Here is an 84,696-nt window from a genome sequence, read left to right on the forward strand (position 1 = left end):
ACAGCAGCAGCTCGACCACATTGCGGTGCGAAATCGCCACCCCCTTCGGCACACCCGTAGTGCCCGAGGTGTAAATCACGTAAGCAACGTCGTCCGGCGAGGGCGCCGCCAGCGCGGTGGACGGACAGGTCTGGATCCGGGAATCGGCAACATCGATGACGGCTACGTCACGGCCGTCGAGGCGCTCGACCAAGTCGGCGGTGGTGATCGCCGCGACCGGCGCGGCATCGCCGAACGTGAAGGCGATCCGCGCGTCCGGCACCATCGGGTCGATCGGCAGATACGCCGCGCCCGCCTTCAAAACCGCCAAAATCGCCACGATCGCCTCGGCCGACCGCGAAAACAGCAGCGCCACACACTGTCCGGGCCCCGCACCCACACCAATCAGATAGTGCGCCATCCGATTCGACGCCTCATCGAGTTCTCGGTAGGTAATCGAGCGGCCCTCACAGCTGACCGCCACCTCCTCAGCAGCCCGATTTGCCTGCGCGGCGAACAACTCCGGAATCGACACCCCGGCCGACACCGGCTCACCCAACAACGCCCGATTACTCCACCCATCCAGCCGAGCGCACTCGGCCGCGTCGAGCACCTCCACCAACGACACCCGACGGGTGGGATCAGCCACCATCGCTGCCAGCACCCGCCCCAACCGCTCAACCAGCGACTCGACGCTGGCCGCGTCGAACACGTCGGTGCGGAACTCCACCGTCCCGCCGATGCCGGCCGGTTCACCGGCGTCGGTCCAGCGTTCGGACATGGTGAATGTGAGGTCCATCCGGGCGGTGCGGGTGTCCACCGGCAGTGGCGTGACCCCCAGATCGCCCAGTGTCAGCCCGGGCGCGGGACCGGTGTCCTGCCCGGCGAAGTTCTGCCAGGCCAACATCACCTGCACCAGCGGATGGTGGCTCAGGCTGCGGGTCGGGTTGAGCCGCTCCACCAACACCTCGAACGGCACATCCTGGTGTTCGTAGGCGGCCAGGCTGCGCTGCTGCACCTGCGCCAGCAGGTCAGCCACACTGGGATCGCCGGCCAGATCCACCCGCAACACCAACGTGTTCACGAAGATCCCGACCAACCCATCGAGGGCGGGATCGCGCCGTCCGGCGACCGGGAACCCGATCGCCACGTCCCGGCTCGCGCCGAGCTTGGACAACACCACCGCCAACGCGGCCTGGATCACCATGAAACTGCTCGCCTTGTACTCGCGAGCCAGCTCGGCCACCTGCTGCTGCAACCCCGCCGCCCAGTTCACTTCCACGCTGGCACCGCGATAGTCGGCCACTGGCGGATAGGGCCTATCCGTCGGCAACTGCAGGCGCTCGGGCAACCCGGCCAGGGTCCGCTCCCAATACCCCACCTGGGTGGCGATCAGACTGTCCGGATCGCTCAGGTCCCCGAGCTGCTCGCGCTGCCACAACGTGTAATCGACGTACTGCACCGGCAATTCGGCCCACCCCGGCGCCTGCCCGCCAGACCGCGCCCCATACGCCGCACCGATATCTGCGGCCAACACACCCAGCGACCACCCGTCGGCGGCGATATGGTGCACCACCGCCACCAACACATGCTCATCGACACCGAGGCGGAAAAGCCTGGCCCGCAACGGGATTTCGGCCGCCAGGTCAAACCGGTGACCCGCCACCTCCGCGATCGCCTGATCCAACTGCGCCGCCGACCAGCCCGTCGCATCAACGACCCGCCAGCCGAAGTCGACACCCTCGACCCGCAACACCACCTGCTGCGGCACCCCATCGACCGCGTCAAACACCGTCCGCAAGCTTTCATGGCGGCTCACCACATCACCCAGCGCCGCCCCCAACGCCGCGACATCAAGGCCCCCCTCGAGCCGCAGCGCCACCGCCATGTTGTAGACCGGCGATGGGCCCTCGAGTTGATCGATGAACCACAGCCGGTTCTGGGCGAACGACAACGGCACCACCGACGGCCGGGGTTGCGCCGTCAACGCCGCCGCCGCATGTTCGCCGGCATGCGCGGTGATCCATTCGGCCAGACCCGCCACGGTGGGCGCGTCGAACAGCGCCCGGATCGGGACGTCGACACCGCGTTCGGCGCGCACCCGCGCAACCAGCCGCGCCGCCGACAGCGAATGCCCACCCAGGTCGAAAAACGACTCGTCGATCCCGACCCGCGCTACCCCGAGAATCTCGCCGAACAGGCCGGCGAGCACCAGCTCGCGCCCGTCGCGCGGCGCCCGATAGGCCACTGCGCTGACGAACTCGGGGGCCGGCAACGCCCGCTTGTCGAGTTTTCCGTTCACCGTCAACGGCAGCGCATCCACCACCGTGATCGCCGCCGGGACCATGAACTCCGGCAGCCGGCCGGCCAGGTAGCCACGCAGCTCGCCGGCCCGTTCGATGGCCGCGGGATCGTTGACATACCCGGCCAGCGATCCCACCGGTGCGGCGGGCAGATAGACATCCGAGAGAACCGCGCCGGTGGCACGCGTGAAGATCACATCCACCAGCCCGGAGGTCGACGACCACGTCACCGCGGTCGAATAACCCAGTTCCCCGCCCAGCAGGTGACACTGGTGCGGCGACGCCACGTCCGGGGCGGCCGGCCGGGCGCGCAGCTCCCCGATCGTCGCGCGCTCGTCGACGCGGGCCACCGCCGCGGCCAGCGCCACATCCGGCCAGATCCCGCCGTGCGGCACCCCGGTCACCCGCAATTCCGGCAACCGCTCGGATTGCAGGTGGTCCCGTAGCGTGGCCAGGCCGCCGAACCGCCGCCAGGGCAGCGACGGCAGATCCGCCGCCGAGCGCACCGCGACCGGCCCCTTGTGCAGCACCACTTCGTAGCGGTAGCCGCTCAGCTCGTTGACCGTCCGCATCTGCTTGAGCTGCACGTCCACCGCGGCGATCTCCGGCTGATGCTGCGGCAATCCCACGAAGAACTCGGGCGCCAGCAACAGTTCCTGGTCGGCCAGCATCTCCCGGCGCACGCGCTCGGCGACCGCCGCCGCGGTGTCCTCGTCACCGGCATCGGAGCACACCACCCCGGTGGTGAACGCGCGCAACAACGAGAAGTTGCGGACGTCGCCGACGAACACCGCCCCGCCCGGCGCCAGCAAGCCCATCGCCACCGCGAGCACATCCAGCAGATAGCCGGCGCTCGGGAAGTACTGCACCACCGAGTTGAGCACCACCACGTCGAAATGCCCGTGCGGCAACCCCTCGGCCCCGTCGGCCGGCTGCACCCGCAACCGCACCCGGTCGGCCCACGGCTGCGCGGCCACCGCCTCCTGCAGGCGCTCGATGGTCGGGGCGGAGAAATCCGTGCCCCAGTACTCGTCGCAGTCCGGGGCGAGCTTGGCCAGCAACAGCCCGGAGCCCACGCCAATCTCCAGCACCCGCTTGGGATTCAGCCCGCGGATCCGCTCCACCGCGGTCGCCCGCCATTCGTGCATCTGTTCCAGCGGTATCGGTGCCCCGGTGTAGCTGCTGTTCCAGCCGCCGAAATCCTCTCCGAGTGCGCTCGGCGCGCCCGAGGTGTACAGGCCCTCGTAGACCCCCTGCCACTGGGCGACGAGCTGCGTTTCCCGCTCGGGTTCGCGGACCAGCATCATCTCTTGATCCGGCACCACATAGCCCACCAGCTGCTTGCCGCCGGGACGGTCCGCATAGGCGATCACCGCCGCCTGCGCGACCCGCGGATGAGACGCCAGCGCCGCCTCGATCTCGCCGAGCTCGATGCGATACCCGCGGATCTTGACCTGTTCGTCGGCGCGCCCGACATACCGCAGCTGCCCGTCTTCGCCCCAGCACACCAGGTCCCCGGTGCGGTACATCCGCATCCCCGGCCCGCCGAACGGGCACGCCACGAACCGCGCCGACGTGAGCCCGCCCTGTCCGACGTACCCGCACGCCAGCCCGGCCCCGGCCACATACAGCTCGCCGACCACCCCGACCGGCGCCCGGCGCAGCCACCCGTCCAGCACCAGCAGCGCCGCACCGGGCACCGGCGCGCCGATCGGCGCGCCCGACCCCGCGGTCAGCGGCGCGCTGACCGCCGCATACACCGTGGCCTCCGTCGGACCGTAGGCGTTGACCATCAGCCGCCCGGGCGCCCACCGATCCACCACCTCGGGCGGACATGCCTCGCCCGCCACGATCAGCGCCGTCGACTCCAACCCTTCGGGCGACAACGCGGCCACCGCGGACGGGGTTTGGCACAGGACGCTGACCCGTTCGGCGACCAGCAGCGCGCGGAAGTCGTCCGGTGAACGGACCACATCTTCGGGCACCACCACGAGACGCCCGCCGTGCAACAAGGCCCCCCAGACTTCCCACACGGAAACGTCGAAGGACAGCGAATGCCACTGCGACCAAACGCCCGGGCGGGGCAGGCCGGCGTCCAGCGTCGCCACCAGCTGGGCCACGCTGCGGTGCGTGACCGCGACGCCTTTGGGCACGCCGGTCGTTCCCGAGGTGTAGATCAGGTGGGCGACGTCATCGGGATCCGGCCCGGGCAGCGCCGTGCCGGAGCGGCCCGCGACGTCCGGGTCGTCGATGTCGATGACCGACATCCCGTTGCGATCGAGCCGCGCGCGCAGCCCGGCGGTGGTGACCGCGGCGATCGGCGCGGCATCGGCGAGCATGAACTCGATGCGACTCGCCGGCAACGCCGGGTCGATCGGCAGGTACGCAGCCCCGGACTTGAGCACCGCCGTGATCCCGACGATCGCCTCGGCACACCGCGAAAACAGCAGTGCCACATACTCACCCGGACGCGCGCCCCGATCGCGCAGCGCGTGGGCCAACCGGTTCGCGGCCTCGTCGAGCTCGCGGTAGGTCCACGAACGTTCGCCGCCGGTCAGCGCCACCGCCTCGGGGGTGCGCGCCACCTGCGCGGCGAACAACTCCGGGATCGACGCCGGCACGTTCGTCGGCCCGGTCAGCGCGTCCCGGTGTCCCCACCCGTCCAGCTGGGTACGCTCGGCGGCGTCCAGGACCTCGAGCGACGACAACGACCTGCCCGGGTCGGCGATCATTCCCGCCAGCACTCGCTCGAGCCGCCGCGCCAGCTCGGCGACGTCGCAGTCCGCGAACAGTTGCCCGGCACCGGCGGTGCTAAGGAAAAGCTGGTCGCCGTCCCTGGTGAAAAGCAGGCCGAACTGGTCCACCAGACCGGAATTGGTCAGCGTCGCCGACGCCGGAGACCCGGCGAATTCCGACATGTAAGTCGGCGGAATGAAATTGACGATCACCCGATCGGGCGCCCGCCCGGCGTCGCGGGATCCGGCCGCGCTCTCGAGAACGTGCACGGGAAACCGCTGATGATGCACCGCTTCTCGCATTCGGGCGTCGACGTGCGCGCAAAACTCGGCGAGTGTGGCTTGCGGCGATGCGCTGAACACCAACGGGACGACTCCGGAAACCATCCCGGGCACCAGCCGCGCCTCGGGAGTCACCCGCCTGCTCACCGGGAAGTCGAGCACGATGTCGGAGGTCTCGCCGTCGTGGCCGCGCACCAGCAGCGCGCACGCCGCGGTGATCACCGACGAGCGACGCAGCCCCAAGTCACGCGCCAACTCCCGAATTCCCGATACCACGACGGGGTCCACTTCGACCGGCGCGGAACACCCATCCGAGTCGTGTCGTCCGGCCGCGTCGTCGGTCAACCGATAGCGCGGTTCGCGCTCCGGGGGCAGGTTCGCGGCCCAGTACGCCTCATCGTCGAGATAGTCGGCGGACGTTTCGTAGGCCAGCTCGGAGTGGATCAGGTCGTGCAGCGACCCAAAAAAAGCGGCCGGGATGGGCTCGCCGGCCGCAATGGCGTTGTAGACAGCCGCAATTCGGTGACAGAAGAGGCCGAGGCCCAGCCCGTCCGCCACGATGTGGTGGCAGCAGATGAAGAAATAGAACTCGTCGGTCCGCGTCTGCATCACCGCGAATTTGACGAGCGGGCCGCTGAATGGCATCAGCGTGCCCTGGATCGACGACGCCAGGCGATACGCGTCCCGCCCGGAATCCTGCGAGCCGACGAGGTCGTACCGGGCGACCTCGACGTCCGGATGATCGATCACCCGTTGGAAAACCTGGTGATCCGCCTGGACAAACGACGCCCGGAACGGTTCGGCCTCGTCGACCACTTGATGGATCGACGATTCCAGCAAATCGATGTCTAGCGGTCCCGCGACGTGTACCAGCACGCCCAGCTGCCACTTGGCGCCGAACCTGCCCGTTTCCTCCGCCAGCCATATATCGAGCTGTCCCCGCGTGAGCGGAAGTGCCCGGTTATCAAATCCCCCCGAAGTCCCCGACTCCGGTTGTTTCACTTCTCAGCAAACCAACCCACTGCCAGTCGGTTGCGCTAAGGCCTCGCGAAGATATCGGCCCGCTCCGCCATGAGTCGCTCGTCTGCCGGTCTCAGCACCAGCGAGGCTCGGCCAAAGGCCCTGTCGCTCCTCGCAGTTCGTCACGGCCAGAAACCTGCGATTCGTGTCATTGAACGGATTGATAGTCATCAATTCCCCGATCTCCCAGCCTTCTAGTAGACACAAGTAGAACAAGTTCTAATACCATACATGAGTTGAATTACCACTGACGCCGGGGGTGCGCAAGGGTCTCTGAACGCCGGTGACCGGCTGCGCGCGGACGCGATCAGTCCGGCAGCGCCGGCGAGCAAAACCCTGGATGGGCCATGTTTTCCAGTAGATCGGCTGCGGCACAGGCGCTTTCGGCGGAGGTGGTCATGCGTCCGGCGAACTCGCTGGCCCGTTTGACGAATTCGGGGGCGAGAATCTCGCGCAGGTCCGTTACCAGTGACTTTTCAGTGGTGCGCGAAAAGCGCCGGGCGGTGCCGACTTTCAGCCGCTTGACCCGCGCCCCCCAGATCGTCTGGTCGATGTCCGTCGAAAGGATCAACGAGGGGACGCCGGCGCGCAGGCCCGCGGCGGTGGTGCCGGTGCCGCCGTGGTGGACGACCGCGCGGCAGGCCGGAAACAGTGCCGCGTAATTCATCGACTCCACGACCTTGACGTGCTCCGGCTCGCCCTCTGGAAGAGCGCATCCGCGGAAGTCGGTCCCGGCGGCGCACACCAGGGCCCGCTCGCCCAGCTGCGCGCACGCCGCGCTGATCATGGCGATGGCCTCGGGCGGAGACTTCACCGGCGTGCTGCCGAAGCCGAAGAAAATCGGCGGCGTTCCCGCGGCGATCCACGACGCGACGTCCTCATCGGCGTCCGCCGGCAGGTCCAGCGTCAGCGCACCGACGAAGGCCCGCCGACCGTTCCACTTCGCCCATTCGGCGGCCAGGTCGGGAAAGCACACCTCGTCGTAGGCCTGGATGTCCAGCCATCCGCGTTCGGCGATCCGCCGGGGCAGCGGCCGGGTGGCTTTCGGCTGGCCCAGCGCGCTGCGCTGGGCGTCCTCGAGATTTCTCGCCGCGCGCCAGGCCACCGACTCGTACACCGTCATCACCGACCTGCCCACCGGCGCAGGCAGGAAGGACAGGAACTGACCGCTGGCGCGCACCGGGAACAGGTGCACCGTGGCCAGCGGGATGCCGTGGTATTCCGCGACATTGGCCGCGGGCTGCTCGAAGTTCAGGCCGCTGACCAGCACGTCGACCCCCTCCGCCAGCGACTTCAGGGTGTCGCAGATCTGGTCCCAGCGCTTGATCACGGGATCGGCGATCTCGTGCCGCAGCCGGATCAGGTGCCGGATCTTCCAGAACTTGCGGAAGAAGTCCGTCCAGAAGGTGCGGTGCGCGTCCAGGATCGGCTGCACCTGCGGTCCCAGCGGGACCGCCGCGAGCCCGACTGACTCGGCGAAGCCGACCAGGTCGGGTGGGACGGCCATGCGCACGTCGTGCCCGCGGCGCAGCAGCTCACGACCGATCGCGACGGAGGGCTCGACATCCCCGCGGCTGCCATAGGTCGCCAGCGCGAACTTCATGCCCAGGTGCCTTTGCGCCGGTGGGCCAGTGCGGCCAGTTCGAGGATGAGCTTGCGCGGGACGAAACGTTGAGCCTTGGTGACGCGCCGATAGTTGTCGAGCGCGGCACCCAAGTTCTGCGCGCCGGCCCGGTAGTCGCAGAAGACGCGGTCCAACTCGTCCTGGCTCCAGGTGTCGTCGCGCGCGGCCCGCTGCAGGTTGTCGTAGGTCGTGGTCAGCCAGTCGGTGCCGAACGGTTCCGGGCAGGCCGATCCGTCGGCCTGCTGGTGGCATTCGTCGACGGCGAGGAACTCGTTGATCGCCTCCTCGTCGGGCTCGAGGTGTACGCCGAGGGCGGCGGACATCCTCGCGACCTCGCCGCGCCAATCCTGCAGGAGGCGGGAATATTCCACGAACACCCGCGGCAGCCCGCGCGTGTAGCGCTCGGCGAGCAGGCTGTTCTTCAGCCACACCGCGGCGGCGAGGTCGGGTTTGACGATCGGCATCATCGCGGTGACGGACTTGATGACCTCGTCGGGGTGGCGCACCGCGATGACGGCGCCGGTGTCGTAACCGGCGGCGCGGGCGGCGTCGAACCACATGCCCGCGATGCAGGTCATCTGCAGGTCCTTGATCACGTAGAGATCCGAACGCGGCAGTTCGCTGAGGTAGGCCTTGATCTCGGCGATGTCGCGGCCGTCGGCGGGTTCGTCGTGCAGGCGCAGCGTGGGGTCGACGGCGGCGCTGTCGTGGCGGCGCAGGATTTTCTCGTTGAGAAAGCTCGCCTGCCGTGGCTCCCAGAAGCCGCGGGGGTTGGCTTTCGCGGCCCCGATCATGCCGGGCGGCAGGGCGGCCCCCGCCAGCGACAGGACTCGCGTCATCGCGGAGGTGCCGGATCGAGCCATCCCCAACACGAACACCACGGTCGTCATCGGCACCTACCCTCGGCGAATCACTCGGCGTCGAATCGGGGCCGCGCACCGCATCCCCGTTCGACGGGTTGATAGTACGGCCGGGCACCGGGCTTCCCGATAGTGGTCATCGGCAGTGCGCCAAATGCCCTGCGAGACAACGGAAACAATGTGTGGACCGCGTACGGGTTCGGTCATTGATGCGCGACTGGGGGCGGCCCGATATACGTGCCGGTGAGCGAGAAGTCATGCAGCGCGTTCGAAAGGTCTTGCCGCAGGGTTTCGTTCGTGTTCGCGTAGCCCGGTTGATACACGGTGACCGAGACGAAGACCTGTCCCTGCGCCGTTCCCGACAACACGTACAGGGCCCCGCCCAGGCGGTGCATCAACGGTTTGGTCACGCCGCGGTACGAAAGCCGCGCGGCGAACAGGTCGGCCTGCGTGCCGTCCGGCCGGGTGACGGCCGGGTCGACCTGTCCGATGTTCGAGGAGACGACGGTGTTGTCGACGAGCCTGACGAGCCGCTTGGGCAACAGACCCAGCAGGGGAACGAAGGCCATCACCGCCCGCTCGTCGTCGCGCAGTTCGTGGTGGTCGGTCAGCGCCTGTTTGACCGCGGCCCGGATGCCGCGCAGGTCCCTCGTCACGGGTGCCGGGTCGATCGTGATGGTGGGATGGCTGACCGCGTTGGCGCGGGTGTCATCCGCGGCGCGCTCGTTGGCCGGCATCTTCATCAGCACCGACCCGTCCGCGGTGACTCGCCCCATCCCCCGGGCCAGGTGGGCGGCCAGCCCCGCGAGCAGCGCGTTGCCGGTCCCGCCCAGTGTGCGCGCACGGGCCTCCCACTCCGCGGCGGCCACGAAGGCCGTCACCGTCGGGGGCGTCAGGGGTTCGTCGGCGCCGGCGGGCAGCCGCAACGGCGTGGTGGACGGCGCGGCGGCGGCGCCCTGGCGCAGGGTGTGCCGGGCCAGCCGTACTGCGGCGGCGGCGCCGCGGCCGAGCGCGGGAATGTCGCGCACGGTTTGACGGGCGTCCTCGCGCAGGGCCTGCCACCGCCGGCGGGATCGTGCGGGCGGCCAGCTGATGGTGGCGTCGCGACCGTCCGCCGCGTCCGCCATCACCTCGAGCAACCCGACTCCGTCAGCCAGGCAATGTGAGACGGCCAGGCTCACCGCCGCCCCGCCGTCGGTGAAGGGCAGGACCGCGAGGTGCCAGCCGGGGCCGTGCTCGGCATCGATGAAGGTGGCCGCCCGCTCCGTCAGCCACGCGTCGAGGTCGGCGCGCGGGCGGGCCGCCGCGATCTCCATCTCGGAGGGGTCGCCGGCCGATACCCAGCGGTGCCTGCCGAAGCGCAGCGGTGACGGCTCGATGCGGCGGGGCAGCCATCCCTGCTGCAGATGGTGATGGAACTTCCGCAGGCCGTCGACGTCGACCGGGCGGTTGTACACCCAGAAGGGGTGCGGGATCGACGCGACTCCGGTCGCTCGCTCGGCGTCGAACGTGAGCTGGTCGAGCGGGTCGAGCACGTTGTCCATCGTCGTACCGTACTTGCGGCCGCAAGCCTTCGAAGCGGTTCGCCCCCAACATCTGACAGCGACGGCGAAGCGGGGGACCCGGTCAACGGGAAGGTACTGTTTCCCGCCATGTGGGGCTCGGTGCTGGCGCTGGCGCTTGTGACAGCGCTGAACCCCGCCCGTCTCGCCGTCACGCTGCTCGTGATCTCCAGGCCGCGGCCCGTGCAGAATCTCCTCGTCTACGGTCTCGGCTGCCTGCTGGGATGCGTTCCGGCCGTGGTGATTCCGCTGACGTTGCTGCACATCACGCCGACGTTCAAGTCCTTCGCGGACGGCTTGGCGGCGAGCGGAACCGTGCGACACCTTCGGATCGGCATGGGTGTGCTCGCGCTTCTGGTCGCGGTGGCGCTCACGGTGCGCGCGCTGACTCACCGGCGTCAACGTGCACAGCTGTCGGCGCGCGACACCTCGACCCTGGTGTTGGACTCCAGAACGCCGCCGGTGATCGCCCGCGTGGTGGAACGCGCCAGGCGGGCGGCGGCGGAGGGCGGGACCGGATTCCGGCGGCTGCTCGGCCACGTCCACGATGCGTGGGAGAACGGGTCCGTGTGGCTGGCGTTCGTGATCGGCCTGGCGCTCGGCGGGGTGGAGCCCGACGTGGGCCTGTTGCTGCTCTCCATCATCGTGGCCTCGGGCGCCCCGATCGGCGCACAGGTCGCCGCCGCGATCGCGTTCGTCGTAGGTGTGCTCGCGATCGCCGAGATCACCCTGATCGGCTATCTGGCCATGCCGGCGGACACCGAGAAGGTTCTGCAGCGGCTGCACGACTGGGCACTGACTCACCGCCGCAGGATCCTGGTGGCCATGTTGGCACTCGGCGGGATCTCGTTGGTGGCCAGCGGGATCGGCGTCGTATGAGCGGCGGGCCACGACCGATGTCCAGACCGCCGTCGCGGCGGGCTCTGGGCTATAGTCACGTGTCGCACTACACCGCACTGTTGTGCGTTAGCGGTCAACTACGCCGCGCCATCGGTATAGCGCAGTTCACGGCAGGTCAAAGGGAGATCCCATGCCATTAGACGCGCAATGAAATGTGTGCTGGCGAGCTATGGAACGCGGGGCGATGTGGAGCCCTGCGTCGCGGTCGGCCGTGAGTTGGTGCGCCGCGGCCACGACGTGCGCATGGCGGTCCCGCCCGACCTCATCGCCTTCGCCGAGTCGGTCGGCCTGACGGCGGTCGCCTACGGACCGGATACGCGGGAGTGGTGGAGCGCGCACCGCGACTTCTGGACGCGCTTGTTCCGCGACTTCTGGAAGGTCAGGGACCTGATCAGGCTGTGGCGCGAGATCGGGCAGTCCGTCGTGCGGTACTGGGCGGACATCACCACGACGCTGCATTCGCTCGCCGACGGGGCCGACCTGGTGGTCACCTTCCTGAATTTCGAGCAGCCCGCCGCCAATGTCGCGGAGTACTACGACATTCCGCTGGCCACCTTGCATGTCTCGCCGGTGCGGGCCAACGGCCACTTCCTGCCGTTGCTGCCGCCGTGGTTGGGCCGTCGGGCGCTGCGGGCGTACGAGTGGACGAACTGGCGGGGCGTCAAGAGGTTCGACGACGTGCAGCGCCGCGAACTGGGCCTGCCGAAGGCGACGCGCTCGGTGTCCCGGCGGATCACCGAGAGCGGAGCGCTGGAAATCCAGGCCTACGAGGAGGTTTGCTTCCCCGGACTGGCGACGGAATGGGCGGAGTTCGACGGCCAGCGTCCCTTTGTCGGAGCGCTGACGATGGAGTTGCCGACGGAGACCGACGAGGAGGTCGCGTCGTGGATCGCCGCGGGAACGCCGCCGATTTTCTTCGGCTTCGGCAGCACGCCGGTCGACTCTCCGACCGACACCCTCGCCATGATCGGGGCGGTCTGCGCGCAGCTGGGTGAGCGCGCGCTGGTGTGCGCGGGGTGGAGCGACTTCAGCGGGGTCACCGAAGACGCCCACATCAAGGTGGTGGACACGATGAACTACACGGCCGTCTTCCCCACCTGCCGCGCGCTGGTGCACCACGGCGGCATGGGCACCACCGCCGCGGGCCTGCGGGCCGGAGTCCCCATGCTGATCCTGTGGACGGCGCCCGATCAGGCGATCTGGGCATCCCTGGTCAAGCGACTGAAAGTTGGTTTGGGTCACCATTTTTCGCGTGCGCGCCCGCAATCACTGGTGGCCGACCTGCGCCAGATCCTGCAGCCCGAATACGTCGCCCGGGCCCGCGAGGTGGCCACCAGGACCACCAAACCCGCCGACAGCGTGGCCAACGCCGCCGATCTCCTGGAGAATTTCGCCCGCGCAAAAAGTGCTGGCTGACCTTGTCGCCGACAGGGTAGTGTCTCCGGGCTGTGTGGGGTTCCGTCCTGGGCATGGCCCTGCTGTGGGCGCTCAACCCCGCGCTTCTCGGCATCGTCCTGCTCTTGATCTCGCGGCCGCGACCGGTGCAGAACCTGGTCTTCTGCTGGGTCGGTTGCCTGATCACGAACGTCCCCGCCCTGCTGGTGCCGCTGGTGATGCTGCACGTCATGCCGGCATTCCGGGCGACCGCGGATGAGCTGGCCACCGCGGGACCGAATTCCACCGCGCGGCACATTCAACTCGGCATCGGTGTGGCCGCGCTGTCGATCTCCGCGCTGATCGCCGCGCGCTCCCTGGCGCGCCAGCGCGTGCCCGCACCCGCCGGCACCCCGACCGCAATCTCGCTGCCGCGCGGCGGTGAAAACGATGCGGCGGACGGCAAATCCGCGATCCGGCGCCTGATCGGCCGCGTCAACAACGCGTGGGAGAACGGGTCGTTGTGGGTCGCGCTGGTGATCGGCCTGAACCTGTTGCCGGGTCCGCTGCTGATCCTGCTCGTGGACACCACCATCGTGGCCTCCGGAGCACCGATCGGCACGCAGGTCGTCGTCGCCGTCGCATTCGTCATCGCGATGCTCGCGGTTTTCGAGATCACCCTCGTCAGCTATCTGGTCACGCCGGACCGAACCGAGGCGATGCTGCGCCCGTTGCACGAATGGGCGCTGGCCCACCGCGCCCAGGTGCTGGCGGCCATCTTCGCCGTGGTGGGGCTGTCGCTGGTGGCCAGGGGCGCGGGCGTGATCTGAGAGCCCTCAGCAGGCCCGCAAGACGAAGCCCTTCTGGTCGCCGCCGCCGCGCCGATTGAGCCGGTCCGCGCGTTTGGCCCAGCCCCAGATTTGCCGGGGACCGAACAGCCGGAGGATTTTGGGGTCGTACACCGCGACGTCGCGCCGATACGCCTCGCTGCCCAAGAACTGGCTCAACGTCGAGTCGTCGAATGCCTCCTCCACCCGCAGCCCGGCCCGCTCGGCCGCCAGCGCCATGGCCTGCCGTGACGGTATGACGAAGTGGCGGGGCGCATCGATCTGCACCCAGTCGGCGCCGTACGTCGCCCACGCATCGGACGAGGTGGTCGGCACGCGAGCCAGGCAGATCCCTCCCGCGGCGAGCCGCTGGCGCGCGGCCTTGAGCATCTCGACCGGATCGGGCACGTGCTCGAGCGAATGGTTGAACATGATCAGGTCGAATTCGCCGGGCACTTCGCTCAAATGCTGCTTGCGCAGCGGCACTCCGCGGGGTGTGCGGCCGTCGGCAGCGATGAACGGATCCGCGCCGGACAGGTTGTCGAATCCCAACGCGGCCAACCGGTCCAGCAGCGCGCCGACGCCGCAGCCGACGTCCAGAATGCGCGCGTCGCGTGCGAGCGGAAGCCTGGCGAGCATCCCGACGACGTCTCCGCCGAGGAGGAAACGCAGCACGCGGTCGGGCAGGTTTCTCGTCATGAGTGCGCCGACCGGCCACCCGCCGGCGTGCAACTTATAGCGGTCTTGCTGTGTGATCAGCCATTCGAGAATCCCGGGCGCGTTGTAGGAGTAGTAATCCGGGGGGTAATGGCGCATGAGTTCGTCGCCGTCGAGCGTGTCCACGATCTGCAGCGTCTCGCACGACGCGCACAGATAGTATTCGAAACACTCCCGGGTCCCGAACATCATCTCGCGCACCGCAAGGGTGCGATGCGGGCCCGTCGAGCCGCACATCCGGCACTCTCTGATGATCTCGTTCACTCGGTCCTCGATCAGTCGGCACACCGTTCACTACACAGACGTGCAATAGCCTGCCATGCCCGCCGGGGGTGGCCGATGTCGACCCCGCGCGCGTGGTCGGGCGGCCCGCCCGCCCAACCTCGCCACTCGGTGACCGCATCGCGGGCGGCGCCCGATCAGGCTGCGGCGCTTGACGATAACGCCGGCCCGGCGATCACACCGCCGGCCGCGACCGGGCGAACTTTTCCAGGAGATCGGCGGCCAGCGCGACGCTGTCACCGGGTCTGGTCATCCGGCTGGAGATTTCACGGGCCCGCGCTGCGCACTGCGGGTCGAGGACCCGGCGCAGGTCCGCGACCAGCGACTCCTGTGTGGTGCGCGAAAAGCGGCGCGCTGAGCCAACTTTGAGTCTCTTGACCTGATTTCCCCAGAGCGTCTGATCACCGAACGTCGGAAGGATCAACGTCGGGACCCCGGCGCGCAGGCCCGCCGCCGTGGTGCCGGTGCCGCCGTGGTGCACGACCGCGCGGCAGGCCGGGAACGCGGCCGCGTAGTTCATCACGCCAACCGTCTTGACGTGCTCGAAATGCGGGATGTCGCGCAAGTCGGTCTCCGCGGCGCAAATCAGCGCCCGCTCGCCCAGCTGCGCGCACGCCGCGCCGATCATGGCCACCGTCTCGGCGGGAGACGCGACCGGGGTGCTGCCGAAGCCGAAGAAGATCGGCGGTGTTCCCGCGGCAATCCACGACGCGACTTCCCCGTCGGCGTCCGTCGGCAACTCGATCGTCAGCGCGCCGACGAAGGGACGCTGACCGTCGAACTTCGCCCACTCGGCCGCCAGGCCGGGGAAGCACACGCCGTCGTAGGCCTGGATTTCCAGTGCTCCGCTCTCGGCGATGCGTCGCGACCACGGGCCCGGCCCCGTCGCCTTCGGTAGCCCGACGTCACGGCGCTGCGCGTCGTCGCGCTTTTTCGCCATGGGCCAGCTCAGCCACTCGGACAGCGTCATCGCCGAACGGCCCACCGGCGCAGGCAGGCCCGGCAGCAGCTGGCCGCTGGCCCGGATCGGGAAGGTGTGCAGCATGGCCAGCGGGATGCCGTAGTGCTCCGCGACGTTGGCCGCGAACTGCTCCCCGATCGCGCCGCTGAGCAATAGGTCGGCCCCGTCCCCCAGCGACATCAGCGTCGCGCCGAGCTCCTCCCAAAGCTGGTTGAACAGCTGAAAATCCTCGCGCACCAACCGGATCAGATCCGGCACCTTCCAGAAGTTGCGGAACAGGCGCCGCAACAGCTCGCGGTGGACGTCCTGCCACTCCCGCGCATCCGGTCCGTAGGCGACCGCCGTGAGCCCGGCCGACTCGACGAAGCCGACCAGGTCGGGCGCGACGGCCAGGCGGACGTCGTGCCCGCGGCGCGACAATTCGCGGCCGACGGCGACGCCCGGCTCGGTGTCGCCGCGGGTTCCATAGATCGCCAGCACAAATTTCATCGCCGGGCTGTCCGCCTTTCGACGTCGGGTAGCGGCGGCCGCGCCGATGCGCCGGGCCCCCGTGGTTCAGCATCACCAAGGACGGTCCGACCGGCCGGCCCAGATCGGCCGCCCCAATTTTGAAGGCGGCCAACCGGATCAGCGCCCGCGGACCCGGCCGGGAGTGCGCCGCCGCACCGCGACGGAATCGGATGGACGCAACGACTTCGCGCGACGCTGCGTCGGCTCCGGCCCATCGCCACAGATTAGGCGACGGCCCAGGGCACTTCGCCGGCAACCGCGCACTGGCGCGGCGGCTCCCGAAATACGCACGCCGCCGGCCCGTGTGCGGCATAGCGCATCGGTTAGTCTCTTGCGATGACCTGGTACGACCTCGCCGGGAACCCCCGGCCGCGCGGCCGGCAAGGCTGATCGGTGTCCGTCCGGAATCGCGCCCGCGCATCCAAGATCGATGCGCTGCCGGACAATCGGCTCGCGTCGGTGGACGAGGCTCTGTTCTCGGGGCACCGCGCCGCCGGTCTGAACCTGGTCATCCAAACCGTGTGGGTCTATCGGCACGCCGTCGATTTCGCCGAGCTGAGGCGCCTGCACCGCAAGCTGGGGCGCGGGCTGTTGGGACGGCGCATCGAGCGTTCGCCGCTGCCGTTCGCCCGGCTCGGCTGGGTCATGGATCGCGGATTGCCGGACATCGACATCGACATCGCCGAGTCCGCCCGCCCGCCCGCCGAGCTCAGCGACTGGGCCGACGACCGCTCGCAGCTGCACGTCGACGCGGAGTTGGGCCCCGGCTGGCATTGCGGTGTCCTGCCCCTGACCGATGGCTCGACCGCGGTCAGCCTGGTGCTGTCGCACTATCTGGTCGACGGCGTGGGGCTCGCCGGCGTGCTCGCCGACGCCATCGGGGGCTCTACTCGCGAGCCCGACTACCCGCCTCCGCGGTCACGCACCCGGCGGCGCGCGGTGCTCGAGGATGCCCGCCGCACCGCGGGCGACCTGCCCGAGGTCGCCCGGGCCGTTGCCGCGGCGGGCAGGCTGGCCCGTCGTGCGCGCGGCGAGCTGGCCTCCTCTCCGGCATCGCGGCCGGTCACTCTGCGCGCCGACGGCGGCGATGACCCCGTCGTCGTGCCGGCCGCCTGGATCGAGGTCGACGCGCACGAGTGGGACGCCCGCGCGAAAGACCTCGGCGGGACGGGCACCACGCTGGTCGCGGGCTTTGCCGCGAAATTCGCCGAGCTCGGCGGGCGCCGGCGGGCCGACGACGGCGTCGTCACTCTGCACCTGCCGATGAACGACCGCGCCGAGGGCGACACGCGCGCGAACGCGATGTCGATCGCGATCGTCCGCGTCGATCCGACGCGGGTGACGGCGGACCTGGGCGAGCTCCGCGCCGCCATCAAGCAGGCGCTCACCACCCTGCGCGAGACCCCGGACGAGGCGTTGCAGGTGCGCTCGCTGATCCCGTTCACGCCGAAGCGGGCGTTGAAACGGATGGTCGACGCGGGGTTCACCGACCCCGACGTCCCCATGCTGTGTTCGAATCTCGGCGACTTCGACCCGATCGTGTGCCGGCTGGACGGCACGGACAGCGAGCTCGTCATGACACGGGCGACCGGACAAGGCGTGACGCGGGAGTGGCTCGAGCAAACGGGCGGCCAGATGACGCTGCAGTCGTGGCGCACCGGCGGTTCCACGATCTATATCACCGTCAACGCCTTCCGGCCGGGCGCCGAGAACACCAAGCCCGCTGTGCGCGACTTGGCCGCGCGCACCCTCGCCGAATTCGAGCTGACCGGCAGGATCGACTGACGAACCGTCCCGTGGGTTGCCCGCCGCGGACTCTGCCGGATTGACCCCCGACAAACACCGAGGTCAGCGGTTACGCTTACACGATGGCCGCGAAGAAGAAGTGCGGTGCTTCCCCCGGCGGGCGTGATGGCGTAACGCACCGCCCGGACTGCGTCGCGGCCGTGCAGACACGGTCCGGCGACCGCAATCAGCACTACGCCGACAGCGCCGCGCGCCGGGCCCGGATTCTCACCATCACCGCTTGGCTTGCCGTGATGGTCAGCGTGAGTTTCGTGCTGGTCCAGATCGTCGGCGGAACATGGTTGTGGCAGGTCAGCACCATCAACCTGGTCGGCGCCATGGTCTTCGCGATGGTTCCGTGGTTGCAGCGGTTCGGGGAATTGCTTGCGCCGCTTACTTTTCTGGTCGCGGCGTATGTCTCGGTCTTCGCCGCCTGCCTGGACGTGGGCACCGGCGCGGGGGCTCAGTTCTTTTTCCTGACCGGCGCGTGCATCGTCGTGGTGTTGCTGGGTATCGAACACATCGTGGTGGCGTCCGTGCTGGCGGCGCTCGCCGCCGGCCTGATCATCGCGGTCGAGTTCCTGGTGCCCCGCAACACGGGGCTGCAGCCGGAATGGGCCCAGTCAACCGGATTTGTCGTCACCGCGATTTCCAGCGTCGTGATGGTGGTCGTGACGCTGTGGTTCGCGCTGCGGGACACCGCCCGCGCCGAGGCGGTAATGGAGTCCGAGTACCAGCGCTCAGAGGCGTTGCTGGCAAACATGTTGCCGGGCAGCATCGCCGAGCGTCTCAAGAGCGCCGACCGAAACGTCATCGCCGACAAGTACGACGAGGCCTCTGTCCTGTTCGCCGACATCGCCGGCTTCACCGAACGCGCCAGCAGCACAGCGCCGGCGGAGCTGGTGCGATTCCTGGACCGACTGTACAGCGCCTTCGACGAGTTGGTGGACAAACACGAACTGGAGAAGATCAAGGTCAGCGGCGACTCGTACATGGTGGTCAGCGGGGTCCCGCGGGCACGGCCGGATCATGCGTTCGCTCTGGCCGACTTGGCGCTCGACATGGCGAATATCGCTGCGGCACTGCATGATCCGCACGGCCAGCCGGTCCTGCTGCGGATGGGCATGGCCTGCGGACCCGTTGTCGCGGGCGTGGTGGGGTCGCGCCGGTTCTTCTACGACGTGTGGGGCGACGCCGTCAACGTCGCGTCGCGCATGGAGTCCACCGATTCGGTGGGACGGATTCAGGTGCCGGACGCGATGTACGAACGCCTCAAGCACGCATTCGTTCTGCAGGAGCGCGGCCGCATCGAAGTCAAGGGCAAGGGCGTTATGCGCACGTGGTATCTCATCGGCCGCAGGGCGTCCGGCGAGCCCGCCGACCTGCATGCCGTGCGTCCGGGTACGGTGCACGTCTGACCAAAGTCCCTGTACCACGGTCCACGTTTGTGCCAGACTGCGGCCATGACTATTTCCCATGGCCCCCCTGGAACCCATCCCGTTCCGAGCCTGCTGCCGCATCTGTGGAAATCCGCTCTGCTGTCGGGAATTCTGTCCCTGGTTCTCGGCGTCGTGGTATTGGCGTGGCCGGGAATTTCGATTCTGGTCGCTGCGGTCGCGTTCGGCGTTTATCTGTTGATCACCGGCATCGCGCAGGTCGTCTTCGCGTTCTCCCTTCACGTCTCGGCGGGAAGCCGCATCCTGCTGTTCATCAGCGGCGCGGCGTCGTTGATCCTGGCGTTGCTGGCCTTCCGGCATTTCGGTCAGGGATACGCAATCCTGCTGCTGGCCATCTGGATTGGCATCGGGTTCATCTTCCGCGGTGTCGCGACAACGATTTCGGCGGTCAGCGATCCGCAACTGCCGGGACGGGGCTGGAACATCTTCGTCGGCGTGATCAGCCTGCTCGCCGGCATCGTCGTGCTGGCGTCACCGTTCGAGTCCATCGTGACCCTGGCCATCGTGGTCGGCGCATGGTTCGTGGTCATCGGGGTGTTCGAGATCATCTCGTCGTTCGGAATCCATAAGGCGTCCAAGACCCTCGCCGGCGAAACAGGTCACCACTAGCGGCGGCACCGACCCGTCTACTACACTCTGTCGTAGCTGTTGGTCCGGCCCCCGCAGTCTCGGGAGATGACAGATGAATGTCGTCGATATTTCGCGGTGGCAGTTCGGTATCACCACCGTCTACCACTTCATCTTCGTGCCGCTCACCATCGGTTTGGCGCCGCTGCTCGCCATCATGCAGACGGTGTGGGTCGCCACCGGTAACACCGCCTGGTACCGGCTGACCAAGTTCTTCGGCAAGCTGTTCCTGATCAACTTCGCCATCGGCGTGGCGACCGGGATCGTCCAAGAATTTCAGTTCGGCATGAACTGGTCGGAGTACTCGAAGTTCGTCGGTGACATCTTCGGTGCGCCGCTGGCCATGGAGGGATTGTTCGCCTTCTTCTTCGAGTCCACGTTCATCGGGTTGTGGATCTTCGGCTGGAGCCGACTGCCGAAACTGATACACCTGGCCTGCATCTGGATTGTCGCGTTCGGCGTCAACGCATCGGCGTTCTTCATCATCGCGGCGAACTCGTTCATGCAGCACCCGGTCGGCGCGCACTACAGTCCGGCGACGCGGCGCGCCGAACTCGACGACATCTTCGCTTTGCTGTCCAACAACACTGCGCAAGCGGCATTTTCACACACCGTGACCGGCGCGCTACTGGTTGCGGGCACCTTCGTCGCCGCGGTCAGCGTCTGGTGGATGGTGCGCTCGCGCACGCCGGGGCCGGCCGCACCCGGGGCGCAAGGCACGGAACAAACCGGGGCGCGAACGGATGCGCAAACCGACGCCCGCACCATGTTTCGCCCGGCGGCCCTCCTGGGCTGCGCGGTGGTGCTGCTCGCCACCGTCGGCCTGTTCTTCACCGGCGACCGCCAGGGCAAGCTCATGTTCGTGCAGCAGCCGATGAAGATGGCCTCGGCGGAAGGGTTGTGCCAGACCCAGACCGATCCGGACTTCTCGGTGTTGACCATCGGCACCCACAACAACTGCGGCAGCGTCACCGAAGTGATCAAGGTGCATTACGTGCTGCCGTTCCTGGCCGAGGGCAAGCTCAGCGGCGTGACGCTGCACGGGGTGGACGACTTGCAGCAGCAGTACCAGCAGCGCTTCGGCCCCGACGACTATCGGCCGAATCTCTTCGTCACCTATTGGTCGTTCCGCGCCATGATCGGTTTCCTGGTGGTCCCCGTGTTATTCGCCCTGACCGTGCTGTGGGTGACCCGCGGCGGGCGAACACCCAACAGCCGCTGGGTGTCCTGGTTCGCCCTGCTCACCATTCCCACGCCGTTTCTCGCCAACATCTCGGGGTGGGTATTCACCGAGATGGGCCGTCAGCCCTGGGTGGTGGCGCCCAATCCCACTGGGGACCAATTGATTCGGATGACGGTCCGCGAAGGGGTGTCCCATCAGGTGCCCGGCATGGTCATCACCTCGCTGGTGACCTTCACCCTGGTCTACGCGGTGCTCGCGGTCCTCTGGTTCTTCCTGCTCAAGCGCTACGTGGTCGAAGGGCCGCTGGAACACGACGCCGAGCCCGCTCCCCCACAGCAACCCAGCGATGACGAGGTGGCACCTTTGTCGTTCGCCTACTGACGAGGGCTTACCCGGCGCCGAGAGGAGTTGAGACGTGGGACTGCAGGAGTTGTGGTTCGGCATCATCGGAATGCTGTTCCTCGGATTCTTCATCCTCGAGGGCTTCGACTTCGGCGTGGGCATGCTGATGGAACCGTTCGCGCAGGTCGGCGTCGGCGAGCCCGAACCGCTGCGCCGCACGGCGCTCAACACCATCGGACCGGTGTGGGATGGCAACGAGGTCTGGCTGATCGTCGGCGGCGCGGCCATGTTCGCCGCCTTTCCCGGCTGGTACGCCACCGTGTTCTCCACGCTGTACCTGCCGCTGCTGGTGATCCTGTTCGGCATGATCGTGCGCGCGGTGGCGATCGAGTGGCGCGGCAAGATCGACGACACCAAGTGGCGCGGCTGGGCCGATGCCGGCATCGCGGCCGGCTCGTGGCTGCCGGCCATCTTGTGGGGCGTGGCGTTCGCGATTCTGGTGCGGGGGCTGCCGGTGGAGTCCGACGGCCGCATTCACCTATCCATCGGCGATGTGCTCAACCCCTACACGCTGCTGGGCGGCCTGGCCACCGCCGGGTTGTTCTTGTTCTACGGGGCGACGTTCGTCGCGTTGAAGACCTCCGGCGCGATCCGCGACGACGCGTACCGATTCGGCGTGTGGTTGTCGCTTCCCGTCACCGGACTGGTTGCCGCCTTTGGGCTTTGGACGCAGCTGGCCCATGGCAAGGACTGGACCTGGCTGGTGCTGGGCGCCGCGGTGCTGGCGCAGCTGGCGGCGGTGCTGCTGGTGTGGCGGCGCGCCTCCGACGGCTGGGCGTTCACCTGTGTCGCGGTGGTGGTCGCGGCCGTGGTGATCCTGCTCTTCGGCTCGCTGTATCCGAACCTCGTGCCCTCGACGCTGAACAAGCAGTGGAGCCTGACCATCTACAACGCCTCCTCCACCCACTACACCCTCAAAGTCATGACGTGGGTGACCGCCTTCATGGCCCCGCTGACGGTGGTCTATCAGGCCTGGACGTATTGGGTTTTCCGGCAACGGATCTCGGCTGACCGGATACCCGCGCCAATCGGCTTGGCAAGGCGCGTGTCCTGAGCGATACCGGCCGTAGCAGCCGGGCGCCGCTGGACCCGAGGCTGTGGCGAGTGTCGGCGGCGGTGCGCCGCTACCTGGTCGCCGCGGTGGGCTGCGGCGTGCTGATCTCCGGCTGCGCGATCGGCTCGGCGATCGTTTTGGCGCGTATCGTCGCCCGCGCGGTCGCCGATCCCGCCGCACGGAACTTGCACGTGTTCTGGGGTCCGCTGTCAATCCTGTTGGCGCTCTGGCTGGTTCGCGCGTTGACGCACTGGCTTCAGGCCAGGCTGGGGCAACGCGGAGCCGGCGCGGTCATTTCCGAGCTGTCCGGCCGGGTGCTTGCCGCGGTGACCGCCAGGGCGCCCGGTGAACTCGCGGCGCAGCGCGACTCCGCGGCCGTCGTGGTCACCCGTGGGCTCGACGGCCTGCGCCCCTACTTCGCCGGATATCTGCCGGCGCTGCTGCTCGCCGCGATCCTGACCCCGGCCACCGTCGCCGTGATCGCGGCCTGCGATGTGAAATCGGCGGTGGTCGTGGCCATCACCCTGCCCCTGATACCGATTTTCATGGTGCTGATCGGGCTCGCGACCGCTGACCGGTCGGCCGCGGCGCTGGCCGCGATGACGACGCTGCAGGCCCGGCTGCTGGACCTGATTGCCGGCATCCCGACGCTGCGGGCGCTGGGGCGCAGCTCGGGGCCCGAGCACCGCATCGCCGCACTCGCCGCCGCGCACCGGCGTTCGGCCATGGCAACGCTGCGTATCGCATTCCTGTCGGCCTTGGTGCTGGAGCTGTTGGCCACGCTCGGGGTGGCGCTGATCGCCGTCGGGATAGGACTTCGGCTGGTATTCGGGGAGGTGACCCTGACCACCGGACTGACGGTCCTGCTGCTGGCGCCCGACGTGTACTGGCCGCTGCGCCGCATCGGTGTGGAATTTCATGCCGCGCAGGACGGCCGGACCGCCGCCAATGCGGCGTTCGACCTCATCGGCGAGGCGGCCCCGCCGCAGGCCGGGACCCGGAGCGTCACCGCGCGCGGCGCCCGGATTCGCCTCGAGCGGCTGACGGTGGACGGCCGCGACGGCCGGGCGCCGCGCGATCTCAGCGCGGTCATCGAACCCGGCTCGGTGACGGTGTTGACGGGGCGCAACGGCGCCGGCAAGAGCACCACGCTGCAGGCGATCACCGGCGTCAGCGTGCCCACGTCGGGCCGGGTCGTGGTGGACGGCATCGACGTCGCCGACCTGGAGCCGACCGGGTGGTGGACGCAGTTGTCCTGGCTTCCGCAGCGCCCGGTGCTGCTGCCGGGGACCGTCGAGCAGAACCTGGCGCTGTTCGGTGAGCTCGAGGACGCCGAAAAGGCCTGCGCCGAATCGGGATTCGACGAGGTGCTGGCCGAGCTGCCCGGCGCGGGCCACACCGTGCTCGGCCGCGGGGGTGTCGGGTTGTCGCTGGGCCAGCGGCAACGACTGGGCCTGGCCAGGGCGCTGGGCTCCACGGCCGCGGTGCTGCTGCTCGACGAGCCGACGGCACATTTGGACGCACGCACCGAGCGGCAAGTCTTGCGGGCCGTCGTCGAGCGGGCCCGGGCCGGTGCGACCGTGATCGTCGTCGGCCACCGCGCGCCGGTCCTGGCCATCGGCGACCGGGTCATCGACGTCGTCGCCGACCGGCGGGTGCACCATGCTCACGCCTGACTCCGCGTCTCCTCACGGCCCCGGATCCCTGTTGGCCGCCGCCGATCTGCTGCGCCCGCGGCTGCCCCGCATCCTGGCGGCGATTGCGCTCGGGGTGCTCTCGCTCGGTAGCGCGCTGGCCCTGGCCGGTGTCTCGGCATGGTTGATCACGCGGGCCTGGCAGATGCCGCCGGTGCTGGACTTGACGGTGGCTGCGGTGGCGGTTCGCCTGTTCGCCATCTCGCGCGGCGTGTTGCACTACTGCGAGCGGCTGGCCACCCACGACACGGCGTTGCGCGCGGCCGGCAGCTCGCGGGTGCAGATCTACCGTCGGCTGGCGCGCGGGCCTGCGGCGGCCGCCGTCCGGTTGCACAGTGGTGAACTAGTGGCCCGGGTCGGCGCCGACGTCGACGAGGTGGCCAACGTGCTGGTGCGCGCCGTGGTGCCGATCGGCGTCGCGGCGGTGCTGGCGGTGGCGGCAACCGCGGTCGTCGGCGCCATCTCGCCGTCGGCGGCCGTCGTGCTGGCCGGCTGCCTGCTGATCGCCGGGTATGTCGCCCCCCGGCTCGCCGGCCGGGCCGCCTCGACGCAGGAAGACGTTGCGCGCCAACATCATTCCGAGCGCGACACGTCGGCCATGATCGCCCTCGAGCACGCGCCGGAACTTCGGGTTGCCGGCCTGCTTCCCGAGCTCATCGCCGAATCCCAGCGCCGCCAACGCGCGTGGGGCGACGCGCTGGACTCCGCCGCCAAACCGGCCGCCGTTGCCGAGGCGGTGCCCACCGCGGCGATCGGAGTGAGCGTACTGGGCGCCGTGGTGGCCGGGATCGGGTTGGCCCACTCCGTCGCGCCGACCACGCTGGCCGTGCTGATGTTGCTGCCGCTGTCGGCCTTCGAGGCGATGACGCCGCTGCCGGCCGCCGCCGTGCAACTGACGCGGTCGCGGATCGCCGCGCGGCGGCTGCTCGACCTCACTCCCGGGCCAGCCGAACGCCCGGCGGCGAGTGTGCGGGCTGCCGCACGTTCGGCCGCGAGAGTGCGGGCTGCCGCACGTTCGGCCGCGGGTGTGCGGCCTGCCGCACACCCGGAGCTGTCCGCCGACGTGCGTTCGGGTCACAACGCGGCGGCCCCGACCCACGTCGAGGTGGACCTGGCGCCGGGCGCGCGGCTGGCCGTCACCGGCGCCAGCGGCTCGGGCAAGACCACCTTGCTGATGACACTGGCCGGGCTACTGCCGCCGTTGGACGGGCAGGTGCTGCTCGACGGTACCGACGTGAACGACCTCGACGAAGCCGATTTGCGCCGCGCAATCGGGTTTTTCGCCGAGGACGCCCACGTCTTCGCGACCACCGTCCGCGACAATCTGCTGGTCGCGCGCGGAGACTGCCCCGACCACGCATTGACGGCGGCGCTGGAGGCGGTCGGGCTGGGCGCATGGATCGCCGGCCTGCCCGACGGACTGTCCACGGTGCTCGCCGGTGGGGCACAAACCCTTTCGGCCGGCCAGCGCAGAAGGCTGTTGCTGGCGCGGGCGGTGATCTCGCCTGCCGGGATCGTGCTGCTCGACGAGCCCACCGAACACCTCGATGTCACCGACGCCGAACTCATCCTGCGCGATCTGCTGGCCCCGGATTCACATTTGATCTCCGCACAGCGCACGGTGGTGGTCGCGAGTCACCACCTGCCCGACGGGCTGCGCTGCCGGAGACTGAGCGTCGACAACGAGAAATCAGAGGTGCCGCCGGCGCGGCATGAACTCCAGCGACAGCAGCACGAACAGTAGCGGGACGATCTGCCACATCGAAATCAGCGCGTAGCGGCGGGCGTCGAGGGCGTGCCACTTGCGCACGTACCGGTACAACGACTCGAGGGCAATCAACGGGTCGAGAATGTGGATCAACCGGTAGAAGACGCGCTGGGTCCAGCCGCGATTCTTATCAGCGAAAATCTCGGGGAATGCGGCGAAGGAAAGCGATGCCCGTTGCGCCCCGGTCTCTTTGCCGGCCATGATCATGTCGACGCTGAGCCGTTCGTCGAGCCCGTTGGGGGCGGTGCGGCGGCGCCACGGCACGTCGAGGCTGATGTCGCTGCCCGCACCGGCCGTGGCGTACCGGTGGAACGCCTGCACCGTGCCGGCGTTGTCCCTGGCGATGATCAGCTTGATTCCGGGGAATCGGCCTTCCAGTACGCCGTCGAGGTTCATGTGGAACCCGCGATCGGCGTGCGCCCCCTTGGACGACTCGCGCACCACCTCGCTCAGCTCGGCCCGTAGCTTGTCGTCGAGTTCCTGCTCCGGCACGATTTCGGTTGTCACACCGCAGTTGTGGGTCCGCTGCACCGCTTGACGCAGGTTCCGGAATTTACGGCCCACCATGTCGAAGCCGGACACGTCGACCACGACATCGCGGCCGATCGGTATGGGCCGCAACGATTGTCCCAACACCGACGAATCGCTCCACAGGCTCAGCCACCGCTCGCCGCACCCCACCACGGCGATGCGCCAGCCGTGGGCGTGGCAGGTGGCGGCGAAATCGGCGACCAGTTCCGGGAACCGCGCATCGTCGCCGATCGGGTCGCCGCTGACCACGGCGATTCCCAGCCGCGTCCGGTAGGCCAGCGCCGCGGTGCCGTCGGCGCTGAAGTGATGGCTCTTGCCGGTCTGCATGGCGAACGGCGCGAGCGCGTCGCCGCTGGTCGCGTTGATCAACTCCCACACCCGCGGCAGATCACCGGGACGCGGATGTGAGGTCGTCGGCCACATCAACACGATGCCCGAGGCGGCGATCACCACGTCGCCGAGCAGATCGAAGGACAACACGTGCAGGCCCAGCCCGGCCAGCACGAAAAAGGCCGCCGCGGCGGCGTGCAACGTCGTCACGGGCCGGCCCAGGAAGATGCCGCGCGCCATCCAGGCCAGCACCACCAGCACCGTCAGCGACCAGGCCAGCCGGTCGGTGTAGTCCCAACCCGGGTGGCGGTGGTATCGGGTGAGTATCCCGATCAACCAGCAAGCGGCGCCGATCAACGCGGCGGCGCCGAGCAAGCGGGCCGCGAGTGAATCCACCGACACCACAACGCGTTCGCTTACGCGGGGTTTCGTCTCGGTGACATCCGCCACTGGCCCGTTCACAATCACCTCCCGATGCGCTGACGCTGCTTGCCCGACGCGTACCCTTCTCTGTCAAATTTACGCGTGGACACGCCCGTGCCGGCCCCGAAATCGACCGAAATTGTGTCGCTATTTGGTCGCGATTTATCGCCCGGAAGGCGGGAAGTATTTGAGCACACCCTCTTGCACCACCGTGGCCAGCGGTCGCCCGGCCCGATCAAAAAAGTGCCCGGTCCCCAGTCCGCGTGAATCGGCTGCTACCGGCGACGATGTGGAATACAACACCCAGTCGTTGAAATTGACCTGCCGGTGAAACCAAATGGAATGATTGGCCGATGCGGCGAATATGCGGTCGAATCCCCAGGAAAGGCCGTGGGTGGTGATCACCGAGTCCAATACCGTGGTGTCCGAGGAATACACCATTGTTGCCGTGTGCAATACGGGGTCGCCGGGAACGTCTCCCAGGGCCTTCACCCAGACCCGATTGTGAGGCAGCCGGCCACCTTTCGTGCGCATCACCCAGGCCGGGTCGTTGGTGTAACGCCACTCGATGGGCTGCAACGCGTTGACGAAGTGCGGGACCGTTTTCTCGTAGCCACGCAACAGTTCGCCGATCGTGGGCTGCGTGTGCGGCTCGGCGACCTCCGGCGGCGTGACGCCGTGTTCCAAACCCGGGCCGCCGGCCATGTACGAGACCAGCGCCGTGGATAGCAGCGTGCCCCCTTGCATCGCGTCGACGCGCCGGTTGGCGAAGCGGCGCTCGTCGCGCAGCCGGGTCACGCGGTATTCGATATCCTTGGCGGTGTCTCCCCCGTTGATGAAGTGCACCGACAGCGCGCTGGGCGGCAGGTCTGGGCGGACCAGACTGCGGCTGCTCGCCACGAACGACTGCGACATCAGCTGGCCGCCGAATGTTCGCATCGGGTTCTTGCTCGGATGCGAGCCGATGAACAGGTCGTCGTCGACCCGATCGAGCTCGAGTGTCGCCAGCAGCTCCGCGAAATCCGGATCGGCCTGTGTCGCGGCCTGTTGTTCCGGCACGGGCTCTCCTCTTGTCAGACGTCGTCCTCGCCGATCCGATGCACATGGATGAGGTTGGTGGACCCCACTGTGCCAGGTGGCGCGCCGGCGACGATGACCACCAGGTCGCCGCGCTTGTAGCGGCCCAGCTCCAGCAGCGACTTGTCGACTTGGCGGATCATGCCGTCGGTGGAGGTCATCATCGGGACGATGAACGTCTCGGTGCCCCAGGTCATGGCCAGCTGGCTGCGCACCTCGGGCCAGGCGGTGAAGGCAAGCAGTGGCAGCGGGGTGTGCAGGCGCGCGAGGCGCTTGACGGTGTCGCCTGACTGCGTGAACGCGACCAGCGCCTTGGCGTCGAGCCGCTCGCCGATGTCACGGGCCGCGTAGGAGATCACGCCGCGCTTGGTGCGCGGAACGTGGGTCAGCGGCGGCGCGGCCGTGGAATTGTCTTCGACCGCGCAGATGATGCGGGCCATCGTTCGAACGGCCGCCAGCGGATACTTGCCCACCGAGGTCTCCCCGGACAACATCACCGCGTCGGCTCCGTCCAGGACGGCGTTGGCGACGTCGGAGGCCTCGGCACGGGTCGGCCGCGAGCTCTCGATCATCGAATCGAGCATCTGGGTCGCCACGATCACTGGTTTCGCATTCTCCCGGGCCATCTGGATGGCCCGCTTCTGCACCAGCGGGACTTCTTCCAAGGGCAGTTCGACGCCCAGGTCGCCACGGGCCACCATGATCGCGTCGAAGGCCAGCACGATGGCTTCGAGATTGTCGACGGCCTCCGGCTTCTCCAGCTTCGCGATCACCGGCACCCGCCGGCCGACGCGATCCATCACTTCGTGCACCAACTCGACGTCGGAGGGCGAACGCACGAAGGACAGCGCGACCAGGTCGACTCCGAGTTCCAGCGCGAACACGAGATCCTCGACGTCCTTATCCGACAAGGCCGGTGCGGACACGTTCATGCCGGGCAGCGAGATGCCCTTGTTGTTGCTGACCGGCCCGCCCTCGACGACCGTGCAGACGACGTCGTCGCCCTCGATGCCATCGATGATCAGACCGACCTTGCCGTCGTCGACCAGGATCCGGTCACCGACGGAGGCGTCCTCGGCCAATTTCTTGTAGGTGGTCGACACCCGGTCGTGGTCGCCGTCACAGTCGGCGACGGTGATCCGCACCGTTTCACCGTCGGCCCAGTACGTGGGCCCGGTGGCGAAACGTCCCAGCCTGATCTTGGGACCCTGCAGGTCGGCGAGCACACCGACGGCGCGGCCCGTGGCGTCGGACGCAGACCGGACGCGCTCGTAGGCGGCTTTGTGATCGGAGTAGTCACCGTGGCTGAAGTTCAACCGGGCGACGTCCATTCCGGCCCCGACCAGGGCCAGGATCGACTCATCCGTATTGGTCGCAGGGCCAAGGGTGCAGACGATCTTTCCGCGTCTACTCACGCCGACCAAGCTTAGTCGTGTATCACCTCTGCGGGCCGCACATAGCCGCCGTCGCGCAGTGTGCTCTTACCCACCAAGAACAGTGGGAAACAACGGGAAGCCCGGGAGGTTACGCAGTACCCCCCAGGCGATCGTCGCGACCGCGACCGTCACCATCGCTGCTCTGGGCGGCAATCCCCTGCCCCGCGCGTGGCGCATCAGCATCCATGCGGCCAGCAGCGGGAGGCCTACCAGCAGGAAGACATTGTCGTGCAGACCCGCCGCCAGGTGGCCGTGCAGCACGTCATTCGTCATCCGCAGGCCGCCGCAGAACGGGCAGTTCCAGCCGGTGATCAGCTTGAACGGACACTGCGGGTACAGCGACGTCGGATTGTGCGGGTCGGCCAGCGCGACGTAGCCCAGCGCGCCACCCAACGCCACGCCGGTGCCGGCCGCGACAAAGAGGCGACGGCGACCGCGGGGTAGTCCGGCATTGCGCGCGGGTTGATAAGGATGCATCGTCTAGCCCGCTGAACGTCCGTCGGTCACGCGTTTCAGGATGCCAGATGCGTTGCGACGACGCGGTGCGAAATCAGGGCACGGCGGCGGTCAGCGGCCCGACAGCCGGTTGCGCAGTCGCGAGCCCCAGCGCCGGCGCGGCTCCGGCCGGGCGGGGGTCGCTGCGGCTGGTTGTTCGGGTTCGGTGTCTTCCGTTTCGGGTTCTTCCGTTTCGGTGTCTTCCGTTTCGGTGTCTTCCGTTTCGGTGGCCGCCGTCGAGTCGGCGTCGACCGTGTCGGCTTCCGGTGTTGCGGCTTCGCCGACCGGCTCGGCTTGCGCTTCCTCGTCTTTGGCTTCCGCGTCGGCTTCTGCGTCCGCTTCCGCTTCTGCGGATTTCTCGTCCTCCGCCGCGTCGGCTCCGACTTCCGGTTCTTCGGCCGCGGCTTCCGCCTCCTCGGATTCGGAATCCTCTACTGCCGCTTCGGCTTCCGGTTCATCAGCTTCCGGTTCATCGGCTTCCGGTTCATCGGCTTCCGCCTCGTCGGCTTCCGCCTCGTCGGCTGCGGAATCCCCTACTGCCGCTTCAGCTTCTTGTTCTTCGGCTGGCGCCGTCTCGGCTTCCGACTCCTCGGTCGCTGCCGCCTCGTCTTCGGCTTCTGTGTCGGTTTCGACTTCCGGTTCCTCGGCTTCAGCCGCCTCGGCGTGAGGTTCCTCGGCTTCGGAATCCTCCACTGCCGCTTCGGCTTCCGGTTCGTCGGATTCGGAATCCTCTGCTGTCGTTTCGGCTTCGGGTTCCTCGTCTACTGTCGCTTGGCTTTCAGGCTCCGCGGCTTCCGCCGCATCCGCTTGAGGCTCTTCAGCTTCCGGCCCTTCAGCTTCGGCTTCCGACTCCTCGGCTTCCGGTTCCTCCGCTTCGGCCTGCGACCCTTCCGCCTCGGGCTGCTCGGCCTCTGCCGCCTCGACTTCAGGCTCTTCCGCTTCCGCAGCTTCGGCTTCGGCCGCTTCAGCCTCCGGCCCTTCGGCCGCTTCAGCCTCAGGCTCTTCCGGCTCGCTCGCTTCGGCTTCAAGCGCTTCGGGCTCGGCTACCGGCTCGTCGGATTCGGTACCCGCGGCCAAGGCCTCGGTTTCGCTCTCGCCCGTCGGTTCTTCGGCTTCCGTGCCGGGGCCGGTGGTTCCGTCGGCCTCCTTCGACTCGGCCGAACCTGTGGGGCCCGCGGGCGCATCGGCCGCGGTTACCGCCGCCGCCGCGGTCGCCGCGGTGGCCACCGTTGCGAGCTCGTCTTCCGACTCGGCGTCGACCGCTTCCTCTTCCTCGTCGAGGTATTGGTTGCCGCGCAGGCTCTCGGGATCTTCGCGGCCCTTGGGCGCCGCCATCAGATACACCACGGCCCCGATGAACACGAAAGTCGATGTGAACGAGTTGATCCGGATGCCGGCGATGTGGGTGGCCGTGTCGTCGCGCAGCAGCTCGACCCCGAAGCGACCCACGCAGTAGCCCGCCACGTACAGCGCGAACAGCCGCCCATGTCCCAGATTGAAGCGCCGGTCGGCGTAGATCAACGCGACGAAAATCAGGACATTCCAGATCAATTCGTAGAGAAACGTCGGCTGCACCACGAAAGCGATCTGGCCCGTCGAGACGCCATCCAGCGAATGCGGGTCGATGTATCCCGAGGGGTCTCGGCGGTAGAAGACCTCCATGCCCCACGGCAGCGTGGTTTCGCGCCCATAGAGCTCCTGGTTGAAGTAATTGCCGAGTCGGCCGATGGCCTGCGCCAAGATGATTCCCGGGGCCAGCGCGTCGCCGAAGGCCGGAAGCGGAATCCCGTGCCTGCGGCAGCCGATCCAGGCGCCGACGCCGCCGAGCGCCACCGCGCCCCAAATGCCCAAGCCGCCGTCCCAGATCCGCACGGCCGCACCGAGTCCCGCGCCACCGGGACCCCAATACGTGCGCCAGTCGGTGGCCAAATGGTAGAGCCTGCCCCCGATCAGCCCGAACGGCACCGTCCACAGCGCGATGTCGTAGATCACGCCGCGCTCACCGCCGCGCGCCTCCCAGCGGCGGTCACCGATCAGCAAGGCCGCCACGATGCCGGCAATGATGAACAGCGCGTAGGCGCGGATGGGCAGCGGCCCGAGATGCCACACGCCCCGCGGCGGGCTCGGGAAATAAGCCAGTAGCTTCGTCACGAGGCGCCGACCCCCTGACGAACACCGGCGGCGAGTTCCTCAGTCAGTGCGCGCAACGCAGTCAACCCTCCGTCCCCCAGTGCCGATACCAGTGCGGACCCGACGATGACGCCGTCGGCGTAGCTGCCGATCTGGGCGGCCTGCTCGCGTGAGCGCACCCCCAGACCGACGCCGACGGGAGTGTCGGAGACCTCCCTGATCCTGCTCACCAATTCCGGCGCGGCGTTGGACACGACGTCGCGCGCCCCCGTCACGCCCATCGTCGAAGCCGCGTAGACGAAGCCGCGCGACGCCTCCACCGTCATCGCCAACCGCTGCGGCGTCGAGGACGGCGCGACGAGAAAGATCCGGTTCAGCCCATGCTCGTCCGAGGCCGCCAGCCACTGTCCGGCCTCCTCGGGGATGAGGTCGGGCGTGATCAGGCCGTACCCGCCCGCCGATGCCAGGTCCCGCGCGAACGCGTCGACCCCGTAGCGCAACACCGGGTTCCAGTAGGTCATCACCACGGCCCGGCCGCCTGCCGCGCTGATCGCCTCGACCGCGGCCAGGGTGTCGCGCACGCGCACTCCCCCGTGCAGCGCGATCTCGGTGGCCTTGGCGATGGTCGGGCCGTCCATCCCGGGATCGGAATAGGGAACCCCGACTTCGATGATGTCGCAACCCGATTCGACCAGTGCGGTCATCGCTTGCACCGATGTCGGCACGTCGGGGTAACCGGTGGGAAGGTAGCCGATCAATGCGGCGCGGCTGTCGTTGCGGCAGCCTTCGAAGATCGTCTCGAGCGTGCCCGCTTCGCGGTGTTCGACGGTCATCGGTCGCTGGATCCCAACAGCCCGAACCACTTCGCGGCGGTTTCGACATCCTTGTCCCCGCGCCCGGACAGGTTCACCACGATGATCGCGCCCCGCCCCAGTTCGGGGCCCAGCTTCAGAGCACCCGCCACCGCGTGCGCCGACTCGATCGCCGGGATGATCCCCTCCGTGCGGCACAGGATGCTGAAGGCGTCCATGGCCTCCGAGTCGGTGATCGGGCGGTATTCGGCGCGGCCCGTCTCGCGCAGGTACGCATGTTCCGGGCCCACCCCCGGATAATCGAGACCCGCTGAGATGGAATGGGATTCGATGGTCTGCCCGTCTTCGTCCTGCAGCAGATACGAGAACGACCCCTGAAACGCACCGGGCGAGCCGCCGCTGAATGTCGCTGCATGCCTTCCGGTTTCAACGCCGTCGCCGGCGGCCTCGAATCCGACCAACCGCACCTGCGGATCGTCGATGAACGGGTGGAAGATGCCGATGGCATTGGAACCGCCGCCGATACAGGCCACCACCGCGTCGGGCAGCCGGCCCGCCTGGGCCTGGATCTGGGCGCGCGCCTCGAGGCCGATGATGCGTTGGAAATCGCGCACCATGGCGGGGAAGGGATGCGGTCCCGCCGCGGTACCGAAACAGTAGAAGGTGTTGTCGGCATTGGTAACCCAATCCCGGAACGCCTCGTTGATGGCATCCTTGAGCGTCTTCGAACCGCTTTCGACCGAGACGACGGTGGCTCCCAGCAAGCGCATCCGCGCCACGTTGAGCGCCTGACGCTCGGTGTCGACGGCACCCATGTAGATCACGCACTCCAGGCCGAGCAGTGCGCAGGCGGTGGCGGTAGCCACGCCGTGCTGGCCGGCCCCGGTCTCGGCGATCACCCGCCTCTTGCCCATCCGCTGGGCCAGCAACGCCTGACCGAGCACGTTGTTGATCTTGTGAGAACCGGTGTGGTTCAGGTCTTCTCGCTTGAGGAAGATGCGTGCGCCGGCCTGCTCGGACAGCCGGGGCGCCTCGTACAGGGGCGACGGCCGCCCAGCGTAGTTCGCCTGCAGGTAGTCCAGGGTGTCCAGGAAGTCCTGGTTCACCCGCTCCTTCTCGTAGGCGGCGGTAACCTCTTCGATCACGGCCATCAACGCCTCCGCGACGTAGCGGCCGCCGTACACGCCGAAATGGCCACGCCCATCGGGTTCGTGGCGGGTGGGTTCGGCGATGGCTGCGCTCGGAAGCGGAAGGTCCGGGCGGGACAGGTCCACCATCACCAAGGCTCTACGCGGGGATGGCTCATGGGTTCAACGTATCAGCGCGGGGGCTTTGCGGTGCCTCGGTGACTAGCGAGACGGTTTCGGACAGGACGGATGGGTCCCCGCGGTCACCAGGTCGGCGACCGCGGCGCGCGGATCACCGCTTTTGACCAGACCTTCGCCGACCAGGACGGCGTCGGCACCGGCACCGGCATACGCCAGGAGGTCTCCGGTACCGCGCACACCGGATTCGGCGATCCTGATCACGTTGCTGGGCAGCCCCGGAGCGATGCGGGCGAAGCAGTCCCGGTCGACGTTCAGTGTCGCCAGATCGCGGGCGTTGACGCCGATTACGCGGGCCCCGGCCTTGAGCGCCCGGTCGGCCTCCTCCTCGGTGTGCACCTCGACGAGCGCGGTCATGCCCAGCGATTCGGTGCGATCCAGCATCGACACCAACGCCGACTGCTCCAGCGCGGCGACGATGAGCAGCAGCATGTCGGCGCCGTGCGCACGCGCTTCGTGGATCTGATAGGGCTGCACGACAAAGTCTTTGCGCAGAATCGGTATCGAGACCGCCGCGCGGACCGCGTCGAGGTCGTCGAGCGAACCGTGGAAACGTCGCTCCTCGGTCAAGACGCTGATGATGCGGGCGCCGCCGTCTTCGTAGGCGCGCGCCAGCTTGGCCGGATCGGCAATGGTAGCCAGGGAACCCGCCGACGGGCTCGCGCGCTTGACTTCGGCGATGACACCGATTCCGGGCTCGCGCAAGGCGGCCATCACATCGCGTGGCGGTGGCGCGGCCGCTGCGGCGGCCTTGATCTCCGACAAGCTGATAAGCGCTTCACGCGCGGCAACGTCGGCCCGGACACCCTCGAGGATGGAGTCAAGCACGGTTGCCGGACTCATGCCTGTCGTTTCCCTTCGCCCTGTCGTCCGCTGCATCCGACGGCCACATTGTTTCCCGAGCCGATCGCGACGACGTCAATGAAGGGTAGCGGCCCGCGGCTTGCGGTCCGTCACCGACCCTCGGTGTCAGACTCACCTGCCCGATCGGTTGGGTCACGCCCCTCGTCAAGGGCATCCCAGATCATCCGCTCCGACATATCCGGCGTCTCCGGCTCCTCCAGCATCGCCCCGTCGACCCGTTTGCGTCGCGCAATCGACCGGCGCGTCGCCGGCGCGGCGTACTTCATCGTGCTCGAGCGTGCCGCCCCCGAATCCGACGCGGACCGCATCAGCAGGACGGCGGCCGTCAGCGTGCAGGCCGCGGCCACCACCGTGACGCCCGCGCCCCAGTACCGCCGCTCGCTTCCGACCAGCGACATCATCGAGACGTGCGCCAGCTCGGCACCGCGGACCGCCACGTCCGGCAGCGCCCACAGGCTGACGCCGAGGTAGCCGATCGCCAGGCTGACCAGAGCCAGCAGACCCGCCAGCGCGCGCAGCAACCAGCCCCGCACCGCGATGGCCGCGACGGCCGCGACCAGCAGGAGCAGCGCCGACGGCAGCAGGGCCGTCGACCACGCCCCGCCGGCCAACGTCACCTGCTTGGGCGGCCCCAGCCCGTCGAACGACCGGATAACGACCCACGGCAGTCGGGAGGCCACCCAGAGCGTCCCCGCCGCGACCACCAGCAGCGCCTGGGCAATTCGGATCAGCCGGCGAGCCGGCCGGGCGGCCTCACTCATCGACCGCGGGTGCGCTCAGCGTCTCGGCGGCGGCGATCGCGCTGAGCACCGCGCGGGCCTTGTTGGTCGCCTCGGTGTATTCGTAGGGGCCGTTGGAGTCCGCCACTACCCCGCCGCCGGACTGCACGTAGGCGACACCGTCGCGCATCAGGGCGGTGCGGATGGCGATCGCGAAGTCGGCATTGCCGGCGAAGTCCAGGTAGCCGACCACACCGCCGTATAGGCCGCGGCGCGTCTTCTCCACCTCTTCGATGAGCTCCATGGCCCGTACCTTGGGTGCGCCCGACAGCGTGCCGGCCGGGAAGCAGGCGGTCACCGCGTCCAGCGCGGTGCGGCCCTCGCCGAGCGTGCCGGTCACCGTCGACACGAGGTGCATCACGTGGCTGTAGCGCTCGATATGGCTGTAATCCTCGACGCGCACGGTGCCGGGCGCGCAGACCCGGCCCAGGTCGTTGCGGCCCAGGTCGACCAGCATCAGGTGCTCGGCACGTTCCTTCTCGTCGGCCAACAGCTCCTTTTCCAGCAGCAGGTCCTCTTCGTCGGTGTCCCCCCGCCACCGGGTTCCGGCGATCGGATGGGTGGTCGCGATGCCGTCGGCGACCGTGACCAACGCCTCCGGGCTGGAGCCGACGATCGAAAAGTCATTTCCCCCAGCATTATTCGGCACCTGCAGTAGATACATGTAGGGGCTGGGGTTGGTGACCCGCAGCATCCGGTAGACGTCGATCGCGGCGACGTCGGTGTCCATTTCGAAGCGCTGCGAAGGCACCACCTGGAAGGCCTCGCCGGCGGCGATCTGGTCGACGAGATAGTCGACGATCTTTCCGTACTCCTCGACGCTGCGCTGGGCGCGGTAGCGCGGCTCGGGCCGCTCGAACGTGCCGACGGTGGACGGCAACGGCTGGCCCAGCGCCGCGGTCATCACGTCCAGGCGGGCGATCGCGTCGTCGTAGGCCTCGTCGACGCGCTCGTCGGTGCCGTTCCAGTTCACCGCGTTGGCGATCAGCGTGATGGTGCCCTCGTGGTGGTCAACGGCCGCCACATCGGTGGCCAGCAGCAGCAACATGTCGGGCAGCCGCAGGTCGTCGACGGCCAGTTCGGGCAGCCGTTCCAGGCGCCGGACCAGGTCGTAGGCGAAGAACCCGACCATGCCGCCCGACAGCGGCGGTAGCCCCGGGAGCGGGCCGGTGGCCAGCAGCTCGCACGTGTCGCGCAGGGCCTGCAACGGGTCGCCCCCGGTCGGGGCGTCCTGCGGCACCACGCCCAGCCACACCGCCTGACCGTCGCGCACGGTCAGCGCCGACGGCGCACCCGCGCCGATGAACGACCACCGCGACCAGGACCGGCCGTGCTCGGCGGATTCCAGCAGGAAGGTGCCCGGCCGGTTGGCGGCGAGTTTGCGGTAGGCCGACAGCGGCGTCTCGCTGTCGGCCAGCACCTTGCGGGTCACCGGGACCACGCGGTGCTCGGCTGCCAGCTGGCGGAAATCCTCTCGCGAGGTCGTCGCGGCGGGGTGAGCGTGCACCGAACCATCCTCCCAGAAAGGGTCGGGCGGCTCGCGAGTGTAAGGCCACTGTGATTTCGAGGAGGTTTTTCGCAGTGGCCTTTAAGCTCGGGCTGTCAGGGCGGTTGGGCGTAGCGTGTCCGCCATGAAACCTGGTGACACCGTTGCGGACTTCGAACTGCCCGACCAGACCGGAACGCCGCGCAAGCTCAGCGACCTGCTGTCCAACGGGCCCGTCGTGCTGTTCTTCTACCCGGCCGCGATGACACCCGGCTGCACCAAGGAAGCCTGTCACTTCCGGGACCTGGCGTCCGAATTCGCCGCGGTGGGGGCCAACCGGGTGGGAATCAGCGCCGACGCCGTGCACAAGCAGGCCAAGTTCGCCGACATGCAGAAGTTCGACTACCCGCTGCTGTCGGACGCCGACGGCACCGTCGCCGCCCAGTTCGGGGTCAAGCGGGGCCTGCTCGGCAAGTTGATGCCGGTCAAGCGCACGACATTCGTCATCGACACCGACCGCACGGTGCTCGAGGTGATCTCCAGCGAGTTCAACATGGACAGCCACGCCGACAAGGCGCTGACGACGCTGCGCGGCCGGGCCTGACCGTCAGGGGCTGATCGCCAGGAACACGTAGGCGGCCAGCAGCACCAGATGCACCTCGCCCTGCAGGCGCGTCGCTCGCCCGGGCACCACCGTCAGCATGCTGATCACCACGGTCAGCGCGAGCAGGACCAACTGGACGGAGCCGAGACCCAGCGCCAGCGGCCCCTTCAGCCAGTTCGACGCCAGCGCGATCGCCGGAATGGTGAGCCCGATGCTGGCCAACGCCGAACCGTAGGCGAGGTTCAGACTGATCTGAATGCCGCCTTTCCGCGCCGCACGCACCGCCGCGAGGGTTTCCGGCAGCAACACCAGCGCCGCGATCACCACGCCGACGAACGATTGCGGGAAGCCCACCGCAGTCACCGCCTGCTCGAGGGCCGGCGCTTCCTCCTCGGCCAGTCCGACTACCGCGACGAGGGCGGCAATGAGCAGCCCGAGGCTCGTCAGCGCCTCCCCGATGCTCGGCGGATCAGCGTGGGCTTCGTCCTCGAACAGGCGCTTTTGGCCCTTCTGCGCGATCGGTAGAAAGAAGTCGCGATGCCGCACCGTTTGCGTGAACACGAAAAGCAGGTAGAGCAGCAACGAGGCGACCGCCGCGAAGACGAGCTGACCGCGTGAGAATTCTCCGCCCGACGAACTGGCGGTGAAGGAGGGCAGCACCAGGCTCAGCGTCGCCAGGGTGGTCAACGTGGCCAGCGCGGCGCCGCTGCCTTCGGCGTTGAACAACGTCACGCCGTAGCGCCGGGAACCGAGCAGCAGCGACAGGCCGGCGATGCCGTTGGTGGTGATCATCAGCGCGGCGAACGCGGTGTCCCGGGCCAGGGTCGCCGTCTCGTTACCGCCGGATGCCATCAGCTCGACGATCAGGGCCACCTCGATGACGGTTACCGCCGCCGCGAGCACCAGCGACCCGAACGGTTCGCCGACCCGGTGCGCGACCACCTCCGCGTGATGCACCGCGGCCACCACCGCACCGACCAGAAACAGCGCCGTCACACCGACGAGCACCGGCCCGAGCGTCTTGCCCCAGATCAGTGCGAGCACGACAACGGACAGCACCGGCACGACGACGTTCCAGGACAACCATTTCGACATTGCCCACCATTCTTGTCGAAGTCGCGCACCCGCGCCCGCGCAAGGTGGCCCTCGACACTCGCTCGGCGATAACCGGTTGCCGCCGCCACGGCGTCAGTAGCATGCACACATGCCCGACAGCGGTGGCGTTGACCAAGGCCTGGCCGAAGGACAGCTGTTTGCCGGCTACACCATCGTTCGGCGCCTGGGCGCCGGCGGCATGGGACACGTCTACCTTGCGCAGCACCCGCGGCTGCCCCGCCGCGACGCGCTCAAGGTGTTGTCGGGCGAACTGACCGCGAACGACGAGTTCCGCCAACGGTTCAACCGCGAGGCCGATCTGGCGGCGAGCCTGTACAACGCGCACATCGTCGGCATCCACGACCGCGGCGAGTTCGAGGGCAGGTTGTGGCTGTCGATGGATTACGTGGAGGGCGTCGACGCCGCGGAGCTGTTACGCACCCGGCACCCGTCCGGCATGCCCAAAGCTCAAGTGGTCGAGATCATCTCGGCGGTGGCCGACGCGCTCGACTACGCACACTCGCGCGGACTGCTGCACCGCGACGTCAAACCCGCGAACATCCTGCTCGGCTCGAGTTCTCCCGCCCACCCGCGACAACGAATCCTGCTCGCCGACTTCGGCATTGCACGTGAGCTCGGTGAGATCAGCGGGCTGACCGCGACCAACATGTTGGTGGGGACCACCGCCTACTGCGCACCCGAGCAACTCCAGGGCGCGGAGCTGGACGCACGGGCCGACCAATATGCGCTGGGGTGCACGGCCTACAACCTGTTGACCGGGACGGCGCCGTTTCATCATTCCAACCCGGCGGTGGTCATCGGGCAGCATCTGTCCGCACCACCACCGTTGATCAGCCGGCGACGGCCCGACCTGGCGGAACTCGATCCGGTCATCGCCAGGGCGCTCGCCAAGCAACCCCACGAGCGCTACGCGACGTGCACCGACTTCGCGGCGGCACTGGCCGGCCGCGCGACCGCCGCTTCGCCGGATGCGCAGGCACGCACCGAGATCATTGCTGCCCCCACGGAAGTGATCGCCAGGCCGCCGGGCCCGGGCAGCACGGCCCCGCAGCCGCGCGGCGGCCGGGTGCGGCCGGTGACGCTGGTGGCGGCACTGGTCGCCGTCGCGCTGCTCGCGGTCGGCGCGGTCGTCGGGGTCCGCCTGCTGCGCGGCCACGCCGACCGGCCCGCCGCCTCGTCAGCACCGCGGCCCACCGCGAGTTCCGTTGCTTCTCAGCCTAAATCGGGCCTCATGCTGTCCAGCCAGATCACCGACCAGTCGGCTGCGCTGGGCCCGGTCGAGCACAACACGGTCGAGCGGGCGCTGAACAACCTGCGCACCGCGCGCGGCGTTCGGCTCTGGGTGGTGTACGTCAAGAACTTCGGCGGCCTCAAGCCGTTCCGGTGGGCCGAGGACACCATGCGCGCCAACGGATTCGCCGACACCGACGCGATGCTGGCCATCGCCACCGAGGAGCGCGCCTTTTCCTTCCGAGTGCCCGGCGCGACGATCAGGGGCACGGCCATCGACGTCGAGGCCATTCGCCGCGACCGCATCGAACCGGCGGTCGCCCGGCGGGAGTGGACACGCGCCGCGGTGGTCGCGGCCAACGGGCTCAACGCGTTGCCGGGCTAGCGGTACGGTTCAGCTCTCCGGCGCCAGCAGCACGTCCGCGTCGAAGCAGCTGTGGTCACCGGTGTGACACGCCCCGCCGACCTGGTCGACGGTCAACAGCACGGCGTCGCCGTCGCAGTCCAGGCGCACCGAGTGGACGTGCTGGGTGTGCCCGGACGTCGCCCCCTTGATCCACTGCTGGCCGCGGGACCGTGAATAATAGGTTGCCTCACGGGTTTCCAGCGTTCGGGCCAGGGCCGCGTCGTCCATCCAGGCGACCATCAGTACGTCACCACTACCGCGCTCCTGCACGACGGCGGTGAACAGGCCGTCGGCGTTGCGCTTCAGTCGCGCGGCGATCTGCGGGTCGAGGGTCATCGCGCCATCCTTATCGCGATTCCCGCCTTGGCCATGGCGGCCTTCACCTGACCGATGGTCAACTCCCGGAAGTGAAAAACGCTGGCCGCCAACACCGCATCGGCGCCGGCCGCGACCGCGGGCGCGAAATGCTCGGCGGCGCCGGCGCCGCCACTGGCGATGACCGGCACGGTGACCGCCGAGCGCACCGCCCGCAGCATCTCCAGATCGAACCCGGCTTTGGTGCCATCGGCGTCCATCGAGTTCAGCAGGATCTCCCCCACGCCCAAATCGGCGCCGCGCGAGGCCCATTCGATGGCGTCAAGCCCGGTGCCGCGGCGACCGCCGTGGGTGGTGACCTCCCAGCCCGACGCCGTCGGCACCGCGCCCGTGGGCACCGTGCGCGCATCGACGGACAGCACGATGCACTGGGAGCCGAATTGCCGTGCCATCTCGGCCAGCAGCTCCGGGCGGGCGATCGCGGCGGTGTTGATGGAAACCTTGTCGGCTCCCGCACGCAGCAACACGTCGACGTCGGCCACGGTGCGCACCCCGCCGCCCACCGTCAGCGGGATGAAGACCTGCTCGGCGGTGCGGCGCACCACCTCGAGCATGGTGGCCCGGCCCGACGACGACGCGGTCACGTCCAGAAAAGTCAGCTCGTCCGCGCCTTCGGCGTCATAGGCGGCCGCGAGCTCCACGGGATCGCCCGCTTCCCGGAGGTTTTCGAAGTTGACACCTTTGACCACCCGGCCGGCGTCGACGTCCAGACACGGGATCACCCGCACCGCGAGGCCGTTGGGATTCGGGGGCATCTCAGTAGTCCTCCGGCCGTCCGATGGCGTGCAGGATGTCGAGGATCTCGGCGTGTGCGCCGCGCCCGGCCGCCAGCGCGGAATCCGATGCGGGAGTCCACGGTTCACCGGCCAGGTCGGTGACCACGCCACCGGCGGCGCGCACCAGCGCGGCCCCGGCGGCGTGGTCCCACACGTGCCCTCCGAAACTTATTGCCGCACCGAGGATTCCGTCGGCGACGAACGCGAGGTCGAGGCCGGTGGAGCCGTGCATGCGCAGGCGCGACGAGACCCGGCTGAGGTTTTCCAGCACCGCCATTCGGTAGCGGCCCGGGAACCGGCCCCGCGCGTCCGCGCTGAACGACCCGGCCCCCACCAGGGCGTCGGCCAGGTCGACGGCGGTCAGCGGCGGCCGCGGCACCCCGTTCTTGTGCAACGGGCCGCCCGCCACCGCGGTGTAGCGCTGGCCGATGAACGGCAGCCAGGTCAAACCGGCCACCGGCTCCCCGTGGCGCAGCAGGCCGAGCAGGATGCCGGCCATCGGCGATCCGGCCGCGTAGTTGAAGGTGCCGTCGACAGGATCGAGCACCCACACCCATGGCGAGTCGACGGACGAACCGCCGAATTCCTCGCCGTGCACCCCGATCCCGGTCGACTCGACCAGCGCGGCCACCACCTGCCGCTCGATCGCGAGGTCGACGTCGGTGGCGAAGTCGTTGCCCTTCTTGCGGACCGCGGAATCGGCGCGGTGGCCGGCGAGGAACGGATCGACCGCGTCGTCGAGGATCGCCGACGCCTGCGCCACCAGCGTGTGCACGTCCATGCGGCGCTACTCCGCCACCGCGGCCAGCGCCTGTGGCAAGGTGAACCGCCCCGCGTAGAGGGCCTTGCCCACGATGGCACCCTCGACGCCGCGGCCCGTCAGGGTGGCGATCGCGCGCAGGTCGTCGAGGCTGGACACGCCGCCGGAGGCAATCACCGGGGCGTCGGTGCGTTCGGCGACGGACCCCAGCAGGTCCAGATTGGGACCACCCAGCGTGCCGTCCTTGCTCACGTCGGTGACCACGAACCGCGAACACCCCTGCCCGTCAAGGCGTTCCAGCACCTCCCACAGGTCGCCGCCGTCGGTCTCCCAACCGCGCCCGCGCAGCCGGTGCGCACCGTCGACGATCTGCACGTCCAGACCCACGGCGACCTTGTCGCCCTGTTCGGCGATCGCCCGGGCACACCACTGCGGATTCTCCAGCGCCGCAGTGCCCAGGTTCACCCGGGCGCAGCCGGTGGCCAAAGCGGCGGCCAGGGAATCGTCGTCGCGGATCCCGCCGGACAGTTCCACCTGCACGTCGAGTTCGCCGACCACCTCGGCCAGCAGTTCGCGGTTGGAGCCGCGCCCGAACGCCGCGTCCAGGTCGACCAGATGGATCCATTCGGCGCCGTCGCGCTGCCAGGTCAACGCCGCCTCCAGCGCCGAACCGTATTCGGTTTCACTGCCCGCCTTGCCCTGCACCAGACGCACGGCGCGGCCGTCGACGACGTCGACCGCGGGCAACAAAATCAACACATCTCCTCCTGTGTGCCGAGGCCGCAACGAGTTGCGTGCACCCCCGGCCGTTGCTTGGCAGAAAGCGCTTCGGCGTGGCCCGTCACAATCCCTGGACCCAGTTGCTCAAGACGGCCGCGCCGGCGTCCCCGCTCTTCTCCGGGTGGAATTGGGTGGCCGAGAGCGGCCCGTCCTCGACCGCGGCCAGAAACGGGCCCTCGTGGGCGCCCCAGGTCAGCACTGCGTCCGGCGAACCCTCCCACTGCTGGGCGGCGTAGGAGTGCACGAAGTAGAAGCGGGTGTCGGCGTCGAGTCCCTTGAACAGCACTGTGCCCGGCCCGGATTCGACGACGTTCCAGCCCATGTGCGGGATGACCGGCGCCTGCAGCCGTGTGACGTATCCCGGCCACTGGCCGCATCCCTCGGTCTCCACACTGAATTCGACACCGCGGGCGAACAGGATCTGCATGCCGACGCAGACGCCGAGCACCGGGCGGCCGGCCACAACCCGCTCGGCGATGATGCGCTCGCCACCGATGTTGCGGAGTCCCGTCATGCAGGCCTCGTAGGCGCCGACGCCCGGAACCACCAGACCGTCGGCGGCGGCCGCGGCGGCGGCGTCCGCGGTCACTTCGACCGATGCACCCGCGCGCTCGAGCGCGCGCTGGGCCGACCGCAGGTTGCCCGACCCGTAATCGAGAACTACCACCGATTTCGCCGTCACAGAACGCCTTTGGTGGACGGCACATCCGAGACGCGGGGATCGGACTCGACCGCCTGACGCAGCGCGCGCGCAACCGCCTTGTACTGCGCCTCGGTGATGTGATGCGGGTCGCGCCCGTACAGCACACGCACGTGCAGCGCGATTCGCGCGTTCATGGCCAGCGACTCGAACACGTGCCGGTTGATCACGGTGTGATAGGGCACCGAGCTGCCGGCGATGGTGGTGTGCTGCAAATGATCCGGCTCGCCGGTGTGCACGCAGTAGGGCCGGCCGGACACGTCGACCGCCGCGTGGGCCAGCGTCTCGTCCATCGGGATGAAGGCGTCGCCGAACCGGCGGATGCCCTTCTTGTCGCCGAGCGCCTGCCCGAGTGCCTGGCCCAGGACGATCGCGGTGTCCTCGATGGTGTGGTGCCCTTCGATTTCGACGTCGCCCTTGGTGCGCACGGTCAGGTCGAAGCTGGCGTGACTGCCCAGGGCGGTGAGCATGTGGTCGTAGAACGGCACACCCGTGTCGACGTCGACCTGGCCGGTGCCGTCGAGATCGAGTTCGACGACGATGTCGGATTCCTTGGTACGGCGCTCGATGCGCGCGCGGCGGGTGGCGGTCGCTGTCACGGTGCTCCTACTACATGGTCGCGACCCGCTGCACGCGGCTTCGCCGCGCTTGCGCTCGCTCCTACGGGGTTGGGGGTAACTGGCGCCAGTTCAGTGGCGGCGATTCGGGCGCTGGCGCGCAGGAAGGCGTCGTTCTCCTCGGCCAGTCCGGTCGTGACGCGCAGGTAGCCGGGAATTCCGACGTCACGGATCAGCACGCCGACATCCAGGTAGCGCCGCCAGGTGGCCGGCGCATCGGCGAACTCACCGAACAGCACGAAATTCGCGTCGCTGGGAACCACGCGAAAACCCATGCCCGTCAAGGCCGTTGACACGCGCTCGCGCTCGGCGATCAGTGTCGCCACACTGCCCAGGGTGTCATCGGCGTGCCGCAGCGCGGCGCGCGCGGCGGCCTGGGTGAGCACCGACAGGTGGTACGGCAACCGCACAAGCAGCATCGCGTCGATAACCGCCGGGGTGGCGATCAGATAGCCCAGCCGGCCACCGGCGAACGCGAACGCCTTGCTCATGGTGCGTGAGACGACGAGCTTGGTCGGGTATTCGGCGACCAGCGTCACCGCGCTGGGCTGCGCGGAGAACTCGCCGTACGCCTCGTCGACGATCAGGATGCCGGGCGCCGCGTCGAGCAGCCTGCGCAGAGCCGGCAGCGAAACGCTCTGCCCGGACGGGTTGTTCGGGCTGGCGACGAACACCACGTCGGGCCGCCGGTCGGCGACGGCGACGACGGCGGCGTCAACGTCCAGGCTGAAGTCGTCCGCGCGGTCGGCCTGCAGCCATTCGGTGCGGGTGCCGTCGGAGATGATCGGGTGCATCGAGTAGGAGGGGACAAACCCGATGGCGGTGCGTCCGGGACCGCCGAACGCCTGCAGCAGCTGCTGCAGGATCTCATTGGAACCATTCGCCGCCCAAAGGTTTTCGACTCCCAGCGGGACGCCGGTCTGGGCGCTCAGGTAGGCGGCCAGGTCGGTGCGCAGCGCCACCGCGTCGCGGTCCGGGTAGCGGTGCAACGCGGTCGCGACCTCGGCCGCCGACCGCACCACGTCGTCCACCAGCGCCCTGCTGGGCGGGTGCGGGTTCTCGTTGGTGTTCAGCCGTACCGGGACCTCCAATTGCGGTGCGCCGTAGGGCGATTTTCCGCGCAGGTCGTCGCGTAGCGGCAGGTCGTCGAGCGTGGGCTCGAGTTGTTCGCTCATCGCTCGAACCTCCGCCGTACCGCTTCGCCGTGCGACGGCAGGTCTTCGGCCTCGGCGATCGCGATCACGTGTCCGGCCACGTCTTTGAGGGCCGCCTCGGTGTAGTCGACGACGTGGACTCCGCGCAGGAACGTCTGCACCGACAGGCCGCTGGAATGCCGCGCACTGCCGGCGGTCGGCAACACGTGATTGGATCCGGCGCAGTAGTCCCCCAGACTCACCGGCGCGTAGGGGCCGACGAAAATGGCTCCGGCCGAACGGATTCGGCCAGCGACCGCGGCCGCGTCGGCGGTTTGGATCTCGAGGTGCTCGGCGGCGTAGGCGTTGACGACGTCGACGCCCGCGTCCAGGTCATCGACGAGGATGACGGCCGATTGGCGTCCTCGCAATGCTGCCGTCACCCGGTCGCGATGCACGGTCGTCTGCAGCTGGGCGGCCATCTCGGCCTCGGTGGCCGCGGCGAGCTGCGCGTCGGGGGTGACCAGCACGCTGCCCGCCATCTCGTCGTGCTCGGCCTGACTGATCAGGTCGGCGGCCACGTGCGCCGGGTCGGCGGTGTGGTCGGCCAGGATCGCGATCTCGGTGGGGCCGGCTTCGGCGTCGATGCCGACGTGCGACCGGCACAGCCGCTTGGCGGCGGTGACATAGATGTTGCCGGGCCCGGTGATCATGTCGACCGGCGCCAGCTCGGCGCCGTCGAGGTCGGTGCCGCCGTACGCCAGCAGCGCGACCGCCTGCGCGCCGCCCACGGCCCACACCTCCTCGACACCCAGCAGCCGCGCCGCGGCCAGGATCGTGGGGTGCGGCAAGGCGTCAAATGCCGCCTGGGGCGGGCTGGCCACCACCAGCGAAGCGACGCCGGCGGCCTGGGCCGGGACCACGTTCATCACCACGCTGGACGGGTAGACGGCGTTGCCGCCGGGCACATACAGGCCGACCCGGTCCACCGGCACCCACCGCTCGGTGACGGTCGCGCCCGGGCCCAGGATGGTGGTGACGTCGGTGCGGCGCTGGTCGGCGTGCACGGCGCGGGTGCGTTCGATCATCACCCGCAGCGCGTCGGCCACACCCGCGTCCAGTTCTATCAGGGCCTTCTCCAGCGCGGCGCCCGGAACCCGCACCGCCGGGGGCCGCACCCCGTCGAACGTGGCCCCGAACTCGAGGGCGGCCTCGGCCCCGCGCTCTGCGACGGCCTGCACGATCGGGCGTACCCGCGGCAACACGGTCTCCACGTCGGCGCCGCCGCGCGGCAGGGCGGCCCGCAGCCGGGCGGCCGTCAACGGCGCGCCCCGCAGGTCGATGCGGGCCATCAGTGGAGTTGCGTTCACGTCGACCATTGTCCCAGAGCAGACCAAGTGATTATCCGAGCAGGTCGCGCAGGCCCGATCAGAGCTGGCGGCGGATATCGAGCAAATGGTGCTGCGCCTCGTGCATCGTATGCAGCGCGACCCACCGCAACGACCTCTCGCGGGTTTCCGGGTAGTGGTAGACCACGCTGCGATCCCAGTCATCGGGGCCCAGGCGGGCCAGGACGTTGGCGAACAGCTGCGCCGCGTCCGCGAGCTGGCGGGCCACATCCTCGGGTTCTTGCTCGGCATACCCGTCGTGCACGACCCGCTCGTCGCGTCCGGACGGCAGGCAGTCCGGCCCGTCGATCCGGCGAGCCGCCAGGACGCGCTCGCGCTGGACCAACAACATGTCCCGCAGGTGGCAGGCGTATTCGAGGGGCGACCACACCGCGGGCCGCCGCCGAGACCTCAGGTCGGCCTCGCGGCCGCGCAGGATTGCCGCGACCTCGGCCACCCGCTCCGGGATCGCCCGCGCAACACCCGCCGACTGACTGAGGTCGTACACGAAACCGCAGTCCGCGCACCGGTCCGCCATCCCGCCATTCTGCTGGCGCCGGGCCCGGCCGGTACAGTGCGGTCATGTCACGAAGGGATCACCCGAACAACGCTCCCGGCGTGCCGATGGTCTTTCCGGTCTGGTTCGAGAATCTTCAGGTCAAATATCTCAACAAGGCCGTCAAGCCGATCGCGCGTTATCTGCCCGGAACGGCAACCATCGAGCATCGCGGCCGCAAGTCCGGCAAGCCGTACCACACCATCGTCACGGCGTACCGCAAGGGCAATGTGCTGGCGATCGCGCTGGCTCACGGCAAGACCGACTGGGTGAAGAACGTGCTGGCCGCGGGCCAGGCCGACCTGCGCTCCACCCGCGGCGCGGTGCATCTCACCAATCCCCGGATCCTGCCGGCCGGCTCCGACGGTGACGGGTTGCCGTGGCCGGCGCGGGTGCAGTTGCGCCGCATGGCGGTGTTCGCCAGCGACATCGCTTAGGCGCTACGCCCTGGTGAACACCGTCTTGCCGGTCATCGTCGGCCACACCGCCGGGGCATCCTCCCAGTCCACGACGCGGTCGACCGCCGGCGACAGGTCGCACCCTGCGGCCAGCGCCTCCAGCACCTGCGGAAGGACTGCGCGCGCGTTGACCCGGCCGGTGACGAACCTCACGCCCCGGGTGTACATCGGCAACAGCGGCATCTCGACCGTCGGCTGGTAGTAGATCCCGGTGTCGGTGCACACTCCGTCCGCCCAGGTCGCGCGTAGCGTGGCCGCCAGCAGCGACGGGTCCGCCGTCGTGTGCACGGTGACGGGGTAGGGATCCCACGACTTGTCCGGCTTGAGCCGATCGTGGGCGACGGCCCCCAGCTTTTCGGCGGCGCCCAGCCGCTGGGGATCGATGTCCAGGTAGTCGACGTGCGCACCGAGCGCGACCGCCAGTGCGGCCGCGTACAGCCCGATCGACAGCCGCCCGACCACCAGGACGCGGCGATCGACCGGGTCCAACCCGGCCAGATCCGCCGCGTAGGGTCCGACGGCCCGCCAGCCGTCGGGGATGTTGTCGGACAGCGACGCGATGGCGACGGGGTCGACGGTGTCGGGAACCCGGACGAGCATCGCGTCGGCGTACGGCACCCGCACCAGATCCGACATGAATCCGCCGCCGTCGAGGCCGGCCAGCGGGCCCAGGCCGTACATCGCCATCAGCGGCACCGCCCCGCACGAGCCCGAGGCACCGCGCCGGCATTCCCGACACTCGCCGCAGCTGATCTGGAACGGCACCACCACGCGGTCGCCGGCGCTGACGGCGCTGACGCCGTCACCGACCGCGACGACCTCGGCCAGCCCCTCATGCCCGACCGCATACCCGGGCGGCAGCGGCGCCCCGCCGTGTGCCACCGCGACGTCGAGGTCGCAGCAGGCCACCACCAGGGGCCGGACCAGGGCCTGTTGCGGCTCGGTGAGCTCCGGATCGGGCACCTCGTGCCACGCGTACCGCCCGACTTCTTCGTACGTCAGTTGCCTCATCTCAGCATTCTTGAGTGATCATTCAAGTATTGTCAAGGATTGTGCCTCGCCCCGACCGCAGCCGCGCAGCGCTGATCGACAACGCAGCCACCCTGTTCCGCCGCCAGGGCTACGCGGCGACCGGACTCAGCCAGATCCTCGACGCGGCAAGCATCAAACCGGGGTCGCTCTACCACCACTTCCCGCAGGGCAAGCAGCAGCTGGCCGCCGCGGTGGTGGAGAGGGCTGGGGGCGATATCGAGCGGCTGTTGCGCCGGTTCCTGGCCGGCGGCGCGCCGGTCGCCGACATCGTCGACCGGTGGATCGACCTGCTGGTCGCGGGGCTGGCGGGCGACCAGCGCGACGGCTGCCCCATCGAGCCGATCGCCACCGAGTCGGTGAACGCCAGCCCGCTGGTCCGCGCCGCCGCGGCGCGCGCCTTCATGGGATGGTGCGGCGCCATCGAAGACCGGCTGCGCTCCGATGGGTGGCCGGCCCCCGACGCGAAACAGGTTGCGACTGCGGTGATCTCACTGATCGAAGGGGCGCTGATCCTGTCGCGCATCGCCGGTGATCCGGAAGCGCTGGACGCCGCGCGACCCGCGGCGCGGTTGCTGCTGCGTGGCTGACCCTACATATCGAGGCCGATGTCGAGCACCCGCACCGAATGGGTGAGCGCGCCGACGGCCAAATAGTCCACCCCGGTCGCGGCGTAGGCGGCCGCATTCTCCAGGCTGAGCCCGCCCGACGACTCGAGCAGCACGGCGGGCGCGCGGTTGTCACGGCGCTGGACGGCCATCTGCGTCTGCCACACCGGAAAATTGTCCAGCAGGATCAGCTCGGGCTTTTCGGGCAGGACCTCGTCGAGCTGCTCGAGCGAATCCACCTCCACCTCGCATGGCAGCTCCGGTGCCGCGTCGCGCACCGCCCGCAGGGCGTCGACCACCGAACCCGCGGCCACCACGTGGTTGTCCTTGATCAGGGCCGCGTCGCCGAGCCCCAGCCGGTGGTTCACGCCCCCGCCGACCCGGACCGCGTACTTCTGCAGGATCCGCAGGCCGGGCAGGGTCTTGCGGGTGTCGCGCACCTTGGCCTTGGTGCCGTGCGCGGCGGCCACCCAGAGCGCGGTCGTGGTGGCGATCCCGGACAGGTGGCAGATGAGGTTCAGCATGGTCCGCTCGGCGGTGAGCAGGCCGCGGGTGTCGGCCCGCAGCGTCAGCACCGGCTGCCCCGGCTCCACATGGGTCCCGTCCTCGAGGCGGTCGAGCACCTGGTAGCCGCGGGCACCGAGCACCTCGTCGAGCACCAGCAACGCGATGTCGACGCCGGCGATCACGCCGGGCTCGCGAGGCACCATGGCCGCGGTCGCCACCGCCTCGGCGGGCACCGTCGCCAACGTGGTGACGTCGGGTCCGTAACGGAGGTCCTCGGCCAGCCCGCGCCTGACCGTGTCGCGCGCCGCGGCCAGTTCACCGTCGGACATCATGGTCATACGACCGCCGCCAACGCCTCCACCAGCACCGTGTTCTGGTCCTCGGCCAGGCGCAGGACATTGCTGCGCCCCAGCTCGGACGCGGCCCGTGGGTATTCGTCGCGATGGTGGCAGCCCCGGCTCTCGGTGCGGGCCAGCGCGGCGGCCGCGACCGCGCGGGCGGCCACCGCCAGCGCCACATCCTCGAAGTCGCCGCGGCCCGACACCCGGCGGATCGGCGCCCGTGAGAGCACGGTGGACAGCCGCATCAGCCCGGCGGCGTCGCGTACCACGGACGCGTCCCGGCTCATCGCGCGCTGCAGTTCGGCGCGCTCGGGGGCGGTGTGCACGATCGACTCAGGTGCGACGGCGTGCACCCGCCCGGTCGTCGCGGCATGCGCGGCCGCCGCTCGGCCGGCCCGCCCGCCGACCACCAAGCCTTCCAGCAGGCTGTTGGACGCCAGCCGGTTGGCACCGTGCAGCCCGGTGCGCGCCACCTCGCCCGCGGCGAACAGTCCGGGAAGCTCCGTCTGGCCGTACACGTCGGTGACGATGCCACCACAGCTGTAATGCGCCCCGGGGACAACCGGAATAGGTTGCCGGACGGGATCGACACCGGCGGCGCGGCACGCGGCCGTCACCGTGGGGAACCGGTTGGCGAAGTCGCCGATGCGGCGCGCGTCGAGGAAGACGCAGGCGTCGCCGGTGGCCTTGAGCCGGGTGTCGATGGCCGCGGCGACGACGTCGCGGGGCGCCAGATCCCCCATCGGATGGACACCGGCCGTCACCGAATCACCTTGCCGGTCAATCAGTTTGGCGCCCTCACCGCGGATGGCCTCGGTGACCAGCGGGCGCCGCCCGCTGGCCGCATCCGGCGCGAACAGCATGGTGGGGTGGAACTGGATGAACTCGAGGTCGCTGACCGCGACACCGGCCCAGAGGCCGAGCGCGATTCCGTCGCCGGTGGAGCCCGACGGGTTGGTGGTCGCGCCGTAGAGGTGCCCGAGGCCTCCGGAGGCCAGGATCACCGAGGGCGCGCTGATGATTGCGCGCCCGTCCGGGGTGCCGACCAGGACACCGGTCACGGCCGCACCGTCGTGCAGAACCCGCAGCGCCACATGGCCCGCGCGGATGTCCAGTCTGCGCGCGGCGTGGTCGAGGGCGCGCTGCACCTCCGCGCCGGTGGCGTCGCCGCCGGCATGCACGATGCGGCGCCGGGAGTGGCCACCCTCGCGGGTCAGCGCCCACCTGCCCGGCGCGGATTCGTCGAATCGTGCTCCGTCACCGACCAATTCGGCGACCGCCGCGTATCCGTCGGCGACGATCGAGTAGACCGCCTGGGGATCGCACAGACCCGCACCCGCGACCACGGTGTCGGCGACATGGGCTTCCACCGAGTCGTCGTTGTCGGGCAGCACGACCGCGATGCCGCCCTGCGCATAGTGCGTCGCGGTCGTCCCTCGGGCCTGGTCCGCCTTGCTCAGCACGACGACATCGCGACCGGCGCGATGGGCGGCGAGCGCGGCGGCCAGTCCGGCGACGCCGGTGCCGATGACGACGACGTCGGCGTGGTGCGTCCACTGGGGGCGGGCGGTCATTCGCCGCCGCCCGGCTGTCCGATCGCGATCATTCGCCGGACGCTGCGCCGGCCGGCGGCGGCGACATCGGGGTCGACGTCGACTTCGTCGGCCCCCTCGACGAGGCAACGCAGCAGCGCGGCCGGGGTGATCATCTTCATGTACTTACACGATGCGCGGTCGTTGACCGCGCGGAAGTCGACTTGCGGTGCGGCCCGGCGCAATTGGTGCAGCATGCCCACCTCGGTGGCGACCAGGACCTTGCGGGCATGCGTCTGGTGCGCGGCCTCTAGCATGCCGCCGGTGGACAGGATCTTCACCCGGTCGGGCGGGAAGGCGCCTTCGCCGGCCAGATACAAGGCCGAGGTGGCGCAACCACATTCGGGATGCACGTAGAGCTCGGCATCGGGATTGGCGCGGGCCTGGTCGTTGAGTTCGTCGCCGTTGATCCCGGCGTGCACGTGGCATTCGCCCGCCCATACATGCAGGTTCTCGCGACCGGTCATCCGGCGGACGTGGGCGCCGAGGAATTGATCTGGGCAGAACAACACCTCGCGGTCGGGGTCGATGGACTCGACGACCTCGACCGCGTTGGATGACGTGCAGCAGATGTCGGTGAGGGCTTTGACCGCCGCCGTGGTGTTGACGTAGGAGACGACGACGGCGCCGGGGTGGTCGTCCTTCCAGGCGCGCAGTTCGTCGGCGGTGATGGAGTCGGCGAGCGAACATCCGGCGCGCTGGTCCGGGATCAGCACCGTCTTGTCGGGGCTCAGGATCTTGGCGGTCTCGGCCATGAAGTGCACACCGCAGAACACGATGGTGCCCTCGGGCGCCTCGGCGGCGATCCGCGACAGGGCCAGGGAGTCGCCCACGTGGTCGGCGACGTCCTGGATCTCGGGCAGCTGGTAGTTGTGCGCCAGCACGGTGGCGCCGCGCAGCCTGGCCAGGCGGCGAACCTCGGCCGCCCAATCCGCATCGCCCGCCACACCGCCATACCCGGCGGGGGAATTCGTGATGTCGGCAACCATGCTTCCGGCGAGCGTGTCCATGCGATTCACAACCGTCATGGCGGCTCCTTTCGGCCCAGGAGGTTTTCGACTTACAATCGAAAACATGGCCCATGGTAGCACCGCCCACGAAGTGCTTGCGGTCGTGTTCCAGGTTGGCGACGCGGCCGGACAGGTTACGAAGGCACGCCACACGGCGAAACCGCAGCTGAACGTGCTGTTGTGGCAGCGCGCCAGGGAGCCGCAACAGGGCAAGTGGTCGCTGCCGGGCGGGCAGCTGCGCAACGACGAGGACATGATCACCTCCGTCCGGCGCCAACTCGCCGAGAAGGTCGACCTCAAGGAGTTGGCGCACCTGGAACAGCTCGCGGTGTTCTCCGACCCGCACCGGGTGCCCGACACCCGGGTGATCGCGTCCACCTTTTTGGGCCTGGTGCCCTCCCCCGCCAGCCCCGAGCTGCCGCCGGACACCCGCTGGCACCCGGTGAACTCCCTGCCGCCGATGGCCTTCGACCACGGTCAGATGGTGGACAACGCCCATACCCGGCTGATCGCCAAACTGTCCTATACCAATATCGGATTTGCTTTGGCACCAAGGGAATTCGCACTTTCCACGCTACGCGACATCTACGGCGCCGCGTTGGGCTATCAGGTCGACGCGACGAACCTGCAGCGGGTGCTGGCCCGCCGAGGTGTCATCAGGGCGACCGGCACCCTCGCGCAGTCCGGGCGCAGCGGCGGACGTCCGGCCGCGCTGTACCGGTTCACCGACGCCGCGCTGCGGGTCACCGACGAGTTCGCCGCGCTCAGGCCTCCCGGGCCGCCCGGGCCGGCTGGCTAGGCCAGCGGAAAAGCGTCGTCGGGCGACGCAAGGGCAAGAAGATTCCAGCGGCGCCGTGACGCACCCGGGTGACGAGAAGTCGCTCACACCACGGCGATGCCATTTTGGTTACCTGCCGTTCATGGGCGAGAATGCCGTGTGGCCACGAAGGGAGCCTCAATGGCTGAGCTCGGCAACCTGGCAGGGACGCACGGCGCGGAATGGATCGCCCGGCCCCCACACGAGGAACTGCAGCGCAAGGTGCGTCCGCTGCTGCCCTCGGACGACCCGTTCTACCAGCCGCCGCTGGGCTTTCAGCACGCCGAACCCGGGACGGTGCTGCGCTCCCGCGACGTCGAACTGGCGTTCCTCGGCCTGATCCCGCAGCCCATCAAGGCAGTCCAGCTGCTCTACCGGACCATGGACATGAACGGCGAGCCGGAGGCCACCGCCACCACGGTGATCGTCCCCGCCGACGTTGCTCCGGGACAGTCCCGCCCGCTGCTGTCCTACCAGTGCGCCATCGACGCCGTCTCGTCGCGCTGCTTCCCCTCCTACGCGCTGCGGCGCAGGTCCAAGGCGCTGGGCGCCATCGGCCAGTTCGAGCTGTTGCTGATCACCGCCGCCGTCGCCGAGGGGTGGGCCGTCTCGGTGCCCGACCACGAGGGCCTGCGCGGCCTGTGGGGCGCGCCGTACGAACCCGGCTACCGCATCCTGGACGGCATCCGGGCCGCGCAGAGCTCGGAGCGGCTGAACCTGTCCGACTCGGCCCCCGTCGGGCTGTGGGGATACTCCGGCGGCGGGCTGGCCAGCGCGTGGGCCGCCGAGATGAGCGCCGAATACGCGCCCGAACTGAACATCGTCGGGGCCGTGCTGGGCTCGCCCGTCGGGGACCTCGGTAACACCTTCCGCCGGCTCAACGGCAGCTTCCTGTCGGGGCTTCCCGCGATGGTGGTTGCCGCGCTCGCGCACATCTATCCCGATCTGGACCGGGTGATCCGCGAGCATTCCAGCGAGGAGGGGCGCGCCCTGCTCGACTCGCTGGAGAAGATGACGACCGTGGAAGCCGTGGTGCGGATGGCCGGCAAGAACATGGGCGACTACCTCGACCAGCCGCTCGAGCAGATCCTGTCCACCCCTGAAGTCACCTACGTCTTCGACAACATCAAGCTCGGTGCCGCCGTCCCGACGCCGCCGGTGCTGATCGTGCAGGCCGTGCACGACTACCTGATCGACGTGCACGACATCGACGTGCTCGCCGACACGTATTCGGCCGGCGGCGCGCGCGTCACCTACCATCGCGACGCCTTCAACGAGCACATGATGCTGCATCCGCTGTCAGCGCCGATGGCGCTGCGCTGGCTGACGGACCGCTTCGAGGGCCGCCCCCTGACCGACCACCTGATCCGGACCACCTGGCCGACGATGTTCAACCCGATGACCTACGTCGGCATGGCCCGCCTGTTGAAGGTCGCCGCACGAGTCGTCACGGGCCGTAAGATCGCCCGTCGCCCCCTGTGACATCCGCCGCGTCGCCGCCTCCCGGCGGCGCGTCGAACAGCCGCGGCCGCGCCGGAAGCGCACCCAGGTCGTCACGGGCGTCCGCGGCCGCCCGCACGGCGTAGACCAAGGCCGCGATGCCGGCCGGCCACAGCAGGGTCATCGCGATCTGCAGCGGGCCGTCGGAGAAGAACACCGGTGGAGCCTGCGTGACGTACGCGACCGACGGGCTCTTCGTCAGCGGCACCGCATCGAAGTCCAGGGCGCCGTAGCTCAGCCGAACCAGACCGGCCCCCACCGCCGAGGCCGCCGCGGCCGCCGCCACCATGCCGGCCGACAGGGCGATCACCATCTCCGGCCCGCGGTGCTCTCGCCACTGCCACACCCCGATCGAGGCCACCACCGCGAGCACGGTCAGCAGCCCCAGCATCAGGGCCGGCGCGACGAAGAAGTGCTCGGACTCGTTGCCCAGATAGTCATGGACCCGCTCGCCCGAACGGGTCAGCGCCACCACGGCGCGTATCGGCGGCGCGATCCATGCCCACACCGCGCCGATCACCACGCCGATGAGCGCCGATCCCAACGCCACGACCAGGAGCGCGCGTACCCGCGCCCGACGCGAAACGGCGGCGGGAGTCGGGAAATCCGCGGCATCCGCCCTCGTCGGCTGGGTCACCGCCGCGTCTCCAGATCGCCGGAATCGACCTCACCGTGCCTCGAGCAGCGCGCCCGCCAGCCGTCGGGACGGACCTGCACCACCATCCGGCGCCCACACGCCGCGCAGAACCGGGGCGGTTCGAGACCCAGCTGCGCCGCCGTCGGCACCGAGGTGCCCCCTAGTTCACCGGTGTAGACGTTGTAGAGGCCCGCACTGACTACTGCTCCCAAGGCACCCAGATCGCCAACCACAAGTCCCCAACCCTAGCCGCGGCAGCCGGACTACAGGCTGGCGTTGAGCCCCTTGAGGGGCATCTGCAGATCGTCGAGCAGTTCCAGGTCGGACTCGGCGGGACGGCCCAGCGTGGTCAGGTAGTTGCCGACGATCACGGCATTGATGCCGCCGAGGATGCCCTTCTTGGCGCCCAGATCCCCCAGCGTGATCTCGCGCCCGCCGGCGAACCGCAGCATGGTGCGCGGCAGCGCCAGGCGGAAGGCGGCGACCGACTTGAGCGCCTCGCTCGCCGGCATGACCTCAAGGTCGCCGAACGGGGTGCCGGGCCGCGGGTTGAGGAAGTTCAGCGGCACCTCGTCAGGGCCGAGTTCGGCCAGTTCGGCCGCGAATTCCGCGCGCTGCTCCAGGGTTTCGCCCATGCCGAGGATGCCGCCGCAGCAGACCTCCATGCCGGCGTCGCGGACCATGGACAGCGTCTCCCAGCGCTCCTCCCAGCTGTGGGTGGTCACGACGTTGGTGAAGAACGAGCGGGCGGTCTCGAGGTTGTGGTTGTAGCGGTGCACGCCCATCCCGGCGAGCTGCTCGACCTGCTCGGCCGTCAGCATCCCCAGCGAGCAGGCGATGTTGATCTCGACCTCGTTGCGGATCGCCTCGATGCCGGCCGCGACCTGGGCCAGCAGCCGCTCGTCGGGGCCGCGGACCGCCGCCACGATGCAGAACTCGGTGGCACCGGACTTGGCGGTCTGTTTGGCCGCCTCGACCAGGCTGGGAATGTCCAGCCGGGCGCTGCGCACCGGGGAGGCGAACAGCCCCGACTGTGAGCAGAAGTGACAGTCCTCCGGGCAACCGCCGGTCTTGAGGCTGATGATGCCCTCGACCTCGACCTCGGGGCCGCACCAGCGCATCCGCACCTCATGGGCCAGCGCCAGCAGTTCGTCGAGCCGGTCGTCGGACAGCCGCAGCACCTGCAACACCTGGTCCCGGCTCAGGCCCTGGCCGCCCTCCAGCACCTGCCGCCGGGCCACCGCCAAGACGTCCTCATCGCTGCCGGTGTCGGCCGTCGGTCGAGTTGCCGCTTGAGTCACCAGGTTCTCCCCTGCCTCTTTTTCGCGTCGCGCGTGGGGACGCGTCTGCCACGTGGTGATGGCAGCCCGAATGAAAAGATGTTCAAAGAAGGGTAACGGCCGAAGGACACGACATCCCTATGGGTATACGACCGCGGTGACCGCGCACGTCGAAATCCTGGCGCACCACTACCTGCTGCTGGCGCTGCCGGCGTTTCTGCCTGCGGTGATCGTCGTCGGAGTGATCTTGTACATCGCGCTGCGCGACCGCCGCCAGGGCCGCACGCCCACGGGGTCGGCGACCGACGCCTCCCCACACGACACGCCCGACGAAGACCGTGATTGACGAGCCCTGGATCGGGGCACTAAACAGACATTCACGACCCTACTTGGCAGTAATAAGCGGTTTGACGGAATCGGTTCCTCCGGGGCAGCCCGGCGCGGTTGGGAGGTACGACGATGCGGTCGCATGAACTGACGATTGTTGCTGATGCGCCCGCCCGGGGCGCGGGGCTCAACCAGGTGATCGGGCTGTCGATCGCCGCGCTGGTGATCACCCTGCTGATGCTGTGGGTAGGCCATGCCCACCGCACGCGGCGCATCCAGTGGTTGACCCGCGTCGCCGACAAGGTGGGCAGCAAGTTCCACCGGCCCGGTTGGGTGGCCCTGCCGGTGCTCGTGTTCACCACGTCGATCATCTGCGCGCTGTTCGGGTTCATCTGGGATGTCAGCTGGCATATCGGCAACGGCCGCGACCCCGGCCCGTTAGCCAACCCGGCGCACTACTTCATCATCATCGGACTGTTCGGGATATTCCTGGGCGGAATGACGGCGGTCGTGCTGCCGTTCGACAAGCCCGGCCCGGCGGCGGTGCGCATCACGCGCAACTGGCACGCTCCGGTGGGCGGTGTGCTGATGGCCGGCTGCGGGTTGTACGCGATGATCGGGTTCCCGCTCGACGACATCTGGCACCGCATCTTCGGCCAAGACGTAACGCTTTGGGGCCCAACGCATTTAATGATGATCGGCGGAGCCTGCTTCTCCCTGTTCGCCGTGCTCATGCTGGAGCGCGAAGGCGAGGCCGACGAAGGCGAGGACGTCTATCACGGCGTCTTCATCACCTTTCTGCGCTACCTGTCGTTCGGCGGCATGTTCATCGGCCTGTCGGTCTACCAGATCGAATACGACTTCGGCGTCGAGCAGTTCCGGCTGGTGCTGCAGCCGATGATGATCGCCGCCGCGGCGGCGCTGGCCGCGGTCGCCGCCCGCGTCACGATGGGCCGGGGGGCGGCGCTGATCGCGGCCGTCTTCGCCATCGCGCTGCGCGGCGGGGTCGCCGTGCTGGTCGGGCCGGTACTCGGTGCGCCGATCAACTGGTTCCCGCTGTATCTGGGCCCCGCGCTGGCGGTCGAGCTGATCGCGCTGACTCCGGTGTTCAAGCGCCCCATCGTGTTCGGCGCGGTCGCCGGCCTGGGCGTCGGCACCGTCGGGCTGTGGCTGGAGTCGCTGTGGATCTCGGCGGTGTATCACTACCCCTGGCCGGTCAGCATGTGGGGCGAGGCGCTGGCGATGGCCGTGCCGGTCGCCGTGTTGATGGGCATGTGCGGAGCCCTGTTCGGAATCGTGCTCACCGGGCAGCGGCTGCCGAGCCGCGCCGCGGGCATCTCGGTGATCGTGGCGACGGTGCTGGTGATCGGCGGCGCGGTGGCCAACGGGCTGCACATCGTGGTGCCGCAGCAGAACAACGCCACCATCACGCTGACCGAGCTGCCGGGCGCACCCGGAAAACGCATGGTGTCAGCCGACATTCAACTGCAACCCGCCGACATGATCAGCGCGCGTCCGGACTGGGTGACGATCCTGTCCTGGCAGGGCCGCATGGAAAACGCTCGCGGTCTGCAGATCGACCCCCTCGAAAAGCTGGGTCCAGGCCATTACCGGTCCACCCGGACGCTGCCGGTGTGGGGATCGTGGAAGACCCTGTTGCGGGTGCAGGACGGTTACACGATGACCGCGATCCCGATCTACGAGCCGGCCGACGACGCGATACCGGCGCCCGAGGTTCCCGCTCTGTCGGCGATGAACCGGCCGTTCGTCCAGGAGATCACCATCCTGCAGCGCGAGCGCGACCAAAACGCCCCCGTCTGGTTGTTCACGGCCGGGTCCTTCGTGGTGCTGTTCCTGACGCTGATGGTGATCTCGGCCCTGACCTGGGGTGCGGGCCGCCTCGGCTATGCAATCACCGAGCCGGAGCCGGTGGAGGACAAACAGCAGACCCCGCGGGCGGCTTGAACCCATGACACTTCGAGGCACTCTCCTGCTGGGGTGGGCGGCGGCGCTGATCTGCGGCCTGGTCGCCTGCGGCGGCTCCACCACCAAGTCCCCGGCCGCCCCGCTGACGATCGACGTGACCATCGCCGGCGGGCAGGTCACTCCCACCAACGCCACGCTGCGGGCCGCGGTGCATCAACAGATCACCCTGCACGTGACCAGTGACGCCACCGACGAGTTGCACGTGCATTCGACGCCCGACCACAAGTTCCAGGTCGCGGCAGCACCCAACCAGACGTTCCAGTTTGCCGTCGACGTTCCGGGCAACGTCGCGGTGGAGCTGCACCATCTGGACCGCACCATCGCGACCATCCAAGTGCAGTCGTGAGCTCCGCCGCCGCGGCGGTGGTGCTTGCGCACGGTTTGGGCGGGTCCGGTGACCTTCCCGTGCCCTACGCCTACGCGATGGTCGGGGCGGCCTGGGCACTGACCTTAACCTTCGCCCTGGTGGCGTTCGCGTGGCGGCGGCCTCGGTTCGACCCGCTCAAGCCGGGCCGTCCCCTGCCGGCGGCGGTGACGACGTTCGTCGACGCCCGGGCGACGCGGTGGTCGGCGGCCGCGGTGGCCCTGGTGTTCGCGGCGTGGGCGATGGCCGCCGGGAAGTGGGGTCCCGACTCGGAGTCCAACGCGCTGCTCGGCGCCTTCTACGTGCTGCTCTGGGTCGGGCTGGTGGCGCTGTCGTTGGCCGTCGGTCCGGTGTGGCGGGTGATTTCGCCGATGCGGACGGTATACCTGCTGCTGCGACGCATCGTTCCGGAGCGGCTCGGGAGGCCGCGGCTGTCCTACCCCGAGGGCTGGGGTTATCGACCCGCCGCCGGCGGCCTGTTCGCCTTCGTCTGGATGGAGCTGGCCAGCCCGAATTCGGCGTCGCTGCCATGGGTCAGGGCCTGGATAGCCGCCTACGCCGCGCTGATGCTCGTCGGGGCCTGGCTGTGCGGGCAGCGCTGGCTGGCCCACGCCGACCCGTTCGGCGTATACAGCATGGCCGTCTCGCGGCTCTCGCCGTTCCGGCGCAACCGGGAGACTCAGCGGATCGTCGTCGGGAACCCGCTCGATCATCTGCCGTCGCTGCCGGTGCGGGCGGGCGTCGTGGTGCTGCTGGCGGTGCTGCTCGGCTCGACCGCGTTCGACAGTTTCTCGTCGTCGCCGACGTGGCGCGGCTTCTCCGACCAACTGACCCGGGATGTCGGCGCTCCCCCGACGGTGGCATCGTCGGCCCTGCGCACCGTCGGACTGATCGTCTTCATTTGCGTTGTGGCCGTGACGTTTTCCCTCGCGGCGCGCGCCACCGGAGGGGTCAGCCGGCAGCAGCGCCGCGAACTGCCCGGCGAGATGGCGCACTCACTGATCCCCATCGTGGTCGGCTACATCTTCGCGCACTACCTGTCCTACCTGGTGGAGCGTGGACAGCAGGCGATGTTCGCGCTGGCCGACCCCTTCGGCCACGGGTGGAACCTGCTCGGTCTGGCGCACCTGCACGTTGCCTACGTCTTGTCCATGCACCCGCCGGTGCTGGCCGCGGTCAAGGTGACCTGCGTGGTCACCGGGCACATCGTCGCGGTGATCGCGGCCCACGACAAAGCGCTGCGGCTGCTGCCCGCCGGCCATCAGCTCACCGGGCAGCTGACGATGATGCTGGTGATGGTCGGCTACACATTCACCGGTTTGTATTTGCTCTTCGGCGGGTAGGTGTCGGGGCGTGCTCATCACGCCTTCGCGAGAGTCGGCGCCCTGGCGTCGAGGGTCCACCGATCGCCGGGCCGAAGCCGGGTGAAGCGCGCCACCGAGCCGGCGCCGCCGGACGGGCGCAATCCGCCCCGGAAGGGCCGGCGTCGCCCATGGGCCCTGTCCTGGATCAGCATCCAGTCCAAGGTGATGCTGATGCTGCTGGTGTCCAGCCTGGCGTCACTGGGCGTGATCGGCGTGGTCGAATACGTCGCGGCGCGCAACGCGCTGTTGCCCGCAGCCTCCGAGCGGATGACGCAGCTGCGTGAGGCGCAGAAGCGCGCCATCGAGACCCTGTTCTCGGACTTGTCGGATTCGCTGGTCGTCTACAGCCGGGGCACCACCGCGCAGGAGGCGGTGCAGGCGTTCACGACGGGCTTCGACGAGCTGGCCAACGCGCCCGTCGACCCCGCGCAACAGCGGGCGCTGGCGGACTTCTACGACGAGCGGCTGATCAAACCGCTGGAACGCGAGACGGGCAAGAAGCTGGCCCTGGACGCCGTGCTGCCCAGCAACAATGCGCAGCGGTATCTGCAGGCGCACTACACCGTCACGCCGAACGGGTCCCCGCCCGCGGATGCCGGGGACGGAAGCGCCTGGTCGGCCGCCAACGCCCGCTTCAACGACTACTTCCGCGAGATCGCCACCCGCTTCGAGTACCGCGACGCGATGCTGCTGGACACGCGCGGCAACGTGGTCTACACGGTGCGAAAAAGCGCCTCGCTGGGCACCAATGTCCTCACCGGCCCGTATCGCCAATCGAATCTGCGCGGCGCCTACGAGAAGGCGATGGGCGCGAACTCGGTGAATTTCGTGTGGATCACCGACTTCGCGCCATATCAGCCTCAGCTGGGCCAGCCCATCGCGTGGCTGGTGGCGCCGATCGGCCCGCCGGGCAGAGCGGCCGGGGTGCTTGCGCTGCCGCTGCCGATCGCGAAGGTGAATCGCATCATGACCGCCGACAAGCAGTGGCAGGCCGCGGGCATGGGCCGGACCGCCGAAACCTATCTCGCGGGCCCGGACAACCTGATGCGCTCCGACTCGCGGCTGTTCCTCGAAGACCCGCAGCACTACCGGCGTGAGGCGCTGGCCGCCGGCGCCCGGCGCGAGACCGTCGACACCGCGATCAGGTGGGGCGGCACCACGCTGGTCCAGCCGGTCGACACCGTCGCGGTGCGCGCCGCGCAGCGCGGCGAGACCGGAACGGTGACCGATACCAGTTATCTGGGCCGACGCGAACTCGCGTCGTATGCGCCGCTATCGCTGCCGAATTCCGACCTGCACTGGTCGATCCTGGCGACCAGGGAAACCTCGGAGGCCAACGCGCGGGTGGCGTCGCTCACGCAGACACTGATATTGACCACAACCGCAATGGTTTTCGTCATCTGCATCGCCGCGCTACTGGTCGCCCAGATATTCGTGCGGCCCATCCGCCGGTTGCAGGCCGGCGCCCGAGAGATCAGCGCGGGCAACTACGACGTCACGATCCCGGTCACCTCGCGCGACGAAATCGGTGAGCTCATGGGCACTTTCAACGAGATGAGCCGCAACCTGCAGATCAAAGAAGAGCTGCTGACCGAACAGCGTAAGGAGAACGACCGGTTGCTCGCCTCGCTGATGCCCGAACCGGTGGCGCGGCGCTACCGTCAGGGCGAACAGACGATCGCCGAGGAACACCAGGACGTGACCGTCATCTTCGCCGACTTCGTCGGCCTGGACGAAATCTCGGGCAAGCTCTCCGGCCGCGAACTCGTCGGCATCGTCGACGAGTTGATCCGCGAACTCGACTCGGCGGCGGAATCCCTCGGCATCGAACCGATCCGCACGCTGCACAATGGCTACCTCGCCAGCTGCGGCCTGAACTTTCCCCGCCTGGACAGCGTCCACCGCACCGTGGAATTCGCCGTCGAGATGCAAGACATCATCGCGCGCTACAACGCCAAGACGGGTCACCACCTGGCCCTGCGGGCCGGCATCCACACCGGCAACGTGATCAGCGGCCTGGTGGGAAGGTCCAGCGTCGTCTACGACATGTGGGGTGCGGCAGTCAACTTGGCCCACCAAACACGCAGCAGCACAACACAATCGGGGATCTACGTCACCTCGAAGGTGTACGAGGTGATGCACGACATCCGTCATTTCGTTCCGGCCGGCACCATCACCGTCGGCGGCGTCGAGCAGCAGATCTGGAAATTGTCGGAAGGGCAGGGCCAGTGAGAACCTTCGACTCGTCATCGCTGTACTGGGCCGCCGCCGTGGTTTTCGGCCTACCGGTGCTGCTGATCGCGCTGACCGAATGGCACCACAGCCTGGTGCGCAGGGAAAGTCCGCTGGCGCGGCCCGTCCTGCTGTTGCGCAGTTACCTCATCCCGCTGGGCGCGCTGTTGGTGCTGCTGGTGAACGTGGCCAGGATGCCCGCCGAGTTCACGTCGGTTCGGGTGCTGGCGACGGTGTTCGGTTTCGTGGTACTCGTACTGCTGCTGTCCGGGCTCAACGCAACGGTTTTCGAGAGCGCGCCGCAGGGATCCTGGCGCCAGCGCATCCCCGGCATCTTCCTCGACGTGAGCCGGTTCGTGCTGATCGGGGTGGGCCTGGCGGTCATCTTCTCCTACGTCTGGGGCGTTCACGTCGGCGGTCTGTTCACGGCGCTCGGGGTGACCTCGGTGGTCATCGGGCTGATGCTGCAGAACTCCGTCGGCCAGATCGTGTCCGGCCTGTTCATGCTGTTCGAGCAGCCATTCCGGATCGGCGACTGGCTGGACACCCCGGCGGCCCGGGGCCGGATCGTGGAGGCGAACTGGCGTTCGGTGCACATCCAATCCGGCCGCGGACTTCAGATCACCCCGAACTCGGTGTTGGCCACCACCTCGTTCACCAACCTCAGCCGTCCGCCCGGTGGGCACCAATTGACAATCACCACAACCTTTTCCGAGATCGACCCGCCGGATCGGGTGTGTGCCTTGCTGGAGCGGGTCGCCGACGCGCTGCCACAGCGCAGGCCCGACGCGGTGACAACGTCGACGCCCACCGGAGGCGCCGAGTATCAGGTCACGGTCGGGCTGAAGTCACCCGCGGACGACTCGGCCGCGCAGTCCGCGTTTCTGCGTTGGCTCTGGTACGCGGCGCGGCGCGAGGGTCTGCACCTCGACGGCGCCGACGACGACATCTCGACGCACGAACACGTCGAGAAGGCAGTCCGCACGGTGGTGGCGCCGGCGTTGCGGCTCGGCCAGCAGGATCAGCAGGCATTGATGACGCACGCGAGAATCGTCCGGTACGGGGCGAACGAGATCGTCGAGCATGCCGGCCGGGTGCCCGCCACGATGACGTTCCTGATCGAGGGCAGCGTGCGGCTGACCGCCACCACCGCGGATGGAGCGGTGGTCGCGGTGAGCATCTTGGACCAGGGCTCGTTCCTGGGGCTGACCGCGCTGACCCGCCAGCCCAACCTGTCCGACGCGCTGGCCGTCGACGAGGTCACGGCGCTGGAGATCGATCGCGACCATCTGGTTCAGCTGGTGATGGATAAGCCGCTGCTGCTGCAAGACCTGGGCCGGACCATCGACGAGCGACGTGCCAGGGTGCAGGAGGCCACCGCCCCGGGGTTCGCGACCGCGGGAGGCTAGATCGGGTGCTCCACCTTCTTATTGCCGTCCCAACGACGTAGGCCCGCGAAGCTGCCGGCGATCTCGGTGGGCCGGCCCGCGATGCGCAGCGCGCGCCCGAGTTGGGCGCCGCCGACGCGCCGCGCCATCGTGACGTGCCCGGTCCACTGCCCGGGCAGGCTGTTGGGCATCGGCCCCGGCGTCATATGCGCGGCGCACAACCGATGCACCTGGGCATGCAGGTCCAACAGCTCGACGGTCGGCACCACCAGCCGCGCGAGAACCGCGCCGCCGCGGCCGAAGAGCACGGGCGCGCCGACGAGGCAGGCCAGCGGCAGCCGGGCGCTCACCGGGCTCAGCAGGTCATCGACATCGGCGGCGACGCCTTCGGCGACGGCCAGCGTCACATGCGGCCGGCTGGCCGGCGCCTGACTGGGAATTCCGGCCGCGACCAACGCTTCCCAGATATGCCGGATCGCCGCCTCGGTGTCGCGGTCGAAGACCAGCTCGATGGAGTGGACCATCAGCCCACCAGCGAGGTGACCCAGTCGCGGTCGAACGCCCGGGCGCACAACGTCGCGAAGTCTGCGGCATCCAGCGCGCCCACCCCATCCGGCAGCGCGGCGCGCACGGCCGCCAGCCGGGCCAGCGCGGACCGATTCGTCGTCTCCACCGGCCCGGGGTACCTCGGCCAGCTGCCGATCACCAATCCGGCGCATGAAACATGATGCGCAGCAAGCGATTCCAGGGTAAGAGCGGTGTGGTTGAGGGTGCCTAACGACGGGCTGACCACGACCAGCACCGCGGCACCCAGCGCGACGGCGAGATCGCGTGCGGTGACACCGCTTTCGCCGAGTTCGACCAGCAGTCCCCCGGCGCCCTCCACCAACGTCAGCCGTTCCGGCCGGTCCAGCGCCCCGATGAGCGCCAGTAGTTGTTCGCGGGTGGGCAACGGCATCGCGGCCGCCGCGGCGGCGGCCACCGGCGCGAGCGGCTGCGGATAGCGGGCCAGCCCGGCCAGCTCGCTGACCCCGGATAGCCGGGCCACCTCGGCGAGGTCGTCGTCGCCGGCGTCGATGCCGGTCTGGACCGGTTTGCACACCGCGACGTCGAGGCCGGCCTGACGGGCATGGCAGGCCAGGGCCGCGGTGGCGATCGTCTTACCGACGCCGGTATCGGTGCCGGTGACGACCAGGACCGTCACCGGCGCGCCTCAGCCAATCCGGGCGAGCACATCGGTCAGCACGCGGCGCGCGACCTCGAGCTCGGCGTCGTCCAGCGATGCGCGCGCGGTCAGCCGCAGCCGCGACGTCCCGGCGGGCACGGTCGGAGGCCGGAAGCATCCCACCCGCACGCCGGCGTCGAGGCAGGCGGTTGCGGCGGCCACCGCCACGTCCGGATCGCCCAGGATCACCGACACCACCGCCGACTGCGGCAGGGCGGCGACGCCGCAGGCCTCGGCCAGGATGGCGGCGTGGCGCAACACCGCGTCCGCCCGCCAGGGCTCGGAACGCAGCACGCTCAGCGCGGCACGCGCGGCACCCACCGCGGCCGGGGCCAGGCCGGTATCGAAGATGAACGTGCGTGCCGCGTCGATGAGATGCGCCCGCACCGACGCGGGCCCGAGCACCGCGCCGCCCTGACTGCCCAGCGCCTTGGACAGCGTCGTGGTCATGACCACGTCGGGGGCACCGGCCAATCCGGTCTCGTGCAGCAGCCCACGGCCGCCGCCGCGCACGCCCAGGCCGTGCGCCTCGTCGACGATGAGCAGGGCGCGGTGCCGGCGGCAGACCTCGTGCAGGTCGCGCAACGGCGCCAGCGCGCCGTCGGTGGAAAACACCGACTCGGTGATGACTACCGCGCGCTCCTCGTCGCGCGCCCGCAGCGCCGCCTCCACGGCACCGACGTCGCGATGTGACGTGACGGCGACGCGCGCCCGAGACAGCCGGCAGGCGTCCACCAGCGAGGCGTGCGAGTACTCGTCGGAGACCAGCAGTGAGCCCCGACCCGTCAGGCCGACGACGGCGCCCAGATTCGCCGCGTAGCCGGAGGAGAACAGCAGGCCCGAGGCAGCGCCGACGTAGTCGGCGAGCTCGGACTCGAACTGCTGGTGCAGCTCGGTGTCACCGGTGACCAGCCGGGAACCGGTGGCCCCGGCGCCCCACATGCGCAGCGCGGCCACCCCGCCGTCGATCACGTCGGGGTGTTGCGAGAGCCCGAGGTAATCGTTGGAGGCCAGGTCCAGCTCGGTGGCGACCGCCGGACGCGGCCGCAGGGAGCGACGCAGCCCGGCCTCGCGGCGCTGCTGCTCGACCTCGTCCAGCCAGGCCAGCGGGGAGACCTCGATCGGTGCCTTCATCGCCGATCAGCCTAGTGTCGACCGCCAGCGCGGCGAAGCCGGGCGCAGCGGGTCGGCACCATCGGCCTAGTGTCGACCGCCAGCGCGGCGAAGCCGGGCGCAGCGGGTCGGCACCCTCAGCGAACGAGGCGGGCGACCTGAACCATCGCCGAGGTGATCCCGGAGATCTCGTCAGGCGTGCAGATGTAGGGCGGCATCGCGTAGACCAGGTTGCGAAACGGGCGCAGCCAGACCCCGTTGTCCAGCGCCGCCGGCGTCGCGACGGCCAGATCGACGGGGCGCTCGCATTCGATGACGCCGATGGCGCCGCACACCCGCACGTCGCGCACGCCGGGGAGCGCCCGTGCCGGTTCGAGTCCGGCCGCCAGGCCGTCCCCGATCTCGCGAACCCGCGCCCGCCAGTCCTGCCCGAGCAGCACCTGGACGCTGGCCACCGACACCGCACAGGCCAGCGCGTTGGCCATGAACGTGGGGCCGTGCATGAGCGCTCCGGCCTCACCGCCGCTGATGGTGTGGGCGATGTCGGCGGTGCACAAGGTGGCGGCAAGGGTCAGATATCCGCCGGTCAGAGCCTTGCCGACGCACATGATGTCCGGGCTCACGCCGGCGTGGTCGGCGGCGAACAGCTCGCCGGTCCGCCCGAAGCCGGTGGCGATCTCGTCGAAGATCAGCAGCACGTCGTGGCGGCGGCAGATGTCGCGCAGGTCGGTGAGGTAACGCGGGTCGTGAAACCGCATGCCGCCCGCGCCCTGTACGACGGGCTCGACGACGACGGCGGCCAGCCCGGCGGCGTGCCGCACCAGCTGTTCCTCGAACGCCGCGCTGTATTGCGGGTCGTGGTCGCGGGGCACCTGCGGGGCGAACACCTGTTTGGCCAGGATGTCGGTCCACAGCGAGTGCATGCCGCCATCGGGGTCGCACACGCTCATCGGCGTGAAGGTGTCGCCGTGGTAGCCGCCTCGCCAGGTCATCAGCCGGTGCTTTTCGGGCCGGTCGCGGCTGCGCCAGTACTGCAGCGCCATCTTGACGGCCACTTCCACCGACACCGACCCGGAGTCGCTGAAGAACACCGTGTCCAGCCCGGCCGGGGTGATGTCCACCAGCAGCTGGGCCAGCCGCGCCGCCGGTTCGTGGGTCAGCCCGCCGAACATGACGTGGTTCATGGTGCCGAGCTGGGCCATCAGCGCCGCATCCAGGACGGGGTGGCCGTGGCCGTGGATCGCGGTCCACCAGGAGCTCATCGCGTCAAGCGCCTCGACCCGCGTGCCGTCCCGGATCAGGGTGAGCCGGGCGCCGCGGGCTCCGACCGCCACCACGGGGGCGACAGCTTCGGCGCCGATGGTGCTGTAGGGATGCCACAGGTGCGCGGCGTCGATCGCGCTGATCTGCTCGGGCGTCAGCCCGGCCTTGGCCGCGGGCATAGTGATCGAGGGTAAAGCAGCCGATTCGCGCAAAACCGGGACGTCGGGAAGCATGGAACATCATGGCCACGCCGCACCAGCCCGACAGCCCAACGCCGGGGCCTGGTGGCGGGCTCCCGCCGGGCTGGTCCAGGGACACCGACTCCCAACTGCTCGAGTACGACGACGAAGCGCCCCGGGTGCTGCGCGTGCGGGTGGCGCCCTGGGACGTCATCTGCACCGTCGCCTTGCTGGTCCTGCTCGCGGTGCTGGCCACGGCGACGACCTGGCCGACGCGGCTGTTCGGCTTCATGGCGAATGTCTGCGAGGACGAAACCTGCGGCCCGGTTCCCTATGGGCTCGACCTGTACATCCATCCGGTGGTGTGGGGCGGTATCGGGGCGGCCTTGACCGCGGCGGTCATCGGGCCCGTCGTGTCGATCCTGAAGGGCTGGTACATGTCCTTCTGGCCGGTTCTGGCGCTGGCGCTGATCATGGTCAGCTCGGTCGCCGGATCGATACTGACCATGTTCAGCGAGCGCTACTGGCTCTGATCGCGCCCTGAGACCGAAATCACAACTGCGCATACGGAATTCGGCGTAGCAGTCACCGTCCGGTCACGGTACGACAAAAAATCCCGCCTGGGCCTGGCGGCCACGAGCATCTGTTGTCAAAGTGGCTTGTGTGACTGATGTGAATTCGGTGGCCTGACCGCCGGTTCACTTCGCAAGTGCCATGGACGGCGTCGGCCCCAACGCAGGGGCGTAGCCCGGTCCATGAACCGGGGGCGGACGCGCGAAGTCACCGCGTCGAGGCCCATTAAGCGCCTGAGAGGCCAGAAAAAAAATGAAACGCATCTACGCCTTCGCGATCGGTTTGGCCCTGCTCGGGGCGCCGATGGTGGTTCCCACCATCGCGACCGCCGACCCGGGCGCGAGATCGATGGACTATCAGCAGGCCACCGACGTGGTGATCGCCCGCGGTCTGTCGCAGCGCGGCGTGCCGTTCTCCTGGGCCGGCGGCGGCATCAACGGTCCCACCCGGGGCACCGGAACCGGCATCAACACCGTCGGCTTCGATGCCTCCGGGCTGATGCAGTACGCGTACGCGGGCGCGGGCATCAAGCTGCCGCGGTCGTCGGGCGCGATCTACCGGGTCGGCCAGAAGATCCTGCCGCAGCAGGCCCGCAAGGGTGACCTGATCTTCTACGGGCCCGAGGGCACGCAGAGCGTGGCGATGTACCTGGGCAACAACCAGATGCTCGAGGTCGGCGATGTCGTACAGGTCTCGCCGGTGCGCACCAACGGCATGACGCCCTACATGGTCCGGGTGCTCGGCGCCACCGCGCAGCAGGCGCCGCTGCAGCAGGCGCCGCAGCAGCTGCCCACCCAGCAGACGCCGCTTCAGCAGGTTCCGACCCAGCAGGTTCCGACGCAGCAGACCCCGTTGCAGCAGGTTCCGACGCAGCAAGCGCCGTTGCAGCAAGCGCCGTTGCAGCAGGTTCCGACGCAGCAAGCGCCGTTGCAGCAAGCGCCGTTGCAGCAGGCCCCGCTGCAGCAGACGCCCCAGCAGCTGCCCACCCGGCAGGCGCCCCTGCAACAGACGCCGGCGCAACAACTGCCCACCCAGCAGGCACCGCTCCAGCAGGTTCCGACCCAGCAGGCACCGCTCCAGCAGGTTCCAACGCAACAGGCGCCGGTGCAGCAGCTGCCGGCCCAGCAGTCGCTGCTGCAGCCGACCGGCGCCGGCCTCGGCAGGTGATTTGGAGCCGATTTTCGCCCCATCCGACGCCCGCCACCTGCTCCCCCGCCGCCCGGCGCGGCCGCCCGGCAACCCCGCCGAGCGGCCTGCCCGCCGCGAGCTGTCGGGAGCCGGTGGCGGGTTTTGGGTAAATTGACTGTCGATCATGCAGACCCCGCCACCGTCTCCCGCGCCGGACCCCATCGCCGATCCGGGGGTAGCGGGGGCGCACAAAGCGAGTTCTGCGGGCTTTTATCGCTATGACCTCGACGGCCTGCGCGGCATCGCCATCGCGCTGGTCGCCGTCTTCCATATCTGGTTCGGCCGGGTGTCCGGTGGCGTGGACGTGTTCCTGGCGCTGTCCGGGTTCTTCTTCGGCGGCAAGGTCATTCGCGCCGCATTGAACCCGGCTGTGACGCTGTCGCCGGTGTCCGAGGTGATGCGGCTCATCCGGCGCCTGGTTCCCGCGCTCGTCGTGGTGCTGGCCGGGTGCGCGGTGCTGACCATCCTGGTTCAGCCGGAGACCCGCTGGGAGACGTTCGCCGACCAAAGCCTCGCCAGCCTCGGCTACTACCAGAACTGGGAGCTGGCCAACACGGCGTCGGACTACCTGCGGGCGGGCGAGGCCGTCAGTCCCCTGCAGCACATCTGGTCGATGTCGGTGCAGGGCCAGTTCTACGTCAGCTTCCTGGTTCTCATCGCCGGCCTGGCCTACCTGTTCCGGCGGCGGCCGCCTGCCCGGTTGCGCACCCTATTCGTGGTGGTGTTGACGGCGTTGACGGTGGCCTCGTTCGGCTACGCGATCGTCGCGCATCAGCAGGACCAGGCGGGCGCCTACTACAACAGCTTCGCGCGGGGCTGGGAGCTGCTGCTGGGCGCGCTGGTCGGGGCGATGGTCACCCGCGTTCGCTGGCCGATGTGGTTGCGGACGGTGCTGGCCTCGGTCGCCCTGGCCGCGGTGCTGTCCTGCGGGGCGCTGATCAACGGCGTGCACGAGTTCCCGGGCCCGTGGGCGCTGGTGCCGGTCGGCGCCGCGATGCTGATGATCCTCGCCGGAGCCAACCTGTGGGACGGTCGCGGCATCGGTGGCCGGTTGCCGCTGCCCAATCGCCTGCTGGCGACGCGCCCCCTGGTGGAGCTGGGCGCCATCGCGTACGCGCTCTACCTGTGGCACTGGCCGCTGCTGATCTTCTGGCTGTCATACAGCGGCCACAAGCACGCCGGCTTCGTCGAAGGCGCGGTGCTGCTGCTGGTTTCCGGTGCGCTGGCCTACCTGACCAACCGGCTCGTCGAGGACCCGCTGCGCTACCAGGCATCGTCGAAAGCGTCCCCCGGGGCGCCGGCATGGACCATGCCGCGGCTGACGCGCCTGGCCCGGCCGACCATGGCGCTGGGATCGGCCGTCGTGCTGCTGGGCGTGACGCTGACCGCGACCTCGTTCACCTGGCGCCAGCACGTCACCGTGCTGCGGGCGGCCGGCAAGGAGCTCAGCGTCCTCAACCCGCAGGACTATCCCGGCGCCCGTGCTCTCACCGAACACGTGCGCGTGCCCGCGTTGCCGATGCGGCCCACGGTTTTGGAGGTCAAGCAGGACCTGCCCGCCTCGACCCGGGACGGGTGCATCAGCGACTTCGTCAACCCCGCGGTGGTCACCTGTACCTACGGCGATGTGGCCGCCGAGCGGACCATCGCGCTGGCGGGCGGGTCACATGCCGAGCACTGGCTGCCCGCGCTGGACATCCTGGGCAGGCTGCACCACTTCAAGATCGTGACCTACCTCAAGATGGGCTGCCCGCTGTCCACCGAGCAGGTGCCGCTGATCATGGGCAACAACGCCCCCTACCCGCAGTGCCGGGAGTGGGTGCAGCGGACGATGACCAAACTGGTCACCGACCGGCCCGACTACGTGTTCACCACCACCACCCGGCCGTGGAACATCAAATCGGGTGACGTGATGCCCGCCACCTACATCGGGATCTGGCAGACGTTGTCCGACAACAACATTCCGATCCTCGGCATGCGCGACACGCCGTGGCTGGTGAAGAACGGCCAACCGTTCGACCCGGCGGACTGCCTGGCCAAACGGGGCGGCACCGTGCAGTCGTGCGCGCTCAAGCGCTCCGACATGCTGTCCGAACGCAACCAGACGCTCGACTTCGTCGCGCAGTTCCCGCAGCTCAAAGTGCTCGACATGTCGGACGCGATCTGCCGCGCCGACGTGTGCCGGCCGGTCGAGGGAAACATCTTGATCTATCACGGCGCCCACCACCTGTCCCCTACCTACGTGCGGACCATCGCACCCGAGTTGGGCCGCCAGATCGCCGACGCCACCGGTTGGTGGTGACCCGTCTTACTCCTGGCCTCCAACGCGCGTGAGCGCCACCGGGCGCGGATAAGGTCGTTAGGTGTCAACCAACAGTCCCGCTTCAGCAGCAGGCGGTAATCACCAACCCAGGCTCGCCACCGTGTGGCCGGGCAACCCGTATCCGCTCGGCGCCTCCTACGACGGCGCGGGAACCAACTTCGCGTTGTTCTCCGAAATCGCCGAGAAGGTGGAGTTGTGCCTGATCGACGATCACGACGGCGAAACGCGGATTCCCCTGGACGAGGTGGACGGATTCGTCTGGCATGCCTACCTGCCGAACATCACCCCCGGCCAGCGCTATGGCTTTCGCGTCCACGGTCCCTTCGAGCCGGCGGCCGGTCACCGCTGTGACCCCAGCAAGCTGCTGCTCGACCCGTACGGCAAGGCTTTTCACGGCGACTTCACTTTCGGCCAGGCGCTTTTCTCCTATGACATGAAGGCCCTTGCCGCGCGGGACCCGGACGGGCCCAACGGCAACGGGGCCGACCCGGGGACGCCGCCCATGGTCGATTCGCTGGGCCACACCATGACCAGCGTGGTGAGCAACCCGTTCTTCGACTGGGGCTCCGACCGCGCACCGCTGACCCCGTATCACGAAACCGTCATCTACGAAGCCCATGTCAAGGGGATGACGCAAACCCATCCCAGTGTCCCCGAGGAGCTTCGGGGCACCTATGCCGGGCTGGCCCACCCCGCGATCATCGACCACCTCAAGTCGCTGCGGGTCACCGCCATCGAACTGATGCCGGTGCACCAGTTCATGCACGACTCGCGACTGCTGGACCTGGGCCTGCGAAACTACTGGGGCTACAACACTTTCGGGTTCTTCGCCCCGCACAATCAGTACGCGGCCAACCGCACTTCCAGTGTCGCGGAGTTCAAGTCCATGGTGCGCAGCTTCCACGAAGCCGGCATCGAGGTGATCCTCGACGTGGTCTACAACCACACCGCGGAGGGCAACCACCTGGGACCGACCATCAACTTTCGCGGCATCGACAACGCCGCGTACTACCGGCTCGTCGACACCGACCTGCGGCTGTACAACGACTACACCGGCACCGGCAACAGCCTGAACCCGCGCCACCCGCACGTGCTTCAACTGATCATGGACTCGCTGCGCTACTGGGTGACCGAGATGCACGTGGACGGCTTCCGCTTCGACCTGGCCGCCACGCTGGCCCGCGAACTGCACGACGTCGACCGATTGAGCGCGTTCTTCGATCTGGTGCAGCAGGATCCGATCGTCAGCCAGGTCAAATTGATCGCCGAACCGTGGGACATCGGCGAGGGCGGCTACCAGGTCGGGAATTTCCCGGGTTTGTGGACGGAGTGGAACGGGAAGTATCGCGATACTGTGCGCGACTACTGGCGGGGCGAGCCCGCAACCCTGGGCGAGTTCGCTTCCCGGCTGACCGGGTCGTCGGACCTGTACGAGGCGACCGGAAGGCGTCCCAGCGCCAGCATCAACTTCGTCACCGCTCACGACGGATTCACCGTCAACGACCTGGTCTCCTATAACGAGAAACACAACATGGCCAACGGCGAGGAGAACCGGGACGGGGAAAGCCACAACCGGTCCTGGAACTGCGGCGTCGAAGGCCCCACCGACGACCCCGACGTCACGGAGTTGCGCTGCCGCCAGATGCGCAACTTCTGGGCGACGCTGATGCTCAGCCAGGGCACGCCGATGATCGCCCACGGGGACGAGTTCGGGCGGACGCAGAACGGCAACAACAACGTATATTGCCAGGACTCCGAATTGTCCTGGATGGACTGGTCTTTGGTCGATAAGAACGCCGACCTGCTGGCGTTCGCGCGCAAGGTGTGCACGCTGCGCAAGCGGCACCCGGTGTTCCGCCGGCGCCGGTTCTTCGAGGGCCAGCCGATCCGCAGCGGCGACGAGGTGCGCGACATCGCCTGGCTGAACCCGAGCAGCCGCGAGATGACGCGTGAGGACTGGGGCGAAAGCATCCACAAATGCGTCGCTGTGTTCCTCAACGGCGAGGCCATCAGCGCGCCGAACGCCCGTGGCGAGCGGGTGGTCGACGATTCATTCCTGTTGTGTTTCAACGCCGGCGACGAGCCGGTCGAGTTCGTGACGCCCAACAACGACTATGCGAAAGAGTGGACCGTGGAACTCGACACCAACGAACCGACGGGCGTCAAAGAAGGAACCGGTCAGGTGGTGACCGCCGAGGAGAAGATGTCGCTGCCGTCGCGCTCGTTGCTGGTCTTGCGTAAGACGCAGTGACGCATGGCTTTACCCGTCGTCTCCACTTACCGGCTGCAACTGCGTGGTGAATCCAGCGGCTTCGCGTTCACCTTCGCCGACGCGGAGAACCTGCTCGACTACTTCGACGACCTCGGGGTTTCGCACCTGTACCTGTCCCCGATCATGACCGCGACGGCCGGATCGAGTCATGGCTACGACGTCACCGACCCAACCACGGTGTCCCCCGAGCTCGGCGGCCGCGCGGACTTCGAGCGGCTCTCGGCGGCGGCCCGGGCGCGCGGCATCGGGCTGGTCGTGGACATCGTGCCCAACCATGTGGGCATTGACCAGCCCCGGCAGAACCCGTGGTGGTGGGACTTCCTGCGCAACGGCCGTTCTTCGCCTTACGCAACGTATTTCGACATCGACTGGGACCTCGACGACGACGGCCGCATCGTGCTGCCGGTGCTGGGCTCCGACGACGACGCCGCCGATCTCACCGTCGACGGTGACCTGTTGCGCCTGGGCGATCTGGCGTTCCCGATCGCGCCCGGCACCGCCGGGGGCTCCGGCCCCGAGGTGCACGGGCGCCAGCACTACCGGCTGGTCGGCTGGCGTAACGGCGTGTGCGGCTACCGCCGGTTCTTTTCGATCACGTCGCTGGCGGGGCTGCGCCAGGAGGATCGCGCGGTGTTCGACGCCAGCCATGCCGAAGTGGCGCGGTGGTTCGCCGAGGGACTGGTGGACGGCATCCGCATCGATCACCCGGACGGCCTGTCCGACCCGTGCGGATACCTCGCCTGGCTGCGCGAATTGACCGGCCCGCAAGCCTGGATCGTGATCGAGAAGATCTTGGCCGTCGACGAAGCGCTCGAGCCCACCCTGCCCGTCGCCGGCACCACCGGGTACGACACGCTGCGCGAAATCGGTGGCGTCCTGGTGGATCCCGGCGGTGCGCCGGCGCTGACCGCGTTGGTGGAATCCGCCGGGGTGGACTACGGCGCGATGCCGGACATGCTGGCCGACCTCAAGATCCGCTCGGCCACCGACACGTTGGCCAGTGAGCTGCGCAGGCTGCGCCGCAGCATCGCGGCGGCCGCCGGCGTCGATCACCCGCAACTGCCCGAGGCGGTGGCCGCGCTGCTCACCCATATCGGGGTCTACCGCTGCGATTACCCCGGCCTGGTGGCGCTGCTGCCCACCGCGCTCGCCGAAACCCAAACGTCTGCACCGGAATTGGGTCCAGCGCTGCAGGTACTGGCCGCCGCGCTGGCCCGCGGCGGTGAGCCCGCCACCCGGCTGCAGCAGCTGTGCGGCGCCGTCACTGCCAAGGCCGTCGAGGACTGCTTGTTCTACCGCGACGCCCGGCTGGTGTCGTTGAACGAGGTTGGCGGCGAGCCGCACCGCTTCGGGGTGGGGGCGGCCGAATTCCATCACAGCGCCACCACCCGCGCCCGGCGTTGGCCGCAGGCCATGACGACGCTGACGACTCACGACACCAAGCGCGGTGAGGATGTGCGGGCCCGCATCTCGGTACTCTCGCAGGTGCCCTCGCTGTGGACCGAGTTCCTCGCCCGCTGGGAGATCGATGCCCCGTCCCCCGATCCGGCGACCGGACAGTTCCTGTGGCAGAACATCTTCGGCGTCTGGCCGGTCAACGGCCTCGAAACCGGGAACGCCGCCGAGGCGCTGCGCGAGCGGCTGCACGGCTACACCGAGAAGGCCATCCGGGAAGCGGCCTGGCACACCTCGTGGAACGACCCGGACACCGCATTCGAGGACGCGGTGCACCGCTGGCTGGACACCTTGCTGGACGGCCCGGTGGCCGGCCAGCTGACCGAGCTTGTCGCCCAACTCAATCCGCATGCCGCCAGCGACGCACTGGCGCAGAAACTGCTGGCGCTGACCGTGCCCGGGGTTCCCGACGTCTACCAGGGCACCGAGCTGTGGGACGACAGCCTCGTCGACCCGGACAATCGCCGTGCCGTCGACTACGCCGCCCGCCGCGCCGCCCTGCAGGCGCTGGAGCATCCCAAGATCCGGGTGGTCACCACCGCGCTTCGCGTGCGCCGCCAGCATCCGGACACCTTCCTGCACGGCGACTACATCCCCGTGCTGGCCGACGGCGACGCGGACGACCACGTGCTGGGCTTCCGCCGCGGCGAGGACATCGTGGTGGCGGTGACGCGCTGGACCGTGCGGCTGGCCGAGACGGGTTGGGGCAATACGGTTTTGCCGCTCCCGGACGGCACCTGGAAGGACGCCATGACCGGGGCGATCGCCGACGGCCCGACATCGGCCGCCCAGCTGTTCGCCGACCTGCCCGTGGTCCTGCTGGAGCGCCATCATGACTGAATTCCGGGTCTGGGCGCCCAAACCCGAGCGGGTTCGCCTCGACGTCGACGGGCAGGCGCACCCCATGAAGCGCACGGCCGACGGGTGGTGGCATGCGGCCGTGGACACCGCACCCGACGCCCGCTACGGCTATCTGCTCGACGACGACCCCACCGTGCTGCCCGACCCGCGCTCACCGCGCCAGCCCGAGGGGGTGCACGCGCGCTCGCAATTGTGGGATCCGGCCGCCGCGACGTGGACCGACGCCGGCTGGGCCGGCCGCCGCGTCGAGGGCGCGGTGATCTACGAGCTGCACCTGGGCACGTTCACCGCGGCGGGCACCTTCGACGCCGCCATCGAAAAGCTGGACTATCTGGTCGATCTCGGCGTGGGCTTCGTCGAGCTGATGCCGGTGAATTCCTTTGCCGGCATTCATGGATGGGGATACGACGGGGTGCTCTGGTACAGCGTGCACGAACCCTACGGCGGCCCCGACGGGCTGGTGCGCTTCGTCGACGCCTGCCACGCCAAGGGCTTGGGGGTGCTGATCGACGCGGTCTTCAACCACCTCGGCCCGTCGGGCAACTACCTGCCGCGATTCGGGCCCTATTTGTCGTCGGGGAGCAACCCATGGGGAGAGGGCATCAACATCGCCGACGCCGACTCCGACGAGGTGCGCCGCTACATCATCGGGTGCGCGCTGCGCTGGATGCGTGACTTCCACGCCGACGGCCTGCGCCTGGACGCCGTTCACGCCCTGGTGGACACCACCGCGATCCACATCCTCGAGGAGCTGGCCACCGAAACGGACTGGCTGGCACAGCAATTGCGGCGCCCGCTGTCGCTGGTGGCCGAGAGCGACCTGAACGACCCGCGGCTGATCACCCCGCGCGATCGCGGCGGCTACGGGCTGACCGGGCAATGGGCCGACGACATTCATCACGCCATCCACACCGCGGTGTCCGGGGAGCGTCAGGGCTACTACGGCGACTTCGGCAGCCTGGCCACCCTGGCGAAGTCGCTGCGGCACGGCTTCTTTCACGCCGCCACTTATTCGTCGTTCCGGCACCGCCGCCACGGGCGGCCGCTGGACACCAGTGAGGACTCCGGCATCCCGGCCACCCGGCTGGTCGCCTACACCTGCACACACGATCAGGTCGGAAACCGCGCCCTGGGGGATCGCCCGTCACAGAACCTGACGGGCGGCCAGCTGGCCGTCAAGGCCGCCCTTGCGCTGGGATCGCCCTATACCGCAATGCTTTTCATGGGCGAGGAATACGGAGCCTCGACGCCGTTCCAGTTCTTCAGCTCGCACCCCGAACCGGAGCTGGCCCGGGCCACCGCCGAGGGGCGCAGGGCGGAGTTCGCCGAACACGGCTGGGACGCGGACGACATCCCCGACCCGCAGGACCCGCAGACGTTCGCCCGCTCCAAACTGGACTGGGCCGAGGTCGGCACCGGCGAGCACGCCCGCCTGCACCGCCTGTATCGGGACCTGATCGCGCTGCGGCGTGACCACCCCGAGATGGCCGACCCGTGGCTGGACCACCTCGCGGTCGACTACGACGAGGACGAGCGCTGGATCAGCGTGGCGCGGGGCCGGTTGCGCATCGCGTGCAACCTCGGCGTCGAGCTGGTGAGGGTTCCGGTCACCGGCGCGGTGGTGCTGGCCTGGGACGAGCCGACCGTCGATGCTGACGGCACTGTGCTGCAAGGCCATTCGTTCGCCATCCTGTCGGTCTGAGCGGGCGGCTACACGATCGCCCGGCCGGCGGGATGCACCGCCGCGGCGACCGCATCGGCGAGCGGGTCGGTCTCGCCGGGAGCCAGATCGGAGATCGTGATGCGGATGCCCGGCGGCGTGTTCATCCGGAACCGGCTGCCCGGGGCCGCCGCCCAGCCCGCGCCGAGTAGCCGGGACACCGCGACCGCCTCGTCGGGAACCGGCACCCACACGTTGAGCCCGGAGCGTCCGTGCGCCGCCAGGCCGCGTTCGGCCAGGGCGCCACACAGCCGTTGACGGCCGGCGGCGTAGTGCCGTTCGGCCGTGGCCACCAGGTCGGCCGCTGCCCGGTCGGACCACAGGCCGGCGGCGAGCCGCTGCAGGACGTGGCTCACCCAGCCCGGGCCGAGCCGCAGGCGGCCGTGCACGCGCTCCACGGTGCGGCGGTCGCCGGCCAGGACGGCGACCCGCAGATCGGGGCCATACGCCTTGGACGCCGAGCGAACGAACGCCCACTTTGCGGTGCGGCCGGCCAGGCTGTGCAGCGACACCCCGGAGATGTCCGCGCAGTGGTCATCCTCGACCAGCAGCAGGTCGTCGGCCCGCCGCGCCAACAGGCCGCGCAACGATTCGGCGCGGTCCGCCGAAAGCGCTGCGCCCGTGGGGTTTTGCGCGCGGTTGGTGAGCACCAGGGCGCGCACCCCGCCGTCCAACGCCTTGGCCAGGTCGCCGGTCAGCGGGCCGTCGTCGTCGACCCGCACCGGCTCGGCCGAAAGCCCCAGTGCGGCAAGGAGGTCAAGGAGGTTGGCCCAGCCCGGATCTTCGACGGCGACGCGATCGCCGGGGCGCAGATGTGCGCTGAGCGCGCGTTCGATGCCGTCCAGCGCCCCGCTGGTCACGGCCAGGTGATCGGCGGGGACCCCGTCGGCGGCCAGCGCGCTGCGGGCGAACTCCTCCAGCTCGGGCGAGAGGGCCGGCTCGCCGTAGAGCACCGGGCGCCCGCCGCCCCAATCTGCCGGAGAGGCGCCGGCGATGGGCAGCATCGCCGGGTTCGGGTTGCCGGTCGACAGGTCGCGCACGCCCGCGGGCACGTCCAGGCCGAGCAGCGAGCGCGGGGTGGTGGCCGGGCGATCGCGCACGCGGGTGCCGCGCCGGCCCGCGGTCTCGACGGCCCCGCGATGACGCAGCAGGCGGTAGGCCGCGGCGGCGGTGTTCGCGTTCACGCCGAGCTGGGCGGCCAGCGCGCGCACCGGCGGGAGCGCCTCACCGGGCACCAGTGCCCCGGCCGAGATCGCCCCTTCGATGCTGGCGGCTATGGATTCCGCGCCGGTTCCCGTTATGCTGTTTTGTACTGGCACGGTGAATATTATGTACTAGGACAATATTAAAGGGCAACCCGTGAACACCTCATATCAGCCGACGGCACGCACCACCCCGACCCGCTACCGGGAGCGGGCCCACTACGACCGTCGCGCCATTCACGACATCCTCGACGAGGCGCTGATCTGCCACCTGGGCTACACGAACGCCGGTCGGCCGGTGGTGCTGCCCACCACGCATGCCCGGCTCGACGACACGCTCTACCTGCACGGGTCGACGGGCAGCGGCCCGTTGCTGGCGGCCAGGGCGGCCCAGGCAGCGGGATCGGGCCTGCCGGTGTGCGTCACCGCCACCCTCGTCGACGGTCTGGTGCTGGCCCGGTCGGCGATGCACCACTCGGTGAATTTCCGCTCGGTGGTCGCGGTGGGTGAGGCGCGGGTCGTCGATGATCCCGCGGAGAAGTCGCGGGCGCTGAACTGCCTGCTCGACCACGTCGCGCCCGGGCGCTCCGCCGACTGCAGGGCCCCCGATGCCCGCGAGCTCGCCGCGACCGGGGTGCTCGCGCTCAACCTCGTCGAGGTGTCGGCGAAGGTGCGCAGCGGTCCCCCGGTCGACGACCCGCACGACGTTCCGCTGCGTCACTGGGCGGGTGTGATACCGCTGAGCCTGACAGCCGGAAGGCCGGTGCCCGCCGACGACCTCGCCCCCGGGGTCGCGCCGCCGGCCTACGCGCGACGCTGCTGAGTGATGTCCCACCAGGATCCGACGAGGATGACGGCGCCGGCCCAGGCCATGCCCAGCATCCAGCCGGACAGCACGTCGCTGAGGTAATGCACGCCCAGGTAGACACGCGAGAACCCGATCACCAACGTCGCGCCGATCGCGGTGGCCCACACCAGCACCCGCCCGGTCCACCAGGGGATCAGCCAGCGGGTGAGCATCCACGCGGAGATGGTCGCGGCGGCGGCGACGCCGGTCGCGTGTCCGGAGGGAAACGAGTAGCCGTCCGCGTCGACGAGGGCGAAAGGCAGGGCCGGGCGTGGCCGGCCCACCAGGAATTTGGCGGTGAACAGCATCACCGGAATTCCGCCGCCGCCGACCAGGGCCAGCACCACCGGCAGCCACGACCTGCGCCGCCAACCGGCGACAACCGCGATGGGAAAGGCAACCGCGACCAGAAACAGCGGCCCGCCCGCGACCGTGACCGCCCGCAGCACGGTGGTCAGCCACAGGTCGCGGTGGGCGGCAAGCCACCGGGTCACCGGGTGGTCGATCTCGGCGATGCCGTCGCCCTCGAGCACGTCGTCGAGCACCTCGGTGAACCCGACCGCCAGCGTCACCACCAGCACCAGCCCGAGCAGCAACGCGACGGCTGCGACCTCGCCCGCGGGCAACCGGCGGGCCAGCGCCCGTCCCCTCGGGCCGATCCGGTCACGCACCCAGGCCACGGCCCGGCCGAGCACGGCGCTCTCGGACAGCGTCTGCCGGAGCCCCTGGAACAGGGGTCCGCGCCGGGCGAGCCAGACCGCCGCCCAGGTCAGGAGCAGCAGCGCGGCGATGACGATTGCGCTGACCGGCCCGAAGCCGGCGGTGCCGGGCCCGTAAGGCTGGTGCATGTGCGCGTTTCGGGGTTAGAGCAGCAGGTAGCGGTAGGCGGGTGAGCCGGGTTTCAGGGTCTCGACGTGCAGCTCCGTCGCGCGCATCCGGGCCAGTAGCCCGTCCAGGTCGGCCGACGATCCCAGCTGGATGCCGACCAGCGCCTCGCCGGTCTCCCGGTTGTTGCGCTTGACGTACTCGAACAGGGTGATGTCGTCGTTCGGCCCTAATACCGTGTCGAGGAAGCGGCGCAGCGCGCCCGGCTCCTGCGGGAAGTCCACCAGAAAGTAGTGCTTGAGGCCGAGGTGGACCAGTGAGCGTTCCAGCACCTCGCCGTAGCGCGACACATCGTTGTTGCCGCCCGAGACCAGGCAGACCACCGTCGAGCCGGGCTCGATGTCGGCCTCCAGTAACCCGGCGACCGACAGCGCGCCGGCGGGCTCGGCGATGATCCCCTCGTTCTGGTACAGGTCGAGCATCACGGTGCACACCGCGCCCTCGTCGACCGCGGTGATCGACACCATGTCGCCGGCGGCCGCCAGCGCGGCGTAGGTCAGGTCTCCGGCGCGGCGCACCGCCGCGCCGTCGACGAACTGGTCGACGTGGTCCAGCGTCACCGGCTCCCCGGCGGCCAGCGCGGCCATCATCGCCGCCGCGCCGGCCGGTTCGACGCCCAGCACCGACGTGTTGTCGGTCCGCTCGGCGAGGTAGGTGGTGATGCCGGCGACGCAGCCGCCGCCGCCCACCGGGACGACCACCAGGTCGGGCTCCCCCACGGTCGACTCGAGCTGGTCGAGCAGTTCGACCGCGATGGTGCCCTGGCCCGCCATGGTGCGCAGGTCGTCGTAGGGCGGCACCAGCGTGGCGCCGGTGCTCTGCACGTCGGCCAGCGCCGCCTCGGCGGCGAGGTCGTAGGTGCTGCCGCCGACGATCAGGTCGATGAAGTCTCCGCCGTGGTAGCGGATCCGGTCGCGCTTCTGCATGGGCGTCTTGGCCGGCACGTAGACGCGGCCGTGCACCCGCAACATGCGGCACGCATAGGCGAAGCCCTGCGCGTGGTTGCCCGCCGACGAGCACACCACTCCCGCGGCCAGCTCCGCCTCCGACAGCTGGACCAGCAGATTGTAGGCGCCGCGCAGCTTGTAGGAGCGCACGATCTGCAGGTCCTCACGCTTGAGGTAGACCTGCGCGCCGGTGATCGCCGACAACCGGTCGTTGAACTGCAGCGGGGTCGGCGTGACCACGGCGGCGATCCGCTTGGCCGCGCCGTCGATGTCAGCCGCGGACAGCGGCGAGACGCTCGGGCTGTGGCTCAGTTCGGCGGACACCGATCAATGGTGCCACGACAGCCGGTCAACTCCGGAATTCAGTCGACCGCGGTCAGCACGAACACCGGGATCTGGCGGTCCGTCTTGGTCTGATATTCGGCGTAGTCCGGCCACGCGTCCACGGCACGCTCCCACCAGGTGGCCTTCTGGTCGCCGAAGACCTCGCGGGCGTCGTAGTCGCGGGTAACCGAGCCGTCCTGCAGCTCCACGCGGGGGTTCTTCTTGATGTTGTGGTACCAGACCGGGTTCTTGGGCGCCCCGCCCAGTGAGGCGACGACCGCGTACTGGCCGTCGTGCTCGACGCGCATCAGCGGCGTCTTGCGCAGTTTGCCGGTCTTGGCGCCGACCGTGGTCAGCAGAATGATCGGCTTGCCCTTCAGGTCGGCGGCCTCGGCGCCCCCCGACTCGGCGAATTTGTCGGCTTGTTGGCGAGACCAATCCAATGGCGACGGCTCGTACTCCCCTGCTAGCGGCATGCGTTTCTCCTATGTCAAGCCGCTGCCGATGGGCAAGGCTTTGTTCGGGTGTCGTGGTCGGTGTGGAGGTGATGAAAGACCACGCGGGCGAGTCGGCGTTTGAGGCAGCGCAGGGCTTCGGTGCTCGAGTCGCCGGCGGCGAGACGATTTCGGTAGTAGGCCTGGCCGAGACCGTCGAGTCGGATTTGAGTGACGGCGATGCGGTGTAGGGCGGCGTTGAGTTGACGGTTACCGCTGCGGGTCATCCGGACCCGTCCGGTGGTGTTGCCTGACCACACCGGGATGGGGGCCACAAGTGTCGGCAGTCCTCGATCGCCCACACCAGCTCGACACCAAACTGAGTGCGAGCCCATCGAACAGCCTGGCGA

The 84,696-nt window shown here is 69.1% G+C and carries 69 protein-coding genes and 2 pseudogenes; 29 read left to right on the forward strand and 42 right to left on the reverse strand.

Going from position 1 to position 84,696, the window contains the following annotated elements; genetic code table 11:
• The 4 genes from OQ789_RS22600 to OQ789_RS22615 all read right to left on the reverse strand — a co-directional run.
• A partial coding sequence (locus OQ789_RS22600; RefSeq protein ID WP_324688406.1) for a non-ribosomal peptide synthetase occupies window positions 1-6,301 on the reverse strand: 6,301 nt, incomplete at its 3' end.
• A 325-nt stretch (window positions 6,302-6,626) separates the two neighbouring features.
• Window positions 6,627-7,922: a glycosyltransferase gene (locus tag OQ789_RS22605; protein WP_324688407.1), complete on the reverse strand. Its 1,296-nt coding sequence runs from the start codon at window positions 7,920-7,922 to the stop codon at window positions 6,627-6,629.
• Window positions 7,919-8,833, reverse strand: coding sequence for a sulfotransferase family protein (locus OQ789_RS22610; protein WP_324688408.1), 915 nt, complete (start codon window positions 8,831-8,833; stop codon window positions 7,919-7,921). Before OQ789_RS22610 ends, OQ789_RS22605 begins: the two co-directional genes overlap by 4 nt.
• Before the next feature lie 173 nt (window positions 8,834-9,006).
• On the reverse strand, window positions 9,007-10,347 hold the full coding sequence (locus OQ789_RS22615) for a hypothetical protein (RefSeq protein ID WP_324688409.1): 1,341 nt from the start codon (window positions 10,345-10,347) through the stop codon (window positions 9,007-9,009).
• Between the two features lie 108 nt (window positions 10,348-10,455).
• Between OQ789_RS22615 and OQ789_RS22620 the strand changes: the two genes are divergently transcribed.
• From OQ789_RS22620 to OQ789_RS22630, 3 genes are all read left to right on the forward strand, one after another.
• Complete coding sequence (locus tag OQ789_RS22620; protein WP_324688410.1) at window positions 10,456-11,244, forward strand: GAP family protein; 789 nt, start codon at window positions 10,456-10,458, stop codon at window positions 11,242-11,244.
• Between the two features lie 168 nt (window positions 11,245-11,412).
• Window positions 11,413-12,681, forward strand: coding sequence for a glycosyltransferase (locus OQ789_RS22625; protein WP_324688411.1), 1,269 nt, complete (start codon window positions 11,413-11,415; stop codon window positions 12,679-12,681).
• Window positions 12,682-12,713: 32 nt separating this feature from the next.
• Window positions 12,714-13,469 (forward strand): GAP family protein, encoded by a 756-nt coding sequence (locus OQ789_RS22630; protein ID WP_324688412.1) that lies wholly within the window; start codon window positions 12,714-12,716, stop codon window positions 13,467-13,469.
• 6 nt (window positions 13,470-13,475) lie between these two features.
• On the opposite strand, the gene OQ789_RS22635 is transcribed toward OQ789_RS22630, so the two are convergent.
• Complete coding sequence (locus OQ789_RS22635; RefSeq protein WP_324688470.1) at window positions 13,476-14,375, reverse strand: class I SAM-dependent methyltransferase; 900 nt, start codon at window positions 14,373-14,375, stop codon at window positions 13,476-13,478.
• Window positions 14,376-14,640: 265 nt separating this feature from the next.
• Window positions 14,641-15,915 (reverse strand): glycosyltransferase, encoded by a 1,275-nt coding sequence (locus OQ789_RS22640; protein WP_324688413.1) that lies wholly within the window; start codon window positions 15,913-15,915, stop codon window positions 14,641-14,643.
• A gap of 414 nt (window positions 15,916-16,329) precedes the next feature.
• On the opposite strand from OQ789_RS22640, the gene OQ789_RS22645 reads away from it, so the two are divergent.
• The 7 genes from OQ789_RS22645 to cydC all read left to right on the forward strand — a co-directional run bounded on the left by OQ789_RS22645 (window position 16,330) and on the right by cydC (window position 25,882).
• Window positions 16,330-17,721, forward strand: coding sequence for a hypothetical protein (locus OQ789_RS22645; protein WP_324688414.1), 1,392 nt, complete (start codon window positions 16,330-16,332; stop codon window positions 17,719-17,721).
• 83 nt (window positions 17,722-17,804) lie between these two features.
• Window positions 17,805-19,139, forward strand: coding sequence for an adenylate/guanylate cyclase domain-containing protein (locus OQ789_RS22650; protein WP_324688415.1), 1,335 nt, complete (start codon window positions 17,805-17,807; stop codon window positions 19,137-19,139).
• 27 nt (window positions 19,140-19,166) lie between these two features.
• On the forward strand, window positions 19,167-19,787 hold the full coding sequence (locus OQ789_RS22655; RefSeq protein ID WP_420716183.1) for an HdeD family acid-resistance protein: 621 nt from the start codon (window positions 19,167-19,169) through the stop codon (window positions 19,785-19,787).
• A gap of 73 nt (window positions 19,788-19,860) precedes the next feature.
• The gene (locus OQ789_RS22660) at window positions 19,861-21,369 is read left to right on the forward strand and encodes a cytochrome ubiquinol oxidase subunit I (protein WP_324688417.1); all 1,509 of its coding nucleotides are present in this window, start codon (window positions 19,861-19,863) and stop codon (window positions 21,367-21,369) included.
• A 34-nt stretch (window positions 21,370-21,403) separates the two neighbouring features.
• Window positions 21,404-22,444, forward strand: a complete 1,041-nt coding sequence (gene cydB, locus OQ789_RS22665; RefSeq protein WP_324688418.1) for a cytochrome d ubiquinol oxidase subunit II — start codon at window positions 21,404-21,406, stop codon at window positions 22,442-22,444.
• A 62-nt stretch (window positions 22,445-22,506) separates the two neighbouring features.
• On the forward strand, window positions 22,507-24,120 hold the full coding sequence (cydD, locus tag OQ789_RS22670; RefSeq protein ID WP_324688471.1) for a thiol reductant ABC exporter subunit CydD: 1,614 nt from the start codon (window positions 22,507-22,509) through the stop codon (window positions 24,118-24,120).
• Complete coding sequence (cydC, locus tag OQ789_RS22675) at window positions 24,107-25,882, forward strand: thiol reductant ABC exporter subunit CydC (RefSeq protein ID WP_324688419.1); 1,776 nt, start codon at window positions 24,107-24,109, stop codon at window positions 25,880-25,882. Before cydD ends, cydC begins: the two co-directional genes overlap by 14 nt.
• Here the strand turns inward: cydC and OQ789_RS22680 are convergent.
• The 10 genes from OQ789_RS22680 to OQ789_RS22725 all read right to left on the reverse strand — a co-directional run bounded on the left by OQ789_RS22680 (window position 25,829) and on the right by OQ789_RS22725 (window position 37,615).
• Complete coding sequence (locus OQ789_RS22680; protein ID WP_324688420.1) at window positions 25,829-27,229, reverse strand: bifunctional lysylphosphatidylglycerol flippase/synthetase MprF; 1,401 nt, start codon at window positions 27,227-27,229, stop codon at window positions 25,829-25,831. The genes cydC and OQ789_RS22680 overlap by 54 nt on opposite strands.
• 123 nt (window positions 27,230-27,352) lie before the next feature.
• On the reverse strand, window positions 27,353-28,249 hold the full coding sequence (locus OQ789_RS22685) for an acyl-CoA thioesterase II (RefSeq protein WP_324688421.1): 897 nt from the start codon (window positions 28,247-28,249) through the stop codon (window positions 27,353-27,355).
• Window positions 28,250-28,263: 14 nt separating this feature from the next.
• A complete protein-coding gene (gene pyk / locus OQ789_RS22690) occupies window positions 28,264-29,682 on the reverse strand; it encodes a pyruvate kinase (RefSeq protein ID WP_324688422.1) in 1,419 nt (472 codons plus the stop codon).
• Window positions 29,683-29,748: 66 nt separating this feature from the next.
• Entirely contained in the window at window positions 29,749-30,102 is a 354-nt protein-coding gene (locus tag OQ789_RS22695) for a DUF2752 domain-containing protein (protein WP_324688472.1), read from the reverse strand.
• A gap of 168 nt (window positions 30,103-30,270) precedes the next feature.
• Window positions 30,271-32,349, reverse strand: coding sequence for a prolipoprotein diacylglyceryl transferase (locus tag OQ789_RS22700; RefSeq protein ID WP_324688423.1), 2,079 nt, complete (start codon window positions 32,347-32,349; stop codon window positions 30,271-30,273).
• Window positions 32,346-33,161: a tryptophan synthase subunit alpha gene (gene trpA, locus OQ789_RS22705; protein WP_324688424.1), complete on the reverse strand. Its 816-nt coding sequence runs from the start codon at window positions 33,159-33,161 to the stop codon at window positions 32,346-32,348. The genes OQ789_RS22700 and trpA overlap by 4 nt, the downstream gene beginning before the upstream one ends.
• The gene (gene trpB / locus OQ789_RS22710) at window positions 33,158-34,420 is read right to left on the reverse strand and encodes a tryptophan synthase subunit beta (protein WP_324688425.1); all 1,263 of its coding nucleotides are present in this window, start codon (window positions 34,418-34,420) and stop codon (window positions 33,158-33,160) included. The genes trpA and trpB overlap by 4 nt, the downstream gene beginning before the upstream one ends.
• 69 nt (window positions 34,421-34,489) lie before the next feature.
• Window positions 34,490-35,308 (reverse strand): indole-3-glycerol phosphate synthase TrpC, encoded by an 819-nt coding sequence (trpC, locus tag OQ789_RS22715; protein ID WP_324688426.1) that lies wholly within the window; start codon window positions 35,306-35,308, stop codon window positions 34,490-34,492.
• Window positions 35,309-35,418: 110 nt separating this feature from the next.
• Window positions 35,419-36,090 carry a TIGR02234 family membrane protein gene (locus OQ789_RS22720; RefSeq protein ID WP_324688427.1) on the reverse strand — a complete coding sequence of 224 codons (672 nt, stop codon included), beginning with the start codon at window positions 36,088-36,090 and terminating at the stop codon, window positions 35,419-35,421.
• Window positions 36,083-37,615, reverse strand: coding sequence for an anthranilate synthase component I (locus tag OQ789_RS22725; protein ID WP_324688428.1), 1,533 nt, complete (start codon window positions 37,613-37,615; stop codon window positions 36,083-36,085). The genes OQ789_RS22720 and OQ789_RS22725 overlap by 8 nt, the downstream gene beginning before the upstream one ends.
• A gap of 124 nt (window positions 37,616-37,739) precedes the next feature.
• On the opposite strand from OQ789_RS22725, the gene OQ789_RS22730 reads away from it, so the two are divergent.
• Entirely contained in the window at window positions 37,740-38,198 is a 459-nt protein-coding gene (locus OQ789_RS22730) for a peroxiredoxin (RefSeq protein WP_324688429.1), read from the forward strand.
• Window positions 38,199-38,201: 3 nt separating this feature from the next.
• Here OQ789_RS22730 and OQ789_RS22735 read toward each other — a convergent pair whose 3' ends face one another.
• Window positions 38,202-39,293 carry a calcium:proton antiporter gene (locus tag OQ789_RS22735; RefSeq protein WP_324688430.1) on the reverse strand — a complete coding sequence of 364 codons (1,092 nt, stop codon included), beginning with the start codon at window positions 39,291-39,293 and terminating at the stop codon, window positions 38,202-38,204.
• 109 nt (window positions 39,294-39,402) lie between these two features.
• Between OQ789_RS22735 and OQ789_RS22740 the strand changes: the two genes are divergently transcribed.
• The gene (locus OQ789_RS22740) at window positions 39,403-40,929 is read left to right on the forward strand and encodes a serine/threonine-protein kinase (RefSeq protein ID WP_324688431.1); all 1,527 of its coding nucleotides are present in this window, start codon (window positions 39,403-39,405) and stop codon (window positions 40,927-40,929) included.
• Window positions 40,930-40,938: 9 nt separating this feature from the next.
• Here OQ789_RS22740 and hisI read toward each other — a convergent pair whose 3' ends face one another.
• From hisI to OQ789_RS22785, 9 genes are all read right to left on the reverse strand, one after another.
• Entirely contained in the window at window positions 40,939-41,286 is a 348-nt protein-coding gene (gene hisI / locus OQ789_RS22745) for a phosphoribosyl-AMP cyclohydrolase (protein WP_324688432.1), read from the reverse strand.
• On the reverse strand, window positions 41,283-42,080 hold the full coding sequence (hisF, locus tag OQ789_RS22750; RefSeq protein WP_324688433.1) for an imidazole glycerol phosphate synthase subunit HisF: 798 nt from the start codon (window positions 42,078-42,080) through the stop codon (window positions 41,283-41,285). The genes hisI and hisF overlap by 4 nt, the downstream gene beginning before the upstream one ends.
• A gap of 1 nt (window position 42,081) precedes the next feature.
• The gene (locus tag OQ789_RS22755) at window positions 42,082-42,882 is read right to left on the reverse strand and encodes an inositol monophosphatase family protein (protein WP_324688434.1); all 801 of its coding nucleotides are present in this window, start codon (window positions 42,880-42,882) and stop codon (window positions 42,082-42,084) included.
• A gap of 6 nt (window positions 42,883-42,888) precedes the next feature.
• Window positions 42,889-43,620, reverse strand: a complete 732-nt coding sequence (gene priA, locus OQ789_RS22760; protein ID WP_324688435.1) for a bifunctional 1-(5-phosphoribosyl)-5-((5-phosphoribosylamino)methylideneamino)imidazole-4-carboxamide isomerase/phosphoribosylanthranilate isomerase PriA — start codon at window positions 43,618-43,620, stop codon at window positions 42,889-42,891.
• 82 nt (window positions 43,621-43,702) lie between these two features.
• Complete coding sequence (gene hisH / locus OQ789_RS22765; RefSeq protein WP_324688436.1) at window positions 43,703-44,323, reverse strand: imidazole glycerol phosphate synthase subunit HisH; 621 nt, start codon at window positions 44,321-44,323, stop codon at window positions 43,703-43,705.
• A complete protein-coding gene (hisB, locus tag OQ789_RS22770; protein ID WP_324688437.1) occupies window positions 44,320-44,940 on the reverse strand; it encodes an imidazoleglycerol-phosphate dehydratase HisB in 621 nt (206 codons plus the stop codon). The genes hisH and hisB overlap by 4 nt, the downstream gene beginning before the upstream one ends.
• Window positions 44,937-46,133 (reverse strand): histidinol-phosphate transaminase, encoded by a 1,197-nt coding sequence (locus OQ789_RS22775; protein WP_324688438.1) that lies wholly within the window; start codon window positions 46,131-46,133, stop codon window positions 44,937-44,939. The genes hisB and OQ789_RS22775 overlap by 4 nt, the downstream gene beginning before the upstream one ends.
• Window positions 46,130-47,446, reverse strand: coding sequence for a histidinol dehydrogenase (gene hisD / locus OQ789_RS22780; protein ID WP_324688473.1), 1,317 nt, complete (start codon window positions 47,444-47,446; stop codon window positions 46,130-46,132). The genes OQ789_RS22775 and hisD overlap by 4 nt, the downstream gene beginning before the upstream one ends.
• Before the next feature lie 73 nt (window positions 47,447-47,519).
• Window positions 47,520-48,017, reverse strand: coding sequence for a DinB family protein (locus OQ789_RS22785; RefSeq protein WP_324688439.1), 498 nt, complete (start codon window positions 48,015-48,017; stop codon window positions 47,520-47,522).
• A 44-nt stretch (window positions 48,018-48,061) separates the two neighbouring features.
• On the opposite strand from OQ789_RS22785, the gene OQ789_RS22790 reads away from it, so the two are divergent.
• The gene (locus OQ789_RS22790; RefSeq protein WP_324688440.1) at window positions 48,062-48,472 is read left to right on the forward strand and encodes a nitroreductase family deazaflavin-dependent oxidoreductase; all 411 of its coding nucleotides are present in this window, start codon (window positions 48,062-48,064) and stop codon (window positions 48,470-48,472) included.
• Window positions 48,473-48,475: 3 nt separating this feature from the next.
• Here OQ789_RS22790 and OQ789_RS22795 read toward each other — a convergent pair whose 3' ends face one another.
• Entirely contained in the window at window positions 48,476-49,504 is a 1,029-nt protein-coding gene (locus OQ789_RS22795; protein WP_324688441.1) for an alcohol dehydrogenase catalytic domain-containing protein, read from the reverse strand.
• 41 nt (window positions 49,505-49,545) lie between these two features.
• Between OQ789_RS22795 and OQ789_RS22800 the strand changes: the two genes are divergently transcribed.
• Window positions 49,546-50,112, forward strand: coding sequence for a TetR/AcrR family transcriptional regulator (locus OQ789_RS22800; RefSeq protein WP_324688442.1), 567 nt, complete (start codon window positions 49,546-49,548; stop codon window positions 50,110-50,112).
• 2 nt (window positions 50,113-50,114) lie between these two features.
• Here the strand turns inward: OQ789_RS22800 and nadC are convergent, their stop codons facing one another.
• From nadC to nadA, 3 genes are read right to left on the reverse strand one after another with little or no spacing between them, the layout of a single operon-like run.
• On the reverse strand, window positions 50,115-50,975 hold the full coding sequence (nadC, locus tag OQ789_RS22805; protein ID WP_324688443.1) for a carboxylating nicotinate-nucleotide diphosphorylase: 861 nt from the start codon (window positions 50,973-50,975) through the stop codon (window positions 50,115-50,117).
• Window positions 50,972-52,552: an L-aspartate oxidase gene (locus OQ789_RS22810; protein WP_324688444.1), complete on the reverse strand. Its 1,581-nt coding sequence runs from the start codon at window positions 52,550-52,552 to the stop codon at window positions 50,972-50,974. The genes nadC and OQ789_RS22810 overlap by 4 nt, the downstream gene beginning before the upstream one ends.
• Complete coding sequence (gene nadA / locus OQ789_RS22815; RefSeq protein WP_324688445.1) at window positions 52,549-53,598, reverse strand: quinolinate synthase NadA; 1,050 nt, start codon at window positions 53,596-53,598, stop codon at window positions 52,549-52,551. The genes OQ789_RS22810 and nadA overlap by 4 nt, the downstream gene beginning before the upstream one ends.
• Window positions 53,599-53,644: 46 nt before the next feature.
• Between nadA and OQ789_RS22820 the strand changes: the two genes are divergently transcribed.
• On the forward strand, window positions 53,645-54,379 hold the full coding sequence (locus tag OQ789_RS22820; protein WP_324688446.1) for an NUDIX hydrolase: 735 nt from the start codon (window positions 53,645-53,647) through the stop codon (window positions 54,377-54,379).
• A 159-nt stretch (window positions 54,380-54,538) separates the two neighbouring features.
• Window positions 54,539-55,879, forward strand: a complete 1,341-nt coding sequence (locus OQ789_RS22825) for a lipase family protein (protein ID WP_324688447.1) — start codon at window positions 54,539-54,541, stop codon at window positions 55,877-55,879.
• Here the strand turns inward: OQ789_RS22825 and OQ789_RS22830 are convergent.
• Genes OQ789_RS22830 through bioB form a run of 3 tightly spaced genes read right to left on the reverse strand, consistent with a single transcriptional unit; the run spans window position 55,845 to window position 57,835 of the window.
• Window positions 55,845-56,534, reverse strand: coding sequence for a DUF2567 domain-containing protein (locus OQ789_RS22830; RefSeq protein ID WP_420716184.1), 690 nt, complete (start codon window positions 56,532-56,534; stop codon window positions 55,845-55,847). The two genes, OQ789_RS22825 and OQ789_RS22830, sit on opposite strands and share 35 nt — an antisense overlap.
• Entirely contained in the window at window positions 56,531-56,767 is a 237-nt protein-coding gene (locus tag OQ789_RS22835) for a hypothetical protein (RefSeq protein WP_324688448.1), read from the reverse strand. The genes OQ789_RS22830 and OQ789_RS22835 overlap by 4 nt, the downstream gene beginning before the upstream one ends.
• Window positions 56,768-56,797: 30 nt before the next feature.
• Entirely contained in the window at window positions 56,798-57,835 is a 1,038-nt protein-coding gene (gene bioB, locus OQ789_RS22840; RefSeq protein WP_324688449.1) for a biotin synthase BioB, read from the reverse strand.
• 136 nt (window positions 57,836-57,971) lie between these two features.
• Here bioB and OQ789_RS22845 point away from each other — a divergent pair, with 136 nt between their 5' ends.
• The 6 genes from OQ789_RS22845 (at window position 57,972) to OQ789_RS22870 (ending at window position 65,496) form a co-directional block, all read left to right on the forward strand.
• Complete coding sequence (locus OQ789_RS22845) at window positions 57,972-58,160, forward strand: hypothetical protein (protein ID WP_324688450.1); 189 nt, start codon at window positions 57,972-57,974, stop codon at window positions 58,158-58,160.
• Window positions 58,161-58,273: 113 nt separating this feature from the next.
• Entirely contained in the window at window positions 58,274-60,106 is a 1,833-nt protein-coding gene (locus OQ789_RS22850) for a hypothetical protein (RefSeq protein WP_324688451.1), read from the forward strand.
• Between the two features lie 4 nt (window positions 60,107-60,110).
• Window positions 60,111-60,473 (forward strand): hypothetical protein, encoded by a 363-nt coding sequence (locus tag OQ789_RS22855; protein ID WP_324688452.1) that lies wholly within the window; start codon window positions 60,111-60,113, stop codon window positions 60,471-60,473.
• Entirely contained in the window at window positions 60,470-61,834 is a 1,365-nt protein-coding gene (locus OQ789_RS22860; protein WP_324688453.1) for a hypothetical protein, read from the forward strand. The genes OQ789_RS22855 and OQ789_RS22860 overlap by 4 nt, the downstream gene beginning before the upstream one ends.
• 186 nt (window positions 61,835-62,020) lie before the next feature.
• Complete coding sequence (locus tag OQ789_RS22865) at window positions 62,021-64,087, forward strand: adenylate/guanylate cyclase domain-containing protein (RefSeq protein WP_324688475.1); 2,067 nt, start codon at window positions 62,021-62,023, stop codon at window positions 64,085-64,087.
• Entirely contained in the window at window positions 64,084-65,496 is a 1,413-nt protein-coding gene (locus OQ789_RS22870; RefSeq protein ID WP_324688454.1) for a mechanosensitive ion channel family protein, read from the forward strand. Before OQ789_RS22865 ends, OQ789_RS22870 begins: the two co-directional genes overlap by 4 nt.
• On the opposite strand, the gene OQ789_RS22875 is transcribed toward OQ789_RS22870, so the two are convergent.
• The 4 genes from OQ789_RS22875 to OQ789_RS22890 all read right to left on the reverse strand — a co-directional run bounded on the left by OQ789_RS22875 (window position 65,493) and on the right by OQ789_RS22890 (window position 69,255).
• Complete coding sequence (locus OQ789_RS22875; RefSeq protein WP_324688455.1) at window positions 65,493-65,999, reverse strand: 2'-5' RNA ligase family protein; 507 nt, start codon at window positions 65,997-65,999, stop codon at window positions 65,493-65,495. The two genes, OQ789_RS22870 and OQ789_RS22875, sit on opposite strands and share 4 nt — an antisense overlap.
• Window positions 65,999-66,679 carry a dethiobiotin synthase gene (gene bioD / locus OQ789_RS22880; protein ID WP_324688456.1) on the reverse strand — a complete coding sequence of 227 codons (681 nt, stop codon included), beginning with the start codon at window positions 66,677-66,679 and terminating at the stop codon, window positions 65,999-66,001. Before bioD ends, OQ789_RS22875 begins: the two co-directional genes overlap by 1 nt.
• A 9-nt stretch (window positions 66,680-66,688) precedes the next feature.
• The gene (locus OQ789_RS22885) at window positions 66,689-67,834 is read right to left on the reverse strand and encodes an 8-amino-7-oxononanoate synthase (RefSeq protein WP_324688457.1); all 1,146 of its coding nucleotides are present in this window, start codon (window positions 67,832-67,834) and stop codon (window positions 66,689-66,691) included.
• A gap of 116 nt (window positions 67,835-67,950) precedes the next feature.
• A complete protein-coding gene (locus OQ789_RS22890; protein ID WP_324688458.1) occupies window positions 67,951-69,255 on the reverse strand; it encodes an adenosylmethionine--8-amino-7-oxononanoate transaminase in 1,305 nt (434 codons plus the stop codon).
• A 62-nt stretch (window positions 69,256-69,317) separates the two neighbouring features.
• Between OQ789_RS22890 and OQ789_RS22895 the strand changes: the two genes are divergently transcribed.
• The 6 genes and pseudogenes from OQ789_RS22895 (at window position 69,318) to treZ (ending at window position 79,629) form a co-directional block, all read left to right on the forward strand.
• Window positions 69,318-69,788, forward strand: coding sequence for a hypothetical protein (locus OQ789_RS22895; protein ID WP_324688459.1), 471 nt, complete (start codon window positions 69,318-69,320; stop codon window positions 69,786-69,788).
• A 292-nt stretch (window positions 69,789-70,080) separates the two neighbouring features.
• Window positions 70,081-70,785, forward strand: a pseudogene (ripD, locus tag OQ789_RS22900) (NlpC/P60 family peptidoglycan-binding protein RipD); the annotation flags it as partial.
• A gap of 355 nt (window positions 70,786-71,140) precedes the next feature.
• Window positions 71,141-73,318 (forward strand): acyltransferase family protein, encoded by a 2,178-nt coding sequence (locus OQ789_RS22905; RefSeq protein ID WP_324688460.1) that lies wholly within the window; start codon window positions 71,141-71,143, stop codon window positions 73,316-73,318.
• A gap of 61 nt (window positions 73,319-73,379) precedes the next feature.
• A complete protein-coding gene (gene glgX / locus OQ789_RS22910; RefSeq protein WP_324688461.1) occupies window positions 73,380-75,590 on the forward strand; it encodes a glycogen debranching protein GlgX in 2,211 nt (736 codons plus the stop codon).
• A 3-nt stretch (window positions 75,591-75,593) separates the two neighbouring features.
• On the forward strand, window positions 75,594-77,906 hold the full coding sequence (treY, locus tag OQ789_RS22915; protein ID WP_324688462.1) for a malto-oligosyltrehalose synthase: 2,313 nt from the start codon (window positions 75,594-75,596) through the stop codon (window positions 77,904-77,906).
• On the forward strand, window positions 77,899-79,629 hold the full coding sequence (gene treZ / locus OQ789_RS22920; RefSeq protein WP_324688463.1) for a malto-oligosyltrehalose trehalohydrolase: 1,731 nt from the start codon (window positions 77,899-77,901) through the stop codon (window positions 79,627-79,629). Before treY ends, treZ begins: the two co-directional genes overlap by 8 nt.
• Window positions 79,630-79,637: 8 nt before the next feature.
• Here treZ and OQ789_RS22925 read toward each other — a convergent pair whose 3' ends face one another.
• On the reverse strand, window positions 79,638-80,966 hold the full coding sequence (locus OQ789_RS22925; RefSeq protein WP_324688464.1) for an aminotransferase class I/II-fold pyridoxal phosphate-dependent enzyme: 1,329 nt from the start codon (window positions 80,964-80,966) through the stop codon (window positions 79,638-79,640).
• Between the two features lie 40 nt (window positions 80,967-81,006).
• Here OQ789_RS22925 and OQ789_RS22930 point away from each other — a divergent pair, with 40 nt between their 5' ends.
• The gene (locus OQ789_RS22930) at window positions 81,007-81,672 is read left to right on the forward strand and encodes a pyridoxamine 5'-phosphate oxidase family protein (RefSeq protein ID WP_324688465.1); all 666 of its coding nucleotides are present in this window, start codon (window positions 81,007-81,009) and stop codon (window positions 81,670-81,672) included.
• Here the strand turns inward: OQ789_RS22930 and OQ789_RS22935 are convergent.
• The 4 genes and pseudogenes from OQ789_RS22935 to OQ789_RS22950 all read right to left on the reverse strand — a co-directional run.
• Window positions 81,654-82,544: a phosphatase PAP2 family protein gene (locus OQ789_RS22935; protein WP_324688467.1), complete on the reverse strand. Its 891-nt coding sequence runs from the start codon at window positions 82,542-82,544 to the stop codon at window positions 81,654-81,656. The genes OQ789_RS22930 and OQ789_RS22935 overlap by 19 nt on opposite strands.
• 15 nt (window positions 82,545-82,559) lie before the next feature.
• Window positions 82,560-83,852, reverse strand: a complete 1,293-nt coding sequence (ilvA, locus tag OQ789_RS22940) for a threonine ammonia-lyase (RefSeq protein ID WP_324688468.1) — start codon at window positions 83,850-83,852, stop codon at window positions 82,560-82,562.
• A gap of 38 nt (window positions 83,853-83,890) precedes the next feature.
• A complete protein-coding gene (locus tag OQ789_RS22945; RefSeq protein WP_324688469.1) occupies window positions 83,891-84,328 on the reverse strand; it encodes a nitroreductase family deazaflavin-dependent oxidoreductase in 438 nt (145 codons plus the stop codon).
• A gap of 14 nt (window positions 84,329-84,342) precedes the next feature.
• Window positions 84,343-84,621: pseudogene (locus tag OQ789_RS22950) on the reverse strand (transposase); the annotation flags it as partial.
• Window positions 84,622-84,696: the final 75 nt, after the last annotated feature.

Source organism: Mycobacterium sp. 94-17, from assembly GCF_035617725.1.
GTDB lineage: Bacteria > Actinomycetota > Actinomycetes > Mycobacteriales > Mycobacteriaceae > Mycobacterium.

What these genes read in the sequence shown, in the direction of transcription:
- OQ789_RS22605 (WP_324688407.1), bottom strand. Translation starts at nt 7,922, where the DNA reads ATGAAGTTCGCGCTGGCGACCTATGGCAGCCGCGGGGATGTCGAGCCC.
- OQ789_RS22610 (WP_324688408.1), bottom strand. Translation starts at nt 8,833, where the DNA reads ATGACGACCGTGGTGTTCGTGTTGGGGATGGCTCGATCCGGCACCTCC.
- OQ789_RS22615 (WP_324688409.1), bottom strand. Translation starts at nt 10,347, where the DNA reads ATGGACAACGTGCTCGACCCGCTCGACCAGCTCACGTTCGACGCCGAG.
- OQ789_RS22620 (WP_324688410.1), top strand. Translation starts at nt 10,456, where the DNA reads ATGTGGGGCTCGGTGCTGGCGCTGGCGCTTGTGACAGCGCTGAACCCC.
- OQ789_RS22625 (WP_324688411.1), top strand. Translation starts at nt 11,413, where the DNA reads ATGAAATGTGTGCTGGCGAGCTATGGAACGCGGGGCGATGTGGAGCCC.
- OQ789_RS22635 (WP_324688470.1), bottom strand. Translation starts at nt 14,375, where the DNA reads ATGATGTTCGGGACCCGGGAGTGTTTCGAATACTATCTGTGCGCGTCG.
- OQ789_RS22640 (WP_324688413.1), bottom strand. Translation starts at nt 15,915, where the DNA reads ATGAAATTTGTGCTGGCGATCTATGGAACCCGCGGCGACACCGAGCCG.
- OQ789_RS22650 (WP_324688415.1), top strand. Translation starts at nt 17,805, where the DNA reads ATGGCCGCGAAGAAGAAGTGCGGTGCTTCCCCCGGCGGGCGTGATGGC.
- OQ789_RS22660 (WP_324688417.1), top strand. Translation starts at nt 19,861, where the DNA reads ATGAATGTCGTCGATATTTCGCGGTGGCAGTTCGGTATCACCACCGTC.
- cydC (WP_324688419.1), top strand. Translation starts at nt 24,107, where the DNA reads ATGCTCACGCCTGACTCCGCGTCTCCTCACGGCCCCGGATCCCTGTTG.
- trpA (WP_324688424.1), bottom strand. Translation starts at nt 33,161, where the DNA reads ATGACCGTCGAACACCGCGAAGCGGGCACGCTCGAGACGATCTTCGAA.
- trpC (WP_324688426.1), bottom strand. Translation starts at nt 35,308, where the DNA reads ATGAGTCCGGCAACCGTGCTTGACTCCATCCTCGAGGGTGTCCGGGCC.
- OQ789_RS22720 (WP_324688427.1), bottom strand. Translation starts at nt 36,090, where the DNA reads ATGAGTGAGGCCGCCCGGCCGGCTCGCCGGCTGATCCGAATTGCCCAG.
- OQ789_RS22730 (WP_324688429.1), top strand. Translation starts at nt 37,740, where the DNA reads ATGAAACCTGGTGACACCGTTGCGGACTTCGAACTGCCCGACCAGACC.
- OQ789_RS22735 (WP_324688430.1), bottom strand. Translation starts at nt 39,293, where the DNA reads ATGTCGAAATGGTTGTCCTGGAACGTCGTCGTGCCGGTGCTGTCCGTT.
- OQ789_RS22740 (WP_324688431.1), top strand. Translation starts at nt 39,403, where the DNA reads ATGCCCGACAGCGGTGGCGTTGACCAAGGCCTGGCCGAAGGACAGCTG.
- hisI (WP_324688432.1), bottom strand. Translation starts at nt 41,286, where the DNA reads ATGACCCTCGACCCGCAGATCGCCGCGCGACTGAAGCGCAACGCCGAC.
- hisF (WP_324688433.1), bottom strand. Translation starts at nt 42,080, where the DNA reads ATGCCCCCGAATCCCAACGGCCTCGCGGTGCGGGTGATCCCGTGTCTG.
- OQ789_RS22755 (WP_324688434.1), bottom strand. Translation starts at nt 42,882, where the DNA reads ATGGACGTGCACACGCTGGTGGCGCAGGCGTCGGCGATCCTCGACGAC.
- OQ789_RS22775 (WP_324688438.1), bottom strand. Translation starts at nt 46,133, where the DNA reads ATGAGCGAACAACTCGAGCCCACGCTCGACGACCTGCCGCTACGCGAC.
- OQ789_RS22785 (WP_324688439.1), bottom strand. Translation starts at nt 48,017, where the DNA reads ATGGCGGACCGGTGCGCGGACTGCGGTTTCGTGTACGACCTCAGTCAG.
- OQ789_RS22790 (WP_324688440.1), top strand. Translation starts at nt 48,062, where the DNA reads ATGTCACGAAGGGATCACCCGAACAACGCTCCCGGCGTGCCGATGGTC.
- OQ789_RS22795 (WP_324688441.1), bottom strand. Translation starts at nt 49,504, where the DNA reads ATGAGGCAACTGACGTACGAAGAAGTCGGGCGGTACGCGTGGCACGAG.
- nadC (WP_324688443.1), bottom strand. Translation starts at nt 50,975, where the DNA reads ATGACCATGATGTCCGACGGTGAACTGGCCGCGGCGCGCGACACGGTC.
- OQ789_RS22810 (WP_324688444.1), bottom strand. Translation starts at nt 52,552, where the DNA reads ATGACCGCCCGCCCCCAGTGGACGCACCACGCCGACGTCGTCGTCATC.
- nadA (WP_324688445.1), bottom strand. Translation starts at nt 53,598, where the DNA reads ATGACGGTTGTGAATCGCATGGACACGCTCGCCGGAAGCATGGTTGCC.
- OQ789_RS22820 (WP_324688446.1), top strand. Translation starts at nt 53,645, where the DNA reads ATGGCCCATGGTAGCACCGCCCACGAAGTGCTTGCGGTCGTGTTCCAG.
- OQ789_RS22825 (WP_324688447.1), top strand. Translation starts at nt 54,539, where the DNA reads ATGGCTGAGCTCGGCAACCTGGCAGGGACGCACGGCGCGGAATGGATC.
- OQ789_RS22850 (WP_324688451.1), top strand. Translation starts at nt 58,274, where the DNA reads ATGCGGTCGCATGAACTGACGATTGTTGCTGATGCGCCCGCCCGGGGC.
- OQ789_RS22855 (WP_324688452.1), top strand. Translation starts at nt 60,111, where the DNA reads ATGACACTTCGAGGCACTCTCCTGCTGGGGTGGGCGGCGGCGCTGATC.
- OQ789_RS22865 (WP_324688475.1), top strand. Translation starts at nt 62,021, where the DNA reads ATGCTGATGCTGCTGGTGTCCAGCCTGGCGTCACTGGGCGTGATCGGC.
- OQ789_RS22875 (WP_324688455.1), bottom strand. Translation starts at nt 65,999, where the DNA reads ATGGTCCACTCCATCGAGCTGGTCTTCGACCGCGACACCGAGGCGGCG.
- OQ789_RS22885 (WP_324688457.1), bottom strand. Translation starts at nt 67,834, where the DNA reads ATGAAGGCACCGATCGAGGTCTCCCCGCTGGCCTGGCTGGACGAGGTC.
- OQ789_RS22890 (WP_324688458.1), bottom strand. Translation starts at nt 69,255, where the DNA reads ATGCCCGCGGCCAAGGCCGGGCTGACGCCCGAGCAGATCAGCGCGATC.
- OQ789_RS22895 (WP_324688459.1), top strand. Translation starts at nt 69,318, where the DNA reads ATGGCCACGCCGCACCAGCCCGACAGCCCAACGCCGGGGCCTGGTGGC.
- OQ789_RS22905 (WP_324688460.1), top strand. Translation starts at nt 71,141, where the DNA reads ATGCAGACCCCGCCACCGTCTCCCGCGCCGGACCCCATCGCCGATCCG.
- treY (WP_324688462.1), top strand. Translation starts at nt 75,594, where the DNA reads ATGGCTTTACCCGTCGTCTCCACTTACCGGCTGCAACTGCGTGGTGAA.
- treZ (WP_324688463.1), top strand. Translation starts at nt 77,899, where the DNA reads ATGACTGAATTCCGGGTCTGGGCGCCCAAACCCGAGCGGGTTCGCCTC.
- OQ789_RS22935 (WP_324688467.1), bottom strand. Translation starts at nt 82,544, where the DNA reads ATGCACCAGCCTTACGGGCCCGGCACCGCCGGCTTCGGGCCGGTCAGC.
- OQ789_RS22945 (WP_324688469.1), bottom strand. Translation starts at nt 84,328, where the DNA reads ATGCCGCTAGCAGGGGAGTACGAGCCGTCGCCATTGGATTGGTCTCGC.